At 66.5% G+C, this 112,751-nt stretch carries 106 protein-coding genes, 2 tRNA genes and 3 pseudogenes (2 of these 111 only partly in view); 63 read left to right on the top strand and 48 right to left on the bottom strand.

The features are described 5' to 3' along the window. Positions 1-1,217, top strand: partial view of an alpha-ketoglutarate dehydrogenase gene (gene mdeB, locus EV684_RS07540; protein ID WP_132645795.1) — the 3' end only. 1,378 nt of this gene lie to the left of the window's left edge; 1,217 of the gene's 2,595 nt are visible here — the last part of the coding sequence; its start codon lies off the left edge, out of view; its stop codon occupies positions 1,215-1,217. 70 nt (positions 1,218-1,287) lie between these two features. On the opposite strand, the gene EV684_RS24540 is transcribed toward mdeB, so the two are convergent. Next, positions 1,288-1,416 carry a hypothetical protein gene (locus EV684_RS24540; protein WP_259375549.1) on the bottom strand — a complete coding sequence of 43 codons (129 nt, stop codon included), beginning with the start codon at positions 1,414-1,416 and terminating at the stop codon, positions 1,288-1,290. 251 nt (positions 1,417-1,667) lie between these two features. Between EV684_RS24540 and EV684_RS07545 the strand changes: the two genes are divergently transcribed. Next, a tRNA-Thr gene (locus EV684_RS07545) sits at positions 1,668-1,743 on the top strand. 214 nt (positions 1,744-1,957) lie between these two features. Here the strand turns inward: EV684_RS07545 and EV684_RS07550 are convergent. Then, on the bottom strand, positions 1,958-2,890 hold the full coding sequence (locus tag EV684_RS07550) for a LysR family transcriptional regulator (protein WP_200222374.1): 933 nt from the start codon (positions 2,888-2,890) through the stop codon (positions 1,958-1,960). A gap of 176 nt (positions 2,891-3,066) precedes the next feature. On the opposite strand from EV684_RS07550, the gene EV684_RS07555 reads away from it, so the two are divergent. Genes EV684_RS07555 through EV684_RS07590 form a run of 8 tightly spaced genes read left to right on the top strand, consistent with a single transcriptional unit; the run spans position 3,067 to position 10,368 of the window. After that, positions 3,067-3,909, top strand: coding sequence for an ABC transporter substrate-binding protein (locus tag EV684_RS07555; protein WP_132646305.1), 843 nt, complete (start codon positions 3,067-3,069; stop codon positions 3,907-3,909). A gap of 31 nt (positions 3,910-3,940) precedes the next feature. After that, entirely contained in the window at positions 3,941-4,642 is a 702-nt protein-coding gene (locus EV684_RS07560; RefSeq protein WP_132646307.1) for an amino acid ABC transporter permease, read from the top strand. After that, a complete protein-coding gene (locus EV684_RS07565; RefSeq protein WP_132645797.1) occupies positions 4,639-5,340 on the top strand; it encodes an amino acid ABC transporter permease in 702 nt (233 codons plus the stop codon). Before EV684_RS07560 ends, EV684_RS07565 begins: the two co-directional genes overlap by 4 nt. Before the next feature lies 1 nt (position 5,341). Then, positions 5,342-6,070, top strand: coding sequence for an amino acid ABC transporter ATP-binding protein (locus EV684_RS07570; RefSeq protein ID WP_132645799.1), 729 nt, complete (start codon positions 5,342-5,344; stop codon positions 6,068-6,070). Positions 6,071-6,084: 14 nt separating this feature from the next. Continuing rightward, a complete protein-coding gene (locus tag EV684_RS07575) occupies positions 6,085-7,290 on the top strand; it encodes a pyridoxal phosphate-dependent aminotransferase (protein WP_132645801.1) in 1,206 nt (401 codons plus the stop codon). A 9-nt stretch (positions 7,291-7,299) separates the two neighbouring features. Next, complete coding sequence (locus EV684_RS07580; RefSeq protein ID WP_132645803.1) at positions 7,300-7,989, top strand: RraA family protein; 690 nt, start codon at positions 7,300-7,302, stop codon at positions 7,987-7,989. Then, on the top strand, positions 7,986-9,065 hold the full coding sequence (locus EV684_RS07585) for a cyclase family protein (protein WP_243651101.1): 1,080 nt from the start codon (positions 7,986-7,988) through the stop codon (positions 9,063-9,065). Before EV684_RS07580 ends, EV684_RS07585 begins: the two co-directional genes overlap by 4 nt. Positions 9,066-9,087: 22 nt before the next feature. Next, positions 9,088-10,368: an aminotransferase class V-fold PLP-dependent enzyme gene (locus EV684_RS07590; protein ID WP_132645805.1), complete on the top strand. Its 1,281-nt coding sequence runs from the start codon at positions 9,088-9,090 to the stop codon at positions 10,366-10,368. A 9-nt stretch (positions 10,369-10,377) separates the two neighbouring features. On the opposite strand, the gene sstT is transcribed toward EV684_RS07590, so the two are convergent. Then, entirely contained in the window at positions 10,378-11,619 is a 1,242-nt protein-coding gene (gene sstT, locus EV684_RS07595) for a serine/threonine transporter SstT (protein ID WP_132645807.1), read from the bottom strand. Positions 11,620-11,749: 130 nt separating this feature from the next. Beyond that, entirely contained in the window at positions 11,750-12,871 is a 1,122-nt protein-coding gene (locus tag EV684_RS07600; protein WP_132645809.1) for a beta-ketoacyl-ACP synthase III, read from the bottom strand. A gap of 320 nt (positions 12,872-13,191) precedes the next feature. On the opposite strand from EV684_RS07600, the gene EV684_RS23955 reads away from it, so the two are divergent. Genes EV684_RS23955 through EV684_RS07615 form a run of 3 tightly spaced genes read left to right on the top strand, consistent with a single transcriptional unit; the run spans position 13,192 to position 15,030 of the window. Continuing rightward, on the top strand, positions 13,192-13,632 hold the full coding sequence (locus tag EV684_RS23955; protein ID WP_165908423.1) for a GNAT family N-acetyltransferase: 441 nt from the start codon (positions 13,192-13,194) through the stop codon (positions 13,630-13,632). Beyond that, complete coding sequence (locus EV684_RS07610) at positions 13,629-14,357, top strand: class I SAM-dependent methyltransferase (protein WP_132645813.1); 729 nt, start codon at positions 13,629-13,631, stop codon at positions 14,355-14,357. The genes EV684_RS23955 and EV684_RS07610 overlap by 4 nt, the downstream gene beginning before the upstream one ends. A 25-nt stretch (positions 14,358-14,382) precedes the next feature. Further along, positions 14,383-15,030: a DUF2268 domain-containing putative Zn-dependent protease gene (locus EV684_RS07615; protein WP_132645815.1), complete on the top strand. Its 648-nt coding sequence runs from the start codon at positions 14,383-14,385 to the stop codon at positions 15,028-15,030. Here EV684_RS07615 and EV684_RS07620 read toward each other — a convergent pair. The 4 genes from EV684_RS07620 to EV684_RS07635 are packed head-to-tail and all read right to left on the bottom strand — an operon-like array spanning position 15,014 to position 21,418. Then, positions 15,014-16,144, bottom strand: coding sequence for an ABC transporter permease (locus EV684_RS07620; protein ID WP_132645817.1), 1,131 nt, complete (start codon positions 16,142-16,144; stop codon positions 15,014-15,016). The genes EV684_RS07615 and EV684_RS07620 overlap by 17 nt on opposite strands. After that, complete coding sequence (rbbA, locus tag EV684_RS07625) at positions 16,144-18,897, bottom strand: ribosome-associated ATPase/putative transporter RbbA (RefSeq protein WP_132645819.1); 2,754 nt, start codon at positions 18,895-18,897, stop codon at positions 16,144-16,146. The genes EV684_RS07620 and rbbA overlap by 1 nt, the downstream gene beginning before the upstream one ends. Beyond that, complete coding sequence (locus EV684_RS07630; RefSeq protein WP_132645821.1) at positions 18,894-19,964, bottom strand: HlyD family secretion protein; 1,071 nt, start codon at positions 19,962-19,964, stop codon at positions 18,894-18,896. The genes rbbA and EV684_RS07630 overlap by 4 nt, the downstream gene beginning before the upstream one ends. Next, complete coding sequence (locus tag EV684_RS07635; protein WP_132645823.1) at positions 19,961-21,418, bottom strand: efflux transporter outer membrane subunit; 1,458 nt, start codon at positions 21,416-21,418, stop codon at positions 19,961-19,963. Before EV684_RS07635 ends, EV684_RS07630 begins: the two co-directional genes overlap by 4 nt. Positions 21,419-21,501: 83 nt before the next feature. Here EV684_RS07635 and EV684_RS07640 point away from each other — a divergent pair, with 83 nt between their 5' ends. Together EV684_RS07640 and EV684_RS07645 are read left to right on the top strand one after the other, a co-directional pair. Beyond that, the gene (locus EV684_RS07640; protein ID WP_132645825.1) at positions 21,502-22,146 is read left to right on the top strand and encodes a TetR/AcrR family transcriptional regulator; all 645 of its coding nucleotides are present in this window, start codon (positions 21,502-21,504) and stop codon (positions 22,144-22,146) included. Between the two features lie 36 nt (positions 22,147-22,182). Further along, positions 22,183-23,601, top strand: coding sequence for a sensor histidine kinase (locus tag EV684_RS07645; RefSeq protein ID WP_132645827.1), 1,419 nt, complete (start codon positions 22,183-22,185; stop codon positions 23,599-23,601). A gap of 10 nt (positions 23,602-23,611) precedes the next feature. Here the strand turns inward: EV684_RS07645 and EV684_RS07650 are convergent, their stop codons facing one another. From EV684_RS07650 to EV684_RS07675, 6 genes are all read right to left on the bottom strand, one after another. Continuing rightward, on the bottom strand, positions 23,612-24,298 hold the full coding sequence (locus EV684_RS07650) for a response regulator transcription factor (protein WP_132645829.1): 687 nt from the start codon (positions 24,296-24,298) through the stop codon (positions 23,612-23,614). Between the two features lie 85 nt (positions 24,299-24,383). Further along, on the bottom strand, positions 24,384-25,391 hold the full coding sequence (locus tag EV684_RS07655; RefSeq protein ID WP_132645831.1) for a class 1 fructose-bisphosphatase: 1,008 nt from the start codon (positions 25,389-25,391) through the stop codon (positions 24,384-24,386). Beyond that, entirely contained in the window at positions 25,388-28,048 is a 2,661-nt protein-coding gene (pepN, locus tag EV684_RS07660) for an aminopeptidase N (RefSeq protein ID WP_132645833.1), read from the bottom strand. Before pepN ends, EV684_RS07655 begins: the two co-directional genes overlap by 4 nt. Next, positions 28,041-28,721, bottom strand: coding sequence for an HAD family hydrolase (locus tag EV684_RS07665; protein ID WP_132645835.1), 681 nt, complete (start codon positions 28,719-28,721; stop codon positions 28,041-28,043). Before EV684_RS07665 ends, pepN begins: the two co-directional genes overlap by 8 nt. Beyond that, positions 28,721-29,825, bottom strand: a protein-coding gene (prfB, locus tag EV684_RS07670; RefSeq protein ID WP_132645837.1) for a peptide chain release factor 2 whose coding sequence is annotated in 2 segments (ribosomal slippage) — positions 28,721-29,743 and positions 29,745-29,825 — 1,104 coding nt in all. Because the reading frame shifts where the segments join, the coding sequence is not laid out codon by codon here. Before prfB ends, EV684_RS07665 begins: the two co-directional genes overlap by 1 nt. Before the next feature lie 89 nt (positions 29,826-29,914). Next, on the bottom strand, positions 29,915-30,832 hold the full coding sequence (locus EV684_RS07675) for an alpha/beta fold hydrolase (protein WP_132645839.1): 918 nt from the start codon (positions 30,830-30,832) through the stop codon (positions 29,915-29,917). A gap of 60 nt (positions 30,833-30,892) precedes the next feature. Here EV684_RS07675 and EV684_RS07680 point away from each other — a divergent pair, with 60 nt between their 5' ends. Further along, positions 30,893-31,378 carry a GNAT family N-acetyltransferase gene (locus EV684_RS07680; protein WP_132645841.1) on the top strand — a complete coding sequence of 162 codons (486 nt, stop codon included), beginning with the start codon at positions 30,893-30,895 and terminating at the stop codon, positions 31,376-31,378. Here EV684_RS07680 and EV684_RS07685 read toward each other — a convergent pair whose 3' ends face one another. Then, positions 31,379-32,500 carry an HD-GYP domain-containing protein gene (locus tag EV684_RS07685; protein WP_132645843.1) on the bottom strand — a complete coding sequence of 374 codons (1,122 nt, stop codon included), beginning with the start codon at positions 32,498-32,500 and terminating at the stop codon, positions 31,379-31,381. A 143-nt stretch (positions 32,501-32,643) separates the two neighbouring features. On the opposite strand from EV684_RS07685, the gene EV684_RS07690 reads away from it, so the two are divergent. Then, entirely contained in the window at positions 32,644-34,359 is a 1,716-nt protein-coding gene (locus EV684_RS07690; protein ID WP_132645845.1) for an acyl-CoA synthetase, read from the top strand. On the opposite strand, the gene EV684_RS07695 is transcribed toward EV684_RS07690, so the two are convergent. Then, positions 34,356-34,964, bottom strand: a complete 609-nt coding sequence (locus EV684_RS07695; protein ID WP_132645847.1) for a hypothetical protein — start codon at positions 34,962-34,964, stop codon at positions 34,356-34,358. The genes EV684_RS07690 and EV684_RS07695 overlap by 4 nt on opposite strands. 61 nt (positions 34,965-35,025) lie before the next feature. On the opposite strand from EV684_RS07695, the gene EV684_RS07700 reads away from it, so the two are divergent. Both EV684_RS07700 and ybaK read left to right on the top strand, forming a co-directional pair. Then, a complete protein-coding gene (locus tag EV684_RS07700) occupies positions 35,026-36,087 on the top strand; it encodes an aldo/keto reductase (protein ID WP_132645849.1) in 1,062 nt (353 codons plus the stop codon). Positions 36,088-36,091: 4 nt separating this feature from the next. Next, positions 36,092-36,586 carry a Cys-tRNA(Pro) deacylase gene (gene ybaK / locus EV684_RS07705; RefSeq protein WP_132645851.1) on the top strand — a complete coding sequence of 165 codons (495 nt, stop codon included), beginning with the start codon at positions 36,092-36,094 and terminating at the stop codon, positions 36,584-36,586. Here the strand turns inward: ybaK and EV684_RS07710 are convergent, their stop codons facing one another. Beyond that, positions 36,587-37,138, bottom strand: a complete 552-nt coding sequence (locus EV684_RS07710; protein ID WP_132645853.1) for an excisionase family DNA-binding protein — start codon at positions 37,136-37,138, stop codon at positions 36,587-36,589. 263 nt (positions 37,139-37,401) lie between these two features. Here EV684_RS07710 and plsY point away from each other — a divergent pair, with 263 nt between their 5' ends. The 3 genes from plsY (at position 37,402) to EV684_RS07725 (ending at position 39,749) form a co-directional block, all read left to right on the top strand. Further along, the gene (gene plsY, locus EV684_RS07715) at positions 37,402-38,112 is read left to right on the top strand and encodes a glycerol-3-phosphate 1-O-acyltransferase PlsY (protein WP_132645855.1); all 711 of its coding nucleotides are present in this window, start codon (positions 37,402-37,404) and stop codon (positions 38,110-38,112) included. After that, positions 38,109-38,453 carry a RidA family protein gene (locus EV684_RS07720; protein WP_132645857.1) on the top strand — a complete coding sequence of 115 codons (345 nt, stop codon included), beginning with the start codon at positions 38,109-38,111 and terminating at the stop codon, positions 38,451-38,453. Before plsY ends, EV684_RS07720 begins: the two co-directional genes overlap by 4 nt. Before the next feature lie 87 nt (positions 38,454-38,540). Then, on the top strand, positions 38,541-39,749 hold the full coding sequence (locus tag EV684_RS07725; RefSeq protein ID WP_132645859.1) for a hypothetical protein: 1,209 nt from the start codon (positions 38,541-38,543) through the stop codon (positions 39,747-39,749). 1 nt (position 39,750) lies between these two features. Here EV684_RS07725 and EV684_RS07730 read toward each other — a convergent pair whose 3' ends face one another. The 3 genes from EV684_RS07730 to EV684_RS07740 are packed head-to-tail and all read right to left on the bottom strand — an operon-like array spanning position 39,751 to position 42,536. Next, positions 39,751-40,374: an L-threonylcarbamoyladenylate synthase gene (locus EV684_RS07730; RefSeq protein ID WP_132645861.1), complete on the bottom strand. Its 624-nt coding sequence runs from the start codon at positions 40,372-40,374 to the stop codon at positions 39,751-39,753. A 13-nt stretch (positions 40,375-40,387) separates the two neighbouring features. Next, positions 40,388-41,914, bottom strand: a complete 1,527-nt coding sequence (locus tag EV684_RS07735) for a fumarate hydratase (RefSeq protein ID WP_132645863.1) — start codon at positions 41,912-41,914, stop codon at positions 40,388-40,390. A gap of 19 nt (positions 41,915-41,933) precedes the next feature. Further along, positions 41,934-42,536 (bottom strand): YqhA family protein, encoded by a 603-nt coding sequence (locus tag EV684_RS07740; protein ID WP_132645865.1) that lies wholly within the window; start codon positions 42,534-42,536, stop codon positions 41,934-41,936. 177 nt (positions 42,537-42,713) lie between these two features. Here EV684_RS07740 and acs point away from each other — a divergent pair, with 177 nt between their 5' ends. After that, the gene (gene acs, locus EV684_RS07745) at positions 42,714-44,696 is read left to right on the top strand and encodes an acetate--CoA ligase (RefSeq protein WP_132645867.1); all 1,983 of its coding nucleotides are present in this window, start codon (positions 42,714-42,716) and stop codon (positions 44,694-44,696) included. 185 nt (positions 44,697-44,881) lie between these two features. On the opposite strand, the gene EV684_RS07750 is transcribed toward acs, so the two are convergent. Continuing rightward, positions 44,882-45,172: a c-type cytochrome gene (locus EV684_RS07750; protein WP_132645869.1), complete on the bottom strand. Its 291-nt coding sequence runs from the start codon at positions 45,170-45,172 to the stop codon at positions 44,882-44,884. An 81-nt stretch (positions 45,173-45,253) separates the two neighbouring features. Between EV684_RS07750 and EV684_RS07755 the strand changes: the two genes are divergently transcribed. The 4 genes from EV684_RS07755 (at position 45,254) to EV684_RS07770 (ending at position 47,368) form a co-directional block, all read left to right on the top strand. Further along, on the top strand, positions 45,254-45,568 hold the full coding sequence (locus EV684_RS07755; RefSeq protein ID WP_132645871.1) for a TIGR04438 family Trp-rich protein: 315 nt from the start codon (positions 45,254-45,256) through the stop codon (positions 45,566-45,568). 168 nt (positions 45,569-45,736) lie between these two features. Then, the gene (lgt, locus tag EV684_RS07760) at positions 45,737-46,543 is read left to right on the top strand and encodes a prolipoprotein diacylglyceryl transferase (protein WP_132645873.1); all 807 of its coding nucleotides are present in this window, start codon (positions 45,737-45,739) and stop codon (positions 46,541-46,543) included. After that, a complete protein-coding gene (dnaQ, locus tag EV684_RS07765) occupies positions 46,540-47,244 on the top strand; it encodes a DNA polymerase III subunit epsilon (protein ID WP_132645875.1) in 705 nt (234 codons plus the stop codon). The genes lgt and dnaQ overlap by 4 nt, the downstream gene beginning before the upstream one ends. Before the next feature lie 49 nt (positions 47,245-47,293). Next, a tRNA-Val gene (locus EV684_RS07770) sits at positions 47,294-47,368 on the top strand. A 124-nt stretch (positions 47,369-47,492) separates the two neighbouring features. Here EV684_RS07770 and EV684_RS07775 read toward each other — a convergent pair. Next, a pseudogene (locus EV684_RS07775) lies at positions 47,493-48,912 on the bottom strand (IS3 family transposase). Between the two features lie 125 nt (positions 48,913-49,037). Here EV684_RS07775 and dndB point away from each other — a divergent pair. From dndB to EV684_RS07835, 12 genes are all read left to right on the top strand, one after another. Beyond that, a complete protein-coding gene (gene dndB / locus EV684_RS07780; protein WP_132645877.1) occupies positions 49,038-50,135 on the top strand; it encodes a DNA sulfur modification protein DndB in 1,098 nt (365 codons plus the stop codon). A 25-nt stretch (positions 50,136-50,160) separates the two neighbouring features. Then, complete coding sequence (dndC, locus tag EV684_RS07785) at positions 50,161-51,651, top strand: DNA phosphorothioation system sulfurtransferase DndC (protein ID WP_132645879.1); 1,491 nt, start codon at positions 50,161-50,163, stop codon at positions 51,649-51,651. Next, positions 51,641-53,662, top strand: a complete 2,022-nt coding sequence (gene dndD / locus EV684_RS07790; protein WP_165908424.1) for a DNA sulfur modification protein DndD — start codon at positions 51,641-51,643, stop codon at positions 53,660-53,662. Before dndC ends, dndD begins: the two co-directional genes overlap by 11 nt. After that, positions 53,652-54,032 (top strand): DNA sulfur modification protein DndE, encoded by a 381-nt coding sequence (gene dndE / locus EV684_RS07795; RefSeq protein WP_132645883.1) that lies wholly within the window; start codon positions 53,652-53,654, stop codon positions 54,030-54,032. Before dndD ends, dndE begins: the two co-directional genes overlap by 11 nt. After that, positions 54,029-55,000 (top strand): phosphorothioated DNA-binding restriction endonuclease, encoded by a 972-nt coding sequence (locus tag EV684_RS07800; protein ID WP_132645885.1) that lies wholly within the window; start codon positions 54,029-54,031, stop codon positions 54,998-55,000. The genes dndE and EV684_RS07800 overlap by 4 nt, the downstream gene beginning before the upstream one ends. A 13-nt stretch (positions 55,001-55,013) precedes the next feature. Then, positions 55,014-57,110 carry a ParB N-terminal domain-containing protein gene (locus EV684_RS07805; RefSeq protein ID WP_132645887.1) on the top strand — a complete coding sequence of 699 codons (2,097 nt, stop codon included), beginning with the start codon at positions 55,014-55,016 and terminating at the stop codon, positions 57,108-57,110. A gap of 242 nt (positions 57,111-57,352) precedes the next feature. Continuing rightward, the gene (locus tag EV684_RS07810) at positions 57,353-58,354 is read left to right on the top strand and encodes a hypothetical protein (protein WP_132645889.1); all 1,002 of its coding nucleotides are present in this window, start codon (positions 57,353-57,355) and stop codon (positions 58,352-58,354) included. Between the two features lie 896 nt (positions 58,355-59,250). Beyond that, positions 59,251-59,709 carry a single-stranded DNA-binding protein gene (locus EV684_RS07815; RefSeq protein ID WP_132645891.1) on the top strand — a complete coding sequence of 153 codons (459 nt, stop codon included), beginning with the start codon at positions 59,251-59,253 and terminating at the stop codon, positions 59,707-59,709. A gap of 83 nt (positions 59,710-59,792) precedes the next feature. After that, on the top strand, positions 59,793-60,671 hold the full coding sequence (locus EV684_RS07820; RefSeq protein ID WP_132645893.1) for a DUF932 domain-containing protein: 879 nt from the start codon (positions 59,793-59,795) through the stop codon (positions 60,669-60,671). 111 nt (positions 60,672-60,782) lie between these two features. Beyond that, the gene (locus EV684_RS07825; RefSeq protein WP_207184447.1) at positions 60,783-61,169 is read left to right on the top strand and encodes a DUF7673 family protein; all 387 of its coding nucleotides are present in this window, start codon (positions 60,783-60,785) and stop codon (positions 61,167-61,169) included. Further along, positions 61,166-61,978, top strand: coding sequence for a ParA family protein (locus EV684_RS07830; protein WP_132645895.1), 813 nt, complete (start codon positions 61,166-61,168; stop codon positions 61,976-61,978). The genes EV684_RS07825 and EV684_RS07830 overlap by 4 nt, the downstream gene beginning before the upstream one ends. Beyond that, complete coding sequence (locus EV684_RS07835) at positions 61,968-62,978, top strand: ParB/RepB/Spo0J family partition protein (RefSeq protein ID WP_132645897.1); 1,011 nt, start codon at positions 61,968-61,970, stop codon at positions 62,976-62,978. Before EV684_RS07830 ends, EV684_RS07835 begins: the two co-directional genes overlap by 11 nt. A 177-nt stretch (positions 62,979-63,155) precedes the next feature. Here the strand turns inward: EV684_RS07835 and EV684_RS07840 are convergent, their stop codons facing one another. Further along, positions 63,156-63,599: a GNAT family N-acetyltransferase gene (locus EV684_RS07840; RefSeq protein ID WP_132645899.1), complete on the bottom strand. Its 444-nt coding sequence runs from the start codon at positions 63,597-63,599 to the stop codon at positions 63,156-63,158. Positions 63,600-63,857: 258 nt separating this feature from the next. Between EV684_RS07840 and EV684_RS07845 the strand changes: the two genes are divergently transcribed. Together EV684_RS07845 and EV684_RS07850 are read left to right on the top strand one after the other, a co-directional pair. Next, on the top strand, positions 63,858-64,457 hold the full coding sequence (locus tag EV684_RS07845) for a hypothetical protein (protein WP_132645901.1): 600 nt from the start codon (positions 63,858-63,860) through the stop codon (positions 64,455-64,457). Further along, positions 64,435-65,367, top strand: a complete 933-nt coding sequence (locus tag EV684_RS07850; RefSeq protein WP_242478517.1) for a relaxase/mobilization nuclease domain-containing protein — start codon at positions 64,435-64,437, stop codon at positions 65,365-65,367. The genes EV684_RS07845 and EV684_RS07850 overlap by 23 nt, the downstream gene beginning before the upstream one ends. A gap of 65 nt (positions 65,368-65,432) precedes the next feature. On the opposite strand, the gene EV684_RS24165 is transcribed toward EV684_RS07850, so the two are convergent. From EV684_RS24165 to EV684_RS07870, 4 genes are all read right to left on the bottom strand, one after another. Then, a complete protein-coding gene (locus tag EV684_RS24165) occupies positions 65,433-65,822 on the bottom strand; it encodes a hypothetical protein (protein WP_200222339.1) in 390 nt (129 codons plus the stop codon). Positions 65,823-66,128: 306 nt separating this feature from the next. Next, on the bottom strand, positions 66,129-66,578 hold the full coding sequence (locus tag EV684_RS07860; RefSeq protein ID WP_132645903.1) for a hypothetical protein: 450 nt from the start codon (positions 66,576-66,578) through the stop codon (positions 66,129-66,131). Positions 66,579-66,926: 348 nt separating this feature from the next. Next, a complete protein-coding gene (locus tag EV684_RS23960) occupies positions 66,927-67,154 on the bottom strand; it encodes a hypothetical protein (RefSeq protein WP_165908425.1) in 228 nt (75 codons plus the stop codon). Positions 67,155-67,850: 696 nt separating this feature from the next. Next, a complete protein-coding gene (locus tag EV684_RS07870; protein ID WP_132645907.1) occupies positions 67,851-68,945 on the bottom strand; it encodes an IS5 family transposase in 1,095 nt (364 codons plus the stop codon). A 344-nt stretch (positions 68,946-69,289) separates the two neighbouring features. On the opposite strand from EV684_RS07870, the gene EV684_RS07875 reads away from it, so the two are divergent. The 3 genes from EV684_RS07875 to EV684_RS07885 all read left to right on the top strand — a co-directional run bounded on the left by EV684_RS07875 (position 69,290) and on the right by EV684_RS07885 (position 72,936). Further along, a complete protein-coding gene (locus EV684_RS07875) occupies positions 69,290-69,556 on the top strand; it encodes a hypothetical protein (RefSeq protein WP_132645909.1) in 267 nt (88 codons plus the stop codon). Continuing rightward, positions 69,553-70,698 (top strand): cyclophane-forming radical SAM/SPASM peptide maturase GrrM/OscB, encoded by a 1,146-nt coding sequence (gene grrM, locus EV684_RS07880; protein ID WP_132645911.1) that lies wholly within the window; start codon positions 69,553-69,555, stop codon positions 70,696-70,698. The genes EV684_RS07875 and grrM overlap by 4 nt, the downstream gene beginning before the upstream one ends. A gap of 66 nt (positions 70,699-70,764) precedes the next feature. Continuing rightward, a complete protein-coding gene (locus tag EV684_RS07885) occupies positions 70,765-72,936 on the top strand; it encodes a DUF4062 domain-containing protein (protein ID WP_132645913.1) in 2,172 nt (723 codons plus the stop codon). Between the two features lie 317 nt (positions 72,937-73,253). On the opposite strand, the gene EV684_RS07890 is transcribed toward EV684_RS07885, so the two are convergent. From EV684_RS07890 to EV684_RS07970, 17 genes are all read right to left on the bottom strand, one after another. Then, positions 73,254-73,703 (bottom strand): H-NS family nucleoid-associated regulatory protein, encoded by a 450-nt coding sequence (locus EV684_RS07890; RefSeq protein WP_242478519.1) that lies wholly within the window; start codon positions 73,701-73,703, stop codon positions 73,254-73,256. A gap of 32 nt (positions 73,704-73,735) precedes the next feature. Continuing rightward, positions 73,736-74,800, bottom strand: coding sequence for a DUF1173 family protein (locus tag EV684_RS07895; RefSeq protein ID WP_132645915.1), 1,065 nt, complete (start codon positions 74,798-74,800; stop codon positions 73,736-73,738). 4 nt (positions 74,801-74,804) lie between these two features. Continuing rightward, positions 74,805-75,959 carry an LPD7 domain-containing protein gene (locus tag EV684_RS07900; RefSeq protein ID WP_132645917.1) on the bottom strand — a complete coding sequence of 385 codons (1,155 nt, stop codon included), beginning with the start codon at positions 75,957-75,959 and terminating at the stop codon, positions 74,805-74,807. 36 nt (positions 75,960-75,995) lie between these two features. Next, positions 75,996-76,622, bottom strand: coding sequence for an OmpA family protein (locus EV684_RS07905; protein ID WP_132645919.1), 627 nt, complete (start codon positions 76,620-76,622; stop codon positions 75,996-75,998). Between the two features lie 17 nt (positions 76,623-76,639). Further along, a complete protein-coding gene (locus EV684_RS07910; protein ID WP_132645921.1) occupies positions 76,640-78,583 on the bottom strand; it encodes a type IV secretory system conjugative DNA transfer family protein in 1,944 nt (647 codons plus the stop codon). Continuing rightward, positions 78,580-79,668 (bottom strand): P-type DNA transfer ATPase VirB11, encoded by a 1,089-nt coding sequence (virB11, locus tag EV684_RS07915; protein WP_132645923.1) that lies wholly within the window; start codon positions 79,666-79,668, stop codon positions 78,580-78,582. The genes EV684_RS07910 and virB11 overlap by 4 nt, the downstream gene beginning before the upstream one ends. Beyond that, complete coding sequence (virB10, locus tag EV684_RS07920; RefSeq protein WP_132645925.1) at positions 79,668-81,029, bottom strand: type IV secretion system protein VirB10; 1,362 nt, start codon at positions 81,027-81,029, stop codon at positions 79,668-79,670. The genes virB11 and virB10 overlap by 1 nt, the downstream gene beginning before the upstream one ends. Then, entirely contained in the window at positions 81,026-81,832 is an 807-nt protein-coding gene (locus tag EV684_RS07925) for a TrbG/VirB9 family P-type conjugative transfer protein (RefSeq protein ID WP_243651114.1), read from the bottom strand. The genes virB10 and EV684_RS07925 overlap by 4 nt, the downstream gene beginning before the upstream one ends. 89 nt (positions 81,833-81,921) lie before the next feature. Continuing rightward, a complete protein-coding gene (locus EV684_RS07930; protein ID WP_132645929.1) occupies positions 81,922-82,689 on the bottom strand; it encodes a virB8 family protein in 768 nt (255 codons plus the stop codon). Positions 82,690-82,709: 20 nt separating this feature from the next. After that, positions 82,710-83,405 (bottom strand): P-type DNA transfer protein VirB5, encoded by a 696-nt coding sequence (gene virB5 / locus EV684_RS07935; protein ID WP_132645931.1) that lies wholly within the window; start codon positions 83,403-83,405, stop codon positions 82,710-82,712. Between the two features lie 22 nt (positions 83,406-83,427). Further along, on the bottom strand, positions 83,428-84,486 hold the full coding sequence (locus tag EV684_RS07940; RefSeq protein ID WP_132645933.1) for a type IV secretion system protein: 1,059 nt from the start codon (positions 84,484-84,486) through the stop codon (positions 83,428-83,430). Between the two features lie 24 nt (positions 84,487-84,510). After that, positions 84,511-84,915 carry a hypothetical protein gene (locus tag EV684_RS07945; protein WP_132645935.1) on the bottom strand — a complete coding sequence of 135 codons (405 nt, stop codon included), beginning with the start codon at positions 84,913-84,915 and terminating at the stop codon, positions 84,511-84,513. Then, positions 84,912-87,392 carry a VirB4 family type IV secretion/conjugal transfer ATPase gene (locus EV684_RS07950; RefSeq protein WP_132646315.1) on the bottom strand — a complete coding sequence of 827 codons (2,481 nt, stop codon included), beginning with the start codon at positions 87,390-87,392 and terminating at the stop codon, positions 84,912-84,914. Before EV684_RS07950 ends, EV684_RS07945 begins: the two co-directional genes overlap by 4 nt. After that, positions 87,385-87,717 carry a type IV secretion system protein VirB3 gene (locus EV684_RS07955; protein ID WP_132645937.1) on the bottom strand — a complete coding sequence of 111 codons (333 nt, stop codon included), beginning with the start codon at positions 87,715-87,717 and terminating at the stop codon, positions 87,385-87,387. The genes EV684_RS07950 and EV684_RS07955 overlap by 8 nt, the downstream gene beginning before the upstream one ends. Positions 87,718-87,725: 8 nt before the next feature. Beyond that, positions 87,726-88,007, bottom strand: coding sequence for a TrbC/VirB2 family protein (locus EV684_RS07960; protein ID WP_132645939.1), 282 nt, complete (start codon positions 88,005-88,007; stop codon positions 87,726-87,728). Further along, on the bottom strand, positions 88,004-88,501 hold the full coding sequence (locus tag EV684_RS07965) for a lytic transglycosylase domain-containing protein (RefSeq protein WP_132645941.1): 498 nt from the start codon (positions 88,499-88,501) through the stop codon (positions 88,004-88,006). Before EV684_RS07965 ends, EV684_RS07960 begins: the two co-directional genes overlap by 4 nt. 9 nt (positions 88,502-88,510) lie before the next feature. Further along, positions 88,511-89,083: a hypothetical protein gene (locus tag EV684_RS07970; RefSeq protein ID WP_243651104.1), complete on the bottom strand. Its 573-nt coding sequence runs from the start codon at positions 89,081-89,083 to the stop codon at positions 88,511-88,513. Between the two features lie 921 nt (positions 89,084-90,004). Here EV684_RS07970 and EV684_RS07975 point away from each other — a divergent pair. The 14 genes and pseudogenes from EV684_RS07975 to EV684_RS24320 all read left to right on the top strand — a co-directional run. After that, positions 90,005-91,213, top strand: a complete 1,209-nt coding sequence (locus tag EV684_RS07975) for a type II secretion system F family protein (protein ID WP_132645943.1) — start codon at positions 90,005-90,007, stop codon at positions 91,211-91,213. After that, on the top strand, positions 91,210-92,823 hold the full coding sequence (locus EV684_RS07980) for a GspE/PulE family protein (RefSeq protein WP_132645945.1): 1,614 nt from the start codon (positions 91,210-91,212) through the stop codon (positions 92,821-92,823). The genes EV684_RS07975 and EV684_RS07980 overlap by 4 nt, the downstream gene beginning before the upstream one ends. Before the next feature lie 796 nt (positions 92,824-93,619). Then, positions 93,620-94,030: a hypothetical protein gene (locus EV684_RS07985; protein WP_132645947.1), complete on the top strand. Its 411-nt coding sequence runs from the start codon at positions 93,620-93,622 to the stop codon at positions 94,028-94,030. Between the two features lie 3 nt (positions 94,031-94,033). Further along, a complete protein-coding gene (locus EV684_RS07990; protein ID WP_132645949.1) occupies positions 94,034-94,576 on the top strand; it encodes a hypothetical protein in 543 nt (180 codons plus the stop codon). Between the two features lie 26 nt (positions 94,577-94,602). Then, positions 94,603-95,118 (top strand): hypothetical protein, encoded by a 516-nt coding sequence (locus tag EV684_RS07995; protein ID WP_132645951.1) that lies wholly within the window; start codon positions 94,603-94,605, stop codon positions 95,116-95,118. A 41-nt stretch (positions 95,119-95,159) separates the two neighbouring features. Beyond that, a complete protein-coding gene (locus tag EV684_RS08000; RefSeq protein ID WP_132645953.1) occupies positions 95,160-97,478 on the top strand; it encodes a general secretion pathway protein GspD in 2,319 nt (772 codons plus the stop codon). Next, the gene (locus tag EV684_RS08005; protein ID WP_243651106.1) at positions 97,475-97,948 is read left to right on the top strand and encodes a type II secretion system protein; all 474 of its coding nucleotides are present in this window, start codon (positions 97,475-97,477) and stop codon (positions 97,946-97,948) included. Before EV684_RS08000 ends, EV684_RS08005 begins: the two co-directional genes overlap by 4 nt. 7 nt (positions 97,949-97,955) lie before the next feature. After that, entirely contained in the window at positions 97,956-98,330 is a 375-nt protein-coding gene (locus tag EV684_RS08010) for a type II secretion system protein GspG (protein WP_259375552.1), read from the top strand. Continuing rightward, positions 98,263-98,796 (top strand): type II secretion system protein, encoded by a 534-nt coding sequence (locus EV684_RS08015; RefSeq protein ID WP_132645958.1) that lies wholly within the window; start codon positions 98,263-98,265, stop codon positions 98,794-98,796. Before EV684_RS08010 ends, EV684_RS08015 begins: the two co-directional genes overlap by 68 nt. Beyond that, positions 98,793-99,224: a type II secretion system major pseudopilin GspG gene (gene gspG, locus EV684_RS08020; RefSeq protein WP_132645960.1), complete on the top strand. Its 432-nt coding sequence runs from the start codon at positions 98,793-98,795 to the stop codon at positions 99,222-99,224. Before EV684_RS08015 ends, gspG begins: the two co-directional genes overlap by 4 nt. A 64-nt stretch (positions 99,225-99,288) precedes the next feature. Further along, complete coding sequence (locus tag EV684_RS08025; protein ID WP_132645962.1) at positions 99,289-101,715, top strand: hypothetical protein; 2,427 nt, start codon at positions 99,289-99,291, stop codon at positions 101,713-101,715. Between the two features lie 673 nt (positions 101,716-102,388). Then, the gene (locus EV684_RS08030; RefSeq protein ID WP_165908426.1) at positions 102,389-104,950 is read left to right on the top strand and encodes an RHS repeat-associated core domain-containing protein; all 2,562 of its coding nucleotides are present in this window, start codon (positions 102,389-102,391) and stop codon (positions 104,948-104,950) included. After that, the gene (locus EV684_RS08035) at positions 104,950-105,348 is read left to right on the top strand and encodes a hypothetical protein (protein ID WP_132645966.1); all 399 of its coding nucleotides are present in this window, start codon (positions 104,950-104,952) and stop codon (positions 105,346-105,348) included. The genes EV684_RS08030 and EV684_RS08035 overlap by 1 nt, the downstream gene beginning before the upstream one ends. A 117-nt stretch (positions 105,349-105,465) precedes the next feature. Beyond that, positions 105,466-105,707 (top strand): annotated as a pseudogene (locus EV684_RS24320) (transposase); the annotation flags it as partial. A 45-nt stretch (positions 105,708-105,752) separates the two neighbouring features. Here the strand turns inward: EV684_RS24320 and EV684_RS24730 are convergent. From EV684_RS24730 to EV684_RS08060, 4 genes and pseudogenes are all read right to left on the bottom strand, one after another. Next, a pseudogene (locus EV684_RS24730) lies at positions 105,753-105,953 on the bottom strand (hypothetical protein); the annotation flags it as partial. Between the two features lie 76 nt (positions 105,954-106,029). After that, positions 106,030-106,506: a hypothetical protein gene (locus EV684_RS08050; protein ID WP_132645972.1), complete on the bottom strand. Its 477-nt coding sequence runs from the start codon at positions 106,504-106,506 to the stop codon at positions 106,030-106,032. A 128-nt stretch (positions 106,507-106,634) separates the two neighbouring features. Then, on the bottom strand, positions 106,635-107,366 hold the full coding sequence (locus tag EV684_RS08055; protein ID WP_165908428.1) for a helix-turn-helix transcriptional regulator: 732 nt from the start codon (positions 107,364-107,366) through the stop codon (positions 106,635-106,637). 16 nt (positions 107,367-107,382) lie between these two features. Further along, complete coding sequence (locus EV684_RS08060; protein WP_132645976.1) at positions 107,383-107,775, bottom strand: hypothetical protein; 393 nt, start codon at positions 107,773-107,775, stop codon at positions 107,383-107,385. 252 nt (positions 107,776-108,027) lie between these two features. Here EV684_RS08060 and EV684_RS08065 point away from each other — a divergent pair, with 252 nt between their 5' ends. The 5 genes in view from EV684_RS08065 to EV684_RS08085 are tightly spaced (at most 42 nt apart) and all read left to right on the top strand, a layout consistent with a single transcriptional unit that may run on beyond the window. Beyond that, positions 108,028-108,666 carry a response regulator gene (locus EV684_RS08065; RefSeq protein WP_132645978.1) on the top strand — a complete coding sequence of 213 codons (639 nt, stop codon included), beginning with the start codon at positions 108,028-108,030 and terminating at the stop codon, positions 108,664-108,666. Positions 108,667-108,708: 42 nt separating this feature from the next. Then, positions 108,709-109,566 carry a CPBP family intramembrane glutamic endopeptidase gene (locus EV684_RS08070; protein WP_132645980.1) on the top strand — a complete coding sequence of 286 codons (858 nt, stop codon included), beginning with the start codon at positions 108,709-108,711 and terminating at the stop codon, positions 109,564-109,566. 5 nt (positions 109,567-109,571) lie between these two features. Further along, positions 109,572-111,686, top strand: a complete 2,115-nt coding sequence (locus EV684_RS08075; RefSeq protein ID WP_132645982.1) for a TonB-dependent receptor plug domain-containing protein — start codon at positions 109,572-109,574, stop codon at positions 111,684-111,686. Between the two features lie 10 nt (positions 111,687-111,696). Further along, entirely contained in the window at positions 111,697-112,578 is an 882-nt protein-coding gene (locus EV684_RS08080) for a type 1 periplasmic-binding domain-containing protein (protein WP_132645984.1), read from the top strand. Beyond that, positions 112,575-112,751, top strand: the 5' end (the start) of a protein-coding gene (locus EV684_RS08085) for a sensor histidine kinase (RefSeq protein WP_132645986.1). Its footprint extends 1,284 nt past the window's final position; only the first 177 of its 1,461 coding nucleotides appear in the window; its start codon is at positions 112,575-112,577; its stop codon lies off the right edge, out of view. The genes EV684_RS08080 and EV684_RS08085 overlap by 4 nt, the downstream gene beginning before the upstream one ends.

Here is a 112,751-nt window from a genome sequence, read left to right on the forward strand (position 1 = left end):
CGCTCGGCGGGCCGCTGCCGCGGCGCAACCCCGCCGCGCCGGTGCTGCCGGTGCCGCCGCTGGCGGCCTGGGGCAGCTTCGCGCTCGACGCCGACGGCAAGGAGATGAGCACGACGATGGCCGCCGTGCGCCTGCTGGGTGGCCTGCTGAAGGACCCGGTGCTCGGCCCGCGTGTCGTGCCCATCGTCGCCGACGAGGCGCGCACCTTCGGCATGGCGAGCCTGTTCCGCCAGATCGGCATCTACGCGCCCGGCGGCCAGCGCTACGAGCCCGAGGACGCGGCCTCGATGCTGTACTACCGCGAGTCGGCCGACGGCCAGCTGCTGGAGGAGGGCATCAACGAAGCCGGCGCGATGAGCTCGTGGATCGCCGCGGCGACGAGCTACGCGGTGCACGGGCTGCCGATGCTGCCGGTCTACATCTACTACTCGATGTTCGGCTTCCAGCGTGTCGGCGACCTGATCTGGGCCGCCGCCGACCAGCGGGCGCGCGGCTTCCTGTTCGGCGCCACCGCCGGCCGCACGACGCTGGGCGGCGAAGGCCTGCAGCACCAGGACGGCTCCAGCCTCGTCGTCGCCGCGACGGTGCCGACCTGCCGCGCCTGGGATCCGGCGCATGCCGGCGAGCTGGCGGTGATCCTCGAGCACGGCCTGCAGCGCATGCTGGTCGAGCAGCACGACGAGTTCCACTACGTCACGCTGACCAACGAGAACCTCGCGATGCCCAGCCTGCCCGAAGGCGTGCACGAGGACCTGCTGCGCGGGCTGTACCGGCTGGAGAGACACGGCGACGGCCCGGCGCGGGTGCGGCTGGTGGGCTCGGGCGCGATCCTGCGCGAGGTGCAGGCGGCGGCGCGGATGCTGGCCGCCGAGCACGGCCTCGCCTGCGAGGTGTTCAGCGCCACCAGCTTCTCCGAGCTGGCGCGCGAGGCGGCCGAGTGCCGGCGCCTGGACCGTCTGCAGCCGCAGGACGCGCAGCGCGTCTCGCACGTCGAGCGCCTGCTGGCCGGGGACGCGCCGGTGGTCGCGGCCACCGACTACGTGCGCGCCTGGCCGCAGCTGATCGCCGAGTACGTCGACGCGCGCTACGTCACGCTGGGCACCGACGGCTTCGGCCGCAGCGACACGCGCCGGCGCCTGCGCGAGTTCTTCGAGGTCGATGCGGCGAGCATCGTGCAGGCGGCGCTGCAGGCGATGAGGATGCCGCGGCGGGGCTGAAAACGACGACGCCCGGGTCGCGGCCCGGGCGTCGTCTGCCGGAACCGGGCCTCGCGGGGCCCGGCCGGTTTCAAAGCCCCTGAGGAGTCAGCGCATAGGGCAGCAGCGGAACCAGGCTGATGGCCAGGATCGCCAGCAGCGCCCAGCGGTCCAGCTGGCGAAGTTCGGTCTCTTTGGCAATGGCAGTTTCGTGACGCATGGCAGTTTCTCCGACGGTAGTGAGAGTGACGCTAGAGCAGACAAACGCGCCGGTCATTTGGTGACTGCGCAGTCACGAAATATACGGATCGGGAGAATCGTCGTCGGGTGGCGCCCGTTTGCCCGTGTGTCGAGTGCGGGCTTGATCGGTCGTCTTGAGGCCGGGCATCCGGTTCGCAGGGGCGGCGGCAACATCCTCCCAGGAATTTGCTGGGAGCCGCGAGAAGCGTGCTATAGTCATGGGCTTACGCCGCCGGTGTAGCTCAGTTGGTAGAGCAGCGCATTCGTAATGCGAAGGTCGGGAGTTCGACTCTCTTCACCGGCACCACATTCAGCCCCGATCCCTCCTAGGACAAGCACTTAGGGCGGCATCGGGGCTTCGTTTTTGTGTCACTCGCCTGTGTCGGTCAACCTCTTGACCGACGAAGCAGACGACGTGCGCGAACCTGGCCTGTACAGGCGCTGCTCCAGTGTCAGCGGGCAGGTGCGGCGGTGGCGGCGACGGTGCCCAGTTGCCCGTCGCTCTGGAGCGCCTTGCGCCCTCAAGTCCCGTTCTCCGGCCCGCCACTGATCTCTTCGGTCTGGAATGCCCGCGTGAAGTCGCAGCATTCCTGGGCCAGCATCACGATCGACGAGATCAGCGTGCTTCTCTGCTCGTTGCGGTAGATCGCGTTGTACTGGATCTCCGGCAGGGAGGGCGTCACGTCCACGACGTCGAGCAGCCCGGCCGCCACCAGCGGCTCCATGCACTCGTGAGGCAGGTGGCTGATGCCCAGCCCGGACACGGTCATGCCGATGATCGCGACGAGGTTGTTGCTGGCGATCGTCTTGGCCGGACTGAAACCGAAGGACTTGAACCAGCGCTCGTAGGCGAGACCTGTACCTGAGCGCTCGCCCTGCGTCAGCAGGCGATGCGACACGAGTTCATGGACACGATAGGTCCTGTCGCGCCGCAGGACGCCGGGCTTGCACATCCAGGCGTTCTGCACCCGGGCCAGGGGTTTGGCCACGATGCGCTCGTCGTCTGCCAGCGCCGGCACGATGGCCAGGTCGAGCTGGTCGGCCAGGAGCTTGTCGCGCAGCGAGACGCTCGCGTCGACGTCGGGTTCGATCACCAGCATCGGATAGTGCGTGTTGATGTTCCCGACCAGGCGCGGCAGCCAGGTCATCGCGGTGAGCTCGGTGACGCCGATGCGCAGGCGTCGCTTGATGATCTCCGGGCGCTGGAAGCGCTGCACCACCTCGTCGCGTTCGGCGAGAAAGCGCGAGGCGATCGCGAACATCTCCTCGCCTTTCTCGGTCAGCCGCGCGGTGCGCTGCGTGCGGTCGAACAAGGGTGTCTCGAACGCCCCTTCGAGCTCCTGCACCCGCTTCGAGATCGCCGACTGGGTCGTGTGCAGCTTCTGCGCCGCCTGGGTGAAGCCGCCCAGCTTGGCGACCCAATACACCGCTTCCAACTGCTTGAACGTGATCATGACGCACCATCTTTGGGCTGGTTGGGGTTCAGATCGCGGGTTGACCCTCATTCGATTCCGAAAACTCATCATAAAGCATGGAAATTAATCGCTTTTCACGATCCTCCAGGATTCCCACAATCAGACCCAATCCCACGCAACGGGTCATGCCGCTCCCCACCCCTCTGGAGGTCTACATGTTTCGGTTCCTGTCAAACCGTGCCCGGCGCACGCTCTTCGGCACCGTCGTCATCGCTCTGTGCGCCACGTCCACCGCGGCCCAGGCCAACCGGCTGGAGGAGATCAAGGCACGCGGAAAGCTGATCTGCGCCACGCTGTCCGGCTCCGAGCCCCTGGCTTTCCAGGATCCGAAGACGCGCCAGTACGTGGGCTTCGACGTGGACACCTGCGCTGCGATCGCCAAGCGCCTGGGGGTGGCACTGGAGCACAAGCCGATCGCGGTCGAAGCCCGCATCCCCGAGCTCGCGCTCGGCCGGGTCGACGTCGTCGCGGCGGCGATGGGCTACACCAAGGAGCGCGCGGAGCAGATCGCTTACACCGACATCCACTACCAGATCCCGCTGAAGATCATCGTCGCCAGCAACTCCGGCATCGAGAAGTTCGCCGATCTGGCGGGCAAGAAGATCAGCGCGAACAAGGGCAGCACGCCCGAGCTGTACGCACGCAGCAAGATCCCCGGCGCCGAGGTCGTGACCTATCAGGACGGCTCGACCGGCTTCCTCGCGCTGGCGCAGGGCAAGGTCCAGGGCTTCGCGATCGCGCAGGCCACCGGCGCCCGCTTCATCGAGACGACCGGCGGAAAGTTCAAGTTCCTCGACGAGTCCCTCGCGTTCGAGCCCACCGGCCTGGGCATCAAGAAGGGCGAGCCGGAGCTGCTGGCCGCCGTCAACAAGGCGCTGCGCGACATGGAAGCCTCGGGCGAGCTCGACGCGCTGTGGACCAAGTGGTACGGCCCCGAGACGCGATTCAAGATCGTGCGCGAGAAGAAGCTGACGCCGGTCTCCGCGTTCTCGAACTGAGCGCCGGGTCCATACGCGCAGAGACACGATGATGGAGTCGCTCGATTTCGGCGCCGTCCTGCAGGGACGCTACCTGCAATGGTTCGTGGCCGGGGCGGCCAAGACGCTGCTGCTCTTTGCAGCGTGCTGGCTGGCTGGCTTTCTTCTGAGCTTCGTCGTCGTGTCGCTGCGCCAGTCCAGGGTTCGGGGGCTGGAGGCGCTGGCGCGCCTGTTCGTCGACTACCACCGCAACGTTCCGGGCCTGGTCCAGGTGTTCATCTGGTACTTCGGGATCCCGCAGCTGCTGCCCGATGCCTGGCAGGCCTGGATCAACGCGCAGGGCAGCGAGTTCCTGCTGGTGTGGATCGCGCTGTCGCTGAACGCAGCGGCCTACATGTCCGAGGACCTGCGCAGCGGCATCCGCTCGCTGCCCGCGACGCAGATGGAGGCCGCGCGAGCCCTGGGCATGAGCTTCGTGCAGGCGATGCGGCTGATCGTGCTGCCGCAGGCGCTGCGGGTGGCCATCCCGCCGCTCGTCAACCAGTCGCTGAGCCTGTTCAAGTCGACGAGCCTCGCGATGGCCGTCGGCCTGGCCGAGATCACCTACGTGTCGCGGCAGGTCGAGAACGAGTCGTTCCGCACCTTCGAGGCCTTCGCCGTGGCCTCGGCCTTCTACTGGATCTGCTCGTTCACGATCATGGCCCTGGGGCACCTGGCCAGCCAGCGTCTCAATCCCGCGGTGAGCACCCGATGATCGACATTCTTCAGGACTACGGGCTGCTGCTGCTGGTCGGGCAGTTCCCCGACGGCCCGCTGGGCGGCCTGGCGCTGACGCTCGTGCTGGCGATTGCCGGTCTCGTGCTGTCGTTCCCGCTGGCGGTGCTGATGGGCGTCGCGCGCACGAGCCCGATCCGGGCGGTGCGCATGCCGGCCACCGCCGTCGTGCAGGCGGTACGCGGCCTGCCGGTGCTGATGCTGATCTTCTGGGCCTATTTCATCGTCCCGCTGCTCGTGGGGCGCAGCGTCTCGGGCATCACGACCGTGATCTGTGCCCTGGTGGCCTACGAGCTGGCGTTTCTCGGCGAGGTGGTGCGTGCCGGCATCGAGGCGATCCCGAAGGGGCAGGTCGAGGCGGCGCGCTCGCTGGGCATGAGCTACGGCCAGACCATGCGCAAGATCGTGCTGCCCCAGGCCCTGGTGCAGATGACGCCGAGCATCCTCAACCAGTTCATCAACCTCATCAAGAACACGTCGCTGGGTTACATCATCAGCGTCAACGAGCTGACCTATTCCGCCTATCAGGTCAACGCGCAGTTGCTGACGCGGCCGTTCGAGGTTTACGCGATTCTCGCCTTGACCTACTTCCTGCTCTGCTGGCTGTTGGGCCTGGGTGTCAACCAGCTCGAAAAGAGCATCAACCGGCGGCGCCAGGCCGTGCCGCGGAGCGCCTGACATGATCAGCTTCGACAAGGTCGAAAAGTATTACGGCGACTACAAGGCGCTGGACGGCATCAGCGAAACGGTGGCCAAGGGCGAAGTGGTCGTCGTCTGCGGCCCTTCCGGTTCCGGGAAATCGACGCTCATCCGGACCATCAACCGGCTCGAGCCCATTTCCGGCGGCCGCATCGTCGTCAACGGGCAGGACGTGCATGCGCCGGACGTCAACGTCAATCAGCTGCGCAGCCATATCGGCTTCGTCTTCCAGAGCTTCAACCTGTTCCCGCACTTGAGCGTGCTGCAGAACGTGTCGATCGCGCCGGTCACCGTTCTGAAGACGCCGCAGGCCGAGGCCCGCGAGCGCGCGCTGGCCTTGCTGGCCAAGGTCGGGCTGCAGAACAAGGCCGATGCCTATCCGCCGCAGCTTTCGGGCGGGCAGCAGCAGCGTGTGGCGATCGCCCGCGCGCTGGCCATGCAGCCTCCGGTGATGCTCTTCGACGAACCCACCAGCGCGCTCGATCCGGAAATGGTCGGCGAGGTCCTGGCGGTGATGAAACAACTCGCTGCCGACGGCATGACCATGGTCTGCGTCACCCACGAAATGGGTTTCGCGCGCGAGGTCGCGAATCGCATCCTGTTCATGGACGCCGGTTCGATCCTGGAGCGCTCGACGCCCGAAGCCTTCTTCACGAATCCGCAGCATCCGCGGGCGCGGAAGTTCATTTCCGACATCCGCCACGCCTAGTCGCCTTCAGCACCATGAGCTTTCTTGCCGAGTCACTGTCCCGCATCAAGCCGTCCAGCACCATTGCCGCGACACAGCGCGCGCGCAACCTGGCCGAACAAGGCCGGGACGTCATCACGCTGAGCACGGGCGAGCCCGATTTCGACACGCCCGACAACATCCGGCTGGCGGCGATCCGCGCCATCACCCAGGGCAGGACCCGCTACACGCCGACCGGCGGCATTCCCGAGCTGCGCGACGCCGTGGCGCGCAAGTTCGAGCGCGAGAACGGCCTGCGTTTCAAACGCGAACAGATCATCGTCTGCAGCGGCGGCAAACACGTCATCTCCAACGCCTTCATGGCGACGCTCAACCCGGGCGACGAAGTCATCATTCCCGCGCCTTACTGGGTGTCGTATCCCGAGCTGGTGGCGCTGTGCAACGCGACCTCGGTCGTCGTGCCGACCTTCGCGGCGAGCGGCCTCAAGCTGACGGCCGAGGCCCTGGAGCGCCACATCACGCCGCGCACCAAGTGGCTGGTGCTGAACTCGCCGTCCAACCCGAGCGGCGCGGCCTATACGCGCGACGAACTGCGCGCGCTGGCCGAGGTTCTCCTGCGCCATCCGCAGGTCTGGACGCTGTGCGACGACATCTACGAGCACCTCGTCTACGACGGTTTCGAGTTCACGACGCTGGCCCAGGTCGAACCGCGGCTCCAGGACCGCGTCCTGACCGTCAACGGCGTGTCCAAGGGCTATGCGATGACGGGCTGGCGCATCGGCTTCGCGGGCGGGCCGGCGATGCTGGTCAAGGCGATGGAGATGCTCCAGGGGCAGACGACCTCGGCGGCCAGCTCGATCGCGCAGTGGGCAGCCGTCGAAGCGCTGAACGGGCCGCAGGACTTCATCGCGCCGCGCCGCGAAGCGTTTCGCGAGCGCCGCGACGCCGTCGTCGCGCGCCTGAACGGCTGCCAGGGCCTGAGCTGCGCGGTCCCCGAGGGCGCGTTCTACGTCTTCCCTTCGTGCCGGGGCACGATCGGCAAACGCGCTCCCGGTGGCAAGGTGATCGCCAGCGACGCTGATTTCGCACTCGAGCTGCTGAACGCCGAAGGCGTTTCCGTGGTGCACGGCGAAGCCTTCGGCGCGCCGGGTTTCTTCCGCATCTCCTACGCCTCCAGCATGGAGCAGCTGATGCAGGCGTGTTCGCGCATCGAGCGTTTCTGCGCCGCACTCGGCCGCTGAGGACCTGCCATGAGTACCGACAATGCGTGCATCCGGCGCGACTTCGAGCGTGTTCCCGCCGACCTCGTCGCGCAGGCGGCCGGCTATCAGACCGCCATCCTGGCCGACGTCGCCGGACGCCGCGGAGCCCTGAACGGCCGCATCCAGGCCTTGCGTCCCGGCATGCGGCTGGCCGGCCCGGCACTCACGGTCGAGGTGCGTCCGGGTGACAACCTGATGATCCACGCCGCCATGCAGATCGCCCGCCCCGGCGACGTGCTCGTCGTCGACGGCAAGGGCGATCTGAGCAGCGCGCTGATGGGCGCGCTGATGTTCACCGCCTGCAAGAAGCTCGGCCTGGCGGGTGTCGTCATCGACGGCGCCGCGCGTGACAGTGTCGAGCTGCAGGACCTCGGATTCCCCGTGTTCTGCCTGGGAACGAACCCGAACGGCCCGACGAAGAATGCGGCCGGGCGCATCGGCCACGCGGTCAGCGTCGGCGGCGTCAGCGTGCAGGCCGGCGACCTCGTGCTGGGCGACGAGGACGGCGTCGTCGTCGTCGAGCGCGAGCAGCTGGCGGCGCTGCTGCCTCTGGCGGCCGCGAAGGTCGGCGACGAGGCCAGACGCCTGGACGCGATCCATGGCGGCCGCATCGCCGCGAGCTGGCTGGACGGCGCATTGCGCTCGGCCGGCGTGCTGCAGGCCGGAGAGGCGCTGTGAACACGCCGGGCCGCCAACGGCGCTGGAAACAGTCGCCGCCCGGCAGCCATTGGGGCGAGTTCGGCGACGACGACCAGCTCGGGCGCATGAATCTGGTCGACAAGGCCAAGCTCATGCAGGGCCTGGCCGAGGTGCACGAAGGCCGCACGTTCTGTCTGTCGCTGCCGCTGGACCATCCGGGCGGCGCGGCGCTCAATCCGCGCCGCTTGCCGGCGCAGCGCTTCGCGACGCTGCGCGACGGTGCCAGCGCCGGGGCCCAAGGCTTCTGCTGGTCGTATTCGAGCGAGGACGAGACGCTCACCGACGTGGTCTGCGACGACGTGCTGCTGATGAACACGCAGTACTCGACGCAGTGGGACAGCCTGGCCCACATGGGCAGCCGCTTCGACGCCGATGGTGACGGCGTCGCCGAGGTCGTGTTCTACAACGGCTATCGCGGCGGCAGCGACGTGCGCGCGGCGCCGCAGAACCCCGAACCCATCGCCGACTGGGCGAGGTTTCCCGGCCCCAGCGCCGATCGCCTCGGCATCGAGAACCTCGCCGAACACGGCGTCCAGGGCCGCGGCGTGATGGTCGACCTCGAACGGCACATCGGCCGCTGCCGCGAAGCCGTGGGCTACGAGCGCCTCATGCGGGTTCTGGACGCCGACCGCGTCGAGATCGAGCCGGGCGACATGGTGTGCCTGCACACCGGATTTGCCGACACGCTGCTGGCGATGAAGCGGCAGCCCGACGTCAAGCTGCTGCACCAGACCGGCAGCGGCCTGGACGGGCGCGACGGCAGGCTCCTGAACTGGATCGTCGACACCCGGCTGTCCTGCCTGATCGCCGACAACCCGGCGGTCGAACTGGTTCTGCCGCGCCTGACAACGCCTGCCCCCTTGCGCAGGCCCAAGCTGCCGCTTCACGAGCACTGCCTGTTCAAGAACGGCATCCACCTCGGTGAGCTCTGGCTGCTGACGCCGCTGGCCCTGTGGCTGCGCGAGCACCAGCGAAGCCGCTTCCTGCTGACCGCCCCGCCGTTGCGCCTGCCCGGCGCGGCGGGCTCGCCCGCGACGCCGATCGCGACCGTCTGAACTTCCTGCCGACGCCGCCAACATGAGCAGTCCCCACGGCCTTCTGTTCCCCGACTCGCTGCAGCGCGAGATCAAGAGCCGCTTCCACTTCGTCGACCACGACCACCACGGGCGCGAACGCCTGTTCTTCGAGAACGCCGGCGGCTCGCTTCGCCTGCGCTCGGTGATCGAGCGGGTCGCCACGGTCGACGCGATGCCCGACTGTCCGGAGCGCATCCACGAGGTCGCGCTCGAACTCAAGGACATCCAGGCGTGTGGCACCGACGACGTGCGGCTGGTGCTCAACGCGCGTGGCGGCGCGGTCTACGCCTCGCTCACGGCCTCGGGGGGCATGTTCGCGGCGGTGAGGGCGATTGCCGAGAACGTGCCCGGCAAGAACATGGTGACCACGGTGCTGGAGCACCCGTCGTCGTTCGACGCCATGGCGCAGTACGCCGAGCGCAGCGCGCGCGAGCTGCGGGTCGCACCGAGCAACCCGGCGACCGGTGGCATCGACGTCGCCGAGGTCGTGCGTCTGATCGACGCCGACACCTGCGTGCTCAGCGTCATCTGCGCGTCCAACATCTCGGGCGCCAAGATCGACATCGCGGCCATCGTCGAGCAGGCCAGGGCGGTCAAGCCGGACCTCTACATCGTCGTCGACGCGGTGCAGCATGCACCGCACGGCCTGATCGATCTGCAGAAGACTCCGGTCGACGCCATCAACTTCGCGCCCTACAAGTTCTTCGGCTCGCGCGGGTCCGGCTTCACCTGGCTGTCGGACCGTGCCGCCCGGCTGCCGCACGACAAGCTGAGCGGCAAACCCGAGAACTTCTGGGATCTCGGCAGTGCCGCCCCCTGGCAGTTCGCGGCGGTCAGCGAGATCGTGGACTACGTCTGCTGGCTGGGCCGGCGCGACACCGCCAGCGCCGACCGGCGGACCCAGTTCGTGCACGGCATGCAAGCCATCGAACTGCACGAGCGCGCGCTGCTGGCGCGCCTGCTCGAAGGCTCGGACCGCGCGCCGGGGTTGCGCCACATCGACGGCGTGCAGGTGTTCCTCGACCATCCGGACCTGACGCGCCGCGATCTGATCCTGGCGATCAGCATCGACGGGCTGGAACATGCGCAGACGGTGCGCGAGTACGAGAAGCGCGGCGTCATCGTCTACGAGCGTGTGGCCTCCAGCATCTACTCGAAACGCATGCTCGAGTCTTTCGGGCTGCAGGGTGCGGTACGCGTCTCGCCGTTGCACTGCCATGGCCCGGACGACATCGACAGGTTCCTGGAGATCACGCAGCGGCTGGCGGCCGGGGCCGCCTGAGCCGGCCGGTCAGCGATCGCCCCCGGACCGCGAGGGCAGCCGCAGGTCCTGGGGGCAGCAGGCGGCCGTCAGCAGCACGTCGGTCGACGAGTTCAGCGCGGTCTCGAACGAGTCCTGCACGACGCTGATCACGAAGCCGATCGCGACGACCTGCATCGCGACGTCGGCCGGGATGCCGAACAGGCTCGTCGCCATCGGGATCAGCAGCAGCGAGCCGCCGGCGACGCCGGAGACGCCGGCTGCGGCCAGCGACGCGACGACGCACAGCAGCAGCGCGGTCGGGATGTCGACGACGATGCCGAGCGTGTGCGCCGCCGCCAGCGACATCACGCTGATCGTGATCGCCGCACCGGCCATGTTGATCGTCGCGCCCAGCGGGATCGAGATCGAGTAGGTGTCCTCGTGCAGGTTCAGCCGCTTGGCGAGCGCGAGGTTCACCGGGATGTTCGCCGCCGAACTGCGGGTGAAGAAGGCCGTCAGGCCGCTGTCGCGCAGGCAGGTGAAGACCAGCGGATACGGATTGCGGCGCAGCTTCCAGAGCACCAGCAGCGGGTTGACGACGAGCGCGACGAACAGCATGCAGCCGACCAGCACCAGCAGCAGCCGCCCGTAGCCGAGCAGCGCGCCCAGGCCCGATTCGGCCAGCGTCGCGGCGACGAGGCCGAAGATGCCGAAGGGCGCGAAACGGATCACCGTCTGGACGATCCGCGAGATGGCATCGGCCAGATCGAACAGCATCGTGCGCGTCGCCTCGCCGGCGTGGCGCAGCGCGATGCCCAGGCCGATCGCCCACGCCAGGATGCCGATGAAGTTGGCCTCCAGCAGCGCCTTCACCGGGTTCTGCACCGCGCTGAGCAGCAGGTTGCGCAGCACGGCGACGATGCCCGCCGGAGGCGTGCCTCCGGCCGGTGGCACCGTCAGCACCAGCGTCGTCGGGAACGCGAAGCTGGCGAGGACCGCGACCAGCGCCGCGGCGAAGGTCGACACGAGGTACAGCAGCAGGATCGGCTTGACGTGCGTCGGCTGGCCTTTCTCGTGCGACGCGATCGCCGCAGCGACGAGCACGAAGACGAGCACCGGCGCGACCGCCTTGAGCGCCGAGATGAACAGGTCGCCGAGCACGGCGACCGAGCGCGCGCTCTCGGGTGCGAACAGCGCCAGCGCGACGCCGAGCACGAGGCCGACGACGATCTGGCCGACGAGCGGCGTGCGGAGGAAGAGGCGCGAGATCGCCTGGGTGGCCGAGGCCATGGGGGACTCCAGTCGGAACGGGGTGGCGGCGGCGCCGCGCCGGCCGGCGACGGCGCGCCGTGCGTCGGCAGTCGGCGTGCCGCGGTAGACGGTTCGCACGCGGCGCGGGCCGCGCGCGCAGGGGTGCGTGTCAGCGCTTGCGCACGACGACGCTGCCGATCGAGTAGCCGGCGCCGAACGAGCAGATCACGCCCAGCTGGCCCGCGGCGAGGTCGGCACGGTGCTCGTGGAAGGCGATGATCGAGCCGGCCGAGGCGGTGTTGGCGTACTCGTCCAGGATCAGCGGCGCGATGTCGTCGCCGACCTCGTGGTCGACCAGCTTCTTCAGCACCAGCTGGTTCATGCCGACGTTGGCCTGGTGCAGCCAGAAGCGGCGCACCGCCGTCGGCTCGTGGCCCAGCGCGGCCAGGTGGGCGGCGATGTGCGCCGCGGCCATCGGCACGACTTCCTTGAAGACCTTGCGGCCTTCCTGGCGGAACTTCTTGTCGCGTGCGTCGGGGTCGCTGTCCTCGGCCGAGTTCATGAAGCCGAAGTTGTTGCGGATGGCGTTGGAGAACTTCGTCGCCAGCTTCGTGCCCAGCACCTCCCAGCAGTCGGCCGAGGTCGCGGTGTCGGCGGCCTCGACGACGAGCGCGGTGCAGACGTCGCCGAAGATGAAGTGGCAGTCGCGGTCGCGCCACTCGATGTGCGCCGAGGTGATCTCCGGGTTGACGACGAGCACGCAGCGCGCGCTGCCCGACTTCACCGCGTTGACCGCCTGTTCGAGCGCGAAGGTCGCCGACGAGCAGGCGACGTTCATGTCGAAGCCGTAGCCGCCGGCGCCGATCGCGTTCTGGATCTCGATGGCCATCGCCGGGTAGGCGCGCTGCATGTTCGACGCGGCGCACAGCAGCATGTCGACGTCGGCGCCGGTCTTGCCGGCCGCGGCCAGCGCCTGGCGCGCGGCATCGGCGGCGATCTCGGCCATCAGCGACAGCTGCTCGTCGGGCCGCGGCTCGAAGCGCGGAACCATGCGCGCCGGGTCCAGCACGCCGTCCTTCACCAGCACGTAGCGCTGCTTGATGCCCGAGGCCTTCTCGATGAACTCGACGCTCGACGGGGTCATCGGCTGGCGTTCGCCGGCGGCGATGGCGTCGGCGTGGCGTTCGTTCTGCAGCTCGGCGTAGCGGTTGTAGGCCTCGACCAGCTCGGCATTGCTGATGACGTGGGGCGGGCGGTACAGGCCGGTGCCGCTGATGACGACTCGGGTCATGGGTGTGTGACGGGGTGATGAACGGGCAAACGCGCCAGTGTAGAGCGTGGGCACCGGCGCGGTGCGTTCCGCTGCTGGAGTGCACGCTCCAGAACGGCGCCGGCGTGGCGCCGCCGTTGCATCCGCGTTCAGCGCGCGCCGTCCAGCACCAACCTGACCGACAAACGCGGCGTCACGAGCACCGTGGCCGAGGCCAACGGCGTCGGCGAGGCGGTGCTGCGGCCGCGCACCTTCGGGCTGACCGCGAACTGGCACTTCTAGGCGCCCTCGACTCGACCCGGGGATGGCGCGCTTGCCTGCCGGCCGCGACGATGCGGCCGATGAGTGCCCCGCTGTCCACCCCGTCCGTCACCGACCGCCCCGCGCCCGAGGCCCTGCAGGCCCTGGACGCGGGCCTCTCGGCTTTCAACGCCGCGCAGCCCGCCCTGGCCCAGGTCCGGCCGCTGTTCGTCGCCGTGCACGACGCCGGGGGGCGGCTCGCCGGCGCGGCCTCGGGCCGCAGCTGGGGCGAGTGCTGCGAGCTGCAGCAGCTGTGGGTCGACGCGGCCTGCCGGCGCCGGGGCCTGGGCCGGGCGCTGGTCACCGCCTTCGAGGACGAGGCCGCGGCACGCGGCTGTCGCCTCGTCTACCTCGACACCTTCTCGTTCCAGGCGCCCGCCTTCTACGCCGCGCTCGGCTACGAGGTCGCGCTGGTCACCTGCGGCTACGCGCCGGGCATCGAGAAGACGACTTTCCACAAGCGGCTGCGGCCGGCCCCGTGAACGGCCGCGCACCTCGGCAAGCCGAGCGCTTCGCCGCGCTGGACGAGGCGCAGCACCACGCGCTCGACGCGCGCCTGGCGGCTGCCGAGCACGCACGCTGGCAGGGCTTCTACGCCGACCGCACGCGGCCGCGTCCGTTCTTCGTCGAGACGCCCGACGAGAACCTCGTCGACTGGCGGCAGCGCGGTCTGCTCGCGCCGCCGGGCCGGGCGCTGGACGTCGGCTGCGGCAACGGGCGCAACGCGGTCTGGCTGGCCGGGCAGGGTTTCGAGGCGCACGGCGTGGACCTGTCGGCGCAGGCGCTGGACTGGGCCGCCGAGCTCGCCCGGCGCCGCGGCGTCGTGCTGGCGCTGCAGCAGGGTTCGGTCTTCGAGCGTGGGCCGGCGGCCGCGAGCCTGGACCTGGCCTACGACTCGGGCTGTTTCCACCACCTCGCACCGCACCGGCGCCTGGCCTACGTCGAGCTGCTGGCGCGTGCGCTGCGCCCCGGCGGCCGACTGGGCCTGGTCTGCTTCGGCCCGGGTGCCGGTTGCGGCTGGGACGACGAGGAGGTCTACCGCCGCGGCTCGCTCGGCGGCGGGCTGGACTACACCGAGGCCGAGCTGCGTGCGTTCTGGGGCCGGGACTTCGAGATCGTCGAGTTGCGCCCGATGCGCGCGATGTCGGCCGGCGACGAACGCTTCGGGCTCGAGGGTCTGTGGGCGATGCTGGCGTTGCGGCGTTGAACACCGCGGCGAGAATCTGTCGCACATGCCCGCGCAACTCCATCTGCTCGACGCTGGCGGCGTCTTCGGCGTGCTGCGCCCACGTGTCGAGCAGGCTTTCGCGTCGACCATCGGCCTCGTCGGTCGGCTGCTGCCGATCGGGGCCGTCGACGTCGTCGTGCAGCACGACCCGCGCCTCGTGATTCCGGAGCTCGGCCTGGGCGGCTACACGCCGGCCGCCGATCGGGTGTTCATGACGCTGGACCTCGGCCATGCCGGGCTGCGCCAGCGGCTGGAGCCGGTGTTCACGGCGCTGCTCGCGCACGAGCTGCACCACACCGTGCGCTGGGCCGGCCCGGGTTATGGGCGCACGCTGGCCGAGGCGGCGGTCAGCGAAGGCCTGGCCTGCTGCTTCGAAGCCGAACTGCCCGGTGGCGAGCTGCCGTTCTATGCGCGGCCGCTGCCCGCGGCGGAGCGCGAACGCGTCTGGGCCGCGTTCGCCGCCCAGCGCGACGCATCGAGCTACGACCACGAGGCCTGGTTCTACGGCCGCGGGGCGCTGCCGCGCCACGCCGGCTACGCGCTCGGTGCCGAGATCGTCGCCCGCCATCTGCAGCGCTGCGGCGGCTCGGCTGCGGCACGGGTCCAGGCGCCGGCCGCGACCTTGCTCGAGGGCTTCAGGCCAAGCTCGTGATCGACTCCCGGAAGCGCTTCAGCGAGATGCCGAACAGCAGCACGCCGATCGCCGCGATCGCCAGCAGCTGCGGCCAGACCACGTCCAGCCCGGCGCCGCGGTAGAGCACGGCCTGGGCGGCGGCGACGAAGTGCGTCGTCGGCGCCACCAGCATCACGTCCTGCACCAGCGCCGGCATGCTCTCGCGCGGCGTCACGCCGCCGGACAGCAGCTGCAGCGGCAGCAGCACGAGCACCAGCAGCATGCCGAAACGCGGCATCGAACGCGCCATCGTCGCCAGGAAGATGCCCAGCGAGGTGGTGGCGAACAGGTGCAGCGCCGCGGCCAGCAGGAACACCGCGATCGAACCTTCCACCGGCACCTGCAGCACGCGCTGCACGACGACGGCCAGCGAGAACCAGGCTGCCGCCAGCACCACCAGCCCCATCGACCACACCTTGGCGACCATGATCTGCGCCGGCGTCACCGGCATCACCAGCAGGTGCTCCAGCGTGCCGTGCTCGCGCTCGCGCAGCAGCGCCGCGCCGGTGAGGATGATCGACAGCATCGTGACGTTGTTGATCAGCTCCATCAGCGAGCCGAACCACATCGATTCCAGGTTCGGGTTGAAGCGCATGCGCAGCGCCAGGTCGACGCCGGTCGTGCCGCCGCCGCGTTGCCGCGCGACGAACTCGGCCACCTCGGCGGCGACGATCTCCTGCACGTGGCCGCCGCCGGTGAAGGCCTGGCTGATGCGCGTCGCGTCGACGTTGAGCTGCACCGCGGGCTGGCGCCCGGCGAGCACGTCGCGCTGGAAGCCCGGCGGGATGTCGAGCACGAAGGTGTAGTCGCCGCGGTCCAGCGCCGGGTCGACCTCGGCGATCGTCAGCGGCGCCGGGCTGCGGAACTGCGGCGGGTAGAAGGCCTGCGTGATGCGCTGCGACAGCGGCGAGTCGTCCTCGTCGACGATGGCGATCGTCGCGTGGTGCAGCGGCTCGGGCATCGCGGTGGCCGCGGCGTAGATCGCCACCGTGAAGGTGTAGGCGATCAGCGCCAGCATCATCGGGTCGCGCAGCAGGCTCCAGAACTCCTTGACGCCCAGGCGGTAGACGGTGGCGAACCAGTCTTTGCGCATCACCGCTCCTGCTTCTTCAGCAACACCAGCGCCAGCCCCAGCACCACCGGCACGGTGAGCGCCAGCGCCCAGTACGACGGCGCCAGGTCCGCAGCGTCCAGCCCCTTGGCGAAGATGCCGCGGCTGATCGTCAGGAAGTGCGTCGCCGGGTAGACGCTGCCGACCACGCGGCCCAGGCCTTCGAGCGAGCTCGTCGGGTGGATCAGCCCGGAGAACTGCACCGCCGGCAGCACGGTGCCGATGATCGTCACGAACATCGCCGCGATCTGCGTCTTCGTGAAGGTCGAGGCCAGCAGCCCGAAGCCGGTGGCGATGACGACGAACAGCAGCGCCGCCAGCGCCAGCGACACGAAGCTGCCTGTGATCGGCACGCCGAAGACGGTGACCGCCAGCACGCACATCAGCACGAAGTTCAGCATCGCCAGCAGCACGTAGGGCAGCTGCTTGCCGAGCAGGAACTCGGCGCGCGTGACCGGCGTGACGTAGAGGTTGACGATCGAGCCCAGCTCCTTCTCGCGCACCACCGACAGCGCCGCCAGCATCGCCGGGATCATCAGCAGCAAGAGCGGGATCACCGCCGGCACCATCGCCGGCAGGCTGCGCACGTCGGGGTTGTAGCGGTAGCGCAGCTCGATCGAGCTGGGCGCGGCCAGCGTCGCGCCCAGGCGCTCGCGCGCCTGCGTCGCCAGCCACTGCCGGTGCATCGCCTGCACGTAGCCGCGCACCGTCTCGGCACGCGAGGGCATCGCGCCGTCGATCCAGACGCCCAGCGTCGGCGTGCGTCCGCGCAGCAGGTCGCGCTCGAAGCCGGGCGGGATCTCGACGGCCAGCGCGATCTCGCCGGCGCGCATGCGGCGGTCGATGTCGTCGTGGCCGGCCAGCGGCGCTTTCTCGATGAAGTAGCGGCTGCCGGCGATCTGCAGCGCGTAGTCGTGGCTGAGCACGGTGCCGTCGCCGTCGAGCACCGCGAACGGCAGGTCCTCGACGTCCATGCTGATGCCGTAGCCGACGATGAACATCAGGATCGCCGTGCCCAAGAGCGCCAGCGTCGCGCGCACCGGGTCGCGGCGCAGCTCCAGCGCCTCGCGCGAGCTGTAGCTCAAGAGCCGGCGCAGGCTGAACCAGGCGTGGCGCCGGGGGGGCTTCGCCGGCTCGGGCCGCGGGGTCGCGGCCGGTTGCGCTGCGGCGGGCGCGGGCGCCGCGGCGTCGCCGCCGCCGGCTTCGCGCAGCCAGGCGATGAAGGCCTGCTCCAGCGTCGCCGCGCCACGCGCCTCGCGCAGCGCCTGCGGCCGGTCGCTGACCAGCACACGCCCGGCGTGCATCAGCGAGATGCGGTCGCAGCGCTCGGCCTCGTTCATGAAGTGCGTGGAGATGAAGATCGTCACGCGGTCGCGGCGCGCCAGCTCGATCAGCAGCTCCCAGAAGCGGTCGCGGGCGATCGGGTCGACGCCCGAGGTCGGCTCGTCGAGGATCAGCAGCTCGGGCCGGTGGACCATCGCCACCGCCAGCGATAGGCGCTGGCGCATGCCCAGCGGCAGTTTCTCGGGCAGGGCCCCGGCCTCGGCCTGCAGGCCGAAACGCTCGAGCATCTCCTCGACACGCGGCTCGATCTCGTGTTCGGCCATCTGGAACAGCCGTGCGTGCAGCACCAGGTTCTGGCGCACCGTCAGCTCGCCGTACAACGAAAACGCCTGCGACATGTAGCCCACGCGCCGGCGCGTGCCGATGTCGGCCGCGTCGACCTCGTGGCCGAAGAGCCAGGCCCGGCCTTCGCTGGCCGGCAAGAGGCCGGTCAGGATCTTCATCGTCGTCGACTTGCCGCAGCCGTTGGAGCCGAGGAAACCGAAGATCTCGCCCCGGCGGATGCGGAAGTCGACGTGGTCGACGGCGGTGAAGTCGCCGAAACGCATCGTCAGCCCCTGGGCCTCGATCGCGATCTCGTCGGCGCCGCCTTCGACCAGCGGCGGCACGACGACCTCGCGGTGGCCGCGGCGGCGTTCCTCGGGCAGCAGGGCGATGAAAGCCTGTTCCAGCGTCGCACAGCCGGTGCGCGCACGCAGCTCGGCCGGCGTGCCGGTGGCCAGCACGCGGCCGGCGTCCATCGCCACCAGCCAGTCGAAACGTTCGGCCTCTTCCATGTAGGCCGTGGCGACGACGACGCTCATCTGCGGCCGGTCGACGCGCAGCGAGTCGATCAGGTCCCAGAACTGCGAGCGCGACAGCGGGTCGACGCCGGTCGTCGGCTCGTCCAGGATCAGCAGGTCCGGGTCGTGGATCAGCGCGCAGCACAGCGCCAGCTTCTGCTTCATGCCGCCGGAGAGCTTGCCCGCGGGGCGGGCCAGGAAGGGCGCGAGGCCGGTGGCCGCGGTCAGCGAATCGATGCGGCGGCGGCGTTCGTCGGCGCCGTGGCCGAACAGCCGGCCGAAGAACTGCAGGTTCTCCTCGACCGACAGCGTCGGGTAGAGGTTGCGGCCCAGCCCCTGCGGCATGTAGGCGATGCGCGGGCAGGCGGCGCTGCGGTGCGCGGCGTCGGCCATGTCGCCGCCCAGCACCTCCAGCCGGCCCTGCTGCAGCGCACGTGCGCCGGCCACCAGCGACAGCAGGCTGGACTTGCCGACGCCGTCGGGCCCGATCAGCCCGACCCGGCAGCCCGCCGGCAGCGCCACCGAGACCTCGGCCAGCGCCTGCACCGCGCCATAGGCCAGCGTCAGGCCTTCGGCGCGCACCACCGGCGCGGCCGTGCTTGCGGTCACGGCCTGCCTTTCGGCGTCAGGCGTTCGGGCCAGGGCTGCGCCGGGTCGGTGCGCACCCAGGCGACGCCGGGCAGGCCGGTCTTGACCTGCTCGCGGTAGCGCTGCAGCAGCTCGGGCGCGATGCGCGCCTTCACGCGGAACATCATCTTCTGGCGCTCGCTGGCGGTCTCCACCGTCTTCGGCGTGAACTGCGCGGTGCTGGCGACGAAACTCACCTGCGCCGGGATCACGACGCCGGGCGCGGCGTCGAGCTCGATGCGCACCTCCGAGCCCAGCGCCAGCCGGCCGGCGGCGGCCTCGGGCACGAAGAAGGTCATGTAGACGTCGGCCAGGTCGACGAGGTTGAGCACCTTGCCGCCGGCGCCGACCACCTCGCCCGGCTGGGCGACGAGGAACTGCACGCGGCCGGCGCGCGGCGCGGTGAGCACCGTGTCGTCGAGCTCGGAGCGGATGCGCGCCACGGTGGCGCGTGCCGCCTCGACGGTGGCCAGGGCGCCGTCGACCTGGGTGCGCGCGGCCGAGACCGCGGCCTCGGCGGCGGCGACCTGGGCGCGGGCGGCGACCAGCGCCGCCTGCACGCCGCGCACGCGGGCGTTGTCGTCGTCGACTTCCTGCGCCGACGAGGCGCCTTCGGCCTGCAGCGAGGCCGAGCGTTCGCGCCGGCGTGTCGCCGCGTCGAGCTCGCTCTCGCGCTGGGCGACCAGCGCCTCGGCGGCGCGGCGGTCGGCCTCGCGCACCGCGACCTGGGCGCGGGCGCTGGCCACCGTGCTCTCGGTCTGCGCCAGCCGGGCCTTCGCTTCGTCGTGCTGGGCCTGCAGCGAACTCGTCTGCATCGTCGCCAGAGGCTGGCCGGCCCGCACGAAGTCGCCTTCGGCGACGCTGATCCTCTCGACCCGGCCGGCCATCTTGGCGGCGACGTCGATCTCGGTGGCCTCGAGCCGGCCGTTGCCGGAGACGAGGCCGGTGTCGTCGGCCGGGCCGCGCGCCTTCAGCACGGCGAAGGCGGCCGCGGCCGCCACGGCGGCCAGCACGATCCAGGTCGAGGGCTTGCGGAGTGCTGCGTTCATGGCGTGACGGGATCCGGTTCGGGAGAAGAGGTGACGGGGGTGCCGCCGCCGAGCGCGGCAAACAGCGCGACGCGGGCGGCCAGCGCCGCGCGCCGCGCCTGCACCTCGGCCTGTTGCGCGGCCAGCAGGTCGCGTTCGGCGTCGAGCACGTCGAGGAAGCTGGACGCGCCGGTGTCCCAGCGCAGCCGCGCCAGCCGGGCACGTTCACGCTGGGCGGCCAGCGCGTCGCCGGCGATGCCGGCCTGCTCGTCGTACCAGCGCCGCGCCGACAGCGCGTCGGCCACGTCGCGGAACGCCGCCTGCACGCTCTTCTCGTACTGCGCGACGGCGATGTCGCGGCGCGCCTCGGCGAGGTCGAGGTTGCGCGCGCGCAGCCCCCAGTCCCACAGCGGCAGCGCGATCGACGGCGTGAACAGCCACTGCCGGCTGCCCGACTCGAACAGCCCCGACAGCTCGGCGCTGGCGCTGCCCCACTGGCCGGTCAGCGTGAGCTGCGGGAAGAAGGCCGCACGCGCCGCGGCGACGTTGGCACGGCTGGCGCGCAGCTGGGCCTCGGCCGCGAGCAGGTCGGGCCGGCGCTCGAGCAGCGTCGCCGGCAACCCCGGCGCCAGCGGCGCGAGCGCGGCCAGCGTGTCCAGCCGCGGCAGCGTCTCGGGCAGCTGCGGGCGGGCGCCGGCCAGCAGCGCCAGCGCCTCGACCTGGGCGGCACGTTCGCGCTCCAGCGTCGCCACCAGCGACTGCGCCTGCGTCAGCAGGGTGCGCACCTGCAGCAGCGTCAGCTTCGAGCTCGAACCGACCTCGACACGGCGGCCGGTGATGCGCAGGCTCTCGCGGCGGCTGGTCACGGTCTCGCGCGCCAGCGCCAGGCGTTCGTCGAGTTCGCACAGGCCGAAGTAGCCGTCGGCGACCTGGGCGACGAGCTGGAGTTCGATCGCGCGCCGCGCGGCTTCGCTGGCCAGCCAGCGTTCGCGCGCGCTGTCCGACAGCGCCCGCAGGCGGCCGAAGAGGTCCAGCTCCCAGCTCGAGAAGCCCAGCCCCGCGCTCTGCGCGCCGGCCGTCTGGGCCTGGCGGGTGAGGCTCAGGTCGGCCGGCGCGTGGTAGCGGATGCCGCGCGCCTGCAGGCCGAGCGTCGGCCCGAGTTCGGCGCGCTGCAGGCCGTAACCGGCGGCGGCTTCGTCGACACGCCTGGCGGCGATGCGCAGGTCGCGGTTGTTTGCCAGCGCCTGGGCGACAAGCGCCTGCAGGCCCGGTTCGGCGAAGTACTCGCGCCAGCCGGGCACGGTGGCGCCGGCGTCGGCGGCACGGATGACGGCCGGCGGCGCCGCCGGCGGCACCGGCGCGGCACCGCGGTCAGGGGGGGCTGCGCAGCCGGCGGCCAGGGCCGCGAGCGCCAGCGCGGCCCGCGTCCGGCGCGGCACGCGGCGGGGTACGGCATCCGCCAGGGTTCGGATCATGCGAGTTCCTTCCTTGGTCCCGATCTTAGCGACTGATGAGTCGTTAGTGAACCACATCCCCGGGCGCGAGATAACATTGCGCCATGGAAACCGCCCCGGCCCCCGCCAGCGCGCCGCGCCGCCGGCTGTCGCCCGCGGTCCGTATCCAGCAGATCCTCGATGCGGCGCTGGTCGAGTTCTGCGAGCGCGGCTACGGCGACACGCGCATGGACGACATCGCGCGCCGCGCCGGCCTGTCCAAGGGCGGTTTGTACGCGCACTTCGACAGCAAGGACGCGGTGTTCGAGGCGCTGCTGCGGCGCTCGCTGGCGATGCCCTCGCTGGAGGGCATGCCCGAACCCGACGCCCATGTCCCGACCCGCGAGTTCGCCGCCTGGCTGGTGGACCGCCTGTACGCCCAGATCGCCGACCCGGCGGGCCTGCGCGTGCTGTGGCTGATGATCGCCGAGCGTGAACGCGTCGGCCATCTGCTGGAGCTCTGGGACCGCCAGGTCATCGGCCCCTACGAGGTGGTGCTGCAGCGTGCGCTGGCCGCGCGCGAGGCTGCCGGCGCCAGGCCCAGCGTGCTGTCGCGTGCGCCCTGGCTGGCCTTGTCGCCGCTGATCCACGCGACGATGCGCGAGCTCGTCATCCGCGCGCCCGGCGCCGCCGAGATGGCGCAGTGGCGCCAGGCCCACGAGGACCTGCTGGTCGAGCTGCTGGACCCGGCGTCGCGGCTGGCGCGCTGAAGCCGGCGGCGCACGGCGCCGTTATCCTCCGCCGCCATGCTCCGCCCCCTGCCGCTGGATGTCACCACGACCTGGGTGCTGGTCGGCCTGGTCCACCTGGGCGTGGCCGCCGCGGTCTGGAACGTCCTGACCGGGCGCCACGACCGCTACAGCACGCTGCTGTGGTGCGCCGGCACGGCGCTGGCCGGCGTGATGATGGTGGTCTACGCGACACGCGGCGTGCTGCCCCACCTGCCGGTGATCATCGTCGCCAACGTCTTCGGCTACACCGGCTTCGCGCTGCGCTGGGCGGCGCTGCGCCGCGAGCGCGAGCAGCCGCTGCCCTGGTGGACACTCGCCGGCCTCGTCGTCGTCGCCTGCACCGCGGTGCCGCTGCTCGACGCCGTGGACTCGCGCTGGCGCGTGCTCGGCAACCTGACGCTGAACATGCTGGCCTCGCTGGCACTGTGTCTGGAGGCACGTTCACTCGCCCGGGCGCGCAGCAGCCGCAGCGCGGCGATGCTGGGCTGGGCCTACGGCGTCGTCGCGGTCGTGCTGATCGCCCGGCTGGCGGCACTGTCCTCGGGGCTGAGTTCCAGCCCCGGCCCGCTGGCGACGGCCTTCGATACCGAACTGCTGCTGCTGGCCTGGATGCTGACGGCGCTGTGGGCCAACCTGGGCTACGTCGGTTTCGCGATCGAGATGGCCGAACGCCGCGCGCGCCTGCGCGGTGCCCAGCTGGCCGCCGCCACCGAACAGCGCGAGCAGGCCGAGCAGCAGGCGCAGGCGCTGCGTGCACTGTCCGAGGAGCGCCAGGAACTGCTGCGCGTGATCTCGCACGAGGTACGCCAGCCGCTGCACAACGCCCAGGCCGTGCTGCAGGGCGCGGCCGACGCGCTGCGCGGCGCCGCAGGCGTGCCCGGCCTGGAGCGTGCGCGTTCGGTGCTGGGCGAGATCACGCGCTCGCTGGACAACACGCTCGCGGTCTCGACGCGGCTCGTCGAGGAGCGTGCGCCGCCGTTGCGCGACACCGACCTGGAGATGCTGGTCGAGCTGGTGCTGGGCGACCTGCCGGCGGAGGGCCGGGCGCGCGTGCGCGTGTGGCGCGACAGTGCGGCGCGCACCGCGGCGCTGGACGTCGGCCTGATGCGCCTGGCGCTGCGCAACCTGCTGAACAACGCGCTGGCCTACGCCACGCCGGGCACGCCGGTGGCGCTGCGCATCGTCGACGGCGAGGAGCCGCTGGCCATCGTCTTCGAGGTCGCCGACGAAGGCCCGGGCATCGCGCCGGCGCTGCTGCCGCGGCTGTTCGAGCGCGGGGTGCGCGGCCGCCACGACGTGCATGGGCAGGGGCTGGGGCTGTTCATCGTGCGCCGCGCGCTGCAGATGCAGGGCGGCACGGCCGAGGTGCGCAGCAAGGCCAGTGGCAGCGTCTTCACGCTCACCGTGCCGCAGGGGCAGGAGGAGGCGCCCTGAGGCGCGCCCGTCAGAGCGACTTCAGCGGCGCGCGAAAGACGTAGCCCACGCGCGGCTCGGACTGCAGCGGCACCAGGCTCGTCGAGGCCTTCTCGATGCGCCGGCGCAGGCGGTAGATCGTCGCGTGCAGCGTGTTGTCCAGCGTGCTGGTGTTGTCACGGCCCAGGCGCTGGATCAGCGCGTCGCGCGTGACGACGCCACCTTCGGCTTCGAGGAAGCAGCGCAGCACGGCGAGGTCGGCGTCGCTCAAGTCGACCTTGGCGCCGTCGGGCGCCTGCAGCTGCGCCGCGCGCAGGTCGACGACCCAGCTCTGGTCGCGCTGGCCGCGCATCACCGCGCGCCGGTGCAGCGCGCGGATGACGAGCAGGATCTGCTCCATCGAGACCGGTTTCTCGAGGTACATGTCGGCGCCGGCGTCGACGACGGTGGCGAAGGTCGACGCGCCCACCTTGCCCGAGACGACGAGCACGCCGGCGTCGGTGCGCCGGCGCAGGATGCGGATCAGCTCGTCGCCGACGACGCCGGGCAGCATCAGGTCGACGACGTAGAACTCCCAGCCGAAGGGCGACTCGCTGGCGAGCAGGTCGTTGCTGTCGCCGAAGACGCTCACCTCGACACCCTGTTCGCGCAGGAAGGAGGCGAACGCGTCGGTGAAGTCGACGTCGTCGTCGACGAGGGCAATCGTCTTGGGCAGCATGATCTCTGCGAGCGGGCCTGATGTCATACCGGCAAGTCTAGTGCCCGGACCCCCAAAAACACCTAAGTTTAGGGATTGTCAGGCTTCAGTCGGCGTTACGGTGGTAGTCGGTGACACGCTCCACCTCGTTGCGCGAGCCCAGCAGCACCGGCACGCGCTCGTGCAGCTTGGACGGCACGACGTCGAGGATGCGCTCGCGGCCGTTGGTCGCCGCGCCGCCGGCCTGTTCGACGAGGAAGGCCATCGGGTTGGCTTCGTACAGCAGGCGCAGCTTGCCGGGCTTGTCGGGCTCGCGCTCGTCCCAGGGGTACATGAAGATGCCGCCGCGCATCAGGATGCGGTGCACGTCGGTGACCATGCTCGCCACCCAGCGCATGTTGAAGTCCTTGCCGCGCGGGCCGGTCCTGCCGGCCAGGCACTCCTCGACGTAGCGGCGCATCGGCGGCGCCCAGTGGCGCATGTTGGACATGTTGATCGCGAATTCCTTCGTGTCCTCGGGAATGCGGATGTCCGACTGCGTCAGCACCCAGGAGCCGGTCTCGCGGTCCAGCGTGAAGGCGACGACGCCGTTGCCCACCGTCAGCACCAGCTGGGTCTGCGGGCCGTAGATGCAGTAGCCGGCCGCCGCCTGGTGCTTGCCCGGCTGCAGGAAGTCGTCCTCGCTGACGCCACGCGTGTGGCCGACCTTGCGCAGCACGCTGAAGATGGTGCCGATCGAGACGTTGACGTCGATGTTGCTCGAGCCGTCCAGCGGGTCGAACAGCAGCATGTACTCGCCCTGCGGGTAGCGGTTGGGCACGACGTGGATCGAGTCCATCTCCTCGCTGGCCATCGCCGCGAGGTGGCCGCCCCATTCGTTGGCCTCGATCAGCACCTCGTTGCTGATGATGTCCAGCTTCTTCTGCACCTCGCCCTGCACGTTCTCGCTGCTGGCCGAGCCGAGCACGTCGCCGAGCGCGCCCTTGTTGACGGCGATCGCGATGCGCTTGCAGGCGCGCGCGACGACCTCGATCAGCAGCCGCAGCTGCGCCGGGATCATCCCGTGCTCGCGCTGCTGCTCGACGAGGTACTGGGTCAGGCTGACGCGCTTCATTGCTGGGCCTCCAGCGCGCGGCCGAGCACCTCGCGCACGTCGTCGCTGAGGTCGGGCTTGGCGGCCACGCGCGCCAGCGCCTCGCGCGCGGCGCTGCGGTAGGGCTCGGCCAGCGCCGTCCAGCGGTCCATCACACGCGCCAGGCGCGCGGCCAGCTGCGGGTTGATCGGGTCGATCTCCAGCAGGCGCTCGGCCCAGAACACGTAGCCGGCGGCGTCGGCGCGGTGGAAGGCGGCGGGGTTGTTCATGCACAGCTGGAAGATCAGGCTGCGCGCGCGGTTCGGGTTCTTCAGCGAGAAGTCCGGGTGCTTGAGCAGCGCCTTGGCGCGTGCGAACGAGCGGCCGGCACCGGCGCCCACCGGCTCGCTGGCCTGGCCCTGCAGCGCGAACCACTTGTCGACGACCAGCGGCTCGCCGGCGGCGATGGCGTGGAAACGCTCCAGCGCCGGCTCGGCCAGCTCGGAGTGCGAGTGCACCAGCGCGGCCAGCGCGCCGAGGCGGTCGGTCATGTTGCTGGCGTCCTTGACACGCTGGTAGGCGCGGCCCGGCCACACCGGGTTGCCGCTGCGCACCGCGTGCAGGCACAGCATGGCCAGCGCGAGGTTGGCGAGCGCGCGGCGGCCGGCCTGCGCCGGCGTCGGCGCGTAGCCTTCGTGCACCAGGTTGGCCTCGAAGGCCTCGGCCCAGTCGGCGTGCAGCGCGCTGGCCAGCTGTTCGCGGAAATGCTCGCGCACGGCGTGGATGCGCTGCGGGTCGAACGTGGCGAGCTGCTCGGCGACATAGCCTTCGCTGGGCAGCGTCAGCACCAGGTCCTTGAACGCCGGGTCGAGTGCCGGGTCGCGCAGCACGCGGCGCATCGCCTCGACGAAGGGCTCGTCCAGCGTCACCGGCGCCGTCTCTGCGACCGCCGCCAGCAGGCGCGCCAGCGCCAGGCGCTGGCCGGCTTCCCAGCGGTTGAAGGCGTCGCTGTCGTGCGCCAGCAGCGTCAGCAGCTCGGCGTCGCCGAGGCCGTCGTCCAGGATCACCGGGGCGCTGAAGCCGCGCAGCAGCGACGGCACCGGCTCGGCGTCGACGTCCTCGAAGACGAACTGCTGCTCGGCGCCGTCCAGCACCAGCAGGCGCTCGGCGGCCAGCGTGCGGCCGTCGCGGCCCAGCAGCGCGGCCAGCACCGGGATCACGAAAGGCTGCTTGGTCGGCTGGCCGGGCGAGGGCAGGGCGGTCTGGGTGAGCGTCAGCGTGTAGCGGCGCGCTTCGGCGTCCCAGGCGCCACGCGCCTTCAGGCGCGGCGTGCCGGCCTGCGCGTACCAGCGCTTGAAGGTTTCCAGCCGCGTGGCGAGCTCGCTGCCCGGGTTGGCGTCGGCGATCGCCTGGGCGAAGTCGTCGCAGGTCACGGCCTGGCCGTCGTGGCGCTCGAAGTACAGCGTGATGCCGCGCGCGAAGCCTTCACGGCCGACCAGCGTCTGCATCATGCGCACGACCTCGGCACCCTTCTCGTAGACGGTCGGGGTGTAGAAGTTGTCGATCGCGGCGTAGCTGTCCGGGCGCACCGGGTGGGCCATCGCGCCGGCGTCCTCGGGGAACTGGCTGGCGCGCAGCGAGCGCACGTCCTCGATGCGCTTGACCGCGCGGGCCGACGCGCCGCCGGCCATGTCCATCGAGAACTCCTGGTCGCGGAAGACCGTCAGGCCTTCCTTCAGCGACAGCTGGAACCAGTCGCGGCAGGTGATGCGGTTGCCGGTCCAGTTGTGGAAGTACTCGTGGCCGACGACGCTCTCGATGCCGGCGAAGTCGACGTCGGTGGCGGTGGCGGGGCTGGCCAGAACGTACTTCGTGTTGAAGATGTTCAGGCCCTTGTTCTCCATCGCGCCCATGTTGAAGTCCTCGACCGCGACGATCATGAAGCGTTCGAGGTCCAGCGGCAGGCCGAAGCGGGCTTCGTCCCAGACCACCGAGGCCACCAGCGAGGCCATCGCGTGCTCGGTCTTGCCGAGGTCGCCGCGGCGCACGAAGACCTGCAGCAGGTGCTCCTTGCCGGCGCGGGTGCGGATCTTCTGCTCGCGGCAGACGAGGTCGGCGGCGACCAGCGCGAACAGGTAGCTGGGCTTCGGGAACGGGTCGTGCCAGACGGCGAAGTGGCGGCCGTTGTCCAGCTCGCCCTGCTCGACGAGGTTGCCGTTGGACAGCAGCACCGGGTACTTGGCCTTGTCGGCGCGCAGCGTCACCGTGTAGACCGCCATCACGTCGGGGCGGTCGAGGAAGTAGGTGATGCGGCGGAAGCCCTCGGCCTCGCACTGCGTGAAGAAGCCGCCGCCCGAGGTGTACAGGCCCGACAGCTGGGTGTTCTTCTCCGGGCTGCAGGTGTTGCGGATCTCGAGCACGAACTGCTCGCCCGCCGGCGGGTTGTCGATGACCAGCAGCTTGTCCTCGTGGCGGAACGAGACGCTCTCGCCGGCGGCCATCACGCGCAGCACGGTGATGTCCTCGCCGTGCAGCTTCAGCGCCTGCGGCTCGGCGGCCGGGTTGCGCTCGATGTGCAGCTTGCTCGAGACGATGGTCTTGACGGGGTCCAGGTCGAAACACAGCTCGACCTTGCGGATCCAGTACGCCGGGGCGGCGTAGTCCTGGCGGTGCACGACGATGGCGGGGCCTTCACGCATGGCGGGGTTCTCGCGGGATGAAAGTGGTCGGGTCGACGCCAACGAAATCGGGGATCGTGGCGAGGAGGTTCGGATAGCCGTCGAAAGCGCTCGGCGGCAGGGTGGTGGCCAGCGCCACGGCGTCCATGCCGGCGCGGCGCGCGGCTTCGACGCCCAGCGGCGCGTCCTCGAAGACGAGGCAGTCGGCCGCGGCGACGCCCAGGCGCCGCGCGGCTTCGACGAAGATGTCGGGGTGCGGCTTGCCGCGCAGCCCGTCGGCGGGGCTGGCGACGGTGTCGACGAGGCGGTCCAGGCCGAAGCGCTCGAAGACGATCTGCAGGTTGGCCGCCGGCGACGCGGTGCAGACGGCGAGCTTGAAGCCCGCCGCCCGCGCCTGCTGCAGGAAGGCCTGGGCGCCGGCGATGTACTGCAGCGCGCCGGCCGCGGCTTCGCGGTACAGCGCCTCCTTGCGCTCGGCCAGCGCCGCGCGTTCGGCCGCCGGCATCGCCGGGAACAGGCCCAGCAGGACCTCGTCGTTGGCGCGGCCGGCCGTCTGCTCGAAGAAGCGGGCGTCGTCGAAGGGCAGGCCCAGCTCGGCGTGCCAGCGGCCCCAGGCCTGCTGGTGGATCGGCATGCTGTCGATCAGCGTGCCGTCCATGTCCAGCAGCAGCGCGGCGTGGCGGCGCGCCGGCATTACAGGCCCTGCTTCAGGCTGGCCTCGATGAACGGGTCGAGGTCGCCGTCGAGGACCTTCTGCGTGTTGCTGATCTCCACGCCGGTGCGCAGGTCCTTGATGCGGCTCTGGTCGAGCACGTAGCTGCGGATCTGGTGGCCCCAGCCGACGTCGGTCTTGCTGTCCTCGAGCTTCTGCTGCGCTTCCATCTGCTTGCGCATCTCGTGCTCGTAGAGCCGGCTGCGCAGCATCGCCCAGGCCTCGTCGCGGTTGCGGTGCTGCGAACGGTCGTTCTGGCACTGCACGACGATGCCGGTCGGGATGTGCGTCAGGCGCACCGCCGAGTCGGTCTTGTTGATGTGCTGACCGCCGGCGCCCGAGGCGCGGAAGGTGTCGGTGCGCACGTCCGCCGGGTTGATGTCGATCTCGATCGAGTCGTCGACCTCGGGGTAGACGAAGAGGCTGGCGAAGCTGGTGTGGCGCCCGCCCGCGGAGTCGAACGGGCTCTTGCGCACCAGGCGGTGCACGCCGGTCTCGGTGCGCAGGTGGCCGAAGGCGTAGTCGCCTTCGATCTTCAGCGTCGCGCTGCGGATGCCGGCGACGTCGCCCTCGGTCTCTTCCATGACCTCGGCCTTGAAGCCCTTCTTCTCGCAGTACTTCAGGTACTGGCGCAGCAGCATGCTGGCCCAGTCGCAGGCCTCGGTGCCGCCGGCGCCGGCCTGGATGTCGATGAAGCAGTTGCTCGGGTCCGCCGGGTTGGCGAACATGCGGCGGAATTCCAGCCGCTCGACCGTCTCGCGCAGCGCGTGCGCCTCGGCCTCGATCGCGGCGAGACCGTCGAAGTCCTCGTCGGCCTTCGACATCTCGTAGAGCTCGAGGTTGTCGGAGAGGTTGCCGGCGAGGTGGTCGATCGTGCCGACGACGTCTTCCAGCGACTTCTTCTCGCGGCCCAGTTCCTGGGCGCGTTTGGGTTCGTTCCAGACGCTGGGGTTCTCCAGCGCGGCATTGACTTCGTTCAGCCGCAGAGCTTTGCGGTCGTAGTCAAAGATACCCCCGGAGCTGCTCGGTGCGGGCACTCAGGTCGGCGAGCAGCGTGCCGATCGAGTTGATGTGTTCGATGTCCATGTGTCTTCTTGGGTTTGGCGCCGCGGGGGCGCAAACCGTCATTTTCTCATGCCGATGTGCCTCGGCGCGCATCGGGATGTGCCTGGGGCTCAGCCGAGGAACGACGCCAGGCGCCGCGCCAGCGCCTCGGGCTGGTCGTGGTGGACCATGTGGCCGCAGGGGGCCAGGCGCTCGCGCTCGACGCAGGGCACGACGCCCAGGCGCGACTCGAAGTCCTCGCGCGGGTAGCGGTGGCCCCACCAGGTCTCGAACTCGCCGCGGTCGCCTTCGACGAAGAGCAGCGGTGCGGCGATGCGCCGCCAGGTCGCGACGGCCTCCTCGCGCCGGTACAGCACCGGGTTGACGCGTTTGTGCGCCGGGTCGGCGAGCAGCCGCCGGCAGCCCTCGGGCGTGGGTGCCGACCACTGCGTCGCCAGCCAGGCCGCCTTGTCGGCCGCGAGCAGCGGGTTGTTCTTCCTCAGCCTCGCGGCGACCTCGGCGCAGTTGGCGTAGTCGCGCAGCACCGGCGCCGTCTTCAGCTCGTCGAGCCACTGCACGAGCCGCGCCGGCGCGTCGTCGGGCGCGGTGGCCGGCAGGCCGTAGCCTTCCAGGTTGACCAGCCGCCGCACGCGCTGCGGGCGCAGCGCGGCGTAGCTCATCACGACATTGCCGCCCATGCTGTGGCCCAGCAGGTCGACGTCGCCGTCGGGCACCAGCGCGTCGAGCAGCGCGTCCAGGTCGGCCAGGTAGTCGGGGAACCAGTAGGCGTCGGTCGGCGGCGCCGCGGTCAGGCCGAAGCCGCGCCAGTCGGGCGCGAAGACCTGGCGTTCGAAACCCTCGGCCTCGGCCAGCGCGTCGACCAGGAACTGGAACGAGGCGCCGCAGTCCATCCAGCCGTGCAGCAGCACCAGCGGCCGGGTGCCGGCCGGTGCGGCCTCGCCCCAGCGGCGCAGGTGGTAGCGCAGGCCGCGCAGCGCGACGGTCTGGGCGGCGGGCGTGCGCCGCGGCGTGTAGGTGGGGTCGTCCATCGGCACCGATGCTAGGCGCCGCGCGGCGGCCGTGCCGGTCCTGCACGCGACAATGCCGCCATGGACACGCCCGCCTTCTCCCTGCGCCCGGCCGAGCGGCGCGACCTGCCGGCCATCGTCGGCCTGATCCGCGAACTCGCCGAGTTCGAAAAGCTTTCGCACCTCTGCCAGGCCACGCCCGAGGCGCTGGAGCCGCATCTGTTCGGCGAACGCCCGGTGGCCGAGGCGGTCGTCGCCGAAGGCGGCGGCGCGGTGATCGGCTTCGCGCTGTTTTTCACCAACTTCTCGACCTTCATGGCGCGGCCCGGCCTGTACCTGGAGGACCTGTACGTGCAGCCGGCCTGGCGCGGCCACGGCATCGGCGAGGCGCTGCTGGCGCACCTGGGCGCGCTGGCGGTCGAACGCGGCTGCGGCCGCTTCGAGTGGAGCGTGCTCGACTGGAACGAGAACGCGATCGGCTTTTATCGCCGCATGGGCGCGACGGTGCTGCCCGACTGGCGCATCTGCCGCGTCAGCGGCGAGGCGCTGCAGCGTTTCGCGCGCTGATCAGGCCAGCGCCAGCTGCATCAGCTCGTCGGCCGTGAACTCGCGGCCGAAGGCGTGGTCGCCGACGACGCCGGAGACCGTGTGCACACGTTCGGCGGTGTCCACACGCTGCGGCGCCGGCAGCGGTCGGCCGCCGGCGCCGATCAGGCAGGCGACGATCGGCGTGGCCACCGTCGGCCCGCGGCCGACGACGACACCCAGCGCGCCCGAGACCAGGCGCACGAAACAGCCCGGCGGGTAGATGCCGAACTCCTTGACCAGCGCCGCGGTCATCGGGTGTCCCGGGTCCTGCATGAACATCTGCCGTCCGGCGACGTCGGCGGCCAGCGCGCCGCGGTGGCCGCGCGCGGCGAGCTTGGCGGTGTAGGTGTCCACGCGCCGCACCAGCGACGCGATCTCGCCCACGTCGCTGGTGCCGGTCGGGTAGCCGCTGCCGTCTTCGTTCTCGTGGTGGCGTTCGACGGCGATCAGCCAGTCGCGGTCGGCGATGCCGGCCTGCTCCAGCATCTCGCGCCCGAGATGCGGATGGCGCAGCACGGCGGCGTGCTGCTCCGGCGTCAGCGGCGTGCGTTGCTCGGCCAGTTCGCCCTGCAGCGCCAGCATCGCCAGGTTCATCGTCAGCGCCACCTTGAAGCAGCGCTCGATCGCCTCGGCGTCCCAGTGCAGCCGGCGTGCGATCAGGTAGGCGGTGATCGCCGCGCCCACCGAGCGCCGCGCGCCATAGGCCGCACGCTCGCCGCCTTCCTGGCGCAGCACCTGGAAGATCGCCAGGTCGGGGTCGCGTTCGATCAGCGCCAGCACCGGTTGCGCGGCGTTGTCCAGCGCGTCGCGAAAGCCCGGTGCAGGCGAGGCCTGCAGCACCTCGGCGACGCGGCTCAGCCCCTCACGCCAGAAGGCCGGGAGCTGTTCGCGCGGCAGCTGCGCCAGGCGCTCGCGGTCGCCCAGCAGTTCGGCGAGGTCGACGAGCGCGCCCCGGTCGAGCAGGGCCTGCAGCTGTCCGGCGGTCGCAACACGATGGCCGCGCGCCAGCAGCAGCGTGCTGTCGGCGTTGCGCACGTTGAACGGCAGTGGCTGGCCGACCTGGATGCGATGGGCGACGGCGGCAAGAGCGGTGTAGGACATGTCGGTCCGGTGTGTTCTTCGGCCGTGGCGCTGACGAACGCCTGGCCTGCTCTCGTGGCATTTCGGCGCCCTGGCGTCGAACTTGAAGGTTCTCGGTGTTGGACCGGGTTCGCGCCCGGGGGATGCGCTCCTAAGCTGGGGCGATGCACCACACCGTCCCGATGGATTCCATCGATTCCTACGATTTGCTGCACCGTGCCTGGCGCTGGCAGGTGCCCGAGGAACTCAACCTCGCCGAACTCTGCTGCACACGCTGGGCCGCCAGCGGCCGCAACGCGCTGCGCTGGGAAGACGAAGCTGGCGCCTCGGGCATGCTGGCTTACGCCGAACTCGAGACCCAGGCGCGCGCCTTCGCGGCCGGCTTGGCCGCACGCGGCGTTGGCCGCGGCGACCGCGTCGCCATCGTGCTCGCCCAGCGCCCCGAGACCGCCGTCGCGCAGATGGGCGTGGCGATGCTGGGCGCGGTGGCGATGCCGTTGTCGGTGCTGTTCGGCCCCGATGCGCTGGTCTGGCGCCTGGCCGACAGCGGCGCGCGTGTGGCGGTGGCCGACGAGGCGACGCTGGCCCACCTGCTGCGCCTGCGCGACGAGTGCCCGGCGCTGGAGCTGATCGTCGGTGTCGGCCCGGCCGAAGGTGATGCCGACTGCGGCTGGCGCGCGCTGCTGGCCGGCGGCGCGGCCGGCTTCGAGCCCGCACGCACGCGCGCCGACGACGCCGCGGTGCTGATCTACACCAGCGGCACCACCGGCCCGCCCAAGGGCGCGCTGATCCCGCACCGGGCCCTGCTGGGCAACCTGCCGGGTTTCGTCTGCAGCCAGAACGGCTTCCAGGGCGAGGCGGTGTTCTGGAGTCCGGCCGACTGGGCCTGGACCGGCGGGCTGATGGACGCGCTGCTGCCGACGCTGTATTTCGGCCGCGAGATCGTCGCCTTCCGCGGGCGTTTCCAGCCCGAGCGTGCCTTCGAGCTGATGCAGCGCCACGGCGTCACGCACACCTTCCTGTTCCCGACGGCGCTGAAGGCGATGATGAAGGCGGTGCCGGCGCCACGCGAGCGCTACGTGCTGAAGCTCGACGCCGTGATGAGCGCCGGCGAAGCCGTCGGCGACGCCGTCTTCGCCTGGTGCCGCGACGCACTGGGCGTGCCGGTCAACGAGATGTTCGGCCAGACGGAGATGAACTACATCGTCGGCAACTGCGCGCGCGGCGTCGACGAGGCCGGCCGCGCCGTGCCCGGCTGGCCGGCGCGCCCCGGCAGCATGGGCCGCGCCTACCCGGGCCACCGCGTCGCCGTCATCGACGACGAAGGCCGCGAGTGTCCGCCCGGCGTGCCCGGCGACGTCGCGCTGCACCGGCTGGACCGCCACGGCGACCCGGACCCGATCTTCTTCCTCGGCTACTGGCGCAACGACGCCGCGACACGCGCCAAGTACACCGGCGACCCGGCCTCGAGCTGGTGCCGCACCGGCGACACCGCGGTGATGGATGCCGACGGCTACCTCTGGTACCAGGGCCGCAGCGACGACGTCTTCAAGGCCGCCGGCTACCGCATCGGCCCGAGCGAGATCGAGAACTGCCTGGTCAAGCACCCCGCGGTGGCCAACGCCGCGGTGGTGCCCAAACCCGACGCCGAACGTGGTGCGCTGGTCAAGGCCTACGTCGTGCTGGCGCCCGGCGTGCACGGCGACGAGGCGCTGGTCGGCGAACTGCAGCAGCACGTGCGCGAGCGCCTCGCGCCCTACGAGTACCCGAAGGAGATCGAGTTCATCGACACGCTGCCGATGACGACCACCGGCAAGGTGCAGCGCCGCGTGCTGCGGCTGCGGGAGGAGGAGCGCGCGCGGCAGCTCGGCGGCGTCTAGCAGCGCCCGGCCAGCTTGGGTGCCATGCGGGATGCCTGGTTGAACGGGTCGAGCACGGTGGCCTGCGAGTCCTTGACGATGATGCATTCGAAGCCGCGGCGGTAACGCCGGCTGCCGTCGGGCAGCAGCTCTTCGGTCCAGTCCTTCTCCAGCGTCTTCGCGATGCGCGCCTCCAGGCTCAGGTGCTGGGTGTTGGCGCGCGGGTCGTCCAGCGCCGGCGGACGTTCGACGCGCGCCGCGGGGCCGCGCGGCAGCGTCAGCTGAAGCGGCGCGGGTTCGGCCGGCCGGGGCGTCGGCGCCACGGCTTCGGCCGCGGGCAGGGCGGTCGCGGCGGGCGCCTGCAGCGTCGGCGCGGGCCGGGCCGCCGGCCGTGCCTTGGGTGACGGCGCGGCGTCGCGCGGCGGCGTCGCTGCGGGCTCGAGCAGCAGGCGCAGCCAGGTGACCGATGTGCCCGCCGGGGCCACCAGCCGCTCCGCGGGCGGGGCCAGCTTCAGCAGGCCGGCGACCAGCAGCCCGTGGGCGGCGAGCGCCAGCGCCAGACCGCGGCGGCGCCGGCTGCGCGCGGGCGCGGCGAAGAGGGGGTGCACGGCGGTGGCGTCGGCCATGGGCGCAGATCGTAGGGCCCCGCGCCCGGTGCCCGCGACTGGCCTTTGGCACACTTGCGTCATGGACAGTACGACTCTCGGCCTCGGCGGCCCGCGCGTCTCGCGCATCTGCCTGGGCACCATGACCTTCGGCGAACAGGTGGGCGAAGCCGACGCCCACGCCATCCTCGACCGTGCCGTCGAGCTCGGCATCGACTTCCTCGACGCTGCCGAGATGTACCCGGTGCCCGCGCGCGCCGAGACCCAGGGCGCGACCGAGGCCATCATCGGCCGCTGGCTGGCCGCGCGCCCCGGGCTGCGCGATCGCCTGGTGATCGCGAGCAAGGTCGCCGGGCCGTCGCGCAACATGCCGTGGATCCGCGGCGGCGCGCCCGACCTGACGCCGGCGGACATCGTCGCCGCCTGCGACGCCAGCCTGGCGCGGCTGCAGACCGACGTCATCGACCTCTACCAGATCCACTGGCCGAATCGCAACGCGCCGATGTTCGGCGGCCTGTACTTCGACCCCACGAAGGACCGCGAGCAGACCGGCATCCGCGAGCAGCTCGAAGCGCTCGCCGGCCTGGTGAAGGCGGGCAAGGTGCGCCATGTCGGCCTGTCCAACGAGTCGCCCTGGGGCCTGCTGGAGTTCGTGCGCCTGGCCGAGCAGCACGGCCTGCCGCGCGTCGTCAGCGTGCAGAACCCGTACGCGCTGGTCAACCGCAGCGTCGACAACGGCCTGGACGAGGCGATGTACCGCAGCGGCGTCGGCCTGCTGGCGTATTCGCCGCTGGGTTTCGGCGCGCTGACCGGCAAGTACGACCGCTCGGGCTTCGAGGATGCGCCCGCGGCCACCGGCCGCCTGGCGCAGTTCGCCAGCATGCGCCTGCAGCGCTGGGCGCGTGACGAGGCGCTGGTGGCGGCGCGCGAATACAACGCGCTGGCCCGTCGCCACGGCCTGACGCCCACGCAGCTCGCGCTGGCCTTCTGCTACCGCAACTGGCGTGTCGCCAGCACCATCATCGGCGTGACCAGCATCGCCCAGCTCGAGGAGGACGTCGCCGCCTGGTCGGTCGAGCTGTCGCCCGAGCTGCTGGCCGGGATCGACGCGATCCGCTGGCGCCACCGCGACCCCGCCCAGTGAGCCCATGGCCAGGAAGAACGCCCACGTCAGCGAGACCCCGGCGACGCAGTTCCTGCGCCGCGCCGGCATCGAGTTCAGCGAACACGTCTACGACTACGTCGACCACGGCGGCACCGCCGAGTCCTCGCGCCAGCTCGGCGTGGCCGAGCACGAAGTCGTCAAGACGCTGGTGATGCAGGACGAACACGCCCAGCCGCTGATCGTGCTGATGCATGGCGACCGCCAGGTCAGCACGAAGAACCTGGCGCGCGAGATCGGCGCCAAGTCGGTCGAGCCCTGCAAGCCCGAGGTCGCGCAGCGCCACAGCGGCTACCTCGTCGGCGGCACCTCGCCGTTCGGCACGAAGAAGGCGATGCCGGTCTACGTCGAGGCCAGCGTGCTGGAGTTGCCGCGCATCCTGATCAACGGCGGCCGGCGCGGTTTTCTCGTCGGCATCGACCCGCGTGTGCTGCCAGGCGCCGTGGGCGCCCGGCCGGTGCACTGCGCGCTCGCCGGCTGATCAGCCGGCCATCGCCGCCGCCAGCGCCTCGGGCGTCAGCGGCTTGATGAGCAGCGGGATGCCTTCGGGCAGCGGCCCGAACCGTTCCAGCGACGCGCCGGTGTGGCTGGTCGCCAGCACGATGCGCATCTTCTGCGTCGCGGGGTTCTCGCGCAGCTTGCGGATCATCTGCAGGCCGTCGAGCCCGGGCAGGTCGATGTCGGTGATCAGCCAGTCCGGCACGTCACGGCCGGCGTCCAGCAGCGCGGTGAAACCGTCTGAGAAGACCCGCAGCCGCGCTTCGGGGCGCAGGTCGGAGAGCTGCGACTCGATGAGAGCCGCGGTCACCGGATCGTCTTCGACCAGCATGATGGACTCGATGCCATCGGCGGCCTCGATGCGCGCGCGCCGTTCGGCGACCATGCGCTCGACGGCGTCCGCGTCGAGGCGGCGGTGACCGCCCATCGTCTTCCAGGCCGGAAGATGTCCGGCGTCGACCCATTTCTGGATCGTCTGCGGCGAAACACCCAGGCGCTCCGCCGCCTGGGCCGTCGTGATCGTTTTTCGTTGCATTCAGGCGCTGCCGGGTTGTCGTCGAAAGGGGCTCCCTGGGCGGATCCGCCCACTCCGACGTCTCCATCCGGGGCGGCAGTCCCCGGCGCGACGTCATATCTGCGCGAGCCGACACAATCATCTCACGAATGAGCGTTGTGGCCGCAGGGACGCAGGTGTTCGGACCCTCGCCATCACTGTAGCCGCCCTGAGGGCCAGATGCTGTCACCCGTGCATCGCGGGCGGCCTCGGGACCCTCGACGGCCCCCTTACACTTGCGCCCCATGTTCTCGCTTCCTGCGGCGGCCGCGATCCTGGCCGCCTACCTGCTCGGTTCGCTTTCGTTCGCCGTCCTGGTCAGCCGCACGATGGGGCTGGCCGACCCCCGCAGTTACGGGTCCGGCAACCCCGGCGCCACGAACGTGCTGCGTTCAGGCAACAAGAAGGCGGCGCTGATGACGCTGCTCTTCGACGCGCTGAAGGGTTTCGTGCCGGTGCTGGCGGTGCTGCTGTTCGGCGCACGCTGGGGCCTGGACCCGGCCGTCGCGGCCTTCGTCGGCCTGGCGGCCTTCGTCGGCCATCTGTGGCCGGTGTTCTTCCGCTTCCAGGGGGGCAAGGGCGTGGCCACTGCGGCCGGCGCGCTGCTCGGGCTGAACCCGGTGCTGGGTGGCTCGGTGCTGGTGATCTGGCTGCTGGTCGCGTTCGCGACGCGCTACTCGTCGCTGGCCTCGATCGCCGCGGCGTTCAGCGCGCCGCTGGTGCAGGCGCTGGTCTGGGGTGTCGATGCCTCGCTGCTGGCGATCGTCGGCATGAGCCTGCTGCTGGTCTGGCGCCACGAAGGCAACATCCGCAAGCTGCTCGCCGGCACCGAGTCGAAGATCGGCCAGAAGGCCACCGCGCCGGCCGCGCACGCCAAGGCTTCGGCGCATCCGCCGCGCCACCTCCATCCCCACGCTCCCAAGACCGGCCATGGCCGGAAAGGACACCGCAAATGATCCAGCGCTTCGACGTCGGCACGCGCCTGTCGGAAATGGCCGTGCACAACGGCGTGTGTTACCTCGCCGGCCAGGTGGCCGCCGACGACACGCAGGACATCGCCGGCCAGACGCGCCAGGTGCTGGCCGCGATCGACGCACTGCTGGCGCGGGCCGGCAGCGACAAGTCGCGCCTGCTGATGGTGCAGATCTTCATCGCCGACCTGGCCGAGTTCCCGGCGATGAACGAGGTCTGGGAAGCCTGGCTGCCGGCCGGTGCCGCGCCCCCGCGCGCCACCGTGCAGGCGGCGCTCGCGCGCCCGGGCTGGAAGGTCGAGATGGTGGTCACGGCCGCGCTCTGAGCACTATGGCCGGGTGCTCACATCTGCTTGCAGATCGCTGAAATCGCACCCGCTTAATCCGCTCGGAGGAGGGCCGTAGATCGGGGCATGAGCCCCGTCAACACTCCTCTTCGTCTCGTCAGCCTCGCTTGCCTGCTCGCGCTCACCGCCTGTGGCGGCGGCTCCGACGGCGACGAAACGGCCACCGCCGAGCAGGCTACGGCCGCCACCGTTTCCGACGCCGAACTGGCGCAAGCATCGGCGCTGCTGGACACCAGCTCCGACGCCACCGGCTGGACCGATGCCGAAGGCACTTCCGAGGCCGATTCGGCGGACGAAGAGGCCACGCTGACGGCCAGCGCCGTCGCGACCGCCTCGCGCACGAGCAAACGCGGCAGCTCGACGACCACCACGACGACGACCACCACCACCGTGGCCGACTCCGCGCGCATCGCCGCTGCCGCGGCCACGGCGCAGAGCAGCAGCAACGCCTGCTCGAAGGTCCGTCCGTTCTACTGGGAGATCGGCGACTCCGCCGGCAAGAAGACCAGCGGCTCGGTGGCCAGCGGCAGCACCGCGGCGGTGAAGTCCTCGGCCCCGATCACCATCGCCTCGGCCTCCAAGTGGCTCTATGGCGCCTACGTCGCGCAGGCCCGCTCGGGCACGCTGAGCGCCACCGACCGCAAGTACCTGGCGATGACCGCCGGCTACGTCTCGCTCAAGAGCTGCAGCGGCCTCGCCAGCGTCGACGCCTGCCTGGCCTCGGGCAGCAACGGTGTCTACTCGTCGGGCTACGAGGGCGTCTTCAAGTACGACGGCGGCCACATGGAGAAGCACGCCAGCCTCAACGGGCTGGGCAAGCTGACGACCAAGGCGCTGGCCACCGAAGTGCGCGCCAAGCTCGGCACCGACGTTTCGCTGATGTACTCGCAACCGCTGATGGCTGGCGGTGCGGTGATCTCGACCGATGCCTACGCGCTGTTCCTGCGCAAGGTCCTCGGCGGCAAGCTGCAGATGAAGTCGCTGCTGGGGACCGGGTCGGTCTGCACGAATCCCAGCACCTGCATCACCGCCGCCTACGCGCCGCTGCCCTTGAGCGAGAGCTGGCACTACTCGGTGGGCCACTGGGTCGAGGATGACCCCAAGGTCGGCGACGGCGCGTTCAGCAGCCCGGGGGCCTTCGGCTTCTACCCGTGGATCGACGCCACCAAGACCAGCTACGGCATCGTCGCACGCGTGTCGGCCAACGGCGCGCTGGGTTCGGTGAACTGCGGCCGGCTGATCCGCTCGGCCTGGGCCACCGGCGTCGCGAAGTAGTTCAGAGGCCGAGGCGGGAGAGCTCGCCGCGGCCCTGGCGCACCAGCACCGGGTCCTCGGCGGTCATGTCCAGCACCGTCGTCGGCTCCATCGGGCAGGCGCCGGCGTCGATGATCGCCGGCAGCAGCTTGCCCAGCCGGTCCTGGATCTCGTCGACGTCGTTCAGCGGCTCGTCGTCGCCCGGCAGGATCAGCGTCGTCGCCAGCAGCGGTTCGCCGTAGGCGGCCAGCAGGTCCTGCGTGACCTGGTGGTCGGGCACACGCAGGCCGATCGTGCGCCGCGAGGGGTGCGAGACGCGCCGCGGCACTTCCTTCGTGGCGTCGAGGATGAAGGTGTAGGGCCCCGGCGTGCCGAGCTTGAGCAGCCGGTACTGGCGGTTGTCGACACGCGCGTAGTTGGCGAGTTCCGACAGGTCGCGGCACAGCAGCGTCAGCAGGTGCTTGTCGTCGATGCCGCGCAACCGGCGCAGCTGCTCGGCGGCGGCCTTGTCGTCGAGCCGGCAGACCAGCGCGTAGCTCGAGTCGGTCGGCACCGCGAGCACGTCGCCGCCGCGCAGCAGCTCGGCGGCCTGCTTCAGCAGCCGCGGCTGCGGGTTGTCGGGGTGGACCTCGAAACGCAGCGTCACCGCTTCTCCTGCATTACGCGACGACGACCGGGATCTTGCCGATCTTCGCCTGCCACTCCTGCGGCCCGGTCTGGTGGGCGCTGGTGCCGCCGGCGTCCACCGCCACCGTCACCGGCATGTCGACGACGTCGAACTCGTAGATCGCTTCCATGCCCAGGTCGGCGAAGCCGACGACCTTGGCCGCCTTGATCGCCTTGGAGACGAGGTAGGCGGCGCCGCCGACGGCCATCAGGTAGGCGCTCTGGTTGTCCTTGATCGCCTGGATCGCGACCGGGCCGCGTTCGGCCTTGCCGACCATCGCGATCAGGCCGGTCTTCTCCAGCATCATGCGCGTGAACTTGTCCATGCGCGTGGCCGTCGTCGGGCCGGCCGGGCCGACGACCTCGTCGCGCACCGGGTCGACCGGGCCGACGTAGTAGATGACGCGGTTGCTGAAGTCCACCGGCAGCGGCTCGCCGCGTTCGAGCATGTCCTGGATGCGCTTGTGCGCCGCGTCGCGGCCGGTGAGCATCCTGCCGTTGAGCAGCAGCGTCTGCCCCGGCTTCCAGCTCGCCACTTGCGCCGGCGTCAGCGTGTTCAGGTCGACACGCTCGCTCTTGTTGTAGTCGGGTGCCCAGTGCACGTCGGGCCACAGGTCCAGGCTCGGCGGCTCGAGGAAGGCCGGACCCGAGCCGTCGAGCACGAAGTGCGCGTGGCGCGTCGCGGCGCAGTTCGGGATCATCGCGATCGGCTTGCTCGCGGCGTGCGTCGGCCAGGTCTTGATCTTCACGTCGAGCACCGTGGTCAGCCCGCCCAGGCCCTGCGCGCCGATGCCCAGCGCGTTGACCTTCTCGTAGAGCTCGATGCGCAGTTCTTCCAGCTTGTTCGCCGGGCCGCGCTGCAGCAGCTCGTGCATGTCGATGTCGTCCATCAGCGACTCCTTGGCGAGCAGCGCGGCCTTCTCCGCGGTGCCGCCGACGCCGATGCCCAGCATGCCCGGCGGGCACCAGCCGGCGCCCATCGTCGGCACGGTCTTGAGCACCCAGTCGACGATCGAGTCGCTGGGGTTGAGCATGTAGACCTTGCTCTTGTTCTCGCTGCCGCCGCCCTTGGCGGCCACCGTCACGTCGACCTTGTCGCCGGGCACGACGTCCATGAAGACGACGGCCGGCGTGTTGTCGCGCGTGTTCCTGCGCTCGAAGATCGGGTCGGCCAGCACCGAGGCGCGCAGCTTGTTGTCCGGGTGGTTGTAGCCGCGGCGCACGCCTTCGTCGACGGCGTCCTGGATCGAGCCGGTGAAGCCTTCCCACTTCACGTCCATGCCGATCTTCAGGAACACGTTGACGATGCCGGTGTCCTGGCAGATCGGGCGCTTGCCTTCGGCGCACAGGCGCGAGTTGGTGAGGATCTGGGCGATCGCGTCCTTGGCCGCCGGGCTCTGCTCGCGCTCGTAGGCGCGGGCGAGGTGGGCGATGAAGTCGGCCGGGTGGTAGTAGCTGATGTACTGCAGCGCGGCGGCGACCGACTCGATCAGGTCGGCCTGGCGGATCGTCGTGGTCATGGGCGGGTAGTCCGGTGGGTCAGTCGTTGGCGTGCTGGGCGTGCACCATCACGCGGTCGGCCAGCGCGATCGCCAGCGCCGAGAACAGGAAGGCGATGTGGATCACCGTCTGCCAGATCAGCACCTTCTCGCTGTAGTTGGCGGCGTTGATGAAGGTCTTCAGCAGGTGGATCGAGCTGATGCCGATGATCGCCGTGGCGAGCTTGACCTTCAGCACCGAGGCATTGACGTGGCTCAGCCACTCGGGCTGGTCGGGGTGGCCTTCGAGGCCCAGGCGCGAGACGAAGGTCTCGTAGCCGCCGACGATGACCATGATCAGCAGGTTGCTGATCATCACGACGTCGATCAGCGCCAGCACGACCAGCATGATGATCGTCTCGTTGAGCCCGGTGACGGCGGCCTCGCTCTGGTAGCCGACGTTCTTCACCAGCAGTTCGAGCGCGTGCTGGTCGCCGAAGGCCGCCTCGATGAGGTGGACCAGTTCGACCCAGAAGTTGAAGACGTAGACCGCCTGCGCCAGGATCAGCCCCAGGTACAGCGGTAGCTGCAGCCAGCGGCTGGCGAAGATCAGCGCAGACAGCGGCCCCAGCTTGGGGGCCGCGCCGGAGAGTTCTGGCTTCATGGAGGAGGGGAAGGGCGCGAATGCGCGATGGCGTAAATTGTAGTTCGCGCCTTGAGCCCGGACAGATCCGGGCCACGGCGCCGGACGGGAGAGTAAGCGGTTCGTAAGAGCCCTTGCCTACCTTCCGAGCCATCGGTCGACACCGAACCGAGCCATCAAATCTAGGAGACTGACATCATGTCGAGCGCCGACGCTCCCACCGAGTACTCCCTCTACCCGCCGCCGGCCGACGCCGTCGCCCGCGCCCACGTGTCGGGCCAGGCCGCCTACGACGCGCTGTGCGCCGAGGCCGAGGCCGACTACGAGGGCTACTGGGCGCGTCTGGCACGCGAGCTGATCAGCTGGAAGACGCCGTTCACGCAGGCGCTCGACGAGTCGAACGCGCCGTTCTTCAAGTGGTTCGCCGACGGCACGCTCAACGCCTCGTACAACTGCCTGGACCGCAACATCGAGCGCGGCCTGGGCGACAAGACGGCGATCATCTTCGAGGCCGACGGCGGCGAGGTGCGCCGCGTCAGCTACAAGGAGCTGCTGGCCATCGTCAGCAAGATGGCCAACGGCCTGAAGTCGCTGGGCGTCGGCAAGGGCGACCGCGTCATCATCTACCTGTCGATGGGCATCGAGGGCGTGGCCGCGATGCAGGCCTGCGCGCGCATCGGCGCGACGCACTCGGTGGTCTTCGGCGGCTTCTCGGCGCAATCGCTGCGCGACCGCATCGAGGACACCGGCGCGGTGGCCGTGATCACCGCCGACCAGCAGCAGCGCGGCGGCAAGGCGCTGCCGCTGAAGACCATCGTCGACGAGGCGATCGCGCTCGGCGGCTGCGGCAGCGTCAAGCACGTGCTGGTGCACAAGCGCACCGGCGCCGACATCCCGTTCGACGCCTCGCGCGACCTGTGGCTGGCCGACCTCGTGGCCGGCCAGAGCGAGGTCTGCGAGCCCGAGTGGGTCGAGGCCGAACACCCGCTGTTCCTGCTCTACACCAGCGGCTCCACCGGCAAGCCCAAGGGCGTGCAGCACAGCACCGGTGGCTACCTGCTGCACGCGGCGCTGACCACCAAGTGGACCTTCGACCTGAAGGACGACGACGTCTTCTGGTGCACTGCCGACATCGGCTGGGTCACCGGCCACACCTACATCACCTATGGCCCGCTGGCACTCGGCGGCACCGAGATCGTGTTCGAAGGCGTGCCGACCTTCCCCGATGCCGGCCGCTTCTGGAAGATGATCCAGGACCACAAGGTCAGCATCTTCTACACCGCGCCGACGGCGATCCGTTCGCTGATCAAGGCCGCCGAGGCGACCGAATCGGTGCACCCGAAGAACTACGACCTGTCGTCGCTGCGCATCCTGGGATCGGTCGGCGAGCCGATCAACCCGGCGGCCTGGGAGTGGTACCACAAACACGTCGGCGGCGGCCGCTGCCCGATCGTCGACACCTTCTGGCAGACCGAGACCGGCGGCCACATGATCACGCCGCTGCCGGGTGTGACGACGCTGGTGCCGGGCTCGTGCACGCTGCCCTTCCCGGGCATCCAGGCCGCCGTCGTCGACGAGACCGGCAAGGACGTGCCCTGGGGGCAGGGCGGCATCCTCGTCGTCAAGAAGCCGTGGCCGAGCATGATCCGCACGATCTGGGGCGACCCGGAGCGCTTCAAGAAGAGCTACTACCCGGCCGACTTCCACGGCAAGTACTACCTGGCGGGCGACGGCGCGATCCGTGACCCGAAGACCGGCTACTTCACGATCACCGGCCGCATCGACGACGTGCTCAACGTCTCGGGGCACCGCATGGGCACGATGGAGATCGAGTCGGCGCTGGTCAGCCACACCGAGCTGGTGGCCGAAGCCGCGGTCGTCGGCCGCCCGGACGACACCACCGGCGAGGCGATCTGCGCCTTCGTCGTGTTGAAGCGCCCGCGCCCGACGGGCGACGAAGCCAAGAAGCTGGCGGCCGAGCTGCGCAACTGGGTGGCCAAGGAGATCGGCCCGATCGCCAAGCCCAAGGACATCCGCTTCGGCGAGAACCTGCCCAAGACGCGCTCCGGCAAGATCATGCGCCGCCTGCTGCGCTCGATCGCGCGCGGCGAGGCGATCACGCAGGACACCTCCACCTTGGAGAATCCGGCGATCCTGGATCAGTTGTCGCAGACGAACTGATCCAGGCCGCGCGAGAGCGCGGGCGGCGCGACAGCGCCATGCGGGATTCGGGGAGCACTCATGCCGCGCAGCGGCGTGACGTGCTCACCAAGATCCCGCGATCCTGGATCCGTTGTCGCAGACGAACTGATCCTCCGGCCGGCGTGTGGACAGGGGCTCCTCGGAGCCCCTTTTTCATGGCCGCTTCAGCGCAGCGACAACACCCAGGCCACCAGCCGCTGTGCCTCGTCGGGCGTGACCTTGGGGTTGGCCGGCATCGGCACCGGCCCCCAGACGTTGGCGCTGCCCTGGCGGATGGCCTGCGCCAGGCGCGGTGCCGCGTCCTTCTGGCCGGCGTAGCGCGTGGCGATGACCCTGAACGGCGGGCCCACGCGCTTGGCGCTGACATCGTGGCAGCCCATGCACAGCCGCTGGCGCGCCAGGTCGGCATCGGCGCGCGCCGCGCTCGACGCGCACAGCACAAGTGCGCAAAGCATCATGGCGGCGGCTCTCATCGGGGGCCGGGCTTGGGCTACAGTCATCGTTGTCATGGTAGCGGGGTCGCCGGAGAGCGAAGGATGTGGTTCCTGATCATCGGGCTGTTGCTGCTGGGCCTGTACCTGGCCGGCGTGGAGCCCGTGTCGGCCTGGCACTGGGTGTGGATCGCGCTGCCGTTCGGCGCCGCGGTCGCCTGGTGGACGCTTGCCGATGCCTCCGGGCTGACGCGCAAGCGGGCCGAGGAGAAGATCGAGGAACGCAAGCGTGCCCGGCGCCAGCGCGACATCGACGCGCTGGGCCTGAACCCGCACCAGCAAAAGCGTGTGCACGAACTGCGCCGCGGCGACGCCCCCGCCGCCGCGAAGGAGCCACGTCGACGCGACCCGAGTCTCTGAGGGGCGAACGCACGTCACGCCAGTGACGTCCCGCCGAAGGCGGGAGCCGGCGCGAAAGCACCGGCTCCCGGCCTTTGTTTCCCGCCCCGTGCAGGGCTGCCCGGGCTCGATCGCCGACGGCGGCACAATCGCCGCTCCCCGACTCGACGCCAGGAAAGGCCGCCCCCGATGCTCGTGCATCCGCAATTCGACCCGGTCGCGATCGCGCTCGGACCGGTCCAGATCCACTGGTACGGGCTGACCTACCTCGTCGCCTTCGGGCTGTTCCTGCTGCTGGCGCGGCTGCGTGCGGCGCAGCCTCAGTTCGTGCAGGCCGGCTGGACGAAGCAGGACGTCGAGGACCTGCTGTTCTACGGCGTCGTCGGCGTCATCGTCGGCGGCCGCCTGGGCTACGCGCTGTTCTACAAGCCGGGTGACTACCTCGCCAACCCGCTGGAGATCCTGCAGGTCTGGAAGGGCGGCATGTCCTTTCACGGCGGTCTGCTGGGCGTGATCGGTGCGATGGCGCTGTTCGCTCACCGCAAGGGCCGGTCTTTCCTGCAGGTGACCGACCTCGTGGCGCCCTGCGTGCCGACCGGGCTGGCCTCGGGGCGCATCGGCAACTTCATCAACGGCGAGCTCTGGGGCCGTGCCGCCGACCCGTCGCTGCCCTGGGCGATGGTGTTCCCGCAGAGCGGCAGCCTGACGCCGCGCCACCCGTCGCAGCTCTACCAGTTCGCGCTCGAAGGGCTGCTGCTGTTCGTCGTGCTGTGGCTGTACGCGCGCCATCCGCGGCCCACCGGGCGTGTCTCGGGCGCCTTCCTGATCGGCTACGGCAGCCTGCGGTTCATCGCCGAGTACTTCCGCGAGCCCGACAGCTTCCTGGGCCTGCTGGCGCTGAACATGAGCATGGGCCAGTGGCTGTGCGTGCCGATGGTGCTGGCCGGCATCGGGCTGTGGGTCTGGTCGGGCCGGGCGGTAGGATCGGCGCGATGAGACAGATCTTCCTCGACACCGAAACCACCGGCCTGTCGGCCCTCGACGGCGACCGTCTGGTCGAAGTCGGCTGCATCGAGATGCTGAACCGGCGCCTGTCGGGCCGCACGCTGCACCACTACCTGAACCCACAGCGTTCGAGCAATCCGGAGGCGGTCAAGGTGCACGGCCTGACCGACGAGTTCCTCGCCGACAAACCGCTGTTCGCCGCCGTCGCCGACGAGTTCATCGAGTTCGTGCGCGACGCCGAGCTGATCATCCACAACGCCGCGTTCGACGTCGGCTTCCTCGACGCCGAACTCACCCGTCTGGGCAAGCCGCGGCTGGCCGAACTCGGCTGCACGATCACCGACAGCCTGCTGATGGCGCGCGAGCAGTTCCCCGGCAAGGCGAACTCGCTGGACGCGCTGTGCAAGCGGCTGGAGGTGGACAACAGCAACCGCGCGCTGCACGGCGCGCTGCTCGACGCGGGGCTGCTGGCCGAGGTCTACATCCGCATGACGCGGGGCCAGGACTCGCTGGTCATCGACGACGTGCAAGAGGGCGGTTCGGCGCTCGAAGTGGCGGCCATCGACCTGTCGCAGTTCACGCTGCCGGTGCTCGCCGCAAGCGAGCAGGAGACGGCCGCGCACGAGGCTGTGCTGGCCGAACTCGACAAAGCGAGCAAGGGGCACACCATCTGGCGCCAAGTCATGGCATAATGCGAGGCTCACCGGCGCTGATCGCTTTTCAACAGTGGTCAGGCCAGCCGGGCGGTTAGCTCAGCGGTAGAGCACTGCCTTCACACGGCAGGGGTCGCAGGTTCGAACCCTGCACCGCCCACCAAGAACATCAGCTGTATCAACGACTTGCGCCACCTTCGGGTGGCGTTTTCGTTTGGGGTGTCCAAAAAGTGTCCAAAAGCGGGGGCGCGGACCGGAGGGAGGTGCGGCAAGAAAACTTGGACTGGTTACACCCCGATCCCCAGCGCCTTGCGGTGCTCCGGAGGGCTGCGTGAGCCGAGCGACATCTTGATTCGCGCCTCGTTGTACCAGCGCACATAGGCGTCGAGCTCTGCAATGAACTCGTCGATGGTCGTGGCCAGCCAGTCCCTGGCGTAGAACAGCTCGTTCTTCAGTCGGCCGAAGAGGCCCTCGCAGGCAGCGTTGTCTGGTGAGCAGGCCTTGCGCGACATCGAGCGCACGAGACGCGCCTCAGCAATCCGAGTAAGCCAGCCTGGCCAGCGGTAGTGACCTCCGCGATCGGAGTGCACCACGGGTCGGTCATCACCAGCAACGACGGTGTTGATCGCCGCGTCGAGCATCGTGTTGACGAGCTCTGCATCGGGCCGAGTGCCGATGGACCAACTGACCGCCAGCCCGTCGAAGCAGTCGATCATTGGGGAGAGGTAGATCTTGCCGGTCGGGATCTGGGACTCCGTGATGTCGGTGAGCCACTTCCTGTTGGGCGCACTGGCGGTGAAGTCCCGATTGAGGAGGTTGTCCGGTGCTGGACTGATCTCGCCCATGTACGAGCCGTAGCGCCTTCGCTTGCGCAAGGCCGGCACCAGGCTCTCTTCCCTTATCAAGCGCCGGACGACCTTCTCGGGGATGGTCACCGACTGCCTTGCGAGCGTCGCGTGCATCCGGCGAGAGCCGTAGCAGTGGTAGTTGCTCTGGAAAAATGTGGGCCATGACGGTCCGAATGGCGGCGTACTTGTCGCCGAGTTCAAGCCGCCCTCGGTGGTAGAAGTAGGAGCTGCGCGGTAGCTTGACCTCCGCCAGAAGGTCTGCGAGGGCGTGTATTGACCGCAGGGCATCAACCAGCTGGGTCTTCTCCCGGTTCGTCAGGAGCCGCTCATCGATGCTCAGCTCTTTTTTGGCAGTTCGTTCGCCTTCTTCAGGATGTCCTGCTCGAGCTTCAGACGCTTGACGTCTCGTTGGAGGTGCTCGACCTCGCGTTCGAGATCATCGCGCTCGGGGCTTGGCGGCCGGTCCTGCTGGGGCTTCATCGATGCCAACGCCTCGTTGTTGAGCAGCTGATTCCTCCAGTTGTACAGCGAAGGTCTGGACACACCCAGCTCCTGAGTCACCTCCTGGGCACTTCCTTGCCGCAGGCACAACGCCATGACCGCGGACTGCTTCGCCTGCGATGACAGTGCCTCGTGAGCTCGACCCACCTGAAGACGCAGTTGCGGATGCGCGTCCCGGATCCAGCTTGCCAACAACGACCTGGACGGGTGGCCCAGCGCCTTGATCGTGACGGCAAGGCAGCGAGGCCTTGAGCGCGTTCTTCGTCGGATAGCCAAGCTGCCGGATGGTCAGCCCGGCGCGCTTGCCCAGCTTGATGCGGAGCTGAACAGCTCGCAGTCGATCGTCGTATGAGTACATGAACTACCCGTCAAGGGAGTCCAAGAAATCGTCCGCACCTCCGCACCTCCGGGTGGTCAAAATTCGGTCTGTGCCAACACCCTGGAAGTCAAAACACACTTCCAGGAGGTTAAACTGGAAGCATCATGGAAGATCAAAGCTACTTCCACACCTTCCCGGCGGCGCAGGGCACCCAGGCGGGGCGCCCATTCTTCATCGCCATGTGCCCACTTAGGGTTATCCCGAAGCTCTTCGTCTTTGACGAGGAGGAGGTGCCTGCCGAACTCCGTGCACAGCGAACGCTGAACCGTGCCCGAGTGCCGGAGATCGCCCACTACTTGTTGAGCCGTCGCGATGCCTATGTGATGTCGGCTCTAACGGCTTCCGTCGACGCGGCAGTGAAGTTCCTGCCGTTCGAGCCTGAGAAGCAGTCATCACTGGGATACCTTCAGATCCCAATGGAAGCACGGATCCTGATCAACGATGGCCAGCACCGCCGTGCGGCCATCGAGGAGGCCATCAAGGAGAACCCGGGGCTTGGGTCGGACAACGTACCTGTCCTGTTCTTCGTCGACGAAGGCCTTGTGCGAAGCCAGCAGATGTTCGCGGACCTGAACCGCTATGCGGTCCGGCCCAGCGACTCGTTGTCCACTCTCTACGACCGTCGTGACCAAAGTTCTGAACTCGCGCGGTATCTGGCTGCCGAATGCACGACGTTCAAGACACTCACAGAGTTCGAGAAGTCGACTATCTCGAACCGCTCGACGAAGCTCTTCACGCTGAGCAGCATCAAGCGCGCCAGTCGCGCCTTACTCAGAAAGGGCCCGAAGGAAGAAGTCACGCCCCAGGAGAGGCTCATCGCCAAAGAGTACTGGGAGGCCGTTGCTGAGCAGATTCCCGACTGGGTCAACGCGAGGCAACGCAAAGTCTCCACAGCTGATCTACGACAGGACTTCATCCACGCCCACGGTGTGACGCTTCAGGCTCTTGGTATGGCAGGCGCCGAACTCCTCGCGACCCATCCCAAGAACTGGAGATCCAAGATCAAGGCGCTGCGAAAGGTCGACTGGTCTCGCACCAACTCACCCGCGTGGGAGGGGCGCGCCATCGTGAACGGTCGAATCAGCAAGTCCACTTCCAGTGTGCACCTAGCGTCCAACTACATCAAACAGGCCATGGGACTGACGTTGTCGCCCGGTGACCGCGAGATCGAGTCACGCCGCAGCGGCCGCTCCTCCAACTGAACGGCCAAGAAGATCAAAGTTATTCATGGACCACCTTCCAGCTTCGCGCGAAGACATTTTGCGTATCTACCAGGGTGATGCGCGGCCCTGGGTCATCGGCTACAGCGGCGGTAAGGATTCGACTGCCGTCACAAGGCTCGTGTTCGAGGCGTTAGCGGCACTCCCGCCCGAACGTCGAACGAAACCCGTATTCGTCGTGTCGTCGGATACGTTGGTCGAGACACCCCTCGTCGTCGACCTCATCCGCCAGACGCTCGATCAGATGCGGCACGCAGCCCGCGATCAAGGGCTTCCCATCGAAGTCGCTGAACCCGTGACCCCCAAGGTGTCGGAGACTTTCTGGGTCAACTTGATCGGCAAGGGCTACCCGGCCCCTACGCGACAGTTCCGGTGGTGCACGGAGCGAATGAAGATCGATCCAGTCAGCGAGTTCATCACCGACAAGGTTGCCCAGTATGGGGAAGTGGTCGTCGTGCTGGGTTCGCGCATGCAGGAGAGCGCATCGCGCGCGCAGGTCATGAAGCGCCATCGGATCGATGGCTCACGGCTTGCGAGACACGCGGGCCTCGTAAACGCCTATGTGTTCACGCCGATCGACGAGTGGTCGGCCGATGACGTTTGGGAGTACCTCTTCTCGGGACCCGCGCCTTGGGGAGCAGATCACCAAGCCCTCTTCGACCTCTACAAGGGTTCGAACGCTGGCGAGTGCCCGTTGGTCATCGACACGTCCACGCCATCCTGTGGCAACTCCCGCTTCGGCTGCTGGACGTGTACCGTGGTTCAGAAGGACCGCGCTATGGATGGCCTCATCGAGAGTGGTCACACCTGGATGGTTCCGTTGCGTGACTTCCGCAACCTGCTCTTCTCAACCACAGACCCTCAGCGAAAGGGCGAGTTTCGCAACGCGCGGCGGCGTGACGGATCGGTAACCGTCCACCTCAAGGCAGACAAGGCTGGCGGTGAGGTCGAGGAGAAACACGTGCTTGGCCCATACCGGCTCGAGTTTCGGAAGCAGCTTTTGCGTCAGCTGTTGGAGAACCAAAAGCTGGTGAACGAACATAACCCGGGCTCTCCGTACGAACTGATCACCAAGCCCGAGCTGGAGCAGATTCGCATCGAGTGGCGCCTGGACCCGAACGAGCCCGACTGGGAAGACAGCGTTCCGCGGATCTATCGCGAAGTGTTTGGAAGTGATCTGGCCTGGGATCTGAACGATGATTTCATCTTCACCGGCGTAGAGGCCGCGCTGCTCGATCGGCTGTGCGCAGATCATCAGCTCCCGAAAGAGCTCTTCATGAAGCTGCTTGAGCTCGAGATGTCGTTCGAGGGATACGCTCGGCGCTCTAACCTTCAACGCGACCTACGCGCGCTGCTAACCCGCGACTGGTCGAGCGAGAAAGCGGCCATCGCCGCTGCAGGTGATAGGAAGCGATCGCAAAGCTACTTCGAGTTGAAAGAGCAGCAGCTGCAGAAGCGCTACGCCGACTATGGAAAGGTGCTCGGCGATGCTGCTTGAGACGCTCACGCTCAACGACGTCGGCACTTTCCGCGGCCGACACGCGTTCGATCTCGCACCGGCCCACAAGGGCGGGAGAACGCGTCCCGTCGTCCTGTTCGGCGGACTCAACGGCGCAGGCAAGACAACGATTCTGAACAGCATTCGTTTGGCACTGTACGGTCGTCAGTCACTGGATGCATTGGTCACCAACAAGGGTTACGAAGAGTCCCTGCGCGGACTCATCCACGTTCCCCTCAATCAGCTAGTGCGCTCCAGCCAGGCCAGCGTGGAGATTGTCTTCACCTACGCACGACTAGGAGAGCGGGCCCGCTACCGAGTCGAGCGCAGTTGGGAGGACACGCGTACCGGCATCACCGAATGGCTGCACGTCTACAAGGATGGGGCGAACGCACCGTTGCTTGATGGCGAAGCCGCTCAGGGATTCCTCGCCCAACTCATCCCGCCGGGAATCTCGCAGTTCTTCTTCTTCGATGGCGAGCGGATTGCAGACCTCGCCAACGACAGCTCTGATGAGGTTCTCGCTGACGCCATCCGTCGGCTGCTTGGGCTGGACATCGCTGATCGACTGGACAGTGACTTGTCTGTGTACCTTCGCGGACAACGAGCTGAAGGCATGGACTCGGGGAGCCGCCAAGAACTCCGAAGACTAGAGAACGAATACAAGGAACTGGCCGCGCAGATACAGGCCGACGAACGTGAACTGACCGATGGCCTAATGCCAGAGATCGATGCCGCACGCATGGAGGTCGAGAAGGCTCAAGCACTGCTCGTGGACCAAGGAGGCGCGTGGGCCGTCGATCGGCAGGCGCTTGAGCGTGAGCTCGATGAACTGAGTGAGGTTAGACGCGCCGAGGAGGCGCTTGTGCGCGATGTGCTTGCTGGCGCAGCCGTCTTCGCTTTGGCCCCGGGCCTCGTCGACAAGGTCGTCAAAACAGCTCAACAGGAGCGGGAAGAAGGCGATCGGATCGCCGTCGCAGACTTTGTTCGCTCTCAGGCCACTACGCTGAAGGAGCAACTCAAGGCACTCGCCGGTAGTCGAACTGCACAAAGGGAGCTCCTTGCGTGCGTCGACACGTGGGTCGCCGGATTCGCCGGTCCGTCCAAGAAATCTGTGCGCAAGATCGTTCACGGCCTGGCGCGCACCGATACCGAGGCACTCACGCTGTTGCTGAGCGCGCAGGCCCTCTCCGGGGTCGAGGAACTCTCCCGCCGCGTCGCCAGTATCAGGCAGGTTCAGTCGAGAGAGGAGGACATCCTGGATCGGCTGGCGCACGCTCCATCGGAGGAATCAATCCAGCGTGCCTTCGACCACTATCAGTCGGCGACGGCCAAGCATGCTGCGCTGGATCTGAAACGCAAGCAGCATATCGCCAATCTGCGCTCGCGCATCTGGATGGCCATTACGTTGAACCGAAAGATGCGAAGAGTCGAGGAGCAGGTCCACGACGCAGGCTCGGCCGGCAAGGCCGAGCAGCTGGCTGAGAACGTCAGGCACATGATCGGTGTTTTCAAGGAAGAGGCTGCGCGCGAGAAGTGCCTCCTACTCGAACAGCATCTGACGAAGGCCTTCGCTCGCCTGTCTCGTAAGGAAGATGTGATCAGCGGCGCCAAGATCGACCCGACCACATTCAGGGTCACGCTGTTCAACCGCTCGGGCGTCGCAACGCCCAAGGATCGGTTGTCGGCGGGCGAGAAGCAGATCTTTGCGATCGCGATGCTGGAGGCGCTCGGGAAGACCTCAGGCCGAAACCTACCCGTCATCATCGATTCGCCGCTGGGCCGGCTGGACAGCGCCCATCGCGCCAATCTGCTTGAGGCCTACTTCCCGCAGGCCAGCCACCAAGTCATCGTCCTCTCGACGGACACGGAGGTGGACCAGCGCTTCTACCAGGGACTGCGCCCGCATATCTCGCACGCGTACCACTTGGTATTCGATGAAGTAGAGGGCTGCACCCAGGTCTCCCCTGGCTACTTCTGGCGCACGCAGGAGCTCGCCCATGCTGCCTAAGCGCCTGCGCATCTCGAAGTCTGCAACCGATACGCTCAAGCTGCTGAAGGCCCGCACCGGCCTCACGCCGAACATTGTCTGCCGCATGGCCCTCATCATGTCGCTTGAACTTGGCAGACGCGGCGGCGAGTCCCATCCCGAGCTGATTGGGAGCGAGTTCAATGCGACGACCTTCTTCGGCGAGTTCGCTCTCGCTTTCGAGGCGCTCCTGACTCAGGTCCATGGCAAGCTAGATGCCAAGGTGTGCGCGATGGTTATCGCAAGCCATGTAGACAACGGGCTGGAGATTCTCCGGAAGTCGAGAACACTGCTTGAGCTCATCGAGCACAGCGCGCCGAAGTCCTCGCAGGACGTCGGTGTCCGTGCATGACCAGCCGCGAATCCAGCAGCACCTCAACTTCGGGCGACGAGGTTGCCGCTGCGTTCTTATCTGATCTCGATCGGATGGGAATCTACGTATCGCCGAGCGGCCATCGCGCCGTTCATAAGCCTCTGCTGGTCCTTCTAATGCTCGCCCGAGTTCAAAGCATGCACTCGGCGCGCGCGACCTTCAATGACATCGAAGAACCTCTGGAGCGACTCATTGCCGAGTTCGGGCGCACGTCCGAGCACAAGCCGCGGGCGCACTACCCCTTCTGGTACTTGAAATCTGACGGCTTCTGGACCGTGGATTCATCGGATGAACTCGTTCGACGCCAGGGCAAGCCTGAACCCAAGGTCAGCTCGCTCCGTGAGCTAAGCGTCACTGCGGGGTTTGCCGAACCGATCGCCTCACGTCTCCTCGCCAGCCAGGGGTTAGTACGCGAGGCTGCGACCCGCGTGCTCAAGAACGCCTTCCCCGAGACACGGTACGTCGATGTACTCGATGCCGTTGGACTCCAGCTCGCCATCGAGGTCCTGTCCACGCGACGTGACGCAGCATTTCGTCGCGAGATCCTGCGCGCGTATAACGCGAGATGCGCGGTCTGCGGATACGCAGGTCGCTTGGGCGTGCAGCCGGTAGGCATCGAAGCCGCCCATATCAAATGGGTCCAGTTCGGAGGTCTAAATGAGATCACCAACGGCATCGCCATGTGTTCCCTTCATCACAAACTGTTCGATGTCGGCGCGTTCACCGTGCGTTCGAAAGACCTGCGACTTCTGGTCAGTCCACAGTTCGATGGCATCGACGGATCGTCGGCCGCGCTGATCAAAATGGCCGCCGCGGATGCTACTCTCGCTGCGCCACTGCGTGATCAGGAGCACCCCAATGCGCGGTTCCTCGAGTGGCATGCCGCCGAGGTCTTCATCTCCGGTTCGAGAAGCGCAAGCACGTCTCGTACATCCTCACATCGCTGACAAGTCCTCCTCCATGAAGAAGCCCAGTGCCAAGAAGCCTCCCTACTCATTCGAGAAGTGGGGCAATTTCGGCATCTTTCGGTCAGGCGACTCGCTGCCGGTCCACTACCTCCTCACAACTATCACCGTCCCCGAGCTCGAAAAGCTGAAGCTTGCTCGCAGTGTGCGGCCTCAGAAGATCGACTTCGAGTTACTGATGCAACGAGACATCAACGTCGATCGCGTCGATGGCGAAATCGTTAAGTACCTTGTACCTGGTGTCGAGAAAACGGAGTCCGAGATTCACTCGCGGCCACTGTTCTTTCCACCTCTGCTCGTGGCCGTGATCCCGGTGCTTGATCAGGTGATGCAGCAGTTCATGCCCAATGAAGAAGTCACACCGCAGCTAGTCGAAGGTAGTGAGGGCGTGAGACGCTCCTGGGGTGACGTGGTAAACCTGAACTACTTTATCGCGGAGAGCGACAGCGATGGCATCACGCTTACCGACGATGGAGGAATCCAGCACAAGTGCCAAGACGCCCCAGTCCAGATCCAGCTGCGTCAACCGCTTCCAAACAGCGGTGTCGTCGGTGCCGAGCTAGTCGTCTTCGACGGCCAGCATAGGTATGAGGCACTGAAGAAGCTGGCGGATTCAGCTCTTCTCCAGGAATTGGCGATACCGATCTGCATCGTCCTTTCACCGAACTCGACATTGGCCCACAAGGAAGCCGCCGGGCACTCGACACTGCCGGCACCTGACGTGTTTCGAGCCTTGTTCGTCGACGTCAACAAGAACTCCGTGGCAGTCGGTGGCCACTTCAACACCTTGTTGTCCGATGCCAGCGTCGGTTCCATAGCCTGTCGCATCTTCTGTGAGGCGGTCCTTGACGCGGAGACGGTCACCGGCTTGGCTGTCGTTGAGTGGAACGTTGCCGCCAAGAAAGATGCCACGCAGATCAAGCGCCCGTACTCGATCACCAGCATTGGGGTGATTGAGCAAGCTCTGACCAAGTCGTTGTCTGACAAGCGCGAGCATGCCGGCCTATTGAAGTACGTTCTCGATTTGGACAAGGTCAACGACAAGCTGTATCCGCCGTCTTCGGAAGGAGAACTGCCGATCGTCGAGTGGGATCGGTTCTCGCCCTCGCAGCGCCGCGTTCTTGAAGGTCAGATCAAGGGCAAGCTGGTCAAGGAGGGACTGCTGCGCCTGTACTTCGAGACGGACGAATTCTACAAGGCGGTTGCGAGCTTCCGGGAAGTCGTCGAAAAGTATCGTACCGACATCGCTGAGAAGAATCCAGGCTTCAGGGACCGTGAGGCCGTGCTCGATGAGGTCCTTGAATACAACCCGATCGCCGACCATCACAAGACACTCCGCGCGGCTGTCGGAGTGTTTGAGAGAGAAGTGCAGGAGAAGTTTGAAGCAAGCATCAACCCGATCATTCGGTATGGCATCTTTCAGCGGGCAATGATCGCGGCATGGCTGATGGTCATCACCCGGCTGAAGAGCAACCCCGAGTTCACGTTCGCCAGTCTGACCTCGGGATACATTGCAGTCTTGAACTGGGTGCTGGATCGAGGGCGAGCGGTGTTCTCCGAGCGCAAGCGCCCCTACATGATTCACAGCGTGTTCCGGCCGACATCACAGATCAAGCCCACCGAGTCCACTCGTGAGGCACTGACATCGCTGATCTTGGCATCGCTTGGGAACAAGGCCGTCGCGGCGTCGTTCGTGCAGGCTGCGCTGGGTAAGGCAAACCCTGGCCTTGAGAGCGTCCTTGTGGAGATGGGCCTCGATTCGGCGACGCGCTTCGCGGGGATTCTGCGCAAGGAACGGCTGGCCGAGTTCGCACGCTCCTACCAGACCGACTTCAATATACCTAGCGACGAGCGCCAAGAACTATCAATGCTCGAGAAGCGGAGGGATGAGCTTCGGCGCAAGGTTCGGGAGAAGAGCGCCAACATCTCGGAATACAAAGCCGCCCGAAATGCCTTCGAAAGCGAGCTTGAGCGACGCGTCGGCCAAGAGGTCACGCTCGGTCTCAATGAGCTCAAGACCGCACTCGCATATGAATCCGCCGTGATCGAGGCGGGCGATATTGAGGGCGCCGACGTTGCTGAGGACGTCTAGTGCTCTTGGCGTCTTGCGCGGCAGCCCTGGGTGACGACGCAGTCATCGAATGCGGCGTCTGGATCGAAGCGAAGGTCAATCTGGGTCTTCGTGTCGTAGTCTTGTTCGATGACGCGGCTAGTTGCACAGCGGTACGAGCCGTCGCACCCTCATCGCCACTCCTGAACTGTCTTCACGTCGCGAACTGTGTTTCGCATGACGATTTTGTCGTGTTTGCTGCGCTATATGCGGCAGCACAGGGAGTGGCGCCCGTCGACCTACTGCGCTTCACTGGCACTGAATTCGAACCGCTCGCTATCGAGATCGAGCGCGCGTCGCACTTGCATCGGTTGGCGTGCGAAGTCAACGCAGCGCTGAGTCACGGCGACGCCGACCGAGCCCGGAGCGCTATTGGCATCCTGCGGACAATGCTGCAAACGTACTCGGGCACGTTGTCGGCGGAAGCGTACCGTCGCGCGGGAGAGTGCAAGCTGCTGATAGACGCGTGCCAGAACCGACACCACGCTGCACTCCAGGATGGGTCGCTTATGGTGCGTTCCAAGCTGAAGCCGATCGAGACCTGGGCGGAGTTTTTCCCGCTGCTAAACGTGGCCAACACGATGTCTGCGCTCAAAACTTGGCCTGAAGTCGCGCCGGACCTTCAGCGCCTACGCGGCTTCGTGGACAGCGGAAATGCGGCTCTAGCAAGCGACCTCGCCGCGTTGAAGCTGGGCAAGAATCCCACGCTCACCGTGATGCTTTGGTTGGCGGCCTACCTCGTGCGAACTAGCGAGCATCACCTTGCACGGAGTGACGGCGCCGCTGGGCTGGCGCTCAGCGTGTGTGCCCTGGAGTCTTACGTCAACTTCCGCCTCTTCGAGCTGAACGTCCTAGCCTACGACCCTCTCAGAAAAGAACTGTACCCGACGTCGACGGGCCGGAATCTCTTTGCGAAGTACAGCCTCGGGGACGGGGTAAAGGGATCGTTGATGGTCCTGGCGGATTCGGCAGTACTGGGAACGATGGCGACAGGCGACGTGGAGGAGGTCATTCGCTTGCGTAATCAGTGCATTCTCACGCACGGTGTTCAACGGCTGTCGCTCAACGACGCCACAGAAGCATTGCGGAGGGTGAAAGCTCTCATCAAGGCAGCGGAGGCCAAGACATCTGCGGTGGGCGCGCGCTGGAACAACCTCCTAGTCGACTCGTTTGTTATCGACTGGACAAAGGTTGGACCGAAGACCTTTGCCCCACTCTTGTCATAGCGCAGGGGTAACGCTCATGTAGGCGCTTTGATTCGCCGAGGCAGAAGGCGACCTGATGGACCACTCCGCATCTCGAAAGCCTCGTGCGCCTCCGACGGCGCGTAGCTCAGGTGGATTGGTCAGTACACCGCGTCGAGTTCGTTCGCCTTGGCGCAGGCCGCCTCGATGACCTGCTGGGGGCCGCCATCCCTGACGCGAACACAGTCAGGCCGGCGTCGCCGCCGGCGGTCCTTGAGGCTGCGGCCCTGTCCCGTGTCCGCCGATCGCGGGCCTGATTGCCCTCCCGCTGCGCGTGAGCGCGGCCCGCTCGACGAACTGACCCGCGCCGCGCAGCCCTGCCGGACGCTTCGCTCTGCGCGTCACCGGCCAGATCGTCGCCCCGGACACCCGCCAAACCCGTCGCCGGGCCGCTGCTGAAGACCGAAGTCCAGCAGCCGAACAGCCGGGGAGCCAAGCAGCCAAGCAGCCAAGTGCAGAGCCTTGCTCACCCCGGCTCGGCCGACGCGCCAGTCGCTGCGCTTGGTGTCACGCCGGCCGCGTAGCCGCCGGGGCTCGTGTCCTGGGGCGGGCCCTCGGGCGGCGTCCGTCGCGCCAGGCTTTGCCTGTCACGCCTGCCGCTGTCGCCGGGCCCTCTGTTGAACTCCCGCGCGCTCGCCGGTAACGACCCACCGCGCTCCCCCCACAAGCCCCCCATGACGGGCGAGGGGGACTTGTGGGGGGATCTTCAATGCGGTGGGCCGGGTGAACCGGCTCATCGCTTCGCGCTGCTCCCGAACGCACCCCACCCCCCGCCCGCCCCAGAGGGGCGGGAGCGAGGGAGTCCGAGCGAGAGGATCAGTTTTCAGCAGCCTGAATCCCGGGCTGTGCTGGTCGTCTCGATATCGGAGTGCATCGCCATGGCAAACGTTCGAGTCGAGCAGCGCAACGCTCATCTGGCCGGCCCGGTCCGCCTGGAGTACGTCAACGGCCGCGAGGGCCAGGTCGCGAAGGCGACGATTACCGTGATCTCCAACAGCCGCCGCGGCAGCGGCGACGAGCGCGAGGAGGAGGCGACCTCGCTGCTGTGGACGCTGTGGGGCCGGCAGGCGGAGAACGCCGCCGAGTACCTGGGCAAGGGCAGCCACGTCAACGTCATCGGCCGGCTGCGCAACAACAACTTCCGCAACGCCGAGGGCTTCGACGTCTACATGCTGGCGTTCACCGTCGAGGAGATCGACTACCTCGACAGCCGCGCCGAGTCCGAGGCGCGCCGTGCGCGCAGCGAGGGCCGGGCCGAGCCGCCCGCGCCGGCACCTGCGCCCGCCGCCAAGCCCGTCAACGGCCGCCGCCCGGCGCGACCGCAGTCCCAGGCCTGAACGCTTCCGGCGGGTGCCGTCCCGCCGGACCACCCCTGCACCGCGGACCCCGCGGGGTCCGCTTCTATCGCACGAGGACCACCATGCAAGCCATCCATCCCACGCTGGCCACGCGTTTCGGCCGCCGCACCCACGTCCTGCGCAGCCACGAGCCACTGGCCGAGGACCAGATCCGCGCCGTGGCACCTTCGGTGTTCGCCGAGGGCAAGCACGCCAGCCGTTCCGAGCGCTACACCTACATCCCGACCATCGAGGTGCTGCGCGGCCTGAAGCGCGAAGGCTTCGAGCCCTACATGGCCGCCCAGGGCCACAGCCGGCTGGAGGACCGGCGTGCGTTCACCAAGCACATGCTGCGGCTGCGCCATGCCGGCCAGGTGCAGGCGACCGAGACCCGGGCGCGCGACACCGTCAACGAGATCATCCTGATCAACAGCCACGACGGCGGCAGCTCTTACCAGATGCTCGCCGGGCTGTTCCGCTTCGTCTGTTGCAACGGTCTGGTCGTCGGCGACGTGGTCGAGGACATCCGCATCCCGCACAAGGGCGACGTGCGCGACGAGGTCATCGAGGGCGCTTTCCGGGTGCTGGAGGAGTTCGACGAGGTCGACGAGCACGCCGAGGCGATGAAGGCGCTGCCGCTGGAGCACGGGGAAGAGATCGCGTTCGCCACCGCGGCGCTGGCGCTGCGCTTCGGCGAGCGCGCGCTGGAGGAGGGCGGCCACGCCCCAGCGCCGGTGACGGCCGAGCAGCTGGTGGAGGCCCGGCGGCCCGAGGACCTCGGCCACAACCTCTGGACCACCTTCCAGCGCGTGCAGGAGAACGTCATCCACGGCGGCCAGCCCGGCCGGGCCGCCACGGGCCGGCGCATGCAGACCCGGGCCGTCAACGGCATCGACCGCGCCGTGAGCCTGAACCGTGCGCTGTGGATGCTGGCCGAGGAGATGCGCAAGCTGAAGGCCTGACGGCCGGTGCCTCCGGACGCTGGATCCGGAGGCAAATCCAGCGCGTCGGCGGGCCTCGGGTCCGCCGACCATCAGAGGTCAGTGCGGCCGCCGCGGCCGCGGGAGCCTGCCATGGACGACACCTCCGACGTCGGACGCGTGATCGACGCGTTCTTCCTCTACACGCAGCGCGCCACACCGGCGACCGAGAAGGGCGCCCAGGCCCTCGACCGCCTGCTGCGACTGGCCGAGCACCACGACTCGGGCCAGGTCGCCCGTGTCGCCGGCTTCATCGCCAGCGTGCACGACGGCGCGACCTTCCGCTGGGACCCGTTCGAGCTGCGCATGCTGGACGTCGAGATCAGCGACGACATGCTGGCCTGCCTGGACGCGCTGCGTTGGGGCCGGCACGACCTGCACCGCCTGGTGCCCGACGGCGAGCGCCGCGTGCTGCAGGTGCTGCGCGCCTGGGGTCTCGTCCCGACGGCCGCGAGGCCCGACGCCGGAGGCCCGCGATGAAGACGCTCGTGCTCGCCAACCAGAAGGGCGGCGTCGGCAAGTCGGCCGTCGCCACGCTGCTGGCCCACCACCTGCGTCGCGCCGGCCGGCGCGTGCTGGCGCTGGACCTGGACCACCAGGGCAACCTCAGCAGCGTGCTGCAGCGCTCCGGGCGGCCGCTGGTGGCATCCGTCACGGCCGACCTGCTGCTGACCCAGGCGCAGGTCGACGTGCCGGCCGAGCCCTTCGTGCTCGTGCCGGCCGCCGACCCGCTGCTGTGGCTCGAACGCCAGCCGGCGCAGCACACGCCGTTCGCGCGCAACCTGCGCGCGTTCCTGCGCGCGCGGGCCGGCCGCTTCGACGTCTGCATCGTCGACACCAACCCCAACCCCGACATCCGCCTCATCGCCGCGCTGGCGTCGGCCGACTTCGTGCTTTCGCCGATCCAGCTCAACCAGGAGGCGATCGACGGCGTGCGTGGCCTGCTGCACCACCCGCGTGTCGGCGTGCACAAGATCCGCGTGCTGCTGAACCCGGCGCTGCAGCTGGTCGGCCTGCTGCCGGTGATGGTGGAGGCCACGCCGTTCCAGCGCGCCAACTTCGCCGAGATCGTGCGCCACCACCAGTCGCTGCTGATCCCGCTGACCGACAAACCTGGCGAGTTCGCGTTCATCCCCAAGCGCTCGGCCGTCGCCGAGGCCCAGGCGAGCGGCGACCTGCTCTGGGAGATGAAGAAGACCGCCGCGCGCGACGCCTGGGCCGAGATCGAGCCGACGATGCGGCGCCTGGCCGAGATCGTCGACCCGCAGGAGCAGCGCCATGTCGCTTGACCTGACCGTGCTGGACGACGCCGTGCCCGCGCCGGCCGGCGGCGCACCGCTGGAACTGCCGATCGACACGATCGACGAAGACCCCGAGCAGCCGCGCTTCGAGTTCGACGACGAGCCGCTGGCCGAACTGGCCGGGACGATCCGACAGCGTGGCGTGCGCCAGCCGGTGTCGGTGCGCCCGCACCCCGAGCAGCCCGGCCGCTGGATGCTGAACTTCGGCGCGCGACGGCTGCGCGCCTCGCGCATGGCCGGGCGGCAGACCGTGCCCGCCTTCGTCGACCTCGCCGCCGACAGCTACGACCAGGTCATCGAGAACGAGCAGCGCCAGAACCTGCAGCCGCTGGAACTGGCGCTGTTCGTGCAGCGGCGGTTGCGGGCGGGTGAGACGCAGGCGGACGTGGCGCGGTGCTTGGGCAAGTCTCGGGCATACGTCACGTATGTGGTTGCACTGATCGACGCCCCGGATCCGGTGATGGCGCTCTATCGCAGCGGCCGGTGCCGCGGGCTGACGGAGCTTTATGACCTGAGGCGGCTGCACGAGCTGCGGCCGCAGGCGGTGACCGAATGGCTCAACACGGCGGACAAAGTGACTCGGACCGAGATCGATCGGCTGAAGCACGAACTGCGGTCGCCCACGGTGCCCGTCCCTGAAGCGCTTGCACAAGATGCCCGCTCGGCTGGTGGTGAACCTGTCAGGAACGCCGGCGACATGGAGCCTCACCCCCAAGCAGAGTCCGCGACCGCCGAATCTGCTGCCTCAATCCCTGTTCCTGCGGCCGGCACTAGGGCCTGTCCGCCTGACGCGTCTCACGGCACACCTCGCCCACCGTCCCGGTGGCAGCTGATCGCGGAGCTCGATGGCACCGATGTCGTGGTCGAAATGCGCCGTCTTCCGCAAAGCGAAGAGCAGGTGTTCGTTTCTGGTCTCGGCGCCAAGGACGTGGTCGCGGTCGACATCGACCGCCTGCGAGCACTCCGTCTCGTTCGCACGGCGGCTTGAGGCGCCCTCAGCGGCGATGGGCGCCGGTGGTGCCTGTTCTTCCTCGCCAGTTGCGCAGCCTCATCAGTCGACCAACGCTTGTTAAGCCGCTAAACACGCAGTGGATGCGGCGACGGCACGCGCAGGCGCTGCTGGACGGTCTGCCGCTCGCGGACCCGGTGCTCCCGCCGGCGGACCTCAACCCCGCCGCAGGATCATCTCGTTGGCGTAGGGCACGAAGCCCAGGGCGCGGTACATGGGTGCCGCCTCTTCCGACGCCGCAAGGCTGAAGACACGGATACCGGCTTCGGTGCAAGCGCCCATCACCCTGTCGACGAGAGCCTTGGCGATGCCTCGCTTGCGCCAGGGCTCCTCGGTGTAGACGTTGACGATGCGTGCGCGAGTCCCGGATGCCTCGCCCCGCGTCGGCCCCCAGTCGAGCAGGACGGCACCCGCGCTGCCCACCACCTGGCCTTCGGCTTCAGCGACGAAGCCGATGTACGTCCCGCGCTCGATGCGCGAGACGACCCACGCGGCATAGGCGTCGAGGTCTTCCTGCGGTTCGCCCCTGAAGTAACGATGCCGGGCGATGCTCGCTGCATCGTCGGGGCCTACCGTGCGCACAGTCCACGTTGCAGTCATTCGACCATTCTGCCGGCCGATCTGCTCCGCTCGTGAGCCCTTCGAGTGTTCAGCGGCTTAACAGCGGCAGCCGTTTCCCGAGGCCCGCATGCCTTCCTGTCGCCGAGCGAGGACTGTCCGACGGCCGATCGTGCCCTGCTCGCCGTGCTGGAACTCGGCCCGATTCCAGCGCCAGCCAAGCAACGATCCAGACCAATACTGAAGTCCAGATGAGTGCAGGATAGGCGCCGTGGCGCCGATGTAAGACAGGCCTCCGTGATGGACTCCGCCACCTCTTCGGCTGCTGGTCACCGTGACCTCGTCACGGTGGACTTGCGAGGCATGAAGTCCGCCTTGCTGGCGCGCGCTGCAGCACGCGGCGTCTCCGTCTCGGCGCTGGTGCGCGAAGCGCTTTCGGCCGCCGGTGTCGACGAGAAGGAAGAGCTAGCTCCGCCGGAGACGGTGGCTCGCGGCCGGCCCCGTGTGCGCATCGGCCTGCGCCTGGCCGCCGACGAAGCGCGTGAACTCGCCGCCCGCGCTGCAACGGCCGGCCTTCCCGTCGGGGCCTTCGTTCTCGCGGCGGTTCGTGCAGATGGCGGAGTCCTCTCTGCCGAACAGCGCGAGGCCCAGCTCGCCGCCCTGACCAGCTCCAACGCCGAACTCGCCGCCGTCAGCCGCCATCTGGGCCACCTGACGTCGCTGCTGCGCATGGGCGCCGTCGACGCTGCCCGCCAGTACCGCGAGAGCCTCGACACGCTGAATGCCGACGTGCGTGCGCATCTCGCGCTCAGCGCCGAACTGCTGTCCGAGCGCTGGCCAAAGCCCTCGCGCTACTCCACCCACCCGAGGAGGCGACATGCCCGACCCGAAGTCGATTGATGGCGTCCTGGTCCAGTGGGGCGACCGGCTGTTCTACCCCGGCAACCGCCGTGTCGCCGAGAGGCCAGAGCCGCGGCTACGGCTTCCGCCGCTTCACCAGCGGGCCGGCGCCATCCGCCGCCGCATCGAGGCCACCGTGATCCGGCGGGCGCCGCAGGTCATGGTCAAGGTCACCGGCGGCGGCCGGGGCATGAAGGCCATCGCCGCGCACTTCCGCTACATCAGCAAGAACGGGCGGCTGGAGATGGAGAACGAGCGTGGAGAGACGTCCAGAGGCAAGGACGCCCTGCGTGAGCTGGCCGACGAGTGGCGCTACGGTGGCTCGCTCATCGGCGATGAGAGTCCGCGCCGCGAGGCGTTCAACATCATGCTGTCGATGCCGCGCGACTCGGCGCCGCCGGAGATCGTGCTGCGGGCCGCCCGCGAGTTCGCCCGGGAGGAACTGGAAGGGCACAAGGTCGTGATGGTGCTGCACGACCACCAGGCCAACCCGCACGTACACCTCAGCGTGCGTGCCGAAGGTGCCGATGGCCGCCGGCTCAACCCGCGCAAGGCCGACCTGCACCGCTGGCGCGAGACCTTCGCGGAGAAGCTGCGTGGCTGGGGCATCGATGCCGAGGCCACCCGGCAAGGCACTCGCGGCATCGCCCGGCGATACGACGCGCTGTGGCAGCAGAGGGCGAGGGCGGAAGGCCGGCTGCTGCGCGACCGGCCCGCTGGGCAACTGACCCCGGCGTCGAGGCGGACTCTCGACGAGGGCCGGCACGCCTGGTCGCAGATCGCCGACGCGCTGCAGCGTTCAGCACTGGCCGGGGATCAGCGACTGGCTGCGGGCGTGCGGGCGCATCTGCGCGACCTTGATCGGTCGCTGGACACGGAACGCGAGATGTCTGGGCCACACCGCGGCTGAGCTGTAGCGGAAAGCCGGGTCGACCTGACCCGGCGCCAGGAGCCAGCGTCCGATGCCTCGGGCCCTCACATCGAGTGGTTCGGGGTGAAGGGTTGGGCATCTACTATCCGCCCATGTGCAACCGGTACGTCGCCCCCGACGCTGCGGCCGTCGAACGCTACTGGCATGTCGGTGCCCGCCAGCCCTGGCGCGGAGCCGAGATCTTCCCGCGAGCCCAGGGGCCGTTCATCCGTGCCGCGCGCGATGACAGTGAGGCCAGGCGCGAGGTGGTCGTCGATCAGCTGGAACAGCGTGCTGTCGGTCAGGCCGGCGCGGGCGTCGACCAAGCGCTTCGTCAGCGCCTGGCCGTCGCGATCGGCGTCGCCGGGCCCGCCGTCGCTGCCCAGCTTGTACGGCATCGCGCGCAACAGGCCGACATCGAACGGCAGCGGCCCGGTGTTGCCCGCGAAGATCAAGGTCTGAACGGCTTGGCACCGTGGCGAACCCCCAGCGCGTAGAAGACGTTCGGGTTGCGGTGGTCAGGTCGGCCACCGCGTACTCGCAAAGCACGAGCCGCTCGAACATCGCCTTGTGGATGATGCCGCCGGCCTGCTCCTTCTCGGCGCGCACGGTCTTGGGGCCGGCGCCCAGGACGGCGGGTCGGATCAGGCGGTTCCAAACGGCGTCGACGTCGATCGACACCCCGCCGGGGCCGGGTTTGACGCCGAACGGTATCAGCACGAAGCACAACGGCATGGCCTCTCCTTCGCCGCGACGGCTCGTCAGGCCTTCGGCAGCGACGCCGCCGCGAAGCGGAGCGTCGTTGACGAACGAGGCTTGCCGACGAATTGCAACTCGTACGGACCGGGTCTGGCGACCGCAGGCAGTTCCAGGCGCAGCCGGGAGACGCCCGGCCCGCGATAGCCCAGCCGGCACAACACCTCGTCGCTCCCCGGCACCGGCTCGCCGTCGTCGTTCAGGCGCCGCAGAACGAGCTCGCCGTCGAACTGGGCGACGGGCGCCGCCGGGACTAGCAACAGCTCGAACTCGTGCCCGCACTCGATGACCGGCGTCGGCATCGACAGGCGAAGGCCTTCTTCGTCGCTCGTCACCACCGCCGTGCGCTCGTCCGCGGTCAGCGCCTCCAGCGGCGGCCCGGCGTCGCCGCCGAGCAGGCGGTAGAAGACGCGCTTGAACGGCATGCCGCGAAACGCCTGGCTGTGTTCGTCCACCACCAGCTGCCTGCTTCTGCCCGGCACGCGGCAGCGCACTCCAGAACGGCACCGTCCGGCGTGCGTCACGGCCTTCGTCGCATGCCACCAGCAGTCGCGTCGCGACGCGTCGCAGCGTCCGAGGGCCGCCTGGACTTCGTCGAGGTAGGCACGCGCGGTACGCGGCGAGGGCCTCGCGCATGAAGCTCCCGCCGAGGCGGCCTTCGGGGTCCGGCGTGTCCATCAGCAACTGCTTGTACGCGCGGCCGAGCAGGCCGTCGAACTCGTCGGCCTCGGCGCCGCAGGCGCCGAACCGGGTCTTCGCCTGCGGCAGCAGCGCCACGGCGACGGTGAGGCGCCGGGTCTCGATCAGTGCCTGGGCATGCAGCCTGGGCACGACCGGCTCGTCGGCGCGATACCGCGCGACGTGCTCGGCCAGATCGCATAGGCGGGGAACTCGCGTGCATCGCGAAGCGGCTTCAGGAGCGCCGCCGCCTCGGCGACGAAGGCTTCGGTCGGCTCGGTCGCGAGGATCTGGCAGAGCGCGTCGGCCCTGGCCAGCGCGGCGTCGTGTCCGGTGCTTCGATCGTTCGCCACGGTTGGCTCCGGTTGCGGCGATCAGCGATCGTAGCCAGCTGAGGTTGCCGAATGCAGCGGTATCGACCCGGCCATCCCTCGAACCGGACATGCGGACGGTCCACGGCGGCAATGAACCGGTCCGGCTGTTGCCCTCTACCGCGTTCGCGCGCTGCGTTTAGCAATCGGCACGTGGCGTCAGGCAGCGTCGCCCGGGGCCGTCGAGGGCCTGCCGGTCACCCCAGCGTAGGCGCCGACGAGCCGGCGCCGCGAGTCGGGCCAAAGGTTCCATGAAACGCGCGGACAGCATCGTCCTGTCGGCGGTGAGGCTCTCCGGGAGCGCCGGCGCGGCCGCTCTGATCGGCAGCGGCAGTTCGGGCGCGTCGTCGTCGTGAACTCATCCAGACCCGCTCTTCCGGCAGCGCCCGGCGCCACTCGTGCGTCTGCAGCCGCCGCATCACGGCCGGTCGCGACATCGCGACGAGAAACAGGGGGGGCGCGGAACGCGATGCAGCCGATCCTGGCCGCGATGGACCCGATCGCCGGCCATTGCGCTAGCAGGCCGTTGAAAAACCGACCGCCGGCACGTTCCAGCCCGTGAAGATGAGCCATCCCGAGGTCATCCAGTACGTCTCCGCGGCAAAATTGACCTCCCGAAGGCCCTTGAGGCGCCATTCCTGGCCCCGAAGTCGGCAATTCGGCGGTTCGTGGCCCTCATTACGCCCCCTGCGGACGCACTACGGCCAAGCTGCGCAGCCGCGTGAGGTTGTAGGCGGCCATCGTCAGCGTGAAGAGCTGGTCGACCTTATCCAGTCCGCGCAGCATCACCTGCCGCATCGGGCCGACGACCTTGCCCCAGCCGAAGCACTGCTCGATGCACTTGCGACGCCGCTGGCTGACGGCGTAGCCGCCGTGCCGCGTGGTGCGCCCGTCGATGGCGCTGCCGCCTCGACGGCCCAGGTTCTGCGCGACGTGCGGCGTGACCTCGTTCTCCCGGCACGCCTTCACGAAGCCGCGCGTGTCGTAGGCCTTGTCGGCGCCCACGGTGATGCGCCGGCCTGCGGCCCTGGCCGCGTCACCGAGCATCTGCGCCGCCACCTCGCGTTCGGCTCGGCCGTCGCTCTGGCTGGCCTGCACGTCCACGACCAGGCCGTGACGGTTGTCCGTCATCACGTGCCCCAGGTAGCTCGGCAGCGCTGGCGCTGCGTCGCTCTTGCGATACAGCTTGGCCTCGGGGTCGCTCTTGGATTCGTGCGTGTCGTTGCTGCGCGGCTCGCCGCGCCAGTCCTCGGGCGGCCGGTCGTCGTCGCTGCCGTCCTTGCGCCGCACGCTCTTGTGGCTGGCCCAGGCCTGGATCAGCGTGCCGTCCACGCTGAAGTGCTCGCCCGACAGCAGCCCGCGCGAGCGCGCCGTCTCCACCGTCGCGTTGAACAGGTCCGTCACCACGTCGTGCTCTATGAGGCGGTCGCGGTTCTTGCTGAAGACGGAGTGGTTCCACACCGTGTCCTCGATGGCCAGGCCGACAAACCAGCGAAACAGCAGGTTGTAGGAGATCTGCTCGACCAGTTGCCGCTCGCTGCGCACGCTGTAGAGCACCTGCAGCAGCATCGCGCGCATCAGCTTCTCCGGCGCGATGCTCGGGCGACCGCCCTTGACGTCGGCCTCGTACATCGCGGCGAACTTGCCGTCGAGCCGCGACAGGGCTTCGTTCATCCACTGCCGGATCGGTCGCAGCGGGTGGTTCGCCGGAACGAATTCCTCCAGCCGCACCGTGCTGAACAGCGATTCGTTGTAGCCGTCGGCGCCTCGCATCGGCCTCGTCCTCCGTCCTCGATGGCTGGATGCTCTACGCCGCGAGGCGCAGCGTCCAGAGGTTCTTCAACAGCCTGCTAGTCCTGGTCCACCGCCGCACAAGCACGGGCGATCGACGAGTTCGGGGGAGAACTTCGCTGACTTAACCATGCTGGCTCCACTCTCAAGCAAAGGAACATCCGCGGAAGTAGGCGGGTCGGACTGGGATCGGCGGTGACGCCGTCTCCCGCTTTCGATCGCTTGACCATCCCCCACATCTTTGCCTGCGGGGCTTGACTGCGCCACGGCCGAGCCCAACATCCTGCACCTGTCGTTCCAGCGAACGCTGATATAGGGGGCCACAGATGGACGCAAATGATACCTTTGCAGCTGGGTCAATCGTGACGTTGGCGGTCGGATCAAGCTTATTGCTCACGGTGCCCACGGCGACCGCAATTGAACTCGCGCAGGCAGCTGACTCCGATGCGGTTCGCATGCTTAGGCAAGCGGTACTCAATGTGCCAAGCTCCATCCGCATGACTTTTGTTGATAGTCAAGGCTCCGTCGTTGTGGCGCAGTTCGATAACACGTTCGAGAAGTTCAACAACAATTTCGACAAGGCCGTCGTGTGAAGGTTGGGCCGGTCGAGCTTTTAATCCTTCAGGGTACGCCATTCTGCAACATTGATTGCGGATACTGTTACCTCCCCGGCCGTGGAGACCGATCACGCTTAGCCGTCGAAACGGTTAGCCGACTGGCAGACAGACTTGCCGTCGAAGGTTTACTTGGGACAAAGCTGGAGGTGTTATGGCACAGCGGGGAGCCTTTGACACTGCCTATCGGCCTGTACGAAAGTTACTTCTCAACGCTTCGCTCTCGATTGAGCGATGAGACTGAGGTGGGTTTGTCGGTGCAGACTAATGCGGTCCTGATAAACAAAGCGTGGTGCGAACTCTTCAAGCGTTTCGAAGTCAAGGTCGGCGTTAGTCTTGATGGACCGGCTTTCCTCCACGATCGCTTTCGTCGCGACCGCCGCGGAAAGGGTACGCACAATGATGCCTTCGCCGGGCTTCGACTGCTACAGCAGAATGGGCTAGAGCCTCATGTAATTTGTGTGCTTACGAAGGATTCGCTTCAGTTTCCCGATGCGATCTTTGAATTCTTCCAAGAGGCTGGCGTCGGCACCGTCTGCTTCAATGTCGAAGAGGCTGAAGGAGCACACCTTAGCACGTCTCTCCAGTACAGTCATGTTGCCGAAGATGCGCGTGGCTTCTTTAGCCGCTATTTTGAGTTACTCGAGCGAAAGGGCTCGCACTGGTTGAGGGAGCGGGACACCGCGATGCGTGCGTTGATGTCGCGCTCCCACAAAAACAGCCTCGTAACCCCGTACTCAATCATCACGGTCGGATGGAACGGCGACTACTCCACCTTCTCTCCCGAGCTGCACAACCAGCCTGTCGGGGGCGAGCGCTTCGTTTTTGGCAGCGTCGTCGATCCGCGAGACACCTTTTTGGGTTCGCTACGTCGGCGCGATCAATGGGTCAAAGGTATCGCGGCGGGCGTGCAAATATGTCGCGAGTCATGCAGATACTTCGATATGTGTGGCGGCGGGACTCCATCTAATAAGCTGTGTGAACATGGAACTTTCGAGGCATCCGAAACGCTCAAGTGTAGGTTAGCAACGCAACTCCCGATAGAAATTATGGCTCGGCGTATCCAGAGTCAATTGCGCTCCGCCCTGACCAAAAGTCCCACCTCCACTCCGGTGCAGTAGGCGCGAGCCGAACTAGGTCGGCACGTTTAGTTTCCGGCGGCGGCAGGTTTTGTCTTTCTGGTCAGTATGCTCAGCAGGCGTCGATCCGTCTATGTCTCGTCGACATTCGTCGATCTGGTGGAGCACCGAAGGCGAGTCATCATGGTGCTTGAGCAGGCAGGTTTTGATGTCGCCAGCATGGAAAAGTACCCGGCATTTGAACTTCGTCCGGTCGAAAAATGCCTACAAGATGTGTCGAACTGCGAGTTTTACGTGCTCATCGTGGCTCGTCGATACGGATACGTGCCGGAATCGGTTAATCCAGAGAAATTGTCGATAACGCACTTAGAGTACTTGAGGGCAAGAGTCACACGCAAGCCGTGCTTTGTATTCATGCTCGATGCAGGTGCGGACTGGCCGGAACAGCACGCGGATGTCCCCGACTCACCCTCAGGCCGCCAGTTGGCAGCGTTTATTGCATCGTTGCGCGCACGTCATGGTGTGGGAACATATGTCGATCCCGCGTCGCTCGCGGTGGGCGTGCTTGCCGCCATCAATAATTCGCGGGAACGGGTACTTTGGCAGTGGAAGTTTGGAGGCGGCGTAGCTTTACTGGCCGCGCTCGTGACTCTTGCCAGCATAGGGTACTTCAATCGCTGGGAGGTCAACGATGTGTCTTCGTCACAGTGGACAAAGGCGCTCTTTCATTACCAGAGCGAGCGTCTCTCAGGGTCTGCGGGAAGTGCGAACAAGTCGACGCCGTCACGCGATGACGGTAGTTACGCTGAGCGGGCCATCGCTGCCGGATTTGCTTGGGAATCATTTCGCCTAGCACTCTCTGGTGCTTCCATTTTGCTCGACCAACTGGGGTTCGGCTCACGCAGCGACTTGCTGCGGCGCGCTTTGTATGGTCAGGAGGTCGAGCCCCTAATCAAGGCGCTTACTGAGGCGCAACTACCGGCAAGTAAGGAGCCGATGCGTCAGTTTGTCATTGGCTCGTTCCTCGAATTCTCCGGTCGGTTCGATGAAGCCATGGCGGCCTATCAAATGGCGTTCATCGCAGATCCCGGCAATGTGCGCTACTCGACGGCGGCACTTAATCTCGGTTTTGCTATCGGTAGGCAGAACGAGTTGCTCGGAATCGTCGATTCGCAGCTTTCTGCGGCGCGTCGGTTGGGCTCCAGCCGGGATGTGCTGGCGGCCATTACTGGGTATAAGGGCCTGGCGCTGTTCTATTTGGCTCGTGCAGAGGAAGCTGATGCCGAATTCAAGAATGCGATCGCGCTCGCTGGGGATGTGAACGTACGGGCACGCGTTTTGAACGACGCTAGCGCCGTATACAGCGGCCGAGGCGACTTCGGGAGGGCTGAATCAGCGTTAATCGAGGCATCAAGTCTCTATTCCTGTGCGCTTGGTTCTGGCCATCAGTTGACGCTGAATAGCAAAATGAATCTAGGCAGCACCTACACGCGACAAGGGAGGGTGCGTGCGGCCGCGGAAGTCTTCGGGCTGGTGCGTAAGGCGCTCGACGGTGAAGAGTTCAAGCGTAATCCATATCCGTACAGGATCGCTCAGGAACGCGTTGGCGCAGGGCTCGTTTACCATGCCCAGGGACAGTTTTCGCAAGCCGAGGAGGCATTACGAGCGGCCCGGAGAATGTACCGCGATCTCCAGCTTGGGAACTCCGGTCCGTTCGCTCGCGCCGGGCTTTATCTTGGGTATGCATTGATGGGAAGCGGACAAGTGTCCGAGGCGCAGAAGGAACTAGAGTCGACGGTGGGACTGGACATCAGCCTGTTTGGAGTTCAACACTCCGAGACGCTGGAGGCGCGCCTTGCTCTAGCACGGGCCCATCTCATGGCAGGCGACGCCGATTCGGCCCAGAACGAGCTGGTTTTAGTATCGCACGCTGTCGATGATGCACGCAGTGCCAGGTTCACCGAACGCGTCGCCGCAATTTCGCGTCAGATTGAGGTGGCACAGTCGGTCCAGGCCACAGGGGGCAGCGCAGTAGGCGTGCCTGATTCTCTTGTCGCATTGCGCGATAGCTGCGCTGCGCTGCAAGGCCGGCCGACTTGGGATCCGCAGGAGCCATCGGAATGTTGGCGCTCGCTTTTATCTCATCCGCAGGTTCGAGGAACTGACATGGAGCACGCGGGACGGTGGGCTCTGCAGGAGATCCAATCTCGGTTGACCTTGGAAGAACCGTCAAATGCACTGCGGGCAACGCCAAACTGCCCCGACCTATCCTCACGTTGAGACAGCGAAGCCGCGACGCCGCTGGGGATGTGGCCTGACGATCTAATCGAGGGAATGCATCGGATACATTCTGGGTGCGTGCAGCCGGCGTTTACTTCCGACGCTGAGTGTCTGCTTCCCGGCCCGCAGGCCGGCGGTATGAGCAGCAGCCATGGGTCGAAAGCGAGCGTTCACGAAGGCTTCGCCGGCAGGCCGCACTCAGTCTTAACCTGTCAGTCACCCGCCCGCAGTGGTCGCTCGTCAGTTGGAGAGGGATGTCGCAGACCTGCGTCGGCGAGTCTTCGACGGAACCGCTGTTCGTCGCTCCGAGCCCGGGCTCAGGAGTCTTCTGCCGCTGTTGAAGAGTCCGCGCGAAGCTCCGCGACGCGATAGCCTTCCTTCCCGAGCGCCCGGCGAAGCCATTCAGGCTGCGCACCCATCCCGTTCCACGACTCACCGGTGACCGGGTGCCGGTACTTGACGGCCGGCATCGCGTCCGGTTGAGTTGGGCTTGACAGGCGCCCGGCGAGTTCTCGCGGTTCGATGCGCCAGAACTCGACCAGTTGTCGGGCGACATGCAGGGCGCGCTCTCGGGCAAGTCGGTGCGCCTGCTCGGCCTTGCGGCTTTCGATCAGCGCCTGCTTCTCCCGCTCCCGCTCGACTTCGTGCAGCACCCGGCGAAGGTCCGTCTCGCTGATCCGGTAGCGGCTCACAAGCTCACGGACCTCTCGGGCGGCGCGCTCGCGCGCGGCGGTGCCCATCTCTTCCGATTCCGGCAGAAGTTCCAACGTCCGATTTCCCAGTGCCATTGCGCGAGATGCTACGGGGTCTTGGCTTCGGCCTGGCGCTCGGTGGTCATCTCCGCCGTCCTCCGCGCGGCTGATTGCGCAACGGGGGCATCGCGGGTGACGCGCACCGGGTCCAGGATCTTCTCGAAGCGCTTGTCCTCGGCGACAAGCTTGTCGAAGAAGGTCCGTTCGTCCTCGTTTGCCACCGGGATCCACCCCGAGCTGCACGCCATCAGCGCAAGCTCAAGCAGTGCCGGTGGTCCTGCGGTGGCAGCGACCGCGGTCGCCGCGGCGACCAGGTGCACGTCCGCGTGAGCGCGCCACAGGGCAAGCTCGTCACCGAACCTGGCTTCCGCGGATCGAAAGGCCGCTTCGCGCAGGGCGAACGGGCGGTCCGGCAGATGCTTCAGCCAGACCTCGACGAAGCCGCCGGGGTGGCGTAGCGCCTTGATCTCGCCGATCACCACCATCAAGGGCAACTCGCTGCCGAGGCCGCTCATCGACCGCCATCGGGCCTCACGCCGCTCGCGGATCTGGTCCTCGCGTGCAACGTTGAAGACCTCCGGCACGTACAGGCGCTCGGCGAGCATGCCGGTGTACGTGCGCGTCTGCCGGGCGGCCAGCAACAGGTGTCGGCGAACGACGCCCCAGTGGCGCTTGCCTGCGAAGCCCGGATGCCAGCGGGTCAGCTCGGCGCGCGTCCAAAGCTCGTGCAGCAGCGCGAGCAGCGAGATGCGGTTGCCAGGGGCGAGTTCCTCGTGCTGGTCGGCGGTCCCTCCCGGCAGACCTGGAGATGCCGAAGCGGGCTTCGATACGCCGGGCGTGACCCCCGCAGCAGTGGAAGCGGCGTCCCTGCCGCGGTGGCCGCGCTCCGGCCCCGGCTCGTGGTGCGGGCAGTCCGGCGCGTGCTGCCAGCCCGACAGCGGCATGCGCTTGACCAGCAGGCGGGCGCTATGCCGGGCCAGGTACATCGGCACGCCGCCTGGCACGCACAGACACAGCGGCCGGTCGTCGCGATGGTGTCCGGCTGCCATCGCCTCCTGCAGCCCCGCATAGATCGGCCGCCTGCCCGCCACGGCCCCGATTGCCGCGTGCATCGCCTCACCTCGTCGGCTGCGTGAAGGCGCGCTCCACGGCTGGCACGCGCGACGGATCTCGCGTCGGCTTGGGTTCCGTGCGCCGCGACGGCGCCTGCGCGTCGTAGACCTTCACCCGGTGCGTCTCGCCGTCACGCATCCGCCTGGCGAGGTTCTGTTCGGCGGCGGCCATCACGGCGGCGCGCTGTTTCGGTGGAACCTTGCGGTCCACGAGCACGGCTTCCAGCGCGGCGAGCACCGCCTTGCGGCCACCGCCGCCGCGGCCCGTGTTGCCCTTGGCCTTGGCGCCTTCGGCAGAGGCTTCGGCCGGCGAGGTCGCCTGTTCCCGCGCGGGCTCGATGCGGTTGTGCTGGCGGGCCTCGCGCTCGCGCTGCACCAGCTGCAGATCGGCAGCGTCTGGCTCGTAACCCAGTGCTCGCACACCGCGCACCGTGGCTTCCATCCAGACCTGGCGCCTGAACGTGTCGCTGCCGGTGACGCGCAGCGCCTTCCAGTTGCGCGCTTCGGCGACGTCGACCATCGACCGCGCGACAGAAGGGTGGTCCTGGTCGGTGGTCAGCTTGAAGGCTGTCTCGGTGAAGGCCACGCGCTGCACGTCGCCACGGAAGCGGTACTCGGTCCGGCGCAGCGGCGTCAGGTCCCCGGTCAGCGTCGCGTGCTTGACGACGTAGCGCTCGTTGAGGCCGGCCTCGATCTCGGCGGCACGTGCCGCGCGCAGGGCCTCCAGTTCATCGCGGGCCGTCGGCGCGGTGGCAGGCTTGCGGGTCTCAGTCTGCGGTGGTGTGTCGCGGCCTGCGGTCTCGCGCGGGGCGGCGCGCTTGCCGGTGGTTCCTGCCTCGTCGCTGACGGCTTGCTCCGGCGCCGGCGGCTGAGGGCGCAGCGTCGGCTGCCGCTCCCAGTGGCCGCCGATCTTGTGGATCGGCGTGCGCGAGCCGTCTTGGCCCACGGCGACGATGCGCGTGGCCTGCAGCCGGTCGGCGTGCGCGACGATCTCCTTCATCGTTGGCGTTCGATAGGTCGTCTCGTTGAGCGGGTCACGCAGTTCGTAGGTCTCGCCTCGCTGTGGCGGCGTCTGGGCGCGTGCCTTCGCGATGGCGGCGCGGTCTGCGGGTTCGACGCTGCCGCCTCGGTCGCGCCCGGTGGTGCTGTCCTGGTCCATGTTCACCTCGCTGGCGTGCGCTGCACGCGTTGAAGCTCACGGGTTTGCCGGTTGGCCGGCGGTGACGAACCGCGGCGCGGTCCGGTAGATCTCGATCTCGACCCGGCGGTTGAGCGCCCGCCCGGTCTCCATGCCGTTGTCTCCCGCGTGGTCGCCAACGGGCTGCCAGGTGGCCCGGATTCGGGCCGGGTCCGCCCCGGCCCGCACCAGCCACGCCTGAACGGCCGCGGCACGTGCTCGCGCGACACGGCTCTCGGCAGCGCTCTCCCGGGTGCCGTCGGTGCGGCCCCGCAGCACCACCAGCGGTGCGTCGCGTGCGGCCTCGGCGATCTGGCGCGCTTCGTCGGGCGACAGGTCCAGGTCGCTGCTGCCGGGGCGGAACCGCAGCACGAAGATCGCGTTGGCTGCGGGTGGCGTCGCAGCGGCGGCGCGCGCCTGCATCAGCACGGCCTGGGTGCGGACAACGTCAGCTTCGCGCCGGGCCTCCGTGGCAGCGATCCGGCTGTTCTGCAGGCTGCTGCGGCAAGCCTGCAGCTCGACGGCGGCAGCCGTGTTGGCCGGGCGCCGGCTGGCTTCGTCCGCTTCGGGCGGCCGCGGCGGCGATGAGCCGCAGCCGGCCATCACCGTGGCAGTGAGCGCGATTGCGATGAGGGCGGGGCGCATGTGGTTCCTCCTTGGCGTCATTCGCAGATCACCTGCTCGATCTCGCCTCCGGCGGCAGCCTTCGCCACGCGCGTCTGGGCGAAGAAGGCGTCGACGACTCCGCCGATCTCTTCCGGCCCGGCGTCTTCCGCGAGCGGGGGCACTGACGAGAAGTCGTGCGCGAGCTGCTCCAGCGAGAAGCCGTCGTCCGGACCCATCTCCTCGGGCGCTTCGCTCACGCGGCGCTGCACGCGGGCGAGATGCAGTTCGACGTCCATCGCCGGCACGGCCGGCGCGGGGCGCAGCCGGTCGCGGAACACCGGCTCGCGGTGGTAGCGGATCTTGTCGGCCAGCACCGGCTTGCAGTTCTCCAGGATCAGCACCAGGCGTTCGCTGCCCAGTTCCTTGAACTCCTGCGGCAGCAGCAGCGGGCGGCGCTGGTCGCTCTCGTTGCGGCTCACCGTCGTGTGGCTGCGCATGCCCAGCGCGCGGCTGCGCCCGCGCGAGGTCGCGCGCTCGGTGAAGGTGCCGAGCATGGCGCTGTACTCGTCGGCGTCGCGCTGTTCGCGCGGGGCGTAGAGGATCTGCAGGCCGTGGTTCGTCGCGAAGGTGCGCGCTTCCTTGTCGCCGTAGACGGCGTCGAGCTGCGACATCGCCTGCACCACCGTCAGCAGGCGCACGTTGTAGCCGGCCAGGAAGGCCGCCGCGCTGGTCAGGATGCCGACGCGGCCCATCGCGGTGAACTCGTCGTTCACCAGCAGGCACTGGTAGCGCAGTGAGCCGTCCTCCTCGGGCCGGGTGCGCGTGTTCAGGCTGACGACCTGCGAGAAGAACAGGTTGAGCAGTGGCCGTGCGCTGGCCAGCCGGTGCGGCGGCACGCGCACGTAGACCGACATGCGGCGGCGGCGCGGGTCCTGCAGGTCGAAGTCGTCGGCGCTGGTGGCGGCGTCGACCACCGCATCGGCGAAGATCGTCAGCGGCGCATTGAAGGTCGCGACGATGCTGGAGAGCGTGTTGTCGGAGTTGCCCAGCAGCCGCTGCAGCGCATCGGCGCATTCGTCGCTCAGCGGGTTGTCTGCTTCCCGCCGCCCGCGGAGGGTGTCGTTGAGGTGCTCGCGCAGCGAGCGCCCCTGGCCGGAGGACTGGCGCAGCATCTCGCCGATCGTGCGAGGCAGGTCGGGGCTCTCCAGCAGCAGCAGCCCGAGCCCGAGGAACAGGTTGCGCGCCTGGTCGTTGAAGAAGGCTTCCGACGAGGTGTGGCCGCCGTCGCTGGGATAGAGCACCTGGCCGATCTCCAGCAGGTCGCCGATGCGGTGCAGCGGGCCGGTGCGCACATGCGACAGCGGGTTCCAGCGGTGGCTGTGGCCCTGCTCGTCAAACGGCGAGAAGGCGTAGACGGCCTGTCCGCAGGCGACCCGGAAGCCCGCCGTGATCGAGTGGATCTCACCCTTGATGTCGAGTGCGATGACCGAGTCCGGCCAGTTCAGCAGGTTCGGGATGACGATGCCGACGCCCTTGCCGCTGCGCGTGGGCGCCGAGAGCATCACTGAGAGCTGTCCGGGCAGTGAGAGGTAGCGCCGGCCGAACCGACCCACCAGGATGGCCGGGCCGGAGGCCGGCGTGGCGAGCAGACCCGCCGCCGCGATCTCGGCACCGTTCGCGAATCGGGCGGCGCCGTGCAGAGGCCGCTTGCGACGCATGGCGGCGAGCACCGCTGCAGGCAGCACGACGAAGCCGGCGGCGGCTGCGCCCGTGCCGGCTACGACCAGCCGGCGGCGCAGCACCGCGTCGTCGCCGTAGAGCCGCCAGTAGTCCAGGTAGGCCAGCGGGCGGGCCTGGCGCACGTCCGCGCCGCTCAGCAGCAGGAAGAGCGCGGCCGAGGCATGCAGCGCCAGCGCACCCAGCAGCGAGATCGTCACGACGCCGAAGGTGACCGCGGCCACAAGCCGCGCACGGGACCAGCGGGCCAGCGCGCCGTTCATTGACCGCCTCCCAAGGCAGCCGTACCGCTGGCCAGCCGCAACGCCCTCGGCTGGTACCGCACTTCGGAGACATGCCGGCCGCGCTCGTCGTGCTCGATCTGCACGATCACGTCGACGACCATCGAGAGCAGCTGCTTGATCTCGTCCATGCGCAGCCCGCCGCCGGCGCCGCTCTCGCGGATCATCAAGGCCATCTGTTCCAGCGCGAGTGCGCAGCTTCCCGCGTGGGCGGTGGTGATGCTGCCTGGATGCCCCGACGCCGCCAGCCGCACGAAGGAGAAGCACTCTTCGCCGCGCAGCTCGGCAAGGAAGATGCGGTCGGGCCGCATGCGCAGGCAGGCCTCCAGCAGCGACTTCGCGCTCACGCGCGCGGTGCCCTGCGCGTCCTTGCTGTAGAAGAGGTGGACGGCGTTCGTGTGGCCTGCCAGCTCCAGTTCGGCCGTGTCCTCGATGGTCACCAGCCGTTCGTGGCGTGGCACCTCTTCGCACAGGCCTTTCATCAGGCTCGTCTTGCCCGAGCCGGTTCGGCCGCTGACGACGATGGTCTGACGCTCCCGCACCGCGAGGCGCAGGAAGTCGGCCCAGTGACCGCGGCTCTGCAGTTCCAGCAGCCGCTGCTCGAAGGGTTGCATCCGCCGGGCGCGTTCCCCTTCTGGGGGCGCCGCCCTGGCGAACAGGCCTTCGCGGTCGAAGTCGTCCAGCGTCCGGATGACGTCGGCCGGGCGGCGGATCGTGATGGAGACCGTCCCGCGCGTCACCGCTGGCGGGATGACGAACTGCGCACGCTGGCCCCCCGGTAGCGTGGCCGACAGCAGAGGGCGTTCTTGGTTGACCTGCTGGTCGGTCCAGGTGGCCACCGCGGTGGCCAGCGACAGGCAGCGTTCCAGCGTCATCTCGGGCGCCGGCAGGGTGCGCCAGCCGCCGCCGGTCTCGACCAGCAGTTCGCCGGGCCGGTTGATGCAGACCTCCAGCACGCCGGGCGCGTCCAGGTGCTGTTGCAGCGGCCGCAGGAACTCGGTCACCGAGGTGGCGTCGCCGTTCCAGGCGGCACCGTCGCGACGGGTGGCTTCGAGGGCGGCGTGCATCACCGCGGCTCCAGCGGCCCGCCGGGCCGCAACTCGTAGACCGACGAGAAGTCGACGTCGCGTGCGACGTAGATGCCGACGATGCCGCCCTGGTTCTGGTAGATCAGCGGCGGGATGTTGATGGTGCTGTCCAGCACCTTCTCGGCCAGCTTGCTGGTGTTGCCGGTGGTCGACGGCAGCACGATCGTGTCGGCGTCACGCTGGCTCGTCTGGTTCTGGACGACGAGCTGCACCGAGTCGTCGATCAGCGACAGCAGCATCGCGGCGCCGATGCGTTCGCCCCAGCGGTTGTCGACATGACCTTCGATGCCGGACTCGCCGAGCTGACCGGTGCCGGGCGACTCGACGTCCACGGTGATGCCATGCGGCGTGCGGATGCGCGTCCACAGCACGGGGATGCGCACCATGCCGGGCCGCACGGCATTGATGCGGTACTCGCCGTCCAGATGCGAGCCGCGCTCGATCAGCAGCACGCGGCCGTCGTCGCCGTAGACGTTGCGCTGCACCTGGCAGCCCACCATGCCCGAGGTCGCGCTGATGACGCGGGTCTTGAGCGCGCAGGTGAAGGCGGTGCCCTTGGGCAGGGTCAGGCTGCGGTTTGCCAAGGTGCCGGCGGCCACCCGCGGTGTGGTCGAGCCTTCAAGCTGGCCTCCGAAGAGGGGGCCCTTCGTGGTGCCTGCGTTCGGGGGCACCCGAGCGGAGGCACTCCCGAGCAGGCCCCCCATCGGGGAGCCTGCCGAGGAGGGCGCCGACGGGTCGAGCGAGCGCATCAGCTCGCGGAGCTGGCGCTGGTAGGCGTCCAGATTGCGGCGCGTCTCGTCGAGCGGGCCCTCCTCGGGGTGTCCCTCCGAAGTGGGTGCCGCCGTTCGTGGGGCCTCGGAGGGGCGGCTCGTCACCAGCAGGACGGGGGCGTCCTCGGGCGCCGCCGCCCGAGACGCGCCATCCACCGCACGGGTGTCCCCCGTTCGGCGGACGCCGATCGGCTCCGCCGGCAGATCGGCCGCCGGGTCGATCGCCGGCACCAGATGGCCGGCCTGGGAGCTGGGCGATGCCGGCCGTGTCGCGAGGTCCAGACGCTTCGGCTCCGCCGTGGCGGCCGATGGCCGGTTCGCGGCCGGTGCCTGCTTGGGTTCGCCCGACGTCGCTCCGCCCGCGCCGAAGCGCGCGATCGAGACGCCGAACACCGTCACCAGCGAGACGACCAGCAGGGCGACCGCGAGCAGCCCCTTCTTCGACATCGACGGGCCTCGTGCCGTGGCGACGTTCGGGATGCCGGGCTCACCCGGCAGCGGCTGCACGCGGCCATCCTCCGGCTCGGCCGGGTCGGATGCAGGCGGCGTGTGCTTGGCGTCGTTCGTCATGGCCGCTCTCCTGTCTCGGGCTCGCGGGTCGGTTCGCCGGGCGACTTCAGGACCCGCGCCACGCCGGGCACCGTGGTGCCGTCGACGGGCGGGTGGCCGTCCAGGTCGAAGGCGTCGTTCCAGACGCCTACGACGGCGCTGCCGGCTCTCAGCTTCAGCAGCCGGCTGACGCGGTCGACGACCAGCAGTTCGCCCTCCATGCGGCTGTTGACCAGCGTCTCGCTGCCGTCGCCGAGCACATGGAAGACCGCCGGCACTTCGCGATTGCCTGGGAAGCGGAAGTAGGTGAACCGCCCGTCGTCGAAGACCAGCGTGGGCACGATGTCGGACGAGCCCCGGCCTTCGGCGATCGAGTACGAGGTGTTGACCACTTCGGGGGCTGCCGACAGGCGCTCCTGCAGACGCTCGGCATCGGAGGGCGGATCGGAAAGCGGCGGCGGCGCTGCCTGCGCGCTGGCGCTGCCCGCACGCGACGGGCTGATCGACGCCGGAGGCGTCACCAGGAGCCGGTAGACGGGCTCCCGCCGGTCCTGATCGGCCAGGACGACGAAGCGGAACGCGTGCGTGCGGCGGTCGCTCACGACGGCGACGTTGTTCGGTACGGCGGCGCCCGCCTTCGGCTTCACGAAGATGCTGCGGTCGCCGGCCTGGGCCGTGATGCACCAGAGGGCCTCGGGCTTGCTGCAGTCGCCGCCCTGGCCGGCCGCGAGCTGCTGGAGCACCTCGTCTTCGCCAAGCAGCACGTGCGTGACGACACCGCGGCGCACCGGGACCGTGACCACGGCGTTCGCGTCGTAGACCACCGTGCGCAAGCGCGCGTCGGCCGCGGTGGCCGGGGCCGCGACGGAGACAGCCAGCAGCGAGCACACGAGCCAGAGCAAGCAACGGCGGCTCACGGCTTGCCTCCGGTCGTGGCGATCTCCGGATCGGAACGGTATGCGGTGACGACGAAACCGAACGGGTTCTCCAGCCGGTCGCGCTCGCGGGCCAGCACCTGCGGCTGGTACTCGTAGACGATGCTGGCGACGTGGCGCGTCGTCACGTCGGGCAGGGCGCGTTCGGTGAGCCGGACGACCTTCTCGTAGGTCACCGTGCCTTCGCCGCGGTTGCCGCTGCGGCCGGTGGGCGACAGGCGCACGCCGACGATCTCGATGCGCCACTCCTCGGTGGCGCCGATCTTCTTCTGCAGCGCTCCGTCGCCCTCGAACAGCCGCGTGTAGTCGGCGAACACGGTCGGCACGGCCATGCGCGCGACCTGGTCGAAGTCACGCTGCAGCCACATCCAGCTGTAGCCCTCGCGCGCCCGCACGAAGGTCGCGAGGTTGTGCTTGTCCAGCGCTTCGAGACGGGGAATGGTCTCGACGTCCAGGCGCTGCTGAATCGTCGTCTCGCCGGTGAGGCGGTCGACCACGATCGGGATCTCGACGATGCGGCGCAGCGGCCCCTGCACGAACACCGCCGCGATGCCGATGACGCCGAAGGCCGCGGCCACCCAGGCCACGCGCCAGGCACGGCGCTCCGAACGCTCCAGCATCAGCGCGCGGTCGAGTTCCCAGTCGCGGTTGGCGCGGTAGGCGGCATCGTCGGCCGCCTCGGGAGCGGCCGTGCCGGCGTCATCCGGCCATGCAGCGGCCTTGCCCAGGCCGGGCACTGCTTTCATGGGGCGTCTCCTGGGGGCTGCTAGGGCAGGTAGGCGGACACCCGGCCCGTGCGGCCGAGCGTCTCGTACTGGCGTTCGCGGTCACGCGAGCGCTGGATGCGTTCCTCGCTGTCGGCCATGGCCTGCAGCATCTGGATGCGCGTCAGCTCGTGCGCGAGCTGGGCGTTTTCGGCGCCGATGCGCGACTGGATCTCCAGCGCGCCCTTCTGGTCGGTGGTCGCGTCCACCTGGGACATCAGCGTGCGGATCTGCGCGATGCGGCCGTTGGCGGCGCCCATCGCGTCCTGCAGCAGCCCCTTGTGCTGGTACGGCCGGGCGAGGTCGGCCTGGCAGCGGATGCGGGCGTCGCCGGCCAGGTCCTCACAGTTGTAGACCAGGCCGGCGTCACGCAACGCCTTCGCGGTGCCGGTCAGGCCGGCGTAGCCCCGGCTCTGCACCGCACCCAGCAGGGCGGGGGCGTCGGGCGGCACGTAGTCGTTCAACGCCGGGTCGCTGGCGATCGTGCCCAGGCCCCGGTAGCCGTTCATGCTGCCGAGCTGGTGCTGCAGCTCGGTGATCTGCTGAAGCTGGTTCTCGATCTGCGTCACGGCGTGCAGGACCTGTTCGATCGACTGCGCGAGGTTGGCGCGGTCGAAGACCGGGATGCCTTGAGCGTGGCTGGCCAGCGGCGCCGAGGCGACCGTGAGGGCGAGGACGAGGCGCTTGAACGGGTTCATGCGGGACTCCTTCAAGGACGGGTCAGGCAGCGCCGCGCTGGGCGGCGAGGCGATAGGCGGGCAGCCGTGGGGCGGCGTGTCCGGCGGGAGTGCGCAGCGCGCGCGCGGCCGAGCGTGCGGCGCGGCCGGCCGTGTGGGCCAGACCGCCGCCGGCGCGCACGGTGTTGGCGAGCGCGGCCGGTGCACCGCCACGGGAGGCGGCCACCGAGCGCAGGCCCGCCACCATCAGCACGTTCTGCAGCATGTGCACGCCCTGCTGCACCGCGGCTCCGCCGGTGAGCGCCGCCGCCAGCCCCGGCGCCTGGAAGCAGACGATGCCCATCAGGATCATCACGATGCAGTAGCGCGTGGCTTCCGACAGCACGTTGAACGCCTCGCCCAGGAAGCCGCCGCCGGAGTTGATGGCCTGGAAGATCTGGTTGCCCGCGAAGGTGCTGATGCCCAGCGCGAAGAACGCGAACCAGGTCAGCACGACGGCGTTCAGCAGCATCGACAGCCAGCTGTCGAAGAAGCGCTGCGTTGGCCGCCACGCCAGGCACAGGATGAACAGCGGGCCCACCGCGATGACGAAGGTGAGGAAGACCTTGGACAGCGACACGACGAACAGCGTGATGCAGAGGAAGACCACCGACCCGAGCGAGAACACCCCGGCCGCGAACAGCAGGTCCAGCCGGAAGATGCTGGCCTCTTTCATGATGTCCGACACCTGCTCGCTGGCCCGGTCGTTGAACTGGTCCAGCAGCGCGTAGGGCGAGCTGACGACGGCGGGGTCGGCGCCGGCCGGCACGAAGGTCGACGCGACGCCCATCGCCAGGCCGTTGGCGGTGTCGGCGACATTGCCGACGTAGAAACCCGCCTGTAGCGCGAACGCGAAGACGAAGCCGATGCGCACGACCTTCCACAGGAAGGTGGGCAGGGTCTCGGGCACCTCGTTGCGCAGCACCGCCCAGCCGAACAGCAGCACCCAGAGCGTGAACACGGTGAGTGCCAGCGGCGCGAGCGCGCTGGCCAGCGCCGAGACGACGCCGAGCACGTAGCCGCCGAGCAGCGTGTCGAGTTGGGAGCCGAGCCAGGTGAACATCGTGCGTCCTCCGTGCTGCCGCCGTCACTGGACGACGGCCACCAGCAGGTTGGCCGGCGGCCGAGCGTGCATGTCGACGCAGCGGCTGCCCATGTCGGGGTACTGGCACCACTGCCAGGTGGTGCCGCGCTTGACGACCCACAGCCGCGCCAGCTTGCGGCTGCCGTAGCTGGACGGCCGGCAGGTGCCCGGCCGCGCCGTCGGCTCGGTGCATTCGCGCAGCCCGTCGGCGGTCTCGACCATGTGCCAGGGCCCGGCATGGCAGCCGGCGTCTGCCGCGCAGGCCGGCATGCGGCTCATCGACTTCAGCAGCGGCGGGGTCTCGGGGCGGCCGAAGCGCACCGCCTCGTTGCCCTTGACGTACTGGGCCAGGGCCGGAGCGGCTGCCGAGAAGCCGGCGAGAAGAACGAACAGTGCGAGATGCTTCATGACCGGCTCCTCGATGCCTGAAGACGTCGATCGTGGACCCGGCGCTGCAGTTCGGGGAGCCAGCGAAACGGATCGTCACCAAGCTGCGCCCGCAGCTCGTCGAGCAGCGCGACGTTGTCGGTGGTGGCCGAGAGCACGGTGACGAAGTCGTCCAGTCCGGACAGGTCCAGCTCGCACAGCGTGCTGGTGTGGCCCTGCTTGACCAGGAAGCGCCGGCCACCGCGCGCGCCCAAGGTGCGCACGATCTCGTACTCCGCCTCGCTGAGGCCGAAGCCGTCGACGTATTCCTCGCGCACCGCCTCGGGGTTGGCGAGAAAGATCTTCGTCACGCTCTGTTCGACCATCGTCCGGCCGATCGAGTGGCGCAGCACGTCGGACGGGCTCTGCGTGTCGAAGATGCCCAGGCCGTTCTGCTTGCGGATCGTCTTCTGCTTCTGCTTGGCGAAGTCGCTGAAGATCGGGTGGTCGAGCGCCTTCCAGAACTCCGAGATCACGTAGATCAGGCGCCGCCCGTCGACCAGACCTTCCATGACGTCGAGCAGGTACAGCATGACCGGCGTGCGCACCTCCGGCAGGTCCAGGAACTCGGTCGTGTCGAAGCCCACGATCGCGGTGTCCTGCAGGTCGCCGAGGCGGTCGTCGGCTTCGTCGAACACCCAGCCGAGCGCACCGCCCTGGCACCAGCGTGCCAGCCTGTCGTGCAGGCTGTTGGCGCCGGCCTTCGGCAGGTTCTGGCGCAGCGTGGAGAAGCGGCGCAGCGCGCGCGGCATCAGCGCCACGGCCTGCACCGCGTCGGCGATGGCGCGTTCGTCGGCCGGCAGCAGCGGCAGGGCGGGCGTCTCCAGACAGGTGCGCACGAGCTGCTGCCAGAACTGCAGCCGCGCCGGCGTCGGCTCCTGCTGCAGCGGGTTGCAGCCGGTCGGTGTGCCGGCTTCGAGCGTGAAGTAGCGCCCGCCGAGCGCACGCATCGCGATCTCGCAGCCGCGATCGAGGTCGAACAGCACCAGCCGGGGCGCGGGCTGCCACTTGCGCGTCAGCGCTAGCAGGAACATCTCCAGCGTCGTCTTGCCGACACCCGTGGAGCCGATCAGCAGCGTGTTGCCGGGCAGCTTGCGGTCCAACGAGTCCTCGCCTTCCGGGCTGCTGTGCAGGTTCAGGTAGAAGGGCTGGCCGGAGGGCGTGCGCATCAGCGCCAGCGCCTCGCCCCAGGGGTTGCCGTCGCGCTTGCCGCGCGGGAAGTTGTGGGCGGCGGCGAGCGCCGCGAACGCGCGCGACGACAGCTTGGCCTCGCGCGGGCGCCACTGCCAGTTGCCCGGCATCTGCGCGAACCAGGCGGCATCGGCCACGAGGTCGACCGGGGCCATCTGCAGGCTGGACGCCTCGCCCACCGCGCCGACGGCACGCGCGGCGCGGCGGCCGGCGTCCGCCACGTCGGAGCCGAAGACGACGAGGCTGTAGTGGTACTCGCCCATGCAGAACTGGCCGTCGCCGAGGTCGTTGATGGCGACGTCCATGTCGGCGATCTGGCTCTCGACGACGTCGTCGCTGGCGACGAGCTGGCTGCGCTGCAGGTCGAGCGCACGCAGCGCTTCGCGCCGCGGCAGGATCGAGAAGCTCTGCGTCTCGATGAACTCGCTGTCCTCGTAGAGCAGCGTGTCCAGGATGCCGGGCTGCACGTCGTCGGCGTACTCCTTGATGTCGACGAGCGCCGCGTAGCGCACGTCGCCGCCGTGCCGCAGTTCGAGCTTGTCGCCGCCGAAGGTGAGCCGCGTGACCGGCAGCGTGCGGAACAGCGGGCCGGCCGCCCGTGGCACGGGCCGCCAGTGGCCGTTGACCAGCAGGCCTAGGAACTCGGCGACCTCGCTGTAGCAGCGGTCATGCTGAACGCGCTCGCCCAGGCAGCGCGGGCCGAAGCCCCGCAGCGTGCGTTCCACCAGCGCGGCCTTCTCCTCGATGACGCGCAGCGCCTCGGCCTGCGCGCCCGCGATCTGCTCACGCGAGCGCCGGGTCGACTGCAGCGCGCGCCCGACCTTGGAAGCCTGCGGCCGGTAGGCCAGCGTCAGGTAGACCTCGTTGCTCATCATCGGCTGCTCGGCGAGCTTCGCCTGGTAGGCCTGCGACAGCAGGCGGGCGAAGCCCGGCTGCGCCGGGTCTGCCAGGGCGTCATGCACCCTCCGGTGCAGGCGGTGCATCCACACCGCCCACTGCCCGCCGGCCAGGTTGCGCAGCAGGCTGCACATCGCCTCGTGGCGCTCGGTCACGACGCTTTCCTCGGCACACTCGAATGGCACGCCTTCCAGGCGCCAGATGCGCAGGTAGTCGCCGCCGCGCGTGATGACATCGTGCGGCCCTACCAGCGATGAGAACGGCACGACGCGCGCCAGCGGATGCTCGGCCAGCGCCTGCTTCCACAGGCGCGGCTGCAGCGGAGCAGGGCGGGGCGGCGGTGGCGGCCGCCGAAGCCAGGTCTCAGGCATGCCACGCATCGCGGCCTCCCCGGTAGACGGTAGGCGAGTAGCTGCGCCCGGCCCAGTGACGGCGGTTGCGGTCGTGCAGCCGCAGGCGGATGGAGACGAAGATCTGGCGGAAGCGCTGGTCGTCGCGCCGCGTGACATAGCGCATCCAGACGAGCACGGGGGCCACCGCCGCAACGACGGCGAGTGCCAGCCACCAGCTGACCAGGATGCTGCCCCAGAGCACCAGCAGCATCGAGGTGCCGGCCAGCAGCACCAGCGGCACGAGCGGGATGCCCAGCTTCATCGCCGGGCGCGTCGCGCCCTTGTAGATCGGTTCGGCGACCATCGTCGGCCTCAGGCGACGATGTAGCTGGCGAAGGCCGCGGCGCCACCGACGAGCGTGCCGCCGATCAGCACGTTCGCGACGTCGGCGAGCCGGGCGCCCTGGAAGATCATCTTGAAGCCGGCCCAGATGATCGCGATGGTCACGACGGCGATCGAGATCGTCACCAGGATCGTGTTGACGTTGGTGACCGTCGTGTTGATCTTCTCGAACCCTTGCGCGAACGCGGCGGCGGGCAGCGCTGCCGCCAGGACGGCTTGGCGACGCAGGACCGGAACGAGGCGAGACTTCATGGCGACTCCTTCGAGGTGCTGACGGGGAGAGAAGGGGATGCGGCTGCGGCGCCGACGACCTTGCGCACGTAGCCGTGACGCAATCCGGTGCTGAAGTCGCCGCTGTAGTAGCAGGACAGCGCCTTGCGCAGTGCGCGCTGCCCGGTGACGTCTGGACGAGAGGCGCGGCCGTAGCACTCGGACAGCACGGTCTGCATGGCGGCCAGGTTGGCGCAGGGGTCGAGCGCGGACGCTGCGTCGAGGCCCAGCCGTGCGAAGTTGCGGCGGTTGATCTGGGCGAGCCCGACGCTGTTGTCCCAGCCGCCGCGCTCCAGACGGCCGATGGTGGCCAGAGCTTCCTGCCGGTGCCGGGGCTGCCGGACCAGCCGGCCGCCCACCACACCGATCGCGTTGGGGTTGGCGCCGCTCTCCGTGGCGATCAGCGCCAATGCCGTGGCCGGATGGACCTGCGGGGCGCAGGCCAGCACGAGCGCGGCGAGGTCGGCGGTCTGCATGGCGAGCGCTCAGCAGTCGCATGACGGCGCCTCGGGCGGCTGGCTCGCCTTCCAGCGCGCGAGGTCTTCATCGAATCGCGTGTTCCATTCCTGGAGCCCTGCCTTCGCGGCGTCGGTGAACTCGGTGACGCTGTCACCCCGGTTCCACCAGGTACGGCTCCAGAGCTGGCCGTCCACCTGGACCGAGATCGCGCCGCTGTAGTCGCAAACGTACTCGGTGCCGCTCTCGCCCGAGACCTCGTGGGTGTACTGCGGCGGGCAGAAGGCCGGCGCGCTCGCCCAGCGGTGATTCGAAGAGTTGCCAGGACCGGCCATGTCGCAGGTCGGGAAGGGCCGCCCGCGGCGCAGGTCGTGGAAGAGCTGGTGGATTGGCGGCACGCACTGGGGGATGGCGTGCCAGTTGGGGGCCGCGAGGCAGAGGAGGACGAGGCAGCCGTCGAGGGCTTTGGCCTGCTGGGGCCCGGCAGCGAGGGATGCGGCTGCGCAGGCCAGTGCCGCGGCACGGACCGTCAGACTGCGCGTCGAACTGGCGTGTGCGAGCGGGGAAGGTCGCCGTTCGCCATCGGGGAGTCGCTGGTGCACTGCCGTCCTCCAGAGGGTTCGTCAGCTGGGGTGATGAACACACTCTAGGAACGATGGGGCTCAGCTCGGGCGCTGGATTCTGGCGATGTTCCAGCGAGCCGAAGCATCGGGCGAGCGCTGCGGTCGTCCTATAACAACCTGCGCCCGTAGTCCAAAGGTCTACCGTCAAACCACGTAGCCCTCTTATCAGCGCACTCAGGCTCCATCCACCCGTGGAGGGATGAGTGAGCGCAATAACCCGAGCGTGCACACCGAGAATGCCCCTGCATACGAGCTGCTCGGGTTCCCTACTAAGTCTGAAGAAGTGGCGGAAAGTGTATATATTAAATTCGCCACATAATGGCAATTATCGACAGGCGGCCTGATAAAGATGATCGTCTGCCTGCGTGATGACCTTGAGAGCTCTCGGCGCGGCGGAGACGACGTCGATAACGAGACGCACGAAGAGGCCCTTGAGGCCAAGAACGCGGCGGAAGCGTCAGACGAAGCCGGCAAGGTACGCGTCCGTGTACTTGCGAGCTTGGAGTTGTGGTGCGCGCCTTCTATGGAACGCATGCGATTGCCCTGCAGCACTCGGCGGCCCTGATGTCGCATCGCACAGCGCGCATGGATGCTGCAACGAGCGCAGGCAAAGATGTTGGGCCAGCGCGCAGCTTCGACCGCCGACACGCCTTGCTCCTCGGTGCTGAAGCAGCGCAGAAACTCCCCAATCGGCAGTCCAGACAGAAACGCGATTCGGTTCATCGCCAGCGTTTCCTTGGCGAGCCGTGCAGCCGACGCGGAACTCAGCAAGTGAGACTGCTGAGGCGCCTTGCGAAGACGGATAGGTCATATGGCGCTGCGACCGCGAGCAGCGCGTCTGGCATCTGCGTCCAACACTATAAATGGTCGGCATTCCGACGACACCGATTCTAATCTGTGATGGCGTCCAGGCCTTATACCGTTCGCGTCGTCCGCCAGGGTTCGGTACAAGAAATCCGAATCTTTGCCGCCAACGACGCGGACGCGCGCCTAAAACTATCTGGTAACGCTGAAGCGATTTTGACTGTTCGCGCTGAGCGCGTTACGCGGCTGGCCGCAACTCCGAGACAGCGCAGTGAGGTTGCTTGGTGGTGTGGCGAGCTGCGCTCGCTTGTTTACTCCGGCATGACTGTCGTTGAAGCTATGGAGACAATGGCTGTGGCGGCCGATGCCGGGAGTCGACGAGAGCTGGTGCAGTCATCTTTGCTGCAGGAGTTGAGAGCCGGTCATCCACTATCCAGCGCGATGAGTCGAGTATCTGGATATCCACCTGTGCTTGTGGCCAGTGTTGCTGCAGCAGAACAAAGTGGGAATCTCGGCGAGTCTCTCGATGAGTACTTGCGCTATCACGAAATGGTTGATCGGTTCAGGCGTCAAGTCACGAGTGCCGCCATATATCCGGCGCTGGTGACGGCCCTTGGAGTGATTATAATTATTGCATTGTTGGTATTCGTGATACCTAGGTTTGCTGCAATGTACGCGGAGTTGCCTTCCGCGATGTTAAGTGGTGCAACTAAACTGGTTGTTGGGCTAAGTAAATTCCTAACTACGCATCCGCTGCCTGTTTTTTTCGTTCTTGCGGCCACGGGTATTGTGGTCGCTCTTGCGCATCGTCTTGGGATGCTGGTGAAGTGCGGTCATCTAATAATGCGCCGGCTTCCATGGCTCGCGCGTCAGATTCAGCACTATCAACTAGCCCAGTTGTATCACGCATTGGGCCTAATGATGCGGGGAGGGTATCCGCTACACGAGGCTCTGGATGTATGCGCAAAGACGGCGATCGCAGACGCTATTCATCAGCGCCTTATTGACGTTTACGACGAGATTTCACGTGGGCTGCCGATCGGTCAGGTATTTTATCGCGCGGGATTGGCGGATGCTGTCTCATCTCGTCTGCTCTCCGTTGGGGAGAGAACTGGTAACTTTCACGTGGTTCTTCAAACTATATCCGACAGGCACAGAGAGAGCTTCTCAATCTTTGTTGATCGAGCAACTAAGATAATAGAGCCGCTTCTTCTGCTTTTGGTGGCTCTCCTGATTGGCGGAATTGTGGTCGTGATGTATATGCCAATATTCGATATTGCCGGGCAGGTTGGAGTTGGCCGATGAACCAAGTGGTAGGGCTTGAGCTTGGGTCCAGGTTAAATTCAGTTCGGGCTCAGTCTAAGGAAGAAGGAAAGTGTCTGCTTGACCTGTTGAGGAATTGTGTGCCCGATAGGGCAGCACTCAAGACGACGCTTGAGGAAGCGGCAGGAATCGTGCTGCTTGAGGATCTGGGGGGCGACCCGGAGGGCTTTCGTCTCGATGAAAAGACATGGCCCTTAAGTCGGGCGTTAGAGACTCGCTCTGCACTCTTGAAGCAAAGCGACGGTGTCTATGTGTTGGCGCTCGAGGATCCTTGGGTAGGTGGAGTATTAGAAATAATTGCTGAGTCACTCGGGGCGTGGCCGCGTGTCGCACTGGCTGACCGCCAACAAATTGACCGGCTGTTGGGCCAGGTCGGCGTCGAGTCGTCGCGAATGGGAGCGGTTGGCGATGGCGGTGGTGGTCCGGTGGTCAGCTTTGTCGATGACGCCATGCGCAATGGTTTTCGATCTGGAGCCAGCGATCTCCATTTTGAATGCGGACGTGATGGCGTCATCGTTAGAGTGAGAATGGACGGTGTTTTGACCGCCTTGGCTCGTTTGAACGGCAGCGAGCTTGCCCGGCAGGTAATCTCTCGAATTAAGGTGCTTGCCGCACTTGATATTACGGAGAGAAGAACGCCGCAGGACGGTCGAATTCGTTTAAACGTCGATGGGTCAGAGATTGACCTTCGCGTTTCAATTATGCCAAGTGTCCATGGCGAGGATGCTGTCCTCCGTCTTTTGGATAAGGCCCAGTGGAGAGCACAATCCGTTGTATCTCTAGATACGTTGGGGTTCCAGGCTGACGCCGCACGTTCCATCCGATCACTGGCATTCAGTCCGAGCGGAATGCTCTTGGTAACCGGCCCCACTGGGAGCGGCAAGACGACAACTGTATACGCTGCGCTTAGTGAAATAAATAACGGCCTGGAAAAGATTATAACGATCGAGGATCCTGTTGAATATGAATTGCCCGGGGTCCTGCAGATTCCTGTCAATGAGCGAAAGGGGCTCACATTTGCGCGTGGCCTGCGATCAATTCTGCGGCATGACCCAGATCGAATATTGATAGGTGAAATTCGCGACGCCGAAACCGCCGAGATTGCAGTTCAATCTGCCTTGACTGGGCACCAGGTATTTACTACCGTTCATGCCAACGGAGTAGGGGACGTCATCGGGCGCTTCCGGCATTTTGGAATCGACATGTTTGGTCTTATGTCGGCACTCAATGGTGTTGTGGTTCAGCGTCTATTGCGCCAGGTTTGTCCGGATTGTGCGGAACCGCGAAGGGTGGATGACAATACAACATACCTCGCGCATACCGTCGGATGCAGTTTGATTGAGGAGTTGCACGGGAAAGGCTGTGATAGCTGTCGCGGAACCGGCTACAAAGGAAGATTTGTGGTCGCTGAAATCCATGTTATGGACGACGAACTGCGCGATCTCGTGGTCACTGGCGCCCCTTTGTCGGCACTCCGCGCTCACTCTGTGCGGCGGAACGTTCGCGGCCTATTGGCACAAGGCCTTGCTCACGTCAGCGACGGTCGCACTACCGCGACTGAGGTCGAGCGGGTCATAGGTGGCGCGGCTTGAACACTCGCCTCTATTTTGGCAGGCGAGGCGCCGCCGTAGTGTACGCCGACGGCAAGAATGCGGCGCTTAGCTATGAAAGAGGGGGACTGGCTCTTGAGGAATGCATTTCAAGAGCTTGGAGCCTACTGCCCGAGCCTCCGCGATGGAGAGGTCGACTAGCCGTTTCGCTCAGTGTCGCTTGGGCGCGTCCATTTTGGGTGGGCCCAATGTCTGGCCTTCGAAACCGTTCTGAACTCATGGCCTGGGCGCGAGCCGAATGTGGCGCCAAACTCAGCGCACCGTGGCGAACGGAAGCGCACCTCTGGATCGATGCGTGGTCGAAATCGGGCGGTGCACTGGCAGTCGCTACACATCCTGAGGTTGGGGTCGCTCTCAAATTACAGGCCAAAATAACGGGCTGGCGTCTTGTATCTTTGGGGCCCTGGTGGGTGTCGCGAGCGTCAGATTATTCGCCCCAGCCATCCAATGAGTTGTTAGTGGCTGAGTGTTCCGACGGAATCGCGTGGTTGGTTGGCGATCAAAATTCCATTAACGGTGTCGGTGCATGGTGTCCGACACCTGACGCTGAAACTCTAGATGCGCTTAGACGACGCTTGCAACTGCAATATCAAGTGTCTCTGGTGCGGCACGTATTCTGGACCGACGACTGGCCGGCGCCGACATGAGAGTGCCAACAATCAACCTGCTTGAGACCTCTCCTCCGAGCAAAGTAGCTTGGTGCTGCGTCGTTCTATTAATGGCCGCTACGGCATTTACGGCTTATCGATACTTGATGACGACTCGGTACCACCATGACTTGAAACGGCAACTCGCGGCGCAGCGAGCACACATAGAGCATGCCGCCAAGGTCGACGCTGCAAGTCAAAAGCAGCCATTCGAACTGCATTGGTGGCATACATATTGGCTCGATAACAAGTTGCCATGGCCGGAAGCGTTATCGGCAATCGAGTCTGTGGCAGTTCCCGAAATGAATCTGGTGTCCGTGATCGTGGCAGTTCCAGAAGCCTCGGTGAAAGTTGCCGCGGAGACCAGTGATTTGGCGGTACTTTTGGATTGGTCCTATAAGGTTGCAGAGGTTTCGAAACAGCAAGGCGCGGCTTGTTGGCGCTGGAAAGTCTTGGATCTCGCGCTGCAGCCCAGCGGTCGATATTCAGCGCGCCTGATAGGCGTTTGCAATCAAAAGAGAACGAAGCAGTTGGGTGGATGATTTATGAAGCTTGATCTGTGCTCGATCAGTCCCAATAACTGGCGCCTGCGATACGACGGAAAAGTGGCGTGGCGTATGTGGGGATGGAGCACAGCGCTCTTGCTCGCTTTGTGTTCTCTGTTCATATTTCTTGATCATGGGGAAAAGGCGAAGGCAGAAGTCGTGAGTCAAATCCTTGTCGTGGAGAGCGCCAGCCCGACGGAAGTTGCTGCAATTGAGGCAACGACCGATTACTCGACGATACTGCCTGTGGTTTTGTCCGATGAAATACTGGCTGCAGCCAACAGGGCAGCAGCTGAAGCCGCGGTCCGCGTGATACAGGCATCCATCAAGCCTGAACGATCTCCAGATGAAATGACTATGCGATGGAAGTTCGAAGCGCGATTCGCTGGGGATTATTTAAACACCAAGGCCGTTTTGTCGAAACTTCTAGTGTTGCAACCAACCGCAACCGCCGACCTTATAACTTGGTCTAAGGGTTCTGATGGGGGGATGGAAATGGTGGTCCAGTTGGGTGTGTTGTCGCGCAGACCGGCTGATCTATGAGGCCAATGCTATCAATAATACTAGCGTTGACGCTGGGTATAAGCGCGTACGTCGTCCTGCGCGACTGGGTTGATATAGGCCTCGCCGCGCCGGACTCTGCGGGAATGATTCCTGAGCAATCCGAAGTTAAGCAGGGTGCGCATCCGGCGAAACCGAATGCCCCTATTCTTGCTGCTCCAGTCAATTTCCCGACGGCTATTCAAGTCAGTAATGCTACCAGAGATATATTCCAGATATCCCTGCCACCAAATGACGAGGTGCGTTCTCCGGAGCCGTACCGGCTGGAGCCCAAGGTAATGCAGGATAGTGCGTCGACGAAGCACGCGCCCAGGTATGTGTACGGGGGGCGAATGGTGACGCCGGATGGGCAGGAAATGCTCTGGCTGCGTATTTCGGATGTCATCTATCCTGTTGCCATTGGTCGAAGACTCGACGAAACATTTGTCATTAAAGATATAACGACCCGCGGGATTGAGTTGGAGGATTCAGGATCCGGTGAAGTTTGGTTGGTCGAGGCTCCTTCGGGGAATAAAGAGCAGTGAATCAGTTTCGACACATTAATATATGTTCTCTTCGATATCGCTTGCTGCTTCTTGAGGTTTGTCTGCTAATGATCCTGGTGGGATGCAGCGCAGAAAGAATTCGCAATAGAGCTGGCGACTATTTGGCGTCTGGAGAGTATGAGAAGGCGCTCGATCTGATTGAGAAAAGTGAGCAGAGCGATCCAGAATCGGCCGTCCTGCGCGCGGGTAGTCTCCAACTTCGCGATCAAGCTGTCATGCAATTGCTGACTCGCGCTGGCCTTGAGCGGGCCGCAGGCAGATTAGACAGCGCTGAGAAACTCCTTCGAAGAGCACTTCCGTTCGATAGGAGCGGAGATCGTGTTGGGGCTGCACTGGCTGAAGTGGATGCAGAGCGCAGACAGCGTGTAGCCTTGGAGAAGGCATTGGAGCTGTTCGATCGCGACCCGAGTACTGCTCTTGCAATAGTTCAAGGAGCATTGCGTGAGAACCCTAGCAATCGTGATCTCTTATCAGCGCGTCAAAGGCTCGATGCGAAGCTACGAGAAGGGCGACTCTATGGTGCGGCGACTGGTCTCACGGAATCGCGACCGGTTACTCTAGACTTTAGAGATGTAAACCTACGACTGCTTCTTGAGACAATCACTCGTAATAGTGGCGTCAACTTTGTTTTGGACCCGGACGTAGGGCGCGAAATTCGGGTGTCCATTTTTATGAAGTCCGTCCGCGTTGAGGAAGCAGTCGAAATTATTGCCAGCACTCATGGGCTAGCAAAGAAGGTTCTCGATGAGCGCACAATACTCGTATATCCTAACACGCCGGAGAAGCGGCGTGAATATCAAGAACAAGTGGTCCGAATATTCCACTTGAGTAACTCGCAAGCGAAGGATGCGGCAGGGTTCTTGCGCGGAATGCTAAAGCTTCGTGAGCCATATATCGATGAGAGAACGAATTTTTTGGCTTTGCGTGAGACGCCCGAAAATATTTTGCTGGCTGAGCGGCTCCTGACCCTATACGACTCTGCCGAGCCTGAGGTCGTTCTGGAGCTTGAGGTGATTGAGGTGAAGGCAACACGTTTGCTCAATCTTGGAGTCAAGATCCCGGAATCGATCACCCTAACGCCGCTGGGACCCGACGGCAGCACCGGTAGCTTGACTCTAGGCAATATCGGCTCTCTTGGGCGTTCGGATGTTGGGCTAACACTTGGAAGTATTCTGCTAAATCTCAAGCGGGAGGTCGGTGACTACACAACCCTTGCCACCCCCAAAATAAGAGCACGAAGTAAGGAGAAAGCCAAAATTCTCGTTGGAGACAAGGTGCCCATTGTGACGACTACCACCAGTACGGGCGGGTTTGTGTCAGATAGCGTCAGTTATCTCGATGTAGGCCTGAAACTGGAGGTGCAGCCAACTGTGTACGCGAACAACGAAGTGGCCATGCAAGTGGCCCTAGAGGTGAGCAGCGTAACCCGGGAGGTGCAAACGGCAGGCGGAGGATTGGCGTACGAAATAAGTACTCGTACGGCAGGCACGGCGCTACGACTGCGTGACGGTGAAACGCAGATTCTTGCTGGTCTTATAAATAGAGAAGAGCGTTCCAACGCGAGCCGTATACCCGGTCTTGGAGATCTTCCTATTGCCGGTCGACTGTTCTCGAGTCAAAGCGACAACAATACGCGAACTGAACTGGTTTTGGCAATAACCCCAAGAGTGGTTCGGAACATCACTGTGCCCGATATCGGGGACAGCGAGATTTGGATCGGAACTGACTCAAATACCCGATTGAGGACGCCTGTTGTCCCTGGCCAAATGACTCCACCTGCTGACGCACCTGGAGAGCCCCGATTGAGAAATGATTTGTCCGAACCGTTGAAGGTCGCCAGTTCCCCGTCGGCAACAACATCGGAAAGCGTTGCCCCGCATAAACAGAAAGAAACGCCTGACAGCACAGTAGCTCTGTCATGGAACGGACCGCGAAGTGCCATTGTCGGGGAGTCCGTGGCCCTGATCGTGGATGCAGATCGAACGCCACAGCAGGACTGGTCCGGAACCTTGTCCTACGATGCGTCCAAACTCGAGTTGGTTAACGCGAGAGAGTTGGAAGCTCTTCGCAGTATTGGAGGTCGAGTCAACGTCACCAAAGAAATAGTGCAAGGACGGGGTAAGGCGCACATCAATATTTATAACGTCAAGTCCGCACAAGCGCAATCACAAGAACTTACAAGGTTGGTTTCGGATGCGGATGCTGGCGGTCGTCATCTCGAAATTCGATTCTTGGCGCGTTCTGCGGGAAAGACCGCAATTGAATGGGTAGAACTTGGCGTCTCGGGTTCTGTCGATATTCAGAAGCCGTATGCGCACTCTATCGAGATAACTCCGTGATAACGTCACGCCGTTCGGCGGGCGGCTTCACCTTAGTGGAGCTTCTCACGGTCATGATGATTCTTGCTATTTTGGGGTGGATTTCTACTCCAATGTGGCAGATCGCTGTGCAGCGAGAAAGAGAAAGGGAACTCAAGCGGGCATTGTGGGAGATTCGAGATGCTCTTGATGCGCATCGACGAGCAGTCGAGGATGGCATTATTGAGGGGGGGGCTTCGGGGTATCCTGGTACGCTCAGGGAATTAGTTGAAGGTAGGCCAAATCTCAAGCGGATTGGTGAAAAGGTCTACTTTTTGCGTCGCATTCCGGTGGATCCTTTCGCTCCTACAGGCGATGCGGCAGAAAAATCTTGGGGCGTGCGCAGTTATGAAAGTACATCGGATGACCCTCGGCCGGGAAATAACGTCTTCGACGTTTTTAGTCAGTCCAAGGTCATTGGTTTAAACGGCGTGGCAATCAACAAGTGGTAGGCGCAGTGTGCGACGAGGGTTCACTTTAATTGAAATGCTTGTCGTCATGGCAGTTGTCGCGCTGTTGGCAGCTTTGGCGATGCCCAGCTATTTTATCTACGTAGACCGCGCCCGAGAGACCGTACTGCGTCACAACATTAAGGTGTTGAGGGAGCGCATTGATCAATTTTATAGTGATCGGTCTCGTTATCCCCGTGGATTGGACGAGCTGGTTCGGGCCGGCTACCTGCGAGAAATACCGATCGATCCGATGACGGAACGTCCGGATACATGGAAAACGATAAGCCCATCCGGACAGTTAGGCGAAGACGGTGGTGTCGCAGATGTTCGCAGCGGGGCTGTGGGCCGGTTCTCAGATGGCACTGCCTATGAGGCCTTTTAGACGTCGGCGCCTTAACGGCGGTTTCACCTATGTAGCGATGCTGGCGCTACTTGCTGCTTTCTCGATAGGTATGGGTGCTGTGGCAGAAAAATGGCATCATGATTATTTGCGAGGCAGGGAGGCTGAGATTATAAGAGTTGGCATCGAATATGCTGAGGCGATATCTCATTACTATAGAATGTCGCCCGGTGGTCAGCGCTCGCTACCCGACAAACTGGATGCCCTTGTCTCGGATGTGCGAGGGGGCACAACGGTCAGGCACTTGAGAAAGCTCTATCCGGATCCGACGATGCCGACGAGGCCTTGGCAGGTCGTGAGGAACGCCGATGGGCGCATCGTTGGGGTCTTCATCTCTTCGGATGAGCATCCCGTTCGTACCACTCCACTGACCGTAAAGAAAATCGTGTTGCCTGTCGCATCGGAGTATCGGCAGTGGTTGTTTATTCCCGCTCTGGATAATCAATGAAGATGACACCTCCACGCCGCCTTGCAGAGCAAGAAGGCTTCACCCTCGTAGAGTTGCTGGTGGTGATTTTGATCATTGGTCTGCTCACGGGCATCGTCGCGCCGCGACTTCTAGGGCAAGTCAATAGGTCAGAGGTGACGGCAGCAATCGCGCAGATGAACGCGTTTGATAAGGCGTTGCAGGCCTATCGTATTGATGCAGGGGAGTTTCCGTCCACGGTTCAGGGGCTGGAGGCGTTAGTGCGGCGTCCCAGCGAAGTGGGTAGGTGGAATGGCCCATATATGCGAGATGAAATTCCCGGAGATCCATGGGGTTCAAAGTATCAGTATGTCAGTCCTGGTCCGAATGGGAAAGACTACGAGCTAAAGAGTTTGGGTCGAGATCGTGCGCTTGGTGGCTCTGGCGACGACGCTGATATTGTCCGATGAATCCAGAGGGGTGCTTTAGGTTCTCTGGGCTTATCATAACGATAGCGGAAGAAGGATAGATACCATGAATGGGGGGCAGGTGAGGTATTCTTGTAAAGCAGCGATAATCGGTGGCCTCTTTCTGGCCGCCGCCTGCAATGCACAAACGTCGCCAGATAAGTATGTGTGGGAGGAGTTCAGTAAGCGGGTACAAGCAAGCGAGAAGGTTACGCCTTTGGGGCCGAATTTCGCAGGCGAAGCAGTCAGCCTTTCCAATGGAGATTTGTCCTTCTCTGCGACTGACGTGAGTTTGCCTGGAAATAGTAATCTGAAAGTCGAGTTTTCGCGGAAATACTCTGTTTTCAGTCGAAAGAATTTCAGCAACTTGGGGATGCTAGCGGACTGGGTCGTGGATATTCCGAGCATCAGCGCAGTATTTGCACCTGATTGGGTTGTCGGATCGGCTGCATCGCAGCAGAGATGTACGCTGGGGCAAATTCCGAAAGTTGATTCGCCGTTCTCAGTTGCCGATTTCTGGCAAGGTATTCAGCTCAACATTCCGGGCGTGGCGAGCGGAGAGCTTCTGCGCACTAGTGCAAGCACCAAAAAGCCTACAGACGGTGCGACCTACTACTGGGTGACAAACGAGCAGGTGCATGTTTCCTGCTTGAGTGTGATCAAAAACGGTTCCGGCGAAGGGTTTCTGGTTCGTACGCCAGATGGTACCAAATATTGGTTTGATTGGATGGCGCAAACTAATGAACCGGGTATATCGATGATGTTGGTGGATGGTGGCGGTGCGCGCACAACCCACTCACTCGCGGTTAAAAAGAACTATCTCTATGTGACACGCGCGGAGGATAGATTCGGCAACTGGGTAAGTTACGTATACGGCAATGCCAGCGATGATCCGGCTCGGCTCACAAAGATTGAGGCGAGCGATGGCCGTGTTTTGACGATTAGTTATTCGGGTTCCACCATCTCTACTGTATCGGACGGCACTAGAGATTGGCTGTATGAATATGGTGACACTTCGTCGGGGCGAAAAACGCTTCGAAGTGTGACTCTTCCCGACGGAAGCAAGTGGGGCATCGGGCTATCTGCATTCACCAATGCAGAAATTAAATACGATGTATACCCGACCGGTGGCGAAATTCTACGTGACTGCACTTCAAATGCCATTCCACACAATTTTGACGATCGCTTCGTCGGCTCGATAACACATCCGGCAGGGGCGGTAGCGACGTTTACTGTGGGAATTCTCGAGCATGGTCGCAGTTACGTGCCAATTAGCTGCAATAATGTCACCGTTTTGGTTACGTCGTCGGGGAATACGCAGCTATCAAATGACCCGAACGACGATATGAATCTGTGGGCAATTGGCGGGTATAGCTTAACTCTGCTGAAGAAGGAGGTGTCGGGTCCAGGCATGGATTCAGCGCAGTGGCAGTATACATATATACCAAATATGAGCACGTATGCCTACCCGGGAAATAAATACCAAGTGTGCGATTGGGCAAACTATGATTGTCAGCAACCGCCATGCAAAAACGATTCCTGCGCTAAGTTCAGCGTGACCACTGTCGTTGGGCCAAATAGTGAGTGGGTGCGTTATATTCATGGGAACACATACCGCTATAACGAGGGCAAGTTGCTACGCGTAGAGACTGGTGGTGGACCTGAAGTGCTTTTGAAGACTGAAACCCACACTTATGATTTTACGCAAATGGATAAGGTATATCCTGCGCGATATGGTCAAAGTTTGCGCCTTAGAGGTGAGGGCTTTCAGGGTGAGTATCACAGGCCCAAGATTCGAGTCGAAACTGTTCAGCAGGGCACTACGTTTTCGCGGAATGTCGATGGTTTCGACTACTTTGCCAGGCCAACCGCCGTTACATCCTCCAGTTCAGACGCTTCTGACTCCGAGGCGCCCTATCTGGATGTTCCCGTGCTTTCGGTTCCCGCTAATGGTGTCGCAGGTAAGTCTCATACTTTAAACTGGACTACTGTGCATAGCGTAGTCCTTTATGAGGTTCAGCGCAGGTTGTCCGGTGGTGCTTATACATTGGTTTATAGCGGAAGTGGCACAAACATAGGTCTGACCTATACCGGCAGCGGTACTCTGGGATATAGGGTCCGCGGATGCAACTCGTATGGTACTTGCGGTTCGTATTCCGCAGAGAGATCTATTGTGATCGCCCCAGCGGCAATTGCTACTCCGACTATTGCGGCTTCGAGCCCGCATGGGGTCGGTGTTTCATTTAATGTGTCCTGGACGGCAGTATCGGGCGCGACGCAATACGTTCTTGAAAGAAAAGTCGGGTCGGGAGCATATGTGGCTATTTATACAGGATCCGGACTAAGTAAATATGTTAGCTACGGAACTGCGGCCGCGCTTTGGTTTAGGGTAAAAGGCTGTGCGGCTGGCGGCGAATGCGGTATGTACTCCGCTGAGGTGAAGGTGCAAATTAAGAGTTCTACGGGTGGGGGGGGTGATGACATCGAGCCTTGAAATGCCCGTTCAAATGGGGTCAGCGATGAAGGGCCTCGTAGAGCGCCATTCTGCAGAGCGGGGTTCGTGTCCCGCAATGTCCCCTGTTTCGACTCTTGTCATCGCGTCGTGTCTCGTCTGGGGAGCAACTAGCGCATGGGGATATTCCAAGACTGAGTCCTATGTTTACGAGGATAACAGCCAAATCTGGGTAATCGGCCAGGTCAAGCGCGTGGTTTGCGTGAGTTCAACCGAACCCGGTTGCTCCAATACTGAGGTCGCTTCCGCAACGTACGATCCGGCAACCGCCACTCAGCTTACGTTTCGTTCCTTCGGCAAGCTTGCGCAAACGCTGACATATAACGCCGACGGCACAGTCGCGACTGTCAAGGATGGGAACGAGCAAGTTACGCGCCTCAGCGCGTGGTATCGAGGTGTGCCACGTACTGTGACTTACCCTGATGCCACGGTGGACTCGGCGGAAGTTAGTGATCTAGGGTGGATTCGGTCCGTTACGGATGAGAATGGATTCAAGACGTGTTATAGCTATGACTTGATGGGGCGGGTGAGGTATGTAACCTTTCCGTCAGAAACTCAACTGCGGACCTGCGATACATCCTCTTGGACTCAGATTAAGCGAGATTTTGTTCAGGTTGCAAGCGCTGAGTATGGAGTTGCAGCGAATCATTGGCGATTGACTGAGCAGAATGGTAATGGGTATAAGATAAGCTATTTTGATGGGCAATGGCGCCCGGTGCTTGTTTATGAGTATGACGCTGCTGCTCTGAACTCGACCAAGAGATTTCAGCGATTTAGCTATGATCATGAAGGTCGGACCACATTTGAGTCGTATCACGGGGTGACGGATTCGTTGGCTGCGGGCAAACGAACGTCATACGATTCGTTAGGTAGAATAAGTAGGCAGGAGGCTGATAGCGAGCTTGGGGTTTTGGCTACTCAAACTGAATACTTGTCTGGATTTCGCACGCGAGTAACGGATCCTCGTGGCTATGCGACAACAACGCATTATCTTGCGTATTCTGAGCCCAAAACTGAATCGATCATCGCGATAGTTCATCCGGAAGGGGCGTATACGGATTTCACGCGCGATGCATACGGGAAAGCTCTTGCGATAACCCGGCGGGACTCCGCGGCTTCTTTGAGCGCTACTCGCACTTACACGTACAACTCAAATAACGAGTTATGCCGTAGTGTTGAGCCCGAGAGTGGGGCAACGCTGTTTGGTTATGACGGTGCCGGTAATCTGAAGTGGACGGCGGCCGGTCTAAGTGCTGGCCAAGCATGTGACAGCGCTGGAACGGCTGCTGCGGTGGCGGCTCGCCGCGTAGACCGTACGTACGATTCGCGTAACCGGCTGAAGACCTTCACTTTCCCGGATGGGATGGGAAATCAAAGTTGGAGCTACACGCTCGATGGGAGGCCGGCCAGCGTTAGCGTTGTTAATCCAAAGGTTTCGGGCGATACCGTCACCACATATGAGTACTTTCGCCGAGGGCTTTCGAAGAGTGAGAGAGTTACGATTCAGGGGGGCACGTACACTTCCAGTTGGGATTACAACGCCCGCGGCGATCTAGTCAGTCAAACCTACCCATCGGGTTTGAATGTCACCCTCGCGCCGAACGCGCTGGGGCAGCCCACACAGGCCGGTAGCTTTGCGACTGGCGTAACCTATTATCCCAACGGCGCAATCAAGACTTTTAGCTATGGTAATGGCGTAGTTCATACCTTGCTGCAGAATGCACGTGAGTTGCCCAGTCGCAGCACGGACTGTCGGGTTGCGGGGACATGCGCCGTAGCTGACATGCGGCTGGATCTAAGCTACACGTACGATGCCGGGGGTAATGTCGCTTCGATCGTCGATGGCCTTTATGCACGCCAGAACCGTGCTATGACGTATGACGGTCTTGGGCGGTTGCGATCGGTGGCATCGACGATGTTCGGTAATGCGAGCTACAGTTACAACATTCTCGACGATTTAACGCAGATCGCGGTCGGCGGCGGCAGTCAAGCTCGTACTCAATCTCTGTGCTATGACTCTGCGAGGCGTCTCACGAGTATCCGTACCGGCAGTTGCAGTGGGGCCGTGGTGCGGGCGCTAGGTTATGACGTTCAGGGCAACCTGAGTTCCCAGGCTGGGCAGAGTTATATATTCGATTTCGGTAATCGGCTTCGAGAAGCGGTGGGGAAGGAGTGGTACGCCTACGATGGCCATGGCCATCGCGTGATAAGTTGTGAAACTTCGGATTGCGCCACCTTCGTCTACACCAGCAAGGGGCAGTTGCTCTATACCTACGACGTGCGTAACAACAAGCAGGTTGACCATGTTTATTTGGGCGCCAGTCTGGTTGCGCTTAGAGAGCGGACCATTGGGTCCGGCGGCGAGACGGTGAAGTACCAGCATACCGATGCACTCGGCACGCCCATCGCGGTTACCAATTCAACAATGGCTTTCGTAAGCAAACATGAGTACGAGCCGTTTGGACTTTTGGTTAATGGTGCCGTTCAAGATGGCCCGTCCTACACCGGGCATATGGAGGACGCGGCTACCGCATTAGTCTACATGCGGCAACGATATTATGATCCGCGTGTGGGAAGGTTCCTGAGTACCGACCCGGTCACGGATGAGGCAAGTCGAGGTAATCGCTATAGCTATGCCGCCAATAATCCGTACCGCTTTATAGATCCGGATGGGCGCATGACTTGTAGCCCGCGTGACCATGCGTGTTCGGAACGTGTAAGGCGCTGTGAACGAAAATTCGGGGTTTGCTACGGCAGTGATTTGCAATCGGTAATTTCGTTCGTCGATAGGTATGTTACCGGCGGCTTCGGTCGTCGGGTGGATGAAGCAATACACAGCCGCGATTTTATCGGGGCGGCGGTTTATACGTTGGCCGGTGCGGGTGTCGGTCTAGTGGATGCTTTGGGGGGAGTTGGAGGCCTTGCCGCAAAAGGCGCAAGGGAGACTGTCAGGGTTGGCACACTGATCGCCACTCACGGTAGGGTGATGAGCAATAAGGAGTTGAGCGGACTCATCAAGAGCGTCCGTTCCGAAGGGATCCGGGAACCGTTGACAGTTACCGAGCACCAGGGCAAGCTGTACATCCTTGATGGTCATCATCGAGCGCTCGCGGCGCCGCGTGCAGGTGTTGCGGAGGTTCCGATCAACAGGGTTGAACTGCCCTTCGGTGCTTACAAGACGCCAGCTGACTTGACCTTTACGCCGGGGAGCTTCTGATGACCACAAGACAGGCGATTGCCGAGGGCTTGATCTCCTGCAGGAACATCCTGCTGGGCGACCGTACAAACGAGCACGTTCTGCCGTGCCTGGAGAAGGTCTTGGCCGATCTCGATTCGATAACGGTCTCGAGCACCAGGAAAATCGTCGAGTGTTGTGCGGCGGAGGCGGTCGATCAGATCAAGGGCGCCAATTTCGTTAGCGCGGGACGGATCTTGAATTTGATCCACAATCTGCCATTGAATCAAGCAAGCGAACAGCGGTGGGACGTCGACTACTTCCTCTCGATCGAGCTGCCGACATTCTTGGAGCACTTCGAGGAAATCAAGTCTGCAAGGCTGATCGCGCTCTTCGTCTGCAAACAGATTGCGTGCCAGTACTTGCCGGACGGCAGTTGACTCGACGCCCGCCTTGTGCGGGCGTCTTCATGAGGGACTGAGGCTCAATCTGACCTGCGCTCTTCAGCCGTACCAAGGAGAAGGAAGTGAAGTCCGCTCATCAGGAGAATGACGGACATGAGGAAGAGCAGGTTCAGCGATGAACAGAGCATCGGGTTTCTCAAGCAGGCCGAGGCCGGATGGCGATGGCGGAGATCTGCCGTCGAGACGGGGTCAGCGACGCGACGTTTTACAAGTGGCGCTCGAAGTTCGGGGGCACAGAGCCGTCGTACGCCAAGCGGCTGCGTGAGCTGGAGCAGGAGAACGCGAAGCTCAAGAAGCTGGTGGCCGAGGCGCACCTTGACATGCACGCGCCTAAGGAAGGTCTGCACAACAGGCCGCGCAGCTGGATTGGCGCGACATCGTTAGCGACGGCGATGGGCAGGAGCGCATTGCGGACACGAGCCGGCGTTGTGGGGTGAGGAAACGAAGCAAATGAAGCCCAGCTGGGGGCGTTTGGTGCCCACCGGACGCACCCGTCCCCGCACCGCCATGAGATGCCTTCGCGCCATCCACAGATTCGCCAGCGCGAACAGCGTCTGGATCTGCGCCGTGTTCTTGGCCAGCGCAAGGCCACGTGCCAGGTCGGCCCTCGCGCCTCGGGCCTCTTGTGCACGCCCTGGTAGCCGGCGTCGCCGAAGGCTACTGCTGGACTTCGCCGAGCTCATCGCCTCGCCGCAGTTCCCCGAGCGGGCGCGCCATCCGGACTTCCCTCGCGCTTTCACGCGCTCCTGGCAGCTGCCTCTGCCGGCGCCGGTCGTCTTGCTGCTGTCGATGCGCGCAGGCTCGCAGCGGGCCATGCTCGACGGCTAATACGCCGCGCTGCCGGGCCTGAAGCATCGCCGCCGGCACCTGGAGGCCGTCTCCGGCCGGAGCCGGCAGGCGCTCATCGTCGACGTCGCCGCCGCGCTGGCCGCGCATCCCCCGCGCAACCCGCAGCGCCGCTGCCCGCGCAGCTACGCCAGCCTCCTCGTGCCGCGTCTGCTGCCGGCCGTCCTGCTGCTCGTCGGCGACGTCCTCGGCCTCGTTTGCCAGGGCCTGCGCCAGCTCGCGGCCAACACCCAGCGCTTGTGTCCGGGGCGATCCCGTCCACGTCCGCCGAACCGCGTCAAACCCCATGCGCGTTACGCCTACAAAGGGTGAGCGGGCTTAAGTTCGGTGGATTGGCTGCTGGCTCCCGGCATCGATCACGGCCGCGCCGTACACTTGAGGTGGGTGTTCAATCGAATTTTGCAGGACCGACTTGACTAGATCAGCCCATGCACCTTCGCAATCCGCCAAGCCTCTCGTCGGCTAGCGACCCGCAGCTTTGCGATGATGCGCTGGAACCTGCAGTCGACTGTCTTCGCCTCCGTGTTCAGCGCAATCGCGATGGCCTTGCTGCCGTGCCCCTGCTCCTCGTGTCGCAGCAGATCGATCTCGGCCTCCGTGAGGCGGCTTTCGGCGAGCAGGTCGCGACGCATCTGGACGTGCAGCCACTCGTGAAGCTCCATCGCGAGCGATCTGCCCACGACCTTCATCCTGAACGCCAGTAGCGGATCCTGTTCGAGACGGCCTACGACACCGGAGGCCAGGTAAAGCACGCCGATCCGGTCCTCGCCGACCGATGAGATGGCCGGGATGACCCAGGTCGAGCGCAGCCCAGCGGCGTGAGCGGCGGCGACGGTGTCTTGTTGATCGACGCTATCGGCAGGGATGGCGCTGCCGAGTACCGGGTCCGTTCCCCTGCGGGCGTGCAGCAGCCATGGATCGTGTTCGAAGCGCTGGCGGAACAGGTAATCGGATGCCCAGGCCGGATCGCAGGCGGCGATCAGCCGCTGCGCGCGCCGCGACGCCGACACCCGCACCGAACCGATGAAGCAGGCTGCGTCCGCGCTGAGCTGACTGGCGACCTGGGACAGCAACTGCACGACATCGGCTTCGTCAGTCGATTCGTGCAGCCTCGCCACGGTGTCCCAGACCGTCGGGACGGGCGCCACCACGTCAGCGGCTGGATCAGCCGCGCTCGCCGAATACCTCATGGCCGAACCTGCACAGTTGAGCCAGCATCAGCGGTTCTCCGAACCGCGCGGGATCGGCGCCGCACCAGGACTCGAAAGCGCTAGCGCTGTCGAACAAGACGGACAAAGTCACTGTGGAGCCGCCGGGCAACTGCTGGCTGCGTTCCACGTAGAGCTGAGATGGCCACCGACGGGCGAGCAGCTGGATCGCTCCGTCGCTGCTGGCGAGCCGCAACGTCGTCTGTTCGCCGACCGGATGCACGCCGGGCGGCCGGAGTCCTCGTGCGGCGACACGGGTTGGCCGCTGGCTGGTTTTGGTCCCTCGGCCCGGTGCTCGCCGGGTGCGGCGTGCAGCCGCGGTCCGGGTGAAGGTGTGGGCATCCAGCATGGGCGGCTCCTCGGTCGGCACACACGGTTGGAAACGTTCCGAGCTTGCGGAACGTCATGCTGGGTTCCATGATAGGAGGTGCATAGCTTCCGTCAATAGGAAGCTAAAGCTTCTCTGTATCGGAAATCAACAGAGGGATCGTCGTGACCTCATTCACATCGGGTGGTCGCCGGTACATGATCCGCACCCAGGACCGCGCCTGCTCGGCGGGAGTGCTGGTAGAACAAGATCAACGCCGATCCTGGAGGGCACATGGCCCCTGTGCGAGTGCTGCTCGCGGACGATCATCCGGTCATCATCGAAGGCCTGCGGGCAGCCTTGGTGCGCCACGACGTAGAAGTCGTGGGGCAGGTGGAGTGCGCGCAGCAGGTTGTTTCCGCGTATCTGGAAGCGAAACCCGACGTTCTGGTGCTGGACGTTCGTTTCGGCCCCGGGCCGACGGGTCTGGACGTGGCCCGCAGCCTGCGGGAGCGCGCGCCGGCAGCGCGCATCGTCTTCTACAGCCAGTTCGATCAGGACGAGGTGATCCGCGAGGCCTACCGGCTCGGGGCCGCCGCGTTCATCACCAAGAACACGCTGCCGGCAGAGCTGGCGTCCGCGATCCACGCGGCGGCGAACGGCAAGACCTACTTCCTGCCGGCCATCGCCGAGCGGCTGGCCCTGCTGGGCTTGCGCGGGGAGGAGTCACCCCGGGCGAGGCTGGAGGCGCGCGAGCTGGACATCTTCGTGCAACTGGCCACCGGCGCGACCAACAACGAGATCGCCGAGCGCATGGGGCTGTCGACCAAGACGATCAGCACGATCGCCCAGGCGGTCAAGGAGAAGCTCGGGGTGCACCGTCCGGCCGAGATCACCCGGCTGGCGATGCGGTACGGGCTGATCGAGCCCTGAACCGGCGCCGGCACGAAGCCGGCACGTCTCGGGGCTGACGCCATGGCGGTGGCATTCCTACTGCTGGCCACCGCGATCCTGGCGATCTGGCTGCCGTGGTCGCCGGATCGGCACCGCGTGCCGGCCCCGTGGGTTGTGCTCGCGGGGGCGGCGGTCCTTGCGGCGACGCTCTCGGGCTTGATCGAGGCGGCGGGGCTTCTCGCCATCGCTGCCTTGTGGGCCCTTTGCGCCGGGGCGGTGCACTTGCGGCAGCGCGGGGCTCGCTACGCGGCGGCTTTGGGCGCGCTGACCTTGGCGCTGGCGTTCACCGTGCACGCCGTCCCCGGAGTGCACGCCTGGGTGGTGGCGGACCAGATCCGGCTCTCGCCGGATTCGGCGCCGATGACGCTGCGGCTCAACTTCGACAAGGGCGTCGCCGGGCTGCTGTTGCTCGCACTCTGGTGCCGCCATCGTCCGGCCGGTTACCTCGCTCGTTCGCTCCTGCTGGGACTGGGCGTGGGGTTGGCTACCGCCGTTCCGGTCGTGGGCGGCGTCTGGGCCTCCGGCTTCATCGGGTTCGCCACCAAGTTGCCTGCCGTCGCCCCGGCGTGGATGTTCGCGAACGTCTTCCTCACCTGTGTCATGGAGGAGGCGTTGTTCCGCGGGCTCCTGCAAGAGCGTCTGGCGCTGGCACTCGGCCCGCGTCCGTCGGCACGTTGGCTGCCGATCGCGATAGCCAGCCTCCTCTTTGGCTTGGCGCACGCCGGCGGCGGGCCGGCGCTGGTGCTGGCTGCGGGCCTCGCCGGGGTGGGCTACGGGCTCGCGTATCGCCATGGCGGCATCGAGGCCGCCATCGTCGCGCACTTCACGCTCAACGCCGTGCACTTCTTCGGCTTCACCTACCCCTATGCAGCGAGGTGAGCACCATGAGGAACCGCCACTTCTGGATCGTCGTCGCCTCGGTGGTTGCGGGCCACGCCTGGTCGCAGCCGGTCGAGCCGGATCCCGCGGTCGACGGCATGCCGGTGGTCATCACGCCGACGCGGCTGAGGCAGTCATTGGCCGATGTGCCCGCCAGCGTGACAGTGATCACGCAGGAGATGTTCCGGCGCTGGGGCATCACGTCGATCGCCGAGGCGCTGCGGTTCGTTCCGGGCATGGCGGTGACGCGCGGGACCGACCCTGCCTACCGCATCGGTTACCACGGCACGAACGTGCTGTCGCCCCGGCGCATGAACGTCCTGATCGACGGCATCTCGGTCTACCGGCCGGCGTTCTCCGAGGTGATCTGGTCGCAGCTTCCGGTCGTCATCGACGACATCGACCGGATCGAGGTCACCCGGGCGCCCAGTTCGGCGAGCTACGGCCCGAACTCGATGCTGGCCGTCGTCAACATCATCACCCGCCATCCGGCCGATGTCGGCAAGGCCTACGGCGCCCTCAGGCTGGGCACGCAGGAGAGCGAGGCGGTGGCGCGCACGGGGCTCGATCTTGGGCGCACCTCGCTGAGCCTCACGGCGGCACGCAGCCGCGACAACGGCTACGACGAACTCGCACGCGACCCAGCCGGGCACGACGGGCTGACGCTCGACCGCTTGAACCTGCGATCGTCGACGCGGATCTCCGACGCGGCGTCGCTGGACCTTCAAGGGGCGGTGGTCTCCGGCGAGTCCGAAGTCGAATTCGCCGACGACTTCCAGCAGAGCTATCCCGACCGGCAGGTGCGTGACCTCTATCTCGGCGCGCTCGGCCGCTGGCAGTTGTCGCCGCGGCACGAGCTGCAGGTCCAACTGACTCACGCCCGACAGCGCAACCGGCAATCCTGGCGCAGCTGCCCACCCGCCGTGGCGTTGCTGCCCGAGATGTACGCCATGTGGCGCGCCAATCCGGCCTACGCCAACGCCATCCTCGCGGGTCAGCAGCCGGTGGGTGGCAGCCCACAGGACGATCTGCTCGCGCTGGCGGCGCTGCAGGCGATTGCCGCGCTGGGACCTGCGGCGGTTCAACCTGTCTGCGGCACGCTGAACCAGGATGCGGTGCAGAGCCGCACCGACCTGGAGATCCAGGACACCTTCGTCGCCTCCGACGCTCTGCGGGTCGTTGCGGGAGCCGGCATGCGGTGGCAGGGTGGCGACAGCCAGACCTTCCTCGGCGGCTCGGTGACCAGCCGCCTGCACTGGCTGTTTGCCAACGTGGACCTGCGGCCGCGGAACTGGCTCACGCTCAACATCGGCGGCTACTACGAGGACAGCGACCTATCGCCGTCGACCTTCTCCCCGCGTGTCGCGGCGAACTTCAGGTTGTCGCCACGCCAGACCGTGCGTTTCGCGGTGTCGCACGGCACACGCAGCCCCGACATCCAGGAGCAGCGCACCAACTGGAGCTACACGCTGACGGACCTCGATCCACCGCTGGGCGGTGCGACGACGGCGCGCTTCTACCAGAGCCGGGTGGGGCCCGGCTCGCTGACCAGCGAGCAGGTTCGTTCGCGCGAGGTCGGCTATCTGCTGAACGTGCCCGAGGTCGGCCTGATGCTCGACGCCCGGGTCTTCCGCGAGCGGCTCTACGACCTCATCTCCGAGCGGACCAACCTGGCGGGTCTGCCGCCGACGAACGACAACCGCGTCACGCTGCAGGGGGCCGAAGTGCAGCTCTCCTGGCAACTGTCCGAGCGCAGCACCGCGTTCGTGAACTACGCTTACCTGGACAGCCGCGGCGCCAGCCACCCCTTGGAGCGCTCGCAGTACTCGCGACACAGCGGCTCCGTGGGAGTGCGCCGGGAATTCGCCGCTGGCTGGTTTGCTTCCGCCGCCTATGTCGGGGCCTCGGGCAACGGCCTTGCCGAGTCGGCCTACGGGCGTGAAGACCTGACCTTGGGGCGCGAATGGGCGACAGACGGCTGGCGGTGGTCGTTCGCGGCGGGCCTGCGACGACTGGACCGGCCGGTGACGACCTACTCGAACGGCGATCCGAACGGCTTGTTCGGGAGATACGACAGCCGTCTGCAGGGCTACCTCCAGATGTCGGCCCGCATGCGCTGAGCGCGCGTCGATGCTCGATCGGCGCGCCTTCGCTGCGCGGCTGGCCGCTTTGGGTGGCGCCTGTCTGACGCGGGCGCTGGGGGCTTCCGGCCCGGAGATTCGTCTCATGGCCGGGGAGAACGCAGAAGCGCGGGAGCTGCTGCAGCGGATCAAGGGGCGCTTCTCCGGGGCCAGCGATTACGCGCCGGGTGTGTCCCGGATCAGGGCGCCGGGCGTTCTGGTTGCGCTGGGGCCTCAGGCACTGGTGCGTGCCGCGGCCGAAAGGTTCGACGCGCTGCTGGTCTCGCTGCTGGTGTCGCGTCAGGGCTACGAGCGCCTGCAGCCCGAGCTGGCTGCGCGCGGCCTGCGCAGCACGGCCGTCTACGCCGAGGCATCGCCCGCGCAGCAGATGCGCCTGATCGCCGCGATCTTCCGGCGCGAGGTCACGGTGGCGACGCTGGTGTCACCTGCTTCGGCAGGTCTGGTGCCCGAGCTTCAGCGCGCGGCGACCGAGGCGCGGCTTCGGCTGCTGGTCGCCGAGGCGTCGCCGGGCGTGACGATGTCGCGCCTGCTGTCTCGCGTCGAGGATGCCCAGGCGCTGCTGCTGTTCCCGGACGCGACGCTGTTCACGCCCGCCAGCCTGCGCGAGCTGCTGGAGGCCAGCTATCGGCGCCGGCTGCCGGTCATCGGCTTCTCGCCCTCGTTGGTCCGGGCCGGAACGCTGGCGTCTGCCTATGCCGATGCCGACGGGCTGGTGGCCCAGCTCGTTGCCATCGTCGACGCGGCCACGGGCCGGCAGCCGCCGGTGCCGCAGTACCCGCGCTTCTGGCGGGTCGCCGTCAACGACAGCGTCGCGCGCTCGCTGGACATCGTCGTCGACGACGACGTGCGCCGCCTGGGAGATCGGCCATGAAGATCCTGCTCCTGCCGTCGTCCTGGAGCCTCGGTGCACGACTTCTGACCCTGGCGCTGGTGCCAGCGTGCGCGATGGCGCTGGTGGTCTCGGTGGTGCTCTACGTCGTCACGAGCACCGAGGTCAGCGAGGCCCTGGAAGAGCGCGGCCGCTTCCTGTCGGTGACGCTGGCC

The sequence above is a fragment of the Rubrivivax gelatinosus genome (genome assembly GCF_004340905.1).
GTDB classification, from domain to species: domain Bacteria; phylum Pseudomonadota; class Gammaproteobacteria; order Burkholderiales; family Burkholderiaceae_C; genus Rubrivivax; species Rubrivivax gelatinosus.

Bases quoted from the DNA above. Each gene is read 5' to 3' on its own strand.
- EV684_RS08060 (WP_132645976.1), bottom strand. From the start codon at position 107,775: ATGCTGGATGCCCACACCTTCACCCGGACCGCGGCTGCACGCCGCACC.
- EV684_RS07590 (WP_132645805.1), top strand. From the start codon at position 9,088: ATGAGCAGTCCCCACGGCCTTCTGTTCCCCGACTCGCTGCAGCGCGAG.
- EV684_RS07640 (WP_132645825.1), top strand. From the start codon at position 21,502: ATGGAAACCGCCCCGGCCCCCGCCAGCGCGCCGCGCCGCCGGCTGTCG.
- dndE (WP_132645883.1), top strand. From the start codon at position 53,652: ATGCTGCCTAAGCGCCTGCGCATCTCGAAGTCTGCAACCGATACGCTC.
- EV684_RS07575 (WP_132645801.1), top strand. From the start codon at position 6,085: ATGAGCTTTCTTGCCGAGTCACTGTCCCGCATCAAGCCGTCCAGCACC.
- EV684_RS07955 (WP_132645937.1), bottom strand. From the start codon at position 87,717: ATGGTCGCCGAACCGATCTACAAGGGCGCGACGCGCCCGGCGATGAAG.
- EV684_RS07645 (WP_132645827.1), top strand. From the start codon at position 22,183: ATGCTCCGCCCCCTGCCGCTGGATGTCACCACGACCTGGGTGCTGGTC.
- EV684_RS07875 (WP_132645909.1), top strand. From the start codon at position 69,290: ATGGACGCAAATGATACCTTTGCAGCTGGGTCAATCGTGACGTTGGCG.
- EV684_RS07755 (WP_132645871.1), top strand. From the start codon at position 45,254: ATGTGGTTCCTGATCATCGGGCTGTTGCTGCTGGGCCTGTACCTGGCC.
- virB10 (WP_132645925.1), bottom strand. From the start codon at position 81,029: ATGACGAACGACGCCAAGCACACGCCGCCTGCATCCGACCCGGCCGAG.
- acs (WP_132645867.1), top strand. From the start codon at position 42,714: ATGTCGAGCGCCGACGCTCCCACCGAGTACTCCCTCTACCCGCCGCCG.
- EV684_RS07635 (WP_132645823.1), bottom strand. From the start codon at position 21,418: ATGATCCGAACCCTGGCGGATGCCGTACCCCGCCGCGTGCCGCGCCGG.
- EV684_RS07690 (WP_132645845.1), top strand. From the start codon at position 32,644: ATGCACCACACCGTCCCGATGGATTCCATCGATTCCTACGATTTGCTG.
- EV684_RS08025 (WP_132645962.1), top strand. From the start codon at position 99,289: ATGAATGGGGGGCAGGTGAGGTATTCTTGTAAAGCAGCGATAATCGGT.
- EV684_RS08075 (WP_132645982.1), top strand. From the start codon at position 109,572: ATGAGGAACCGCCACTTCTGGATCGTCGTCGCCTCGGTGGTTGCGGGC.
- EV684_RS07740 (WP_132645865.1), bottom strand. From the start codon at position 42,536: ATGAAGCCAGAACTCTCCGGCGCGGCCCCCAAGCTGGGGCCGCTGTCT.
- EV684_RS07620 (WP_132645817.1), bottom strand. From the start codon at position 16,144: ATGCGCAAAGACTGGTTCGCCACCGTCTACCGCCTGGGCGTCAAGGAG.
- plsY (WP_132645855.1), top strand. From the start codon at position 37,402: ATGTTCTCGCTTCCTGCGGCGGCCGCGATCCTGGCCGCCTACCTGCTC.
- EV684_RS07570 (WP_132645799.1), top strand. From the start codon at position 5,342: ATGATCAGCTTCGACAAGGTCGAAAAGTATTACGGCGACTACAAGGCG.
- EV684_RS08035 (WP_132645966.1), top strand. From the start codon at position 104,950: ATGACCACAAGACAGGCGATTGCCGAGGGCTTGATCTCCTGCAGGAAC.
- EV684_RS23955 (WP_165908423.1), top strand. From the start codon at position 13,192: ATGAGTGCCCCGCTGTCCACCCCGTCCGTCACCGACCGCCCCGCGCCC.
- EV684_RS07650 (WP_132645829.1), bottom strand. From the start codon at position 24,298: ATGCTGCCCAAGACGATTGCCCTCGTCGACGACGACGTCGACTTCACC.
- dnaQ (WP_132645875.1), top strand. From the start codon at position 46,540: ATGAGACAGATCTTCCTCGACACCGAAACCACCGGCCTGTCGGCCCTC.
- EV684_RS07710 (WP_132645853.1), bottom strand. From the start codon at position 37,138: ATGCAACGAAAAACGATCACGACGGCCCAGGCGGCGGAGCGCCTGGGT.
- EV684_RS07820 (WP_132645893.1), top strand. From the start codon at position 59,793: ATGCAAGCCATCCATCCCACGCTGGCCACGCGTTTCGGCCGCCGCACC.
- EV684_RS07675 (WP_132645839.1), bottom strand. From the start codon at position 30,832: ATGGACGACCCCACCTACACGCCGCGGCGCACGCCCGCCGCCCAGACC.
- EV684_RS07725 (WP_132645859.1), top strand. From the start codon at position 38,541: ATGAGCCCCGTCAACACTCCTCTTCGTCTCGTCAGCCTCGCTTGCCTG.
- EV684_RS07550 (WP_200222374.1), bottom strand. From the start codon at position 2,890: ATGATCACGTTCAAGCAGTTGGAAGCGGTGTATTGGGTCGCCAAGCTG.
- EV684_RS07885 (WP_132645913.1), top strand. From the start codon at position 70,765: ATGCTCAGCAGGCGTCGATCCGTCTATGTCTCGTCGACATTCGTCGAT.
- EV684_RS07965 (WP_132645941.1), bottom strand. From the start codon at position 88,501: ATGCAGACCGCCGACCTCGCCGCGCTCGTGCTGGCCTGCGCCCCGCAG.
- virB11 (WP_132645923.1), bottom strand. From the start codon at position 79,668: ATGCACGCCGCCCTCGAAGCCACCCGTCGCGACGGTGCCGCCTGGAAC.
- EV684_RS08070 (WP_132645980.1), top strand. From the start codon at position 108,709: ATGGCGGTGGCATTCCTACTGCTGGCCACCGCGATCCTGGCGATCTGG.
- EV684_RS07750 (WP_132645869.1), bottom strand. From the start codon at position 45,172: ATGCTTTGCGCACTTGTGCTGTGCGCGTCGAGCGCGGCGCGCGCCGAT.
- EV684_RS07565 (WP_132645797.1), top strand. From the start codon at position 4,639: ATGATCGACATTCTTCAGGACTACGGGCTGCTGCTGCTGGTCGGGCAG.
- EV684_RS07990 (WP_132645949.1), top strand. From the start codon at position 94,034: ATGAAGCTTGATCTGTGCTCGATCAGTCCCAATAACTGGCGCCTGCGA.
- EV684_RS07815 (WP_132645891.1), top strand. From the start codon at position 59,251: ATGGCAAACGTTCGAGTCGAGCAGCGCAACGCTCATCTGGCCGGCCCG.
- EV684_RS07720 (WP_132645857.1), top strand. From the start codon at position 38,109: ATGATCCAGCGCTTCGACGTCGGCACGCGCCTGTCGGAAATGGCCGTG.
- EV684_RS07960 (WP_132645939.1), bottom strand. From the start codon at position 88,007: ATGAAGTCTCGCCTCGTTCCGGTCCTGCGTCGCCAAGCCGTCCTGGCG.
- EV684_RS07940 (WP_132645933.1), bottom strand. From the start codon at position 84,486: ATGTTCACCTGGCTCGGCTCCCAACTCGACACGCTGCTCGGCGGCTAC.
- EV684_RS07975 (WP_132645943.1), top strand. From the start codon at position 90,005: ATGGCGTCCAGGCCTTATACCGTTCGCGTCGTCCGCCAGGGTTCGGTA.
- EV684_RS08080 (WP_132645984.1), top strand. From the start codon at position 111,697: ATGCTCGATCGGCGCGCCTTCGCTGCGCGGCTGGCCGCTTTGGGTGGC.
- EV684_RS07905 (WP_132645919.1), bottom strand. From the start codon at position 76,622: ATGCGCCCCGCCCTCATCGCAATCGCGCTCACTGCCACGGTGATGGCC.
- EV684_RS08065 (WP_132645978.1), top strand. From the start codon at position 108,028: ATGGCCCCTGTGCGAGTGCTGCTCGCGGACGATCATCCGGTCATCATC.
- EV684_RS07805 (WP_132645887.1), top strand. From the start codon at position 55,014: ATGAAGAAGCCCAGTGCCAAGAAGCCTCCCTACTCATTCGAGAAGTGG.
- EV684_RS07900 (WP_132645917.1), bottom strand. From the start codon at position 75,959: ATGGACCAGGACAGCACCACCGGGCGCGACCGAGGCGGCAGCGTCGAA.
- EV684_RS07825 (WP_207184447.1), top strand. From the start codon at position 60,783: ATGGACGACACCTCCGACGTCGGACGCGTGATCGACGCGTTCTTCCTC.
- EV684_RS07850 (WP_242478517.1), top strand. From the start codon at position 64,435: ATGCCCGACCCGAAGTCGATTGATGGCGTCCTGGTCCAGTGGGGCGAC.
- EV684_RS07615 (WP_132645815.1), top strand. From the start codon at position 14,383: ATGCCCGCGCAACTCCATCTGCTCGACGCTGGCGGCGTCTTCGGCGTG.
- EV684_RS07600 (WP_132645809.1), bottom strand. From the start codon at position 12,871: ATGACCCGAGTCGTCATCAGCGGCACCGGCCTGTACCGCCCGCCCCAC.
- EV684_RS07735 (WP_132645863.1), bottom strand. From the start codon at position 41,914: ATGACCACGACGATCCGCCAGGCCGACCTGATCGAGTCGGTCGCCGCC.
- dndB (WP_132645877.1), top strand. From the start codon at position 49,038: ATGGAAGATCAAAGCTACTTCCACACCTTCCCGGCGGCGCAGGGCACC.
- sstT (WP_132645807.1), bottom strand. From the start codon at position 11,619: ATGGCCTCGGCCACCCAGGCGATCTCGCGCCTCTTCCTCCGCACGCCG.
- ybaK (WP_132645851.1), top strand. From the start codon at position 36,092: ATGGCCAGGAAGAACGCCCACGTCAGCGAGACCCCGGCGACGCAGTTC.
- EV684_RS07945 (WP_132645935.1), bottom strand. From the start codon at position 84,915: ATGAAGCATCTCGCACTGTTCGTTCTTCTCGCCGGCTTCTCGGCAGCC.
- EV684_RS07835 (WP_132645897.1), top strand. From the start codon at position 61,968: ATGTCGCTTGACCTGACCGTGCTGGACGACGCCGTGCCCGCGCCGGCC.
- EV684_RS07840 (WP_132645899.1), bottom strand. From the start codon at position 63,599: ATGACTGCAACGTGGACTGTGCGCACGGTAGGCCCCGACGATGCAGCG.
- EV684_RS07980 (WP_132645945.1), top strand. From the start codon at position 91,210: ATGAACCAAGTGGTAGGGCTTGAGCTTGGGTCCAGGTTAAATTCAGTT.
- EV684_RS07655 (WP_132645831.1), bottom strand. From the start codon at position 25,391: ATGAAGCGCGTCAGCCTGACCCAGTACCTCGTCGAGCAGCAGCGCGAG.
- EV684_RS07870 (WP_132645907.1), bottom strand. From the start codon at position 68,945: ATGCGAGGCGCCGACGGCTACAACGAATCGCTGTTCAGCACGGTGCGG.
- EV684_RS07910 (WP_132645921.1), bottom strand. From the start codon at position 78,583: ATGAACGGCGCGCTGGCCCGCTGGTCCCGTGCGCGGCTTGTGGCCGCG.
- lgt (WP_132645873.1), top strand. From the start codon at position 45,737: ATGCTCGTGCATCCGCAATTCGACCCGGTCGCGATCGCGCTCGGACCG.
- EV684_RS07680 (WP_132645841.1), top strand. From the start codon at position 30,893: ATGGACACGCCCGCCTTCTCCCTGCGCCCGGCCGAGCGGCGCGACCTG.
- EV684_RS07685 (WP_132645843.1), bottom strand. From the start codon at position 32,500: ATGTCCTACACCGCTCTTGCCGCCGTCGCCCATCGCATCCAGGTCGGC.
- EV684_RS07695 (WP_132645847.1), bottom strand. From the start codon at position 34,964: ATGGCCGACGCCACCGCCGTGCACCCCCTCTTCGCCGCGCCCGCGCGC.
- EV684_RS07950 (WP_132646315.1), bottom strand. From the start codon at position 87,392: ATGCCTGAGACCTGGCTTCGGCGGCCGCCACCGCCGCCCCGCCCTGCT.
- dndD (WP_165908424.1), top strand. From the start codon at position 51,641: ATGCTGCTTGAGACGCTCACGCTCAACGACGTCGGCACTTTCCGCGGC.
- EV684_RS07555 (WP_132646305.1), top strand. From the start codon at position 3,067: ATGTTTCGGTTCCTGTCAAACCGTGCCCGGCGCACGCTCTTCGGCACC.
- EV684_RS07800 (WP_132645885.1), top strand. From the start codon at position 54,029: ATGACCAGCCGCGAATCCAGCAGCACCTCAACTTCGGGCGACGAGGTT.
- EV684_RS24540 (WP_259375549.1), bottom strand. From the start codon at position 1,416: ATGCGTCACGAAACTGCCATTGCCAAAGAGACCGAACTTCGCCAGCTG.
- EV684_RS07930 (WP_132645929.1), bottom strand. From the start codon at position 82,689: ATGAAAGCAGTGCCCGGCCTGGGCAAGGCCGCTGCATGGCCGGATGAC.
- EV684_RS07665 (WP_132645835.1), bottom strand. From the start codon at position 28,721: ATGCCGGCGCGCCGCCACGCCGCGCTGCTGCTGGACATGGACGGCACG.
- EV684_RS07845 (WP_132645901.1), top strand. From the start codon at position 63,858: ATGGACTCCGCCACCTCTTCGGCTGCTGGTCACCGTGACCTCGTCACG.
- EV684_RS07895 (WP_132645915.1), bottom strand. From the start codon at position 74,800: ATGCACGCGGCAATCGGGGCCGTGGCGGGCAGGCGGCCGATCTATGCG.
- EV684_RS07560 (WP_132646307.1), top strand. From the start codon at position 3,941: ATGGAGTCGCTCGATTTCGGCGCCGTCCTGCAGGGACGCTACCTGCAA.
- pepN (WP_132645833.1), bottom strand. From the start codon at position 28,048: ATGCGTGAAGGCCCCGCCATCGTCGTGCACCGCCAGGACTACGCCGCC.
- EV684_RS07580 (WP_132645803.1), top strand. From the start codon at position 7,300: ATGAGTACCGACAATGCGTGCATCCGGCGCGACTTCGAGCGTGTTCCC.
- EV684_RS08050 (WP_132645972.1), bottom strand. From the start codon at position 106,506: ATGGGGTTTGACGCGGTTCGGCGGACGTGGACGGGATCGCCCCGGACA.
- EV684_RS07630 (WP_132645821.1), bottom strand. From the start codon at position 19,964: ATGAACGCAGCACTCCGCAAGCCCTCGACCTGGATCGTGCTGGCCGCC.
- gspG (WP_132645960.1), top strand. From the start codon at position 98,793: ATGAAGATGACACCTCCACGCCGCCTTGCAGAGCAAGAAGGCTTCACC.
- virB5 (WP_132645931.1), bottom strand. From the start codon at position 83,405: ATGAACCCGTTCAAGCGCCTCGTCCTCGCCCTCACGGTCGCCTCGGCG.
- EV684_RS07700 (WP_132645849.1), top strand. From the start codon at position 35,026: ATGGACAGTACGACTCTCGGCCTCGGCGGCCCGCGCGTCTCGCGCATC.
- dndC (WP_132645879.1), top strand. From the start codon at position 50,161: ATGGACCACCTTCCAGCTTCGCGCGAAGACATTTTGCGTATCTACCAG.
- EV684_RS07830 (WP_132645895.1), top strand. From the start codon at position 61,166: ATGAAGACGCTCGTGCTCGCCAACCAGAAGGGCGGCGTCGGCAAGTCG.